The organism is Sporomusa sp. GT1, from assembly GCF_014634905.1.
In the GTDB taxonomy this organism is placed as follows: domain Bacteria; phylum Bacillota; class Negativicutes; order Sporomusales; family Sporomusaceae; genus Sporomusa; species Sporomusa sphaeroides.
Map to the genome: position 1 here is coordinate 1 of NZ_BMBX01000016.1, position 94,231 is coordinate 94,231.

General features: G+C 47.0%; 100 protein-coding genes, 6 tRNA genes and 1 other annotated feature. Of the genes, 2 read left to right on the forward strand and 104 right to left on the reverse strand.

Features of this window, described 5'->3' with window-relative positions:
• Positions 1–405: 405 nt before the first annotated feature.
• Positions 406–648, reverse strand: a complete 243-nt coding sequence (locus tag GT1_RS15825; RefSeq protein WP_188399545.1) for a hypothetical protein — start codon at positions 646–648, stop codon at positions 406–408.
• Positions 649–886: 238 nt separating this feature from the next.
• On the opposite strand from GT1_RS15825, the gene GT1_RS15830 reads away from it, so the two are divergent.
• The gene (locus GT1_RS15830; protein WP_188399546.1) at positions 887–2,257 is read left to right on the forward strand and encodes a hypothetical protein; all 1,371 of its coding nucleotides are present in this window, start codon (positions 887–889) and stop codon (positions 2,255–2,257) included.
• Between the two features lie 20 nt (positions 2,258–2,277).
• On the opposite strand, the gene GT1_RS15835 is transcribed toward GT1_RS15830, so the two are convergent.
• From GT1_RS15835 to GT1_RS15950, 24 genes are all read right to left on the reverse strand, one after another.
• Positions 2,278–4,242 carry a hypothetical protein gene (locus GT1_RS15835; RefSeq protein WP_188399547.1) on the reverse strand — a complete coding sequence of 655 codons (1,965 nt, stop codon included), beginning with the start codon at positions 4,240–4,242 and terminating at the stop codon, positions 2,278–2,280.
• A gap of 15 nt (positions 4,243–4,257) precedes the next feature.
• Positions 4,258–6,720, reverse strand: coding sequence for an ATP-binding protein (locus tag GT1_RS15840; RefSeq protein ID WP_188399548.1), 2,463 nt, complete (start codon positions 6,718–6,720; stop codon positions 4,258–4,260).
• A gap of 117 nt (positions 6,721–6,837) precedes the next feature.
• The gene (locus GT1_RS15845; protein WP_188399549.1) at positions 6,838–8,469 is read right to left on the reverse strand and encodes a hypothetical protein; all 1,632 of its coding nucleotides are present in this window, start codon (positions 8,467–8,469) and stop codon (positions 6,838–6,840) included.
• Positions 8,459–10,030 carry a TnsD family Tn7-like transposition protein gene (locus GT1_RS15850; protein WP_188399550.1) on the reverse strand — a complete coding sequence of 524 codons (1,572 nt, stop codon included), beginning with the start codon at positions 10,028–10,030 and terminating at the stop codon, positions 8,459–8,461. Before GT1_RS15850 ends, GT1_RS15845 begins: the two co-directional genes overlap by 11 nt.
• Positions 10,031–10,045: 15 nt before the next feature.
• Entirely contained in the window at positions 10,046–11,665 is a 1,620-nt protein-coding gene (locus GT1_RS15855; RefSeq protein ID WP_188399551.1) for an ATP-binding protein, read from the reverse strand.
• A complete protein-coding gene (locus GT1_RS15860) occupies positions 11,662–13,788 on the reverse strand; it encodes a Mu transposase C-terminal domain-containing protein (protein ID WP_223226306.1) in 2,127 nt (708 codons plus the stop codon). The genes GT1_RS15855 and GT1_RS15860 overlap by 4 nt, the downstream gene beginning before the upstream one ends.
• Positions 13,757–14,626: a TnsA endonuclease N-terminal domain-containing protein gene (locus GT1_RS15865; protein WP_188399553.1), complete on the reverse strand. Its 870-nt coding sequence runs from the start codon at positions 14,624–14,626 to the stop codon at positions 13,757–13,759. Before GT1_RS15865 ends, GT1_RS15860 begins: the two co-directional genes overlap by 32 nt.
• A 285-nt stretch (positions 14,627–14,911) precedes the next feature.
• Complete coding sequence (gene glmS, locus GT1_RS15870) at positions 14,912–16,741, reverse strand: glutamine--fructose-6-phosphate transaminase (isomerizing) (RefSeq protein ID WP_188399554.1); 1,830 nt, start codon at positions 16,739–16,741, stop codon at positions 14,912–14,914.
• 429 nt (positions 16,742–17,170) lie between these two features.
• Positions 17,171–18,511, reverse strand: a complete 1,341-nt coding sequence (gene glmM, locus GT1_RS15875) for a phosphoglucosamine mutase (protein WP_188399555.1) — start codon at positions 18,509–18,511, stop codon at positions 17,171–17,173.
• Between the two features lie 47 nt (positions 18,512–18,558).
• Positions 18,559–20,154 (reverse strand): NAD(P)/FAD-dependent oxidoreductase, encoded by a 1,596-nt coding sequence (locus tag GT1_RS15880; RefSeq protein WP_188399556.1) that lies wholly within the window; start codon positions 20,152–20,154, stop codon positions 18,559–18,561.
• Positions 20,155–20,297: 143 nt separating this feature from the next.
• Positions 20,298–21,239 carry a YbbR-like domain-containing protein gene (locus tag GT1_RS15885; RefSeq protein ID WP_188399557.1) on the reverse strand — a complete coding sequence of 314 codons (942 nt, stop codon included), beginning with the start codon at positions 21,237–21,239 and terminating at the stop codon, positions 20,298–20,300.
• Complete coding sequence (cdaA, locus tag GT1_RS15890; protein WP_075752925.1) at positions 21,239–22,054, reverse strand: diadenylate cyclase CdaA; 816 nt, start codon at positions 22,052–22,054, stop codon at positions 21,239–21,241. The genes GT1_RS15885 and cdaA overlap by 1 nt, the downstream gene beginning before the upstream one ends.
• A 158-nt stretch (positions 22,055–22,212) precedes the next feature.
• A complete protein-coding gene (locus tag GT1_RS15895) occupies positions 22,213–23,286 on the reverse strand; it encodes a branched-chain amino acid aminotransferase (RefSeq protein WP_188399558.1) in 1,074 nt (357 codons plus the stop codon).
• A gap of 36 nt (positions 23,287–23,322) precedes the next feature.
• Positions 23,323–24,738 (reverse strand): argininosuccinate lyase, encoded by a 1,416-nt coding sequence (argH, locus tag GT1_RS15900; RefSeq protein ID WP_188399559.1) that lies wholly within the window; start codon positions 24,736–24,738, stop codon positions 23,323–23,325.
• Entirely contained in the window at positions 24,731–25,954 is a 1,224-nt protein-coding gene (locus GT1_RS15905) for an argininosuccinate synthase (protein ID WP_188399560.1), read from the reverse strand. Before GT1_RS15905 ends, argH begins: the two co-directional genes overlap by 8 nt.
• A gap of 101 nt (positions 25,955–26,055) precedes the next feature.
• Positions 26,056–26,991, reverse strand: a complete 936-nt coding sequence (gene argF, locus GT1_RS15910) for an ornithine carbamoyltransferase (protein WP_188399561.1) — start codon at positions 26,989–26,991, stop codon at positions 26,056–26,058.
• A 26-nt stretch (positions 26,992–27,017) separates the two neighbouring features.
• Positions 27,018–28,184 (reverse strand): acetylornithine transaminase, encoded by a 1,167-nt coding sequence (locus tag GT1_RS15915; protein WP_188399601.1) that lies wholly within the window; start codon positions 28,182–28,184, stop codon positions 27,018–27,020.
• A 16-nt stretch (positions 28,185–28,200) separates the two neighbouring features.
• A complete protein-coding gene (gene argB / locus GT1_RS15920) occupies positions 28,201–29,106 on the reverse strand; it encodes an acetylglutamate kinase (protein ID WP_188399562.1) in 906 nt (301 codons plus the stop codon).
• Between the two features lie 62 nt (positions 29,107–29,168).
• Positions 29,169–30,380, reverse strand: coding sequence for a bifunctional glutamate N-acetyltransferase/amino-acid acetyltransferase ArgJ (gene argJ / locus GT1_RS15925; RefSeq protein ID WP_188399563.1), 1,212 nt, complete (start codon positions 30,378–30,380; stop codon positions 29,169–29,171).
• Between the two features lie 65 nt (positions 30,381–30,445).
• Positions 30,446–31,486 carry an N-acetyl-gamma-glutamyl-phosphate reductase gene (gene argC / locus GT1_RS15930; RefSeq protein WP_188399564.1) on the reverse strand — a complete coding sequence of 347 codons (1,041 nt, stop codon included), beginning with the start codon at positions 31,484–31,486 and terminating at the stop codon, positions 30,446–30,448.
• A 136-nt stretch (positions 31,487–31,622) separates the two neighbouring features.
• Positions 31,623–32,639, reverse strand: coding sequence for an AmmeMemoRadiSam system radical SAM enzyme (amrS, locus tag GT1_RS15935; protein ID WP_308507634.1), 1,017 nt, complete (start codon positions 32,637–32,639; stop codon positions 31,623–31,625).
• Between the two features lie 10 nt (positions 32,640–32,649).
• On the reverse strand, positions 32,650–33,168 hold the full coding sequence (gene amrA, locus GT1_RS15940; RefSeq protein ID WP_188399565.1) for an AmmeMemoRadiSam system protein A: 519 nt from the start codon (positions 33,166–33,168) through the stop codon (positions 32,650–32,652).
• Between the two features lie 12 nt (positions 33,169–33,180).
• Positions 33,181–34,014: an AmmeMemoRadiSam system protein B gene (gene amrB / locus GT1_RS15945; protein WP_188399566.1), complete on the reverse strand. Its 834-nt coding sequence runs from the start codon at positions 34,012–34,014 to the stop codon at positions 33,181–33,183.
• A 34-nt stretch (positions 34,015–34,048) separates the two neighbouring features.
• Entirely contained in the window at positions 34,049–34,765 is a 717-nt protein-coding gene (locus GT1_RS15950; protein ID WP_188399567.1) for an N-acetylmuramoyl-L-alanine amidase, read from the reverse strand.
• A 107-nt stretch (positions 34,766–34,872) separates the two neighbouring features.
• Here GT1_RS15950 and GT1_RS15955 point away from each other — a divergent pair, with 107 nt between their 5' ends.
• On the forward strand, positions 34,873–35,664 hold the full coding sequence (locus tag GT1_RS15955) for a transglycosylase domain-containing protein (RefSeq protein ID WP_223226303.1): 792 nt from the start codon (positions 34,873–34,875) through the stop codon (positions 35,662–35,664).
• A 99-nt stretch (positions 35,665–35,763) separates the two neighbouring features.
• Here GT1_RS15955 and GT1_RS15960 read toward each other — a convergent pair whose 3' ends face one another.
• The 79 genes from GT1_RS15960 to GT1_RS16350 form a co-directional block, all read right to left on the reverse strand.
• A complete protein-coding gene (locus GT1_RS15960) occupies positions 35,764–35,997 on the reverse strand; it encodes a hypothetical protein (RefSeq protein ID WP_188399568.1) in 234 nt (77 codons plus the stop codon).
• A 274-nt stretch (positions 35,998–36,271) separates the two neighbouring features.
• On the reverse strand, positions 36,272–36,664 hold the full coding sequence (gene rpsI / locus GT1_RS15965) for a 30S ribosomal protein S9 (protein ID WP_188399569.1): 393 nt from the start codon (positions 36,662–36,664) through the stop codon (positions 36,272–36,274).
• Between the two features lie 23 nt (positions 36,665–36,687).
• Positions 36,688–37,125 carry a 50S ribosomal protein L13 gene (gene rplM / locus GT1_RS15970; RefSeq protein WP_188399570.1) on the reverse strand — a complete coding sequence of 146 codons (438 nt, stop codon included), beginning with the start codon at positions 37,123–37,125 and terminating at the stop codon, positions 36,688–36,690.
• Between the two features lie 247 nt (positions 37,126–37,372).
• A complete protein-coding gene (gene truA / locus GT1_RS15975) occupies positions 37,373–38,110 on the reverse strand; it encodes a tRNA pseudouridine(38-40) synthase TruA (protein ID WP_188399571.1) in 738 nt (245 codons plus the stop codon).
• A gap of 4 nt (positions 38,111–38,114) precedes the next feature.
• Complete coding sequence (locus GT1_RS15980; protein WP_188399572.1) at positions 38,115–38,915, reverse strand: energy-coupling factor transporter transmembrane protein EcfT; 801 nt, start codon at positions 38,913–38,915, stop codon at positions 38,115–38,117.
• Positions 38,905–39,774, reverse strand: a complete 870-nt coding sequence (locus GT1_RS15985) for an energy-coupling factor transporter ATPase (RefSeq protein ID WP_188399573.1) — start codon at positions 39,772–39,774, stop codon at positions 38,905–38,907. Before GT1_RS15985 ends, GT1_RS15980 begins: the two co-directional genes overlap by 11 nt.
• Positions 39,765–40,595, reverse strand: coding sequence for an energy-coupling factor transporter ATPase (locus GT1_RS15990; RefSeq protein WP_188399574.1), 831 nt, complete (start codon positions 40,593–40,595; stop codon positions 39,765–39,767). Before GT1_RS15990 ends, GT1_RS15985 begins: the two co-directional genes overlap by 10 nt.
• Before the next feature lie 146 nt (positions 40,596–40,741).
• On the reverse strand, positions 40,742–41,080 hold the full coding sequence (gene rplQ / locus GT1_RS15995; RefSeq protein ID WP_075752877.1) for a 50S ribosomal protein L17: 339 nt from the start codon (positions 41,078–41,080) through the stop codon (positions 40,742–40,744).
• 15 nt (positions 41,081–41,095) lie between these two features.
• Complete coding sequence (locus GT1_RS16000) at positions 41,096–42,055, reverse strand: DNA-directed RNA polymerase subunit alpha (RefSeq protein WP_188399575.1); 960 nt, start codon at positions 42,053–42,055, stop codon at positions 41,096–41,098.
• Positions 42,056–42,119: 64 nt separating this feature from the next.
• A complete protein-coding gene (gene rpsD, locus GT1_RS16005) occupies positions 42,120–42,752 on the reverse strand; it encodes a 30S ribosomal protein S4 (protein ID WP_188399576.1) in 633 nt (210 codons plus the stop codon).
• 24 nt (positions 42,753–42,776) lie between these two features.
• Positions 42,777–43,169 (reverse strand): 30S ribosomal protein S11, encoded by a 393-nt coding sequence (gene rpsK, locus GT1_RS16010; RefSeq protein WP_075752871.1) that lies wholly within the window; start codon positions 43,167–43,169, stop codon positions 42,777–42,779.
• A 13-nt stretch (positions 43,170–43,182) separates the two neighbouring features.
• A complete protein-coding gene (rpsM, locus tag GT1_RS16015) occupies positions 43,183–43,554 on the reverse strand; it encodes a 30S ribosomal protein S13 (protein ID WP_075752869.1) in 372 nt (123 codons plus the stop codon).
• A gap of 25 nt (positions 43,555–43,579) precedes the next feature.
• Positions 43,580–43,693 (reverse strand): 50S ribosomal protein L36, encoded by a 114-nt coding sequence (gene rpmJ / locus GT1_RS16020; protein WP_028971919.1) that lies wholly within the window; start codon positions 43,691–43,693, stop codon positions 43,580–43,582.
• 86 nt (positions 43,694–43,779) lie between these two features.
• On the reverse strand, positions 43,780–43,998 hold the full coding sequence (infA, locus tag GT1_RS16025; protein ID WP_021168717.1) for a translation initiation factor IF-1: 219 nt from the start codon (positions 43,996–43,998) through the stop codon (positions 43,780–43,782).
• Positions 43,999–44,001: 3 nt separating this feature from the next.
• The gene (locus GT1_RS16030) at positions 44,002–44,232 is read right to left on the reverse strand and encodes a hypothetical protein (protein WP_188399577.1); all 231 of its coding nucleotides are present in this window, start codon (positions 44,230–44,232) and stop codon (positions 44,002–44,004) included.
• Between the two features lie 85 nt (positions 44,233–44,317).
• Complete coding sequence (gene map / locus GT1_RS16035; protein WP_075752864.1) at positions 44,318–45,064, reverse strand: type I methionyl aminopeptidase; 747 nt, start codon at positions 45,062–45,064, stop codon at positions 44,318–44,320.
• Complete coding sequence (locus GT1_RS16040; RefSeq protein ID WP_188399578.1) at positions 45,061–45,714, reverse strand: adenylate kinase; 654 nt, start codon at positions 45,712–45,714, stop codon at positions 45,061–45,063. The genes map and GT1_RS16040 overlap by 4 nt, the downstream gene beginning before the upstream one ends.
• Positions 45,715–45,726: 12 nt before the next feature.
• Positions 45,727–46,983: a preprotein translocase subunit SecY gene (gene secY / locus GT1_RS16045; RefSeq protein ID WP_188399579.1), complete on the reverse strand. Its 1,257-nt coding sequence runs from the start codon at positions 46,981–46,983 to the stop codon at positions 45,727–45,729.
• On the reverse strand, positions 46,984–47,424 hold the full coding sequence (gene rplO, locus GT1_RS16050; RefSeq protein WP_075752858.1) for a 50S ribosomal protein L15: 441 nt from the start codon (positions 47,422–47,424) through the stop codon (positions 46,984–46,986).
• 48 nt (positions 47,425–47,472) lie between these two features.
• On the reverse strand, positions 47,473–47,658 hold the full coding sequence (gene rpmD, locus GT1_RS16055) for a 50S ribosomal protein L30 (protein ID WP_075752856.1): 186 nt from the start codon (positions 47,656–47,658) through the stop codon (positions 47,473–47,475).
• Positions 47,659–47,670: 12 nt separating this feature from the next.
• Positions 47,671–48,171, reverse strand: coding sequence for a 30S ribosomal protein S5 (gene rpsE, locus GT1_RS16060; RefSeq protein WP_075752854.1), 501 nt, complete (start codon positions 48,169–48,171; stop codon positions 47,671–47,673).
• Between the two features lie 17 nt (positions 48,172–48,188).
• Positions 48,189–48,557: a 50S ribosomal protein L18 gene (rplR, locus tag GT1_RS16065; RefSeq protein ID WP_075752852.1), complete on the reverse strand. Its 369-nt coding sequence runs from the start codon at positions 48,555–48,557 to the stop codon at positions 48,189–48,191.
• A 38-nt stretch (positions 48,558–48,595) separates the two neighbouring features.
• Complete coding sequence (gene rplF / locus GT1_RS16070; RefSeq protein WP_075752850.1) at positions 48,596–49,147, reverse strand: 50S ribosomal protein L6; 552 nt, start codon at positions 49,145–49,147, stop codon at positions 48,596–48,598.
• 23 nt (positions 49,148–49,170) lie between these two features.
• Positions 49,171–49,569 (reverse strand): 30S ribosomal protein S8, encoded by a 399-nt coding sequence (gene rpsH / locus GT1_RS16075; RefSeq protein ID WP_075752848.1) that lies wholly within the window; start codon positions 49,567–49,569, stop codon positions 49,171–49,173.
• A 33-nt stretch (positions 49,570–49,602) separates the two neighbouring features.
• Positions 49,603–49,788, reverse strand: coding sequence for a type Z 30S ribosomal protein S14 (locus GT1_RS16080; protein ID WP_075752846.1), 186 nt, complete (start codon positions 49,786–49,788; stop codon positions 49,603–49,605).
• Between the two features lie 62 nt (positions 49,789–49,850).
• A complete protein-coding gene (gene rplE / locus GT1_RS16085) occupies positions 49,851–50,396 on the reverse strand; it encodes a 50S ribosomal protein L5 (RefSeq protein WP_075752844.1) in 546 nt (181 codons plus the stop codon).
• A gap of 30 nt (positions 50,397–50,426) precedes the next feature.
• Entirely contained in the window at positions 50,427–50,765 is a 339-nt protein-coding gene (gene rplX / locus GT1_RS16090) for a 50S ribosomal protein L24 (protein WP_075752842.1), read from the reverse strand.
• Positions 50,766–50,784: 19 nt separating this feature from the next.
• Positions 50,785–51,153 carry a 50S ribosomal protein L14 gene (gene rplN / locus GT1_RS16095; RefSeq protein ID WP_075752840.1) on the reverse strand — a complete coding sequence of 123 codons (369 nt, stop codon included), beginning with the start codon at positions 51,151–51,153 and terminating at the stop codon, positions 50,785–50,787.
• A gap of 83 nt (positions 51,154–51,236) precedes the next feature.
• Positions 51,237–51,497, reverse strand: a complete 261-nt coding sequence (rpsQ, locus tag GT1_RS16100) for a 30S ribosomal protein S17 (protein ID WP_188399580.1) — start codon at positions 51,495–51,497, stop codon at positions 51,237–51,239.
• Between the two features lie 43 nt (positions 51,498–51,540).
• Positions 51,541–51,738, reverse strand: a complete 198-nt coding sequence (gene rpmC, locus GT1_RS16105; protein WP_075752836.1) for a 50S ribosomal protein L29 — start codon at positions 51,736–51,738, stop codon at positions 51,541–51,543.
• Positions 51,728–52,204 carry a 50S ribosomal protein L16 gene (gene rplP / locus GT1_RS16110; protein WP_075752834.1) on the reverse strand — a complete coding sequence of 159 codons (477 nt, stop codon included), beginning with the start codon at positions 52,202–52,204 and terminating at the stop codon, positions 51,728–51,730. The genes rpmC and rplP overlap by 11 nt, the downstream gene beginning before the upstream one ends.
• Positions 52,204–52,878, reverse strand: a complete 675-nt coding sequence (rpsC, locus tag GT1_RS16115) for a 30S ribosomal protein S3 (RefSeq protein WP_188399581.1) — start codon at positions 52,876–52,878, stop codon at positions 52,204–52,206. The genes rplP and rpsC overlap by 1 nt, the downstream gene beginning before the upstream one ends.
• 24 nt (positions 52,879–52,902) lie before the next feature.
• Positions 52,903–53,235, reverse strand: a complete 333-nt coding sequence (gene rplV, locus GT1_RS16120) for a 50S ribosomal protein L22 (RefSeq protein ID WP_188399582.1) — start codon at positions 53,233–53,235, stop codon at positions 52,903–52,905.
• 51 nt (positions 53,236–53,286) lie between these two features.
• Positions 53,287–53,568 (reverse strand): 30S ribosomal protein S19, encoded by a 282-nt coding sequence (rpsS, locus tag GT1_RS16125; protein ID WP_188399583.1) that lies wholly within the window; start codon positions 53,566–53,568, stop codon positions 53,287–53,289.
• A gap of 117 nt (positions 53,569–53,685) precedes the next feature.
• A complete protein-coding gene (gene rplB, locus GT1_RS16130; RefSeq protein ID WP_188399584.1) occupies positions 53,686–54,525 on the reverse strand; it encodes a 50S ribosomal protein L2 in 840 nt (279 codons plus the stop codon).
• 29 nt (positions 54,526–54,554) lie between these two features.
• On the reverse strand, positions 54,555–54,842 hold the full coding sequence (rplW, locus tag GT1_RS16135) for a 50S ribosomal protein L23 (protein ID WP_075752824.1): 288 nt from the start codon (positions 54,840–54,842) through the stop codon (positions 54,555–54,557).
• Positions 54,842–55,468, reverse strand: a complete 627-nt coding sequence (gene rplD / locus GT1_RS16140) for a 50S ribosomal protein L4 (protein ID WP_075752822.1) — start codon at positions 55,466–55,468, stop codon at positions 54,842–54,844. Before rplD ends, rplW begins: the two co-directional genes overlap by 1 nt.
• Positions 55,469–55,536: 68 nt before the next feature.
• On the reverse strand, positions 55,537–56,178 hold the full coding sequence (gene rplC, locus GT1_RS16145; RefSeq protein ID WP_188399585.1) for a 50S ribosomal protein L3: 642 nt from the start codon (positions 56,176–56,178) through the stop codon (positions 55,537–55,539).
• A gap of 15 nt (positions 56,179–56,193) precedes the next feature.
• Positions 56,194–56,505: a 30S ribosomal protein S10 gene (rpsJ, locus tag GT1_RS16150; RefSeq protein ID WP_021168692.1), complete on the reverse strand. Its 312-nt coding sequence runs from the start codon at positions 56,503–56,505 to the stop codon at positions 56,194–56,196.
• A gap of 156 nt (positions 56,506–56,661) precedes the next feature.
• Positions 56,662–57,864, reverse strand: coding sequence for an elongation factor Tu (tuf, locus tag GT1_RS16155; protein WP_188399586.1), 1,203 nt, complete (start codon positions 57,862–57,864; stop codon positions 56,662–56,664).
• Between the two features lie 57 nt (positions 57,865–57,921).
• Positions 57,922–59,997 (reverse strand): elongation factor G, encoded by a 2,076-nt coding sequence (gene fusA / locus GT1_RS16160; RefSeq protein WP_188399587.1) that lies wholly within the window; start codon positions 59,995–59,997, stop codon positions 57,922–57,924.
• A 109-nt stretch (positions 59,998–60,106) separates the two neighbouring features.
• A complete protein-coding gene (rpsG, locus tag GT1_RS16165; RefSeq protein WP_075752816.1) occupies positions 60,107–60,577 on the reverse strand; it encodes a 30S ribosomal protein S7 in 471 nt (156 codons plus the stop codon).
• 43 nt (positions 60,578–60,620) lie between these two features.
• The gene (rpsL, locus tag GT1_RS16170) at positions 60,621–61,004 is read right to left on the reverse strand and encodes a 30S ribosomal protein S12 (RefSeq protein ID WP_075752814.1); all 384 of its coding nucleotides are present in this window, start codon (positions 61,002–61,004) and stop codon (positions 60,621–60,623) included.
• A gap of 104 nt (positions 61,005–61,108) precedes the next feature.
• The gene (locus GT1_RS16175; RefSeq protein ID WP_075752812.1) at positions 61,109–61,363 is read right to left on the reverse strand and encodes a ribosomal L7Ae/L30e/S12e/Gadd45 family protein; all 255 of its coding nucleotides are present in this window, start codon (positions 61,361–61,363) and stop codon (positions 61,109–61,111) included.
• Between the two features lie 251 nt (positions 61,364–61,614).
• On the reverse strand, positions 61,615–65,571 hold the full coding sequence (rpoC, locus tag GT1_RS16180; RefSeq protein ID WP_284707642.1) for a DNA-directed RNA polymerase subunit beta': 3,957 nt from the start codon (positions 65,569–65,571) through the stop codon (positions 61,615–61,617).
• 21 nt (positions 65,572–65,592) lie between these two features.
• A complete protein-coding gene (gene rpoB, locus GT1_RS16185; protein ID WP_188399588.1) occupies positions 65,593–69,405 on the reverse strand; it encodes a DNA-directed RNA polymerase subunit beta in 3,813 nt (1,270 codons plus the stop codon).
• 467 nt (positions 69,406–69,872) lie between these two features.
• Positions 69,873–70,247, reverse strand: coding sequence for a 50S ribosomal protein L7/L12 (gene rplL, locus GT1_RS16190; RefSeq protein WP_188399589.1), 375 nt, complete (start codon positions 70,245–70,247; stop codon positions 69,873–69,875).
• 60 nt (positions 70,248–70,307) lie between these two features.
• Entirely contained in the window at positions 70,308–70,838 is a 531-nt protein-coding gene (gene rplJ, locus GT1_RS16195) for a 50S ribosomal protein L10 (RefSeq protein WP_075752804.1), read from the reverse strand.
• A 25-nt stretch (positions 70,839–70,863) separates the two neighbouring features.
• Positions 70,864–71,020 (reverse strand) — a sequence feature (ribosomal protein L10 leader region).
• 41 nt (positions 71,021–71,061) lie between these two features.
• Entirely contained in the window at positions 71,062–71,766 is a 705-nt protein-coding gene (gene rplA, locus GT1_RS16200; protein ID WP_075752802.1) for a 50S ribosomal protein L1, read from the reverse strand.
• A gap of 184 nt (positions 71,767–71,950) precedes the next feature.
• Positions 71,951–72,376, reverse strand: a complete 426-nt coding sequence (gene rplK, locus GT1_RS16205; protein ID WP_075752800.1) for a 50S ribosomal protein L11 — start codon at positions 72,374–72,376, stop codon at positions 71,951–71,953.
• Between the two features lie 15 nt (positions 72,377–72,391).
• Positions 72,392–72,934 carry a transcription termination/antitermination protein NusG gene (gene nusG / locus GT1_RS16210; RefSeq protein ID WP_075752798.1) on the reverse strand — a complete coding sequence of 181 codons (543 nt, stop codon included), beginning with the start codon at positions 72,932–72,934 and terminating at the stop codon, positions 72,392–72,394.
• 37 nt (positions 72,935–72,971) lie between these two features.
• Positions 72,972–73,187 (reverse strand): preprotein translocase subunit SecE, encoded by a 216-nt coding sequence (gene secE / locus GT1_RS16215; protein WP_075752796.1) that lies wholly within the window; start codon positions 73,185–73,187, stop codon positions 72,972–72,974.
• Positions 73,188–73,212: 25 nt separating this feature from the next.
• A tRNA-Trp gene (locus GT1_RS16220) sits at positions 73,213–73,288 on the reverse strand.
• 31 nt (positions 73,289–73,319) lie between these two features.
• The gene (rpmG, locus tag GT1_RS16225; RefSeq protein WP_075752794.1) at positions 73,320–73,469 is read right to left on the reverse strand and encodes a 50S ribosomal protein L33; all 150 of its coding nucleotides are present in this window, start codon (positions 73,467–73,469) and stop codon (positions 73,320–73,322) included.
• Positions 73,470–73,690: 221 nt separating this feature from the next.
• The gene (tuf, locus tag GT1_RS16230; RefSeq protein WP_188399590.1) at positions 73,691–74,893 is read right to left on the reverse strand and encodes an elongation factor Tu; all 1,203 of its coding nucleotides are present in this window, start codon (positions 74,891–74,893) and stop codon (positions 73,691–73,693) included.
• A gap of 352 nt (positions 74,894–75,245) precedes the next feature.
• Positions 75,246–75,322 (reverse strand) — tRNA-Met (locus GT1_RS16235).
• Between the two features lie 14 nt (positions 75,323–75,336).
• A tRNA-Thr gene (locus tag GT1_RS16240) sits at positions 75,337–75,412 on the reverse strand.
• Between the two features lie 238 nt (positions 75,413–75,650).
• Positions 75,651–75,726: transfer RNA gene (locus GT1_RS16245), tRNA-Met, on the reverse strand.
• A 6-nt stretch (positions 75,727–75,732) separates the two neighbouring features.
• Positions 75,733–75,817, reverse strand: a tRNA-Tyr gene (locus tag GT1_RS16250).
• A 106-nt stretch (positions 75,818–75,923) separates the two neighbouring features.
• Positions 75,924–75,999: transfer RNA gene (locus tag GT1_RS16255), tRNA-Thr, on the reverse strand.
• 102 nt (positions 76,000–76,101) lie between these two features.
• Complete coding sequence (locus tag GT1_RS16260) at positions 76,102–76,902, reverse strand: undecaprenyl-diphosphate phosphatase (protein WP_075752790.1); 801 nt, start codon at positions 76,900–76,902, stop codon at positions 76,102–76,104.
• Between the two features lie 13 nt (positions 76,903–76,915).
• On the reverse strand, positions 76,916–77,428 hold the full coding sequence (locus tag GT1_RS16265) for an NUDIX hydrolase (protein WP_188399591.1): 513 nt from the start codon (positions 77,426–77,428) through the stop codon (positions 76,916–76,918).
• Positions 77,429–77,515: 87 nt separating this feature from the next.
• Positions 77,516–78,220: a DUF421 domain-containing protein gene (locus GT1_RS16270; protein WP_075752786.1), complete on the reverse strand. Its 705-nt coding sequence runs from the start codon at positions 78,218–78,220 to the stop codon at positions 77,516–77,518.
• Positions 78,221–78,292: 72 nt separating this feature from the next.
• Positions 78,293–79,390: a 6-phosphofructokinase gene (locus tag GT1_RS16275; RefSeq protein ID WP_188399592.1), complete on the reverse strand. Its 1,098-nt coding sequence runs from the start codon at positions 79,388–79,390 to the stop codon at positions 78,293–78,295.
• A 66-nt stretch (positions 79,391–79,456) separates the two neighbouring features.
• Complete coding sequence (gene sigH, locus GT1_RS16280) at positions 79,457–80,197, reverse strand: RNA polymerase sporulation sigma factor SigH (RefSeq protein WP_075752782.1); 741 nt, start codon at positions 80,195–80,197, stop codon at positions 79,457–79,459.
• Between the two features lie 173 nt (positions 80,198–80,370).
• A complete protein-coding gene (locus tag GT1_RS16285) occupies positions 80,371–80,889 on the reverse strand; it encodes an NYN domain-containing protein (RefSeq protein ID WP_075752780.1) in 519 nt (172 codons plus the stop codon).
• Positions 80,890–80,908: 19 nt separating this feature from the next.
• Positions 80,909–82,327, reverse strand: coding sequence for a VanW family protein (locus GT1_RS16290; protein WP_188399593.1), 1,419 nt, complete (start codon positions 82,325–82,327; stop codon positions 80,909–80,911).
• Positions 82,324–83,076: a 23S rRNA (guanosine(2251)-2'-O)-methyltransferase RlmB gene (gene rlmB, locus GT1_RS16295; RefSeq protein ID WP_188399605.1), complete on the reverse strand. Its 753-nt coding sequence runs from the start codon at positions 83,074–83,076 to the stop codon at positions 82,324–82,326. The genes GT1_RS16290 and rlmB overlap by 4 nt, the downstream gene beginning before the upstream one ends.
• A gap of 396 nt (positions 83,077–83,472) precedes the next feature.
• Positions 83,473–84,528 carry an HD-GYP domain-containing protein gene (locus tag GT1_RS16300; protein ID WP_188399594.1) on the reverse strand — a complete coding sequence of 352 codons (1,056 nt, stop codon included), beginning with the start codon at positions 84,526–84,528 and terminating at the stop codon, positions 83,473–83,475.
• A gap of 246 nt (positions 84,529–84,774) precedes the next feature.
• The gene (locus GT1_RS22330) at positions 84,775–85,893 is read right to left on the reverse strand and encodes a phosphatase PAP2 family protein (RefSeq protein WP_223226304.1); all 1,119 of its coding nucleotides are present in this window, start codon (positions 85,891–85,893) and stop codon (positions 84,775–84,777) included.
• A 56-nt stretch (positions 85,894–85,949) separates the two neighbouring features.
• On the reverse strand, positions 85,950–87,575 hold the full coding sequence (locus GT1_RS16310) for a polysaccharide biosynthesis protein (RefSeq protein ID WP_188399595.1): 1,626 nt from the start codon (positions 87,573–87,575) through the stop codon (positions 85,950–85,952).
• 265 nt (positions 87,576–87,840) lie between these two features.
• Positions 87,841–88,518 (reverse strand): FAD-dependent thymidylate synthase, encoded by a 678-nt coding sequence (gene thyX, locus GT1_RS16315; RefSeq protein ID WP_188399596.1) that lies wholly within the window; start codon positions 88,516–88,518, stop codon positions 87,841–87,843.
• A 21-nt stretch (positions 88,519–88,539) separates the two neighbouring features.
• On the reverse strand, positions 88,540–89,025 hold the full coding sequence (locus GT1_RS16320) for a Mini-ribonuclease 3 (protein WP_075752768.1): 486 nt from the start codon (positions 89,023–89,025) through the stop codon (positions 88,540–88,542).
• Positions 89,022–90,461 (reverse strand): cysteine--tRNA ligase, encoded by a 1,440-nt coding sequence (gene cysS / locus GT1_RS16325; protein ID WP_188399597.1) that lies wholly within the window; start codon positions 90,459–90,461, stop codon positions 89,022–89,024. Before cysS ends, GT1_RS16320 begins: the two co-directional genes overlap by 4 nt.
• Positions 90,451–91,122 carry a serine O-acetyltransferase gene (cysE, locus tag GT1_RS16330; protein WP_075752764.1) on the reverse strand — a complete coding sequence of 224 codons (672 nt, stop codon included), beginning with the start codon at positions 91,120–91,122 and terminating at the stop codon, positions 90,451–90,453. Before cysE ends, cysS begins: the two co-directional genes overlap by 11 nt.
• An 18-nt stretch (positions 91,123–91,140) precedes the next feature.
• Positions 91,141–91,467, reverse strand: a complete 327-nt coding sequence (locus GT1_RS16335) for a hypothetical protein (RefSeq protein WP_188399598.1) — start codon at positions 91,465–91,467, stop codon at positions 91,141–91,143.
• 145 nt (positions 91,468–91,612) lie between these two features.
• Entirely contained in the window at positions 91,613–93,073 is a 1,461-nt protein-coding gene (gltX, locus tag GT1_RS16340) for a glutamate--tRNA ligase (RefSeq protein WP_188399599.1), read from the reverse strand.
• A gap of 179 nt (positions 93,074–93,252) precedes the next feature.
• On the reverse strand, positions 93,253–93,528 hold the full coding sequence (locus GT1_RS16345; protein ID WP_223226305.1) for a hypothetical protein: 276 nt from the start codon (positions 93,526–93,528) through the stop codon (positions 93,253–93,255).
• Positions 93,529–93,657: 129 nt separating this feature from the next.
• Positions 93,658–94,146: a flavodoxin family protein gene (locus GT1_RS16350; protein WP_188399600.1), complete on the reverse strand. Its 489-nt coding sequence runs from the start codon at positions 94,144–94,146 to the stop codon at positions 93,658–93,660.
• Positions 94,147–94,231 lie beyond the last annotated feature (85 nt).

Here is a 94,231-nt window from a genome sequence, read left to right on the forward strand (position 1 = left end):
GGAGCCATTGGAACCATCGTCCGGAATGGTTGGAACCAACCATCCGGACAGGATGGTTTTTCGCCCCGGAATATTCACCTAAAGGTGGATGTCGCAGCTTTTTTCAACCCCATTGATGTGGAAATCCGGGGCAGATATTTAAAGAACAGATAGATACAAAAATGTCATTCCGTGACATACAAAAATCAGCAACTATTCCCTCACATTACGTGAGAGGCAAGTTGCTGATTTTTAGTATATGTAGAACGGAAATAAAGTTCGTTACCCACAAGCTTATAAGGTTATATTTATCAGCCCCTTTTTCATGGTGAATTATAAAACAAAGTTTGTTACTAATTGATCCAAATAAAACTTACAATTGACTTTCTAAGAAATAAAGTCTGTTACTTGCCACCGCAGTTAATCTCACAATAATTCCCATATTCCTTGCGGACTTATTTCTACCGGTTTCATAATACCTTGTTTTCTTAGAGTTCCGGCTGCCCATCTAATTTCGTATTGCCAAGTATAAAATAAATCTCCTGATTCTCTTAACTGCTCCGCATAATTTTCCCAAACATATTTGCAGATTTCCACTATTGAAGCACTTCCCCCATAAAACTTTAATGCTTCTACTATCCAGTTGGACAAGCCTACCCTAGTAATCATTCCGCATCGCTCCTATTAAGAATTTGTAACTATTCAAAGATGTCAGATCATATGCAGCATCTTACTAAATTTACATACTATTTCTCAAGCGCATCGCCTCTTTTCCAGGTGAACATTAATTGAACATTTAAAGAAAGTGATATGAAAACGCTGTCCTTTTTTTTCACAAAGCCTGGTAATCTAACCCAAAATAGAGTATTATTGTACTAGAAAATTAAAGAAAAGAAGGGGTATAATCTTGCCGATTCTAGCGAATGTTGTTCCTCATACCCTTCCTAACGTTGATCATGAATTAGTGGAAATAATTCAATCAAAAAGTGAAAATAAAGTAGATTATTGGACTTTTAAAGGTGCAACTAGAAAACACGCTCATGTATATTATCATTATCCAGCAATGATGGTACCAGATATGCAAGGAGAACTCATTGATATTCTTCTTAGCCTTCAACCAGGAATCAAAAATGTTCTGGATCCCTTTGTCGGTTCTGCTACTACTATGACTGAATGTATGTTTCGCGGTTTAAATTTTGTCGGTCAAGATATCAATCCACTGGCAATCTTAATAGGGCGGGCGAAGATTGGTCCCTTTAATAGCAATATGTTAGCTCATAGTTACAAAAAAATTTTCAAAACGGCTGTAAATGATCACAGCGAGATAATTGAAGTTGCATTCAATGGTCTGACTAAATGGTTCCGTAGTGATGTAGCAATTGAATTGTCAAAAATATTTCGTGCAATAAAGCAAGAAAATCTTCTTTGGGTTAGACGTTTCTTTTGGGTAGCATTTAGTGAGGTTATACGTTTCTCAAGCAATTCAAGAACCTCAACATATAAATTACATATGCGTCCTAAACATGAAATATATAGTCGAACTATTCAACCGTTACAACTCTTCGAGGCAATCTCCCAAAGAAACATGGACCAGCTTAACGATCAAGCTCTAGGACTTAAAGAATTAAATCTTTTACAAAAAGAAAGGTACAAATATAAAGCTAATATTTACTTGGCCAATTCTTCTCAACAAATTAGGTTACAAGATAACAAACACCTTTACGACCTAGTCGTTACGTCTCCTCCCTATGGTGATAATAAAACAACTGTTCCATATGGACAAAGCGCTTTCTTACCATTACAGTGGATCAATCTAGAAGATATAGATAAGGAGGTTGATTCAACATATTTAAAAAGCACACTAGAAATTGATAGCCGCAGTTTAGGTGGTATTCTTAAAAATAAGTCGAAAAGCGCAGATAAATTATTTTCATTATCGCCCACTCTAAAAGAAACGATGAGTTTACTTAAAAATAGTAGTACAAATAACCAATCAAAGGTTATTGGATTCTTCGATGATTTAAATAAAACCATTGAACATATCTGTAATTCGCTTAATAACAATGCATATATAATTTGGACTGTAGCAAATAGACGAGTTGACCGCAAAGAAATTCCGACGGACCTAATAACAGTTGATTTTATGAAAAACCATGGGGCAATGTTCGTCTTAGGTGTTACACGCGGTATCTATTCGAAAAAAATGCCTAGCCGAAATAGTATTACACAAACGATGAAGTATGAGAAAGTTCTTATATTCAGAAAAGAGGAGCGATGATTTCAACGCTCCTCTTACTTTTAAGAACATGGTAAATTTTGTGCTCCAACTCGACTAAACTGACTAGTATGAGATTGTATTAAGCTGAGTGTCCTTCTCATGTCGAGTCGACCTATTCTCTGTATTTCAAATCTATTCTGCTGTAGATTTAAAGAGACAAAGTATCTCAAACCAGCGAAAATATTAAGTATTTTTGAATCATTCTCACTTTCAATTTTTTGAGTAGCTGCTATTTCATCCTCATACCCATCATGCGGAAAATAACTTTTAATATCATTTACCCCTTTAATCCAATTTTTAAGAACATTATCGTAATATTGCTCAAAATGATATGTTAAATACGGCTGCACTTGAACAATATCCGATGCAAGCTTCGCCCATCCCTCTTTATCTAATGAACATAAATCAAGAATCCTACTATCTATTAGTTGTATTTTATTAGAATTCCCTGAGATCAGTACATTATAGGTCTCTTTCTGTTGTTCATTAGTATATTTAATAGGCCAGATAAGCTCCTCCGAGTTTTTACGCTTACCTTCCTTAACCCATTTAAATTCTTTAGAACTACTGTTAGAAATATCTACTTCATGTCCTTCTAAAAGTATTAATGATGCAAAATCTGCTTTACGACCTAATGATTGCGGTTTGAATTCGGAGTTAATCATTCGTACTACTAAATCACAGTCTGGCGTAACAAGTATACCAAAATATTGTTTGCCGTTTTCGTCAAAAGGAGTAAGGCAAAAAATATCTCCAGTCATAATATTTCTATTTAAATGATTTACCGTATAATCTAGTAGACTATACTCCTCTTTATAAAGTCCTTTTGTAACTTTCTCTCCTCTTACCTTTTCACGAAAAGTAGTAATGTTATTCCCACAAGACGTTTTTATATCTTTTATTACTTTATTGTTTTTATACCGTACGGCCCGCAAAACGTTTACCATTGATTGGATATAATCTTTATGTTGGACTTTATTATATGATATCTTATTTAAAGCGTTTCTATGACTCCTATCTAATACATCTATAAATTGCTCTCCTTCCACAAAAGATTCTCTGTATAAAAGTTCAAATTCGTCATCACTTGTAGCTGTTAAATCAACCATTGCTTCTTTAATATTAGTTAATCTTGTAACAAGAAAATCATGTAACGATTGCCCTAATGCAGCTTTACTTAGTCGTTCAACTAAATTGTTAGATAATACTTTTGAATCACTAACTTTTTTAATTGCCCACAGTTGATGTGGAATTAAGTAGACTAGCATATTTTGTCCCAGGATATCCCATTTTGAAAATTGTTCTAATAAAGCAACTTTTTTTTGATCGTCGCCTTCTGTACGTAATCTTTTAGTATACTCTTCAACATATGCAATTTTATCGTCATGTTTTTCATAAGACGCAATCCCTTGTTCATTTGAATATACAATTATAATATCTGATTGATTTTCCCTTCCTGATTGTATTTCAAATAATCTTCGTATTATAACGTCTTTTTCTTCTCCTACATTTTGCATATTCATATCTAATAGTATAAGATTTCTCCCAGTTTTATTCTCTAAAACCGATCCATCATAGTTACTGAAGGTCCAAAAGCTAATTTTTTCTGGATTAGCCTCACTAATTTGATTAAATAGTTCCTTTAAACTTTTTAAAGGGCTATCAATTTCTCTTTTGGAAATTCTTTCAATGAAACTTTGTAGTTCATTATTTAAGTTATTCAGACCCTTTTCATTACTGGCTAAAATCTCATCAACCGTATTTAATCCTAAATTAGATATTATCGACGATTCAACTTCAGTAATTTCTATATCAAACGTTTTGGTTATAGTATCAATATCCATCTTAAGAAACTCTATCTGTTGTTTTCTTTCCGGATTCCAATCATCATCGAAGGAAATAACTTTATTTATTCCCAGTCCTTCTAATACTGTGTAAAGTTCAATAACGTGATTATTATTTGCTGTAGACTTAATTTCGTCCACCGTTAAATCCCCCTATCAAAGATTACTAGTAGGAAATCGTAGTACGAATTTAAAGTATCGATTAAATTCGTTTTTTTCCTGCCTGTTTAATTCAATACTACCATTAAATGCTTTCATCAATTCTTGTACAATATACATCCCTAGGCCTCTTCCATCTGGTTTCATTGTTTCAAACGGCTCAAATATTCTATTAAGAATATCCTCATGTATACCTGGCCCAGTATCCCAAATAGTAATTGTACTATTCTCTGAGTCAAGTTGAAATGTAATTTTTTTATTTTTATAGTCACTAACCCAATAGAGAGAGTTTAAAAACAGATTATCAAAAATTATTATTAATATCCCTTTATTTCCTTTGACGTTAAAATCTTCTCCTTCAACTTGGACCCTTACATCAAATGCCTTTGCTTTTTTGGTCATAGGACCTTCTTTAAGATATAACTCTTCTAACAACGTCTTAATACTAATTTCTTCAATTGTTGTTATACTTTTTCGATAAGTCGGTTCTAAATGCTCTAACTGCCTTTCAAGAAATAACATTTCTTGAATGATCAATTCTTGCTTCTTCAGAGGATCTAGACATTCGGACAAACCCTTCTTAATTAACCCATTTAATATTCTCTTAGATTCTTTAGCATGATCAGTAATATTTTGTTCAATCCTGTGTAATTCATGAGTTAAAGATTCTACGATTATGGCTTGTCCAGCAAGACCTACAATAGACTGCAATTTTTCAAGTTTAAACTGATACTGAGAAAGTACCTGCTTACGTTGCTGAGTTAACTCATTGTCAACCTTTTCTAGTACCGTTATTGTTGTAGCTAACTCTGAAGCAGCTTTGTTGACTTCTGGAATTTGAATTAGTACACTTGCAGCTTTTTTTGCCTCAACTAATATTGCTGTTTTTTCTTGTTCTGTTACATTCGTTTTAAAAAATACAATATTTTCATTACGAGTAATTAATTGATCTTTACTGCTGTTCTCCATAATTTCGAATCCAGAACGACATTTTATATCTTCTTTTGCTATTATTTCGGCAACAATGTCTCTAAGTATCATAAGGAAATTCGAACCAAAAACATCCTCAATCAAACCTTGCCTATTAGTTTGTTCACGTAAATTTTCACTATCTTTGCTATCCAATTTCACATAGCCAGATACAGTATGAGTTTTATATGCGTTAGCTTTTAATCTTTGCGATCTTTGAGTAAAACCTAACCAATCAACTTTAGGCCCATAAGGCAAAATCCGAAAGTGATTTCTAAAAATATAAACCCCCGTAGCGGAACTCCAAATAGCTTTTAATTCTTTGATAGTTCTGGTCGGCAAATTCCCACTTACTATCTTATTTCTCGCTTCTTCTAAAGAATCATTTGATTGTTCACAAACATAGAGAACACCAGAAAACCTACCTGGATGAGCTGGTTTACGCTTTTCCTGAGAAAGCTCGTTAAGTTCTTGAAATTTAACGTCTCTAAGATATGGGAAATTTTTTGCGAGGTTTGCATAATCTAAAAGATTTATTTTATAAGGAATAAACTTATCATCGTATTCTTTTTTAACTTCATATTTTTTATACCCATCATTTTTCATCAAATTAATTCTAGCATCACGATAACGCTGATAAAGTTTCTTACGATTTAATATATTAATTATAAGAGTCCAGTCGTGATCAAAAGAAAAGTCAACTTTTATATCACTCATCAAGGAAATAATGTTTTCGTCAATCTCTGAGCTAGATAATTTCTTCCCATTTACTTCTAATTTAATTTCAAATTGTTCGATAGTTTCTTGAATATAGGGATTGACCATTCCAAAAATTTCACTTCGTATTCTGACTAATTGTTTTTTGGTTAAATTCCAAAAATCAATATTTTTAATGCCCTGAATCAAAATAGTCGTTCCAAAACGAGGGATTTCATAATTTAGACAAGAAACTTGACCTGTTACTTTTGAGATATCTTCGTCTGAGCTTTCAAATTCAGACCAATCAATCTCTAATTTATAAGTATTAGATTGCAGATAAACTGCACTATCTTCTTCTGTTAGTCGTTCACGTAGCCTATCCATTCTTGGTGAAGTTGTTAGTGTCGTATGTCTGCCCAGCCTTTGAATTGATAAGCGACCAAGTCCTTTTTCTCCTAGATTTCTTCTATGAAAATGCGGAGAATATTTTTGCTCCTTTTTAAATAACGTAGCAATTCTCATAAACGACTGAACCAAAATCGATTTTGTCATGCCGTTTCCGTTATCAATTATCTCTATTATTCCTTTTCCATATGGAGTATCTACGGTAGTATCTATTTTGATTGAAGCATACTGTGAATCTGCATCATAGGAATTTTTTATTACCTCTGCTAGAGCAACAAATTCGTCAGAAATTAACTGCTCACCCAATTGATAAATGACTCTTGCTGACGTAGAAAAGGGAATTGATTCCGGCAAGAGGGGGGACTCGAGAATTGAATCGTCATTCACATATTTACCTCCTCATTAAGGTATAATTTCTCTCTGAATCATGATGTCTGTTTAATTATATGCATTCAAGATAATGTCTTTAATTCCTCCCAGTAACTTACTACTTTGGTTACGTTTTCAAAACAACTCAATTTTTTCTATAATACGCTTCATCCATTTTTTAAAGCCTGATCCAGTATGTACTACTCTTCTGATTAATAATTGCTCATACATTTTAAGCATTTCATAATGCCAGTGACCTTCATTATTGATTGAAGATATAAAATCGCACTTGTCAATCTTTTCTGCACATTGATTTTCCCCTGTCTTCTTTTTAATAGAGAATAGTGATGTTGATATTGGCCAACAATCTGGTCGTGAGACCTCAACAATCCACACTGGATGAGTGTTGAGGTTTTTATCAATCCTTACAACTGCACACATCCTTGGTTCACCTGATGGAACTTTTGAAATGCGCGTCCCCTTAGGTACTGGCATAAATTCTATCTGTATCACCCAATTGGGTCGATAGTCTTGGATTAAATTCAAAGTATGCATAAACTCTTTCAATCCCTGACGGTTTTCCAGACTCAAATTATTAAACTCCACATATGAAATCGTCCCCACCTCAATCGGACGCAAGTATCCAGCATGACGATTTTCCTGCGTAGTTACCTCGTGAGAAAGACGCCAAATATTTTTTTCTCCATCTACTTTATCCCTTTCTATGGTACTTTTTTTATTCGATATTCGTTTTATTTTGAGTTTTCTCTTAGCCGAAAACTCAACAGTAGAGACGATTATCTTTGGCTGATAAGATGTTGGTTTTGCCGCCCCGCCCTGATTATCCAACTCAAATTCTTGCCCTGAATCAGCCACTTTTGTTTTGGATCTAGGTTTATTGTTTTCTCCATCTTCAAAACGCGTTGTTGGTAGCAATGGGTGAGAAAAATACACCTCGTCAAAAGGTATATCAAATCCTTTAATTGAGGTAATTTCTTGTATCAACCAATTACTCCCGCTGTAAAATCCTTGGTATCCAATATTATATTTGATATCACTGGGAGGTTCACACTCTAGAGGAATTCCCGACTGCAGCACAGTTTCAATCGTTGGCAAGTGTCCGTCCACCGATCTTTGTCGTTGGGTTGCCAGCACGCTAGTCCACATTTGTCTGGCTGCTTGATTATGGCGTAGCCACGCAATATGAAAGGCAGTAGAGTTATTCGCGATAGCCGGGGGAATCCGCGGATTCAAAACCATATCCAGGACATTACCCCTTATGTCTTCCTCCAACACCATATCTTCAATAGCAGTGGGGAAGAGGAGATGATTCGTCATGTATACCGACGAGGCCAAAAATGCGCGAATAAGCTCCAAACAGGGAATATAATACGTCTTATTCCCGTCGTCCATTACCCAGACCATCTCTTGGGACAATTCTTCATCTCCATAAAAGGAACGTAGTTCGCGCGGCATTGAAAAAGCAGGTATAACCTGTCCTCTATGCTTTTGAGACAAGGAAAGATTTCCATCAACGCCGCTCTTTGATGTTTCATCCAATTGGCCTTTATAACGATATTTTCGCCCGATTCGCAAATAAGGTAATGTACCCCAAGGCACTTCGACACGAAGTATCCTTGGAAAATGCCCTGGTTGTCGCTTAAACACAGCATCCATTACCCACCCGGAGGCGTTTTTTCGGGGTGATGTCAACCAATAAAGGGTTGGGATTTCATTAGTTTCAAAGGGCCAAATCTTAAACTGCATGAATATAGACTCCTCCCACAATCATAGCATCCAGTATTTCTTCCAACGCTCTCTCTACTTCGGGATGAAGATCGGAACGCAAACCTGCCATGCGACATACGCGCCATCTTTCAATCCGAATTCCCTCATCCTTCATATTTTGAGCTACCCAATTTATCCGTCGGATCTGAAATCTTTCAACCGATTCAGCTATACTTTTTAGAAATGACATCGTCAATGGCAACTTATCCGGATGCTTTTCTATCCACGCACGTACACCTAAGTCTTTTGCTATTCGGGTAACTGTTATCCGTTTGGGCTTACCTTGTAGGCTGCGTTCCTGGTTCAGCCACGCATAAGCCTGTTTATAAATTTCGATATCCCGATCAGACCAATCAATCCGCTGTACAGTTGTTTTCGTTCTGCCTTTTTCAATCGGTCTTTGTTTAAGCCATTCAGGATCATGCCGATATAGCCATACATAAAGCGCCGGGGAATGCTTTCGAAGCTCAGTGCGTCCAAATTGAGGAAATGACTTTTCAAGAACTACCCATTGTCGCTGTTTTTCTTCCAATATTGATGGTTCGGTTAGCCCGTGCTTATTTGATTTTGCTTCGCTCGTTTCTTTAATTGAATTCATCCGCTTCTTAGTGGAAAAAAATTCATCCATAGAACGCCATAATAAGCGCATCATCAAGAGATGGAAGAGAGGATGTACTGCTTTTCGGTATTTTCGAACCATTCCTCTCAGCCAATTGTGATCATCGTCATAATCCAATGGAATGCCAAAATACTGTAGCAATTGCCAAGGATACGTCTGAAGAAAAACATCTTGTAAAAGTCTCTGATCGACTTGTTTGCCACCTCGGCTAACCAATCCACGATGATCCAACGCATCAAGATAGCGGGTCCTAAAGTATTGGAGCCGCTGAGGTTTTTGCGGATTGTTTAATAGCCAGACGCCGTCCGAAACTAATTTCACCAGCCAAACAACAATATCCGGGGCTATATCGTTAAGGGGTAATAGATCCAGATTTTCAAGTTCTTCCAAATGAACAAGGCTGTCCATTTTTGATCCAACTGCAGAAACGCCACTATCCGATAAGGGAGTCTCATGTAGCCAACATACCGGCAAAAAAGGCAGTTGATGACTTCGGTGCCAATAGGCTTCGCCAAAATTGACGCGATCTTCACTTACACATTCAGGACAATACCTTAGGACAAGTAATGATGCTATTCTACTGGCCATTAGTCCCGCTGTATAGTGCACGACTCCGCCACGATCCGAATACATGCAATGCAGTACTTTTGTTGCACGCTCAATAGGAAGAAAAGGAGAATAAAACGGATAAAGAGTGTGATTGTACGCTAACTCTCTAGCTGAATACCTCATAAACTGCGAAAGCCGCTTTGCCAATAACGAAATATGACCGGGCAAGTCTGCGCTCACCATGACATTCCGTGAACCGAACAACTCATTGAGCGTGATCCGAAAACTCCGATTTCCTATTCTGGCGTGATAACGTGACAATATACTGTAAAATAGCTCATCTGGATAAGGGTTTGGGAAGTGACTAATCATTATTGCTTCAGCTCACTACAGATTAAAGTCTTTTAATGGATCTTTAATATATCCGGCTGCCTTAAGATCCTCATATCCCTGCGGAACACTTTTTGCTTTTTGTGCATCATTGTTTTTCCTTTTTGTTTTATCAGCTTTTTTCATTTCGTCAGGGTATAACGCCAATACTGTAGACCGGCGCAATGCTTCAGCCAAATTGGTATGAGCATCCATTTCTTTAAAAGTATTTTCAACCGCTTGTTGTGCAATATTAGAATCAATTCCCATTGATAACAAATGCTCCAACACTTTTTTTAAAATGTCTTCTTCCTGCGCAGATATACTGGCTTCCAACTGACTCAGCTGTTCCAAGCTGATGCTGCCGTTTCGATCCAAATATTTAACTACTAATTGACGAATATCTAGAGGCCGAATATCGTCGTATTTCATAATTTTTCTTAGATCTCCGGATCTAAGAGCTTCCAGCATGGGTTGCACCAAACGAAGATCTTCTTTGGATACACGCCGAATTACCTCTGGTGTTATTTCTTCAGACTCATCATATATAATCCGCAATTGCGCCAGCAAAAACAACTTAACAGCTATATCAATAATTCCTTGGCTTTCTTCGTACATAACTTTACTCAGCTCATTAGAAAATGGAACAATTTTTTTCGACCACTGATATTCCCACATCTTTCCCAGTAGCAAATCCCAAAGCTCGTCATGCGGCAAAGGCTCCCAAACAACATCACCTTGCCCCGAACCGCGCCTTGCCTGCCGAAATTGTTGCTGTAAAACACCGAGGGCTTTCATAGTTCCGATTAGCACTACCGGAACACCGATTGTATTAACCAAGGTTACAAAAAAGTTCAGCATCTTTTCCGAGCCACCACCTTTGGCCATATCCAAATGCTGAATTTCATCGATTACTAAAACCCCAATGCAATGTAGCGCTGCAATTTGAGCCATGTGAGCCAACATCATATCTATGGATGTGCGCGTAGACACGAATTTCTCATAATAATTGGTCCCCAATACACGGTCCATTGCCTGAAAAAAATAGATACAGAGTCCACGCAAAGAGCCATCATAAGGACAGTCAATTTTCAACCATGCAACTTGCAGAAGATTAATGGGCTTGGAGTGTATTATCACCTGCGGATACATGTTCAAAATCCGGTTGACAGCCCGCGTTTTTCCAATTCCCGAAAACCCAATTATCGTTATTGCATGTGCATCGTTAAAGATATCCTCTGACAATTCATATTGCCCGATGCTTCGCACAGTTCTTCTTACTGTCCCTAGATACTGAGGAAATTCCGGTGTCGATGGATTTCTCGAAAGATATCCTTGCCGTATCATCCTCGATATCTTGCTCTCCAGCTCAATATGCTGTTCCAGCGGCTGGTAATAATGATATAAGCGTAAGGGAAAATAGAGACGAATATGACTTTCCATTTCTCGCTCCCATGGAGCAAACGAAAGATATCTAGCCATCTTTTCTGCAGCTTCTAAATACGAAAAAATTGGCGGCAGTGCCTCAATTAAAGGATTCCCTCTATATTCCTCTATAGGAGAGGGGAGGTAAGATGCGTTAACGGTACTGCCCTGAAAAAGTTTCGGCAGCGGATGTACAAATTTTTTACTAATCATTTTTCTCCTTTTTGTACCTGTTTAAGAATGGCAAGCATTCTAGGATGTTTAGTAGGCGCACCTTGTACAGATGATGGCCGATTTAGACTATCACTTACAATATCTTGGATCTGTGCGTCCGCCAATATAAACGCTTCTTTTTCGCGATTACGTTCTTTCTCAACTTGACGATTATCCCGAATTCCTTGGACCCGCTTTGAGTCAGATTCTGATGATTCAGCTTTTTTTTCTAAAGCATTTTCAATAATTTTTTGCGACTGTTTCAGACGTTTAAGCCTGTTTTGTAATCCTTGATCGCTTTTTCCTTTTAGCCGAGTAAGTTCAAGCTCATCAAGAAACAGAATGTCTTCGTAGGACCGACCTAAATATTTATCTAACCGTTCAAGCATACGGCAGATCGTATAACCTCTGCCATGCTCATCTTTGATATATATGTAGGTCATATTACGATAATCGAAGCAAATATCTATCGACCAGTTACCTTTAATTCTTGCTCGATCAAACCATTCTTCCATCAGCGCTTTTTCACAGGAATAATACATTTTTTTAAACTTGATCCCTTTGGGAGTAACCAATGCCTTGTCCATGGGAAGAAGATAGAGCTTTACTATATCTTCCGGAATAATGTGCAAGCTACCCGACCTGTTTTTCACTCCCCAATTCCATAGTTCAAGCGGAGTTGGAATTAAACCATCGGCAACCATTTCGGCATCACACTCATAGGAAGATATCACTTCTTCGTTATGCATCAAAATAATACCGATGACCAACTGCGTAAAATCTTTTAGCGTCATCGTAGCATCCAACCGATAATCAGGTTGTCCCCGCTTGCGGTAATCCGGCAGTATGAAGCCAGGCACCTCCGGTCGAACCCGATCATGTATAGTACGAAAAAAACGTTCTACTGCTCCTTTCCAGTCTGGTCGATAGGGAGCTGTATTTTCGACGACAACGTGTAACCCATAAATTAAGGATTCCACATTATATCCTTCTAATTCTCCCCGATCCGCCAAGATGGTTTCCGGTAAGTGACGAGAGGGCCATTGTTCATGTTTGATCGCTATATCACAGTCCGCACAAAAGGCTACTTTATCCGTTGCAGTGTTGGCTAAAGCCATCATAGCACCGATCCACGACGGACCCTCCAGACCGACATACATGCCAGTAACCATCCGACTAAATACGTCCTGAACGATATACAGGACAGGTCGCCCGATAATACTTTTACGGTCTGCTTCGGCCAACAAGTAAATGTCGGCGACAGTTGCATCTATCTGGAACCGATGCCCTGGGCCATAAGTATTCTGCTGAGATGTTCCCGTAATCGCCCTGAAATTTTGCGCATAGTTGGTTTCCCCTTCACGAGCCCTAGTTACTTGCGAGATTTTAAACTCGTTTCTAAAATACTTCGTGAATTGATCAAGAGTCGGCGCCTTGATGATTTCGTCATAATCAAGTTGAGCATTTTCTCCTGTAAAATAATTAAGCATCATCATGTCGTAGGCATCTTTAATCTTAACTTTCTTCCCTTTCTTGAGAAGGAATCGCACAATGCAGACATCCATTATTTTTCTGGTTTTTTCATCAATTTCTCCACCAATAATAGACGGATATTTACGTGGTCTCCCCAGTTTTTTGTCTCCCTTGGTTTTTCTTTTGCCGCGCCCACCGGAATTATCATAATCGGGTAGGAACGCGTTCATCGTCATACCTCGATGCCAATAACGCTTAAGCAACCGGTAAATACTCATCTTTGCAACGCCACAACGATTCATCGTGTCTCTTACTAATTTTCCCCGCATTATAGGATCATAAAGATACGGCTCATTATCGGATGTAAACATTGGGCCAATAATTTCCCAAGCCCGTGCACGAATCTGTTTTTCTTTATCTGATAAAGAAGTTTCATCGACAATCCGTATCCACGGATCATCAGATATCTTCCTCATTTCGCCGTTTCGCAAGCTTTGCAATACCTCTGACAAGGTTTTCGATACCGGGAGAGATTGCAAGCTTATGTTTATTGCAACCACAGTATCGTTAGCTTCATCTATAAAAAGAATACGTTCAGTAATGCTCTGCCCTTGATGATCATATTGAATCAGTTCGTTTTTGGCTATCATCAATTCTAGCCCCCTCTACACTGAGTACAACCGTTTCAAATCGGGAAATCGTGTCTGATATGATAATTTTGCGCATCATATCTGTTCGAATAATCTTTCGAGCTAATAGGTGCCTAAAAATTTTTAGTGAAGTTCCTTCATCCAAGGCTATTTTTTGGTCCATACACTGCAAAAAATGAGCAAGGCTTTCATTGCGTGATACCCCAACAGTAGCTTTTTTAAAAGCTGTAAAAACTTGCCCTATATACTCATCTTTGATATCCTCAAGGCTTTCCCGCCAATAGACATTATGAAGCCATTCAATATTTTTCACTAAATTTTGAGGAAGACACTCATCTGTAATAACTCCCCAATCAATGCCTTGTTCTTCCCAATAGATTCGTTCAATAAACAACTTTTGTTGAATGCGTTTCTCTTGTAGCTTTTTCTTCGGCTTTATAGTACGAGCAATTATCATTTGGCAATTGTCTCGCAGTACTGTAATAAGAAAGTCCGTAGTCATGACAATGACTTCTTTCGTTTTAGGGTCACGCGGATGCCTAATCCCCTTTTTTTCAGCAATCTGTATAGTTTTTTCGATATTTAACGGAAATTGCTCCCGTATATCAATAACATCATCAGCCCAATCCAGGCAATAGAGATAACTTTTCTCAATCTTCGATAGACAGTGGTGAATTCGTTGTGTCTTCCATCCAAATATTCGGGAAGCACACCCTACAGACGGGATATCCTGTATAGTAAGCCATGGCTTGTATTCCCGTCCAAATCCCTGTCCACGACCTTCTTGTATTAGGCGTTCCCGTTTCTGTTCGGTCATTCCTCTGTTACGTTTAGCCAAAGAATCCCCTCACTTCCAAAACATCCTATAAGGTACTTAGTCCATGGTTTGAACCTCTGCACATATATTATCCTAATGTTCAATAGCTATATCATCCAAAAAAAGGAAAAGGAAAGGGACGCGCCCTCTGTGGCACATCTCTTTCCTTATATAAGCAACTAATTCTATCTGTTGAGTATTTATATATTTGTTCAGTATCAAACTTTATTATCAAATAACCTTCTTTATTTTACGGTAACAAACTTTATTTCCTTATTACAGTATAATTGTGGATTTAGTATTCTTTTACTCTACCGTCACACTCTTCGCCAGATTCCTCGGCTTATCAACATCACAACCACGGGTCACAGCCGCATAGTAAGCTAAGAGCTGCAGCGGAATGACTGACAGAATCGGCGTCAGGAATTTATCGGTGGCAGGAATATAGATGGTATGGTCAACATACTTTTCAATTTGCTCGTCACCTTTAAGACCTATGCCGATAACGACGGCATCGCGGGCTTTTACTTCTTTGATGTTACTGAGCATTTTTTCGTAGACATCTTTTTGGGTAGCTAAGGCGATAACCGGTACTCCCTCAATGATGAGGGCCAGGGTGCCGTGTTTGAGTTCACCGGCAGCATAGGCTTCAGCATGGATATAGGATATTTCTTTAAGTTTTAACGAGCCCTCCAGGGCTACTGCATAGTCTAAAGAACGGCCGATAAAGAATACGTCTTCTTTAAAGCCATACTGTTGGGCAAAGGTTTTTATTGGTTCCACGTCTTCCAGCAATTCATGAATCTGGTTAGGCAGATTCCGCAGCTCCCGGCAGAGTTCCCGGGCCTTTTCCTGCTCCAGCGTGCCTTTGAGTGACCCCATATAAATGGCTAAGAGTGCCATAACAATGAGCTGGGTGGTATAGGCTTTGGTGGAGGCCACGGCGATTTCCGGGCCAGCCCAGGTATAAATTACCTGGTCGGATTCACGGGCAATGGAAGAGCCGACAACATTGGTTATAGCCAGTGTACGGGAACCCAGTTTTTTGGCTTCTTTGAGAGCCGCCAGGGTATCCAGCGTTTCACCGGACTGGCTGATAATAATGGTCAGGGTTTGATCATCGATGATGGGGGAACGGTAGCGGAATTCTGAGGCGACATCGACTTCTACCGGAATGCGGGCCAGATTTTCCATAAGATATTTGCCGACAATACCGGCATGGTAGGCTGTGCCGCAGGCGACAACAGCAATTTTTTTGATGCCGGCAATATCCTCTTTGGTCCATTTGAGTTCGTCAAAGGTTACGCCGCTGTCATCTTTGGCTAAACGGCCTGTCATGGTTTCCCGGACAGCCTTGGGCTGTTCGTAAATTTCTTTAATCATGAAATGCTCATAACCGCCTCTTTCAGCGGCTTCGGCATCCCAGTTAACTTCAAACACTTTTTTGGTTACAGGCACACCCTGGCGGTTCATAACCCAAACAGAATCTTTGGTTACAATGGCCATTTCGCCATCATTGAGAATATAGGTTTTACGGGTGCGGCTGATGATGGCGGGAATATCAGAGGCAATAAAGTTTTCACCTTCTCCCAAACCGATAACCAACGGGTTATCCTGTTTGGTGCAGATGAGCTTGTCTGGTTCATCCTGGCACATAAATACCAGTGCGTAGGAACCTTCGATTTGTTCGAGCACCTTTTTTACAGCAGCTTCAAAATCGCCCTGGTAGCATTCTTCAATGAGATGGGCCACAACCTCGGTGTCGGTTTCGGAGGTAAATTTATGGCCTTTGGCAATAAGCTTTTCTTTCAGGTGCAGATAATTTTCGATAATGCCGTTATGCACGACAACAAATTTGCCAGTACAATCGGTATGGGGATGAGAATTGGCGTCAGACGGACGGCCATGGGTAGCCCACCGGGTATGGCCGATGCCAAGCTGGCCTTTGAGCGGATGGCTATCTACCTTTTTCGCCAGTACATTCAAGCGTCCTACGCTTTTATCCACGTGTATTTCAGTGCCGTCAAACACGGCAATTCCCGCTGAGTCATAACCGCGGTATTCCAGTTTGCTCATGCCTTCCAAGAGAAACGGTGCGGCCTGATCGGGTCCGATATAGCCTACGATACCACACATATATATAAACCTCCTAAATGTTAAATGCTGCAGAAAACTAGGAGTGCCCCGCACAGCAATAATACTGCCAGGCAATCCTGCTTTCCTTTTTACTTGTAATCCGATAATTGTCCTGCATGCCACCGTTTTGTTCCGCAGATCACCCTGCGGGTTTGTCGGCCGGCTAACGACTGGCAGGGGCCGAGAGGCATCCGCTGACTGCTCGATAAACCTCTTCCTCGTCTGCTTGGAAAACCTCCAAGCACCAGCGCTTTTTTAAAATTAGTTTCTTCCATAACGGTTGTTATTATCCGGCTTATGCGGTTCATTCCCACCCCCCATTATTAGTAGTCCATACTACCCATACATATGCAAGGGAGCACTATTTAGTGCTCCCTTGCTTGTATTCTATCTCATTGTAATATAGTTTACCATATTGGTCAATAACGTTTATTCCTGTTCTTGTTTAATTACCCCGGCAATGGCAGCGACAATGCGCTCCAGGTCAGGCAGCGAGGGGCCTTCAGCCATTACGCGGATCAGCGGTTCGGTGCCGGAAGGGCGTACCAGTATCCGGCCATTATCCCCCAGTTCTGTTTCCCCGGCTTTAATGGCGGCAGCAATATTGGCGTTGGTTTCCCAGCCTTCTTTGCTCTTAACCCTGATATTAACTAAGAGCTGCGGGAATCTGGTCATAACCTGAGCCAGTTCTGACATCTTTTTGCCGCTTTGTTTTAAGGCGGCAGCCAGTTTCAGGGCAGTAATCAGGCCGTCACCGGTGGTGCTGTATTGGCTGAAAATAATATGACCTGACTGCTCACCGCCAAGTACCAGGTTATGTTTCAGCATGGCTTCCAGTACATAGCGGTCACCCACCGGTGTAACAAGTACTTTGCCACCGGCATTTTTTATGGCCTGGTGCAGACCCAGATTGCTCATGACGGTAGCTACCAGGGTTTTTTCCGGCAGCGTATCCTGCCTGAGCATTTCCAATGCGCAAATCAGCATGATCTGATCACCGTCAACAGCCATACCGGTTTCATCAACAGCCAGACAACGGTCGGCATCCCCGTCATGGGCCAGACCTAAGTGGGCCTGATGCTGTGCTACGGCTGCCTGCAGCTGTTCCAGATGGGTTGAACCGCAGCCTGCGTTGATATTAATGCCGTCCGGGCTGTCATTAAGGATAACGACCTCTGCCCCCAGCTTTTTAAAGGCAGCGGGCGCAGCCTCACTGGCAGCACCATTGGCGCAGTCAACGACAATTTTAAGGCCGCTCAGCGTGGTTTCCACCGTACCGGCAGCATAGTCGATGTATTCGGCCAGCAGGTCATGGTTCCGGGTAATAAAACCCACTCCGTCAGCCGTAGGCCGGGGCATGGCATCGGCTCCGGCTTCAATCAGGCTTTCCAGTTCATTTTCAACGGCATCCGGCAGTTTATAGCCTGTTCCGGCGAAAAATTTGATGCCATTATCCGGATAGGGATTATGTGATGCCGAAATAACAACTCCGGCCTGTGCTCCATATTTTCGGGTCAGATAAGCTACTGCCGGGGTAGGGACAACACCCAGCAGCACGGCTTCGCCGCCTGCCGAACAAATTCCCGCCGCCAGGGCTGCTTCCAGCATGTGGCCTGAGATACGGGTATCACGGCCAATATAAAACACCGGCCGTTGATGCTCTTTGCCAAAATAATAGGTAGCCGCCCGGCCCATTTTAAAGGCCAGTTCGGGTGTAAGTTCAGCGTTAGCTAAGCCGCGTACGCCATCGGTTCCAAACAGTCTTGCCATAGAGGTTGCTTGCTCCTTTCAATTCCTGCGCAATTAAGGGGTTAAGGCTATGCCTTATATTCTTTTATGAAACTAATGGCCGCGTTCATGCCGTCAAGAGCGGCGCTCATAATGCCTCCCGCATACCCGGCACCTTCGCCAACCGGATAGAGTCCGGCGGTATTTACTGAGGCAAAATCCGGCCCGCGAACGATTCTTACAGGTGCTGAGGTTCTGGTCTCAACGCCGGTAAGCACTGCGCCCGGATGATCAAAGCCGCGAATTTTACGGCCAAAATCAGGCAAGGCTTTAGCCAGTGTGGCTGTGACAAACTCAGGCAGGCATTGCCGGAGATCAGCCGGGGCTGCCCCCGGACGATAGCTCGGGGTAACCAGATAGTTCTTGCCGCCGCTCCGGCCTGCCAGGAAATCACCGACAGTCTGGACAGGGGCGATATAGTTTTGGCCGCCTAAGGCAAATGCCAGTTGTTCATAGCGGCGCTGAAAGGCAATACCGTCAAGCACATGAGGGCCATAATCGGCCGGATTGACGGTAACCGCCAGGGCGCTGTTAGCGATACCGGAATCCCGGCTAAAAAGACTCATCCCATTTGTCACCACCCCGCCGGCTTCCGACGCCGCCGCGACCACCAGGCCGCCGGGGCACATGCAAAAGGAGTAGGCCGCCCGGCCTGTCGCCTTGTCTTGATATACCAGCGCATAATCGGCAGCCCCCAGCTTGGGATGACCGGCACTTACACCGTATTGCGCCTGATCAATGAGTTCCTGCGGGTGCTCAATGCGGACACCGATGGCAAATGGTTTGGCTTCCATGGCAATGCCGGCCTGGTATAACAGTTCATACGTATCACGGGCGCTATGGCCGATAGCCAAAAACAGGGCTTCACACGGCAGATAGCGGTTATCATTAATTGTCAGACCGCACAGGCGGCCATTCTCAATGGCAACCGCTGTCAGCCTGGCCTCAAATTCCACCTGCCCGCCCAGTTCAATAATGCGGTTACGGATGGTTTTGACAACCTGCCTAAGCTTATCTGTGCCAATATGGGGTTTATGCAGATATTTGATTTCAGGCGGTGCACCGGCCTCCACCATCAGAGCAAGTATCTCGGCCATGCGCGGGTCATTAACCCGTGTGGTCAGCTTGCCGTCGGAAAAAGTACCTGCGCCGCCTTCGCCAAACTGTACATTGCTGATGGGGTCGAATTTGCCGGTACGCCAAAAGCCGGCAACATCCCCGGCACGCTGTTCCACATTCCGCCCCCGTTCAATCAGGAGCGGTTTATAGCCATGCTTGGCCAGCATATAAGCAGCAAATAAGCCGGCCGGTCCTGCGCCAACCACTACCGGCCGGTTATCTAACGGCTTGCTGCCCGGAATGATTTCCTCCGGCACAGCCGGAGTTACCATCGCAATATCTTTATCCCCTGGCAGCCGGGACAACACCTGCGCAGACGAAACGGCGGTCCCAACTTCTAACGTATAGACAAAATTAATATTATGCTTCCGCCGGGCATCGACTGCCCGGCGGCTAATCACCACTTGACGGATTGCCGCGGCCGGCAGTTTGAGACGCTTGGCCACCAATTGTTCCAATGGCGCATCTTCGGTTAACGGCACGCGAAAATTGCTGATTTTGAGCAATAACCTTATCTCCTTTAACTATATATAACATGCCAACTATTGTTGCCGGCAGATGGTGTGTTCAACAGCGAAAATCAAACGCCAATGGTGGAACGTTGTCAATGCACCACCCGCCTGCGCCTGTCAGATTCTTTAACGCAAACCTACCGGGGTCCGATTTTTATAGTGACGGTAACCGTCGGCGGTGTGCCTGTCACACCTTCGGGCAGTTGGAGTCTGACCTCTTTGTTCGTGTCTTTATTAATACCGGCTAACATGACCGGCTCGGTATAAACGGCATCAAGCTTCTCAATCGTTTTGCCTGGCGTGTTCTCGCTTACCTCCACTTTCTCAGGCTGGGTAATAATACTCTGAATGACAAAACCTGCTGGCAATTCCCCCTGGGTCACCGGCTTCACATCCACTGTTTTTTTGACTACTGCCGCCATTAACACTACGGTTACCCGCGTTTTTTCCGGATAAATAGTCAGGCCTTGTACTTCTTTGCCTTTGGTATTGACAGGAATTAGCTGCGCATCGATGGCAATATCGGCGTTTTTGCCTGCCAGATCCACAGGCGCCATTACCTTTTCTACGGTTTCGATAAGATGCTTCGGTCCTTCAATGGTAACCTTTTCATTCGCAATAGTAACTTTGCCTGTCAGCGTACCCTTGGCCGGTGCGCCGGTCAGACGCGCCTCCACCGGCACCTCACGGCTGACGACAGTTTCAATCTGTATCTGCACCCGCTCCGGGCTGACTTCAACAACTTCCAAATTGGAAGGCAAAGCAGGCGTGACCTTAAGGTTATGACGGCCTTCTCCCAGGCCCTTTACATCAACATAGGCCGTAAGCTCCCGGTTGATCAATCCGGCCACAATGCTCCGCGGACCGCGGACCTTCACCCGGACAGAGTCCGGCACCTCATTAATGACATAACTGGTAGCTGCATTGCGCGCTTCCAACGGCATGGTGACCCAGGACTCTATGGGTGGATTTTGTTCATTCATAACATACAACCAAAGTATTACGGCTAAGATAACGGCAAAAATTTTAGGTGCCTGATTTTTATCTTCGCCGGGTTTTTTTAAGTATTTTTCAAACATTACGAAGGCCTCCAGCTAAAGAGATCGCTAAGCGAAGAGGTTTTGGCCACAAATAATGGGGCAAGGTGCTCTTTTAGTTTGTCGGCATCCAGATACCGGTGCAGTCTGCCGCCTCTGGCCAGGGAAATAATCCCGGTCTCTTCGCTGACAACAATGACAACCGCATCCGCCTGCTCGCTGATACCAATGGCGGCCCGGTGTCTGGTGCCAAGTTCTTTGGTCAGCGTCCTGTCGTCAGATAACGGCAGCAGACAGCCTGCCGCCTGTATTCTATTGCCGCGAATAATAACAGCACCATCATGCAGCGGCGTATTGGGAATAAAAATATTAATCAGGAATTCGCTGGTCACCAAACCGTCGACTTTAATGCCTGTTTCAATATAATCATTTAAGCCGGTATCGCGCTCCAGCACCATCAAGGCCCCAATTTTATTTTTGGACAGAGCCGTGACGGTTCGCGTCAATTCGGTAAACAGGGTTTCTTTTTCTTCCGCGTTGAGCTGGGAGCTGTTTTTGAAAAAGCGTCCCCGCCCTAATTGTTCCAGCGCCCGTCTAAGCTCAGGCTGAAAAACAACCGGCAAGGCCACCAGCACCACTGTCATGGTTTTTTGCAGCAGCCAGTTGATAACATTAAGTTCCAGCCATTTACTGACAAGGGTAGCCAGCAATAGCACGGCCAGGCCCTTTAACAGGGCGACCGCCCGGGTATCCCGGATCATAATATATAATTTGTATAATACATAGGCAACAATCGCCATATCGATGATATCGAGAAAGCTGATTGTAGAAATTATGCCCCGTATTTGTAATAACATGCTGTACACCTCAAACACACAATAAATTGCAGTACGACTATAACTTTATTCTCCCCAAAAATAGGAAAACCTTTTAGGTAATTAAAAAATATTAATATAAATAATATCAAAATTAGGCTTGTGCCTTTAGCACAAGCCTAATTGTTTTAATCGATAGATTACAGTTTTGCCATTTCACCGGTCCAGCCAAATTTGTCAGCAACACGTCCCTGCTGAATGTCGGTAATATAATCAAACAGTTTTTGCGAGGTTTCACCAATCTCATTATTGTTGATAGTAATTTTCCTGCCCTTCCAGGAAAGCTCGCCAACCGGAGAAATAACGGCAGCCGTACCGGAACCGAAAACTTCCTGGAGACGCCCTTGCTCATGCGCTTCGTATACTTCCTCAATGGAAATACGGCGTTCCGATACTTTCATACCCCAGTCTTTCGCAACGGCAAGTACCGAACGGCGGGTAATGCCGTTGAGGATACTGCCATTCAATGCCGGAGTAATAATTTCATTATCAATTTTGAAGAAGATGTTCATGGTACCTACTTCTTCAATATATTTTTGTTCCAGCGCGTCAAGCCACAATACCTGGGTATACCCTTCCTTTTTGGCGACTTCCGCCGCTTTCAGGCTGGCTGCATAGTTCGCCGGCGTCTTGGCTTCACCCAGGCCGCCTTTGACAGCACGGACAAAATGCTCCTCAACCTTAATGGCGACAGGCTTGAAGCCGGAAGCGTAGTACGCCCCAACAGGTGACAGAATAATAAATACAGTGTACTGATCAGCCACTTTTACACCGACAAAAGGATCGGTGGAAATGACAAATGGCCGGATATACAAGGAAGTCCCCAGCGATTTGGGCACCCACTCTTTATCAATTTCGATAAGCTGCTTCAGACCGTCATGCAGCACATTAACATCCATCTGCGGAATGCTCAGGATATCTGCCGAATGGTTAAACCGGTTCAGGTGGTCAAGCGGACGGTACACAACAATACGATTGTCCGCAGTCCGGAAGGCCTTCATCCCTTCAAAAATAGCCTGACCATAATGCAGCACCATAGCTGCCGGGGAGATTTCAATTTGTCCGTATGGAACAATACGGGCATTGTACCAGCCTTTACCGGTAGCATAATCCATCACAAACATATGGTCGGTAAAAATTTTGCCAAAACCGAGTTTGTCTTCCGGTGGAAGCGTACCGCGTTTATCAGCCAGTGTAACAGCAATATCTGTCATGTTAACAGGCCTCCTTGGGTTGTATATTTATGGTTATTATAGAGTGATTTTTGTATACATGTCAAGGTGTTTTTGTTGTTTTTCCAGGATAGACTTAGCAATAGTTACTGCGTGTCCTACCTGAGTGGGCGATGTACCACCCATGGAATTACGGGCGGCCACACAGGTTTCCACCGAGATCGCATCGATAATGTCGGCGGCAAATAACGGGGAAAATTGCTCGAACTCCTTCAGAGTTAAGTCGGTGAGCGTTTTTTGCTCACTTAAACAATAGGCCACGCATTTGCCGACAACCTCATGAGCCTGCCTGAAGGGCAAGCCTTTCTTAACCAGATAATCCGCCATATCGGTAGCATTGGAAAAGTCGGTCCTGAGCGCCTGCCGCATGGCGCTCACATTGACCTTCATCCCGCGCAGCATGGCGGCATATACTGTCAGGCTGAATTTCACGGTATCAATAGTATCAAACAGGCCTTCCTTGTCTTCCTGCAAATCCTTGTTGTACGCCAGCGGCAAACCTTTTGCCACTGTCAGCATAGCCATCAGATGGCCAAACACGCGTCCGGTTTTACCCCGTACCAGTTCGGCGACATCCGGGTTTTTTTTCTGCGGCATAATGCTGGAACCGGTGCAGTGGGCGTCATCCAGCTCAATAAACGAAAACTCGGTGGACGACCAGAGGATGATTTCTTCACTAATGCGGCTTAAATGCATCATCAAAATGGAGGCAAAGGAAAGAAACTCCAGAATATAATCGCGGTCGCTGACAGCATCCAGACTATTTTCATAGATGCGGCCAAACTTCAGTTCACGGGCAACGGCTTCCCGGTCAATGGGAAAAGTAGTACCGGCCAGCGCCCCGGCTCCCAGCGGCATAATATCGGCAGATTCCCACACACCCTTGAGACGCCGGAAGTCACGTTCAAACATGAAGAAGTAAGCCATCATATGATGGGAGAACAAAATCGGCTGCGCCCGCTGCAGGTGAGTGTAACCGGGCATGATTACGTCCGGATATTTCTCGGCGGTATCCAGTACAGCCTGCTCAAGCTCAAATAACAATCCGGCAATCTCAGCCACTTGCTCACGCACATACATGTGGGTGTCAAGCGCCACCTGATCATTGCGGCTGCGGGCGGTATGAAGCCGTCCGCCAGCCGGGCCGATGCGTTCGGTCAGGCGCTTTTCGATATTCATGTGGATATCTTCAAGGGAAACCTCGAAGCTGAAGTTGCCGGCCTCAATGTCGGCCAGAATACCTTGCAGGCCGTCAATAATAAGTTTTGCATCTTCATGGCTGATTATACCGCACTTGGCCAGCATCCGGGCATGGGCCATGCTGCCGGCAATGTCCTGGCGGTACATGCGGTTATCAAAAGAAATGGAGGAGGTAAACTCCTCCACCATCACATCCGTACTTTTGGCGAAACGTCCGCCCCACAGTTTACTCATTGTTTTTCTTGGCCTCTGCTTTCATCATGGCTCTTACTTTGAGCGGCAGGCCGAACAGATTGATAAAGCCCTCAGCATCGCCATGGTTATATAATTCTTTACTATCGCCAAAGGTTACGATTTTTTCGTTATACAGTGAATACGGTGATTGCGAGCCGGCACTCATGATATTGCCTTTGTACAGTTTCAAGCGGACAGTACCGGTAACATTTTCCTGGGTGGAATCGACAAAAGCGTCCAGCGCCTCTCTGAGCGGGGCAAACCACATGCCGTCATACACCAGTTCGGCATATTTGATGGCTATCTGCTCTTTGTAGTGCAGGGTAGCACGGTCAAGGGTCAGATATTCCAGTTCGCGGTGAGCATAGTAGAGGATCGATCCGCCGGGATTTTCATATACGCCGCGGGATTTCATCCCGACAAGACGGTTTTCTACGATATCGGCAATACCAATACCGTTGGCGGCGCCGATGTCGTTAAGTTTGGTCAATAAGCTTACGGCATCCATTTTTACGCCGTCAACCGATACGGGAATACCCTTTTCAAAACCAACTTCGATATAGAGCGGGGTATCTGGCGCTTTTTCCGGCGGAGTAGTGATCATATATACATCGTCTTTCGGTTCATTCGCCGGGTTCTCCAGGTCGGCGCCCTCATGGCTCAGGTGCCAGATGTTGCGGTCCATGCTGTAAGGACGCGCCTTGGTAACAGGCACCGGAATACCGTGCTTTTCCGCATAGTCAATGGCATCTTCACGGGAGCGGATGTTCCATACCCGCCAGGGAGCAATAATCTTGAGATGCGGAGCCAGTGCCTTTACGGTCAGCTCAAACCGCACCTGATCGTTGCCTTTACCGGTAGCACCGTGACAGATGGCGTCTGCGCCTTCCTTCAGGGCCACGTCAACCATCGCCTTGGCAATAATCGGGCGGGCAAAGGAAGTACCCAGCAGGTATTTGCCTTCATACACGGCGCCTGCCTTCAGCGTCGGCCAAACATAGCTCTCGACAAATTCTGCCGTTAAATCTTCAATATATACTTTGCTGGCACCGGACTTAATGGCTTTTTCCCGGACAGGAGCCAGTTCGTCGCCCTGACCAACATCAGCGCACATCGCAATGACTTCGCAGCCATAATTTTCTTTCAGCCAGGGGATAATAACCGAGGTGTCCAGGCCGCCGGAGTAGGCCAGTACTACTTTTTTAATATCACTCATTATGTATTGCCTCCTACTGTCTATATGGTTTCTTGAATTCCCTATGATAAAGTTTACACCGAATCAGGTATGAATGTCTATATCTTGCGGTGAATTGCCACCTAATCAGCCATCAACAATGCCATAATAGCTTTCTGCACATGCAAGCGATTTTCGGCTTCATCAAACACCACCGAATTAGGACCTTCAATCACATCGTCGGTAATTTCCTCGCCACGGTGTGCCGGCAGGCAGTGCATAACAAGGGCATCCTTCCTGGCCACTTGCATGATGGAGCTGTTGATTTGGAAACCGGCAAAAGCTTGCTTGCGGATGGCCTGCTCGCCTTCCCGGCCCATGCTGGCCCACACGTCGGTGTAGAGTACATCGGCGTCCTTGGCGGCGGCAAAGGGATCATCCAGGATGGTGATTTTGCTGCCTGACGTTTTGGCAATGGCGGCAGCCTGCTCGACAATGACAGCATCTGGCGCATAGTTCTGTGGTGTGGCAACACTGATATCCATACCGACTTTAGCGCAAATATGGAGCAGTGAATTGACCATATTGTTGCCGTCACCGATATAACACAGTTTGCGTCCCTTTAAGTCCTCGCCTTTGTGTTCAATGGCAGTAAAGATATCAGCCATGGCCTGACAGGGATGCAAGAGGTCTGTCAGCGCATTGATAACCGGGATATTGGCATATTCAGCCAGTTCCTCAACTTCCAGGTGAGAAAATGTGCGGATCATGATGCCATCAAGATAACGGGATAAGACGCGGGCGGTATCCTTGACCGGCTCCCCCCGGCCAATTTGCAAATCGTTGGAGGATAAGAACAAAGCCATCCCGCCAAGCTGCCACATGCCGACTTCAAATGATACCCGGGTGCGGGTAGACGCCTTTTGGAAGATCATGCCCAGGGTCTTGCCCTTTAAGAGCTGATGCGGTTCTCCCGCCTTTTGTTTGGCTTTCAGGACTTTGGTAAAGTCCAGAATCTGATAAATTTCATCAACCGTCAAATCATGTATTGATAGAAAGTCTTTTCCTTTAAGACTCATTCGCTAAACACTCCCCCATAGTAAAGTTAAACAGCTGCCAGTGCTGCATCCAATATGTCCATCACTTCGTCCACATGCGCTTTGGTTATATTGAGCGGCGGCACAAACCGGAGCACATCGCCGGCCGTGCAGTTGATAATAGCGCCTTGTTGCATACACTCATTTACAATTTCACGACCAGGCCGGGTGAGTTTGGCGCCGACAATCAGGCCTTTGCCGCGCACCGCAGTGATGAGGGCCGGATATTTGTCTTTAAGTGCATTAAGTTTAGTGACAAGATATTCACCCATTGCCTGTGCATTGTCCAGCAGTTTTTCGTCCTCAATAACCTTCAGCACGGCATTGGCTGCCGCACAGGCCAGCGGATTGCCGCCAAAGGTGGAACCATGGTCGCCGGGGCCAAAGGCAGCGGCGGCTTTATCTGTGGCAATAAAGGCACCAATCGGCACACCGCCGGCCAGCCCTTTGGCTAAAGTAACAATATCAGGCTTAATGCCAAGATGCTCATAGGCAAACATTTTGCCGGTCCGTCCCATCCCTGTCTGAATTTCGTCCAGGATTAACAGGGCGCCATAGGTATCACACAGGGCTCTTACCTCGGTAAAGTAATCCGGATCAGGAATATTTACGCCGCCTTCCCCTTGTATGGGCTCAAGCATTACGGCACAGGTTTTATCAGACATAGCCTGTTTAAGAGCTGCGATATCATTGAACGGAACATGTTTAAACCCGCCAGGCAGCGGCTCGTAGCCTTTTTGATATTTAGGCTGGCCGGTAGCCGTCAAAGTGGCTAAGGTCCGTCCGTGGAAAGAATGTTCGGCAGTAATAATTTCCACCTTGTCGGCGGCAATGGTCTTGCCGTATTTCCGGGCTAATTTTATCGCGCCTTCGTTGGCTTCCGCCCCGCTATTGCCGACAAATACTTTGTCAAGGCCGCTCAGCGCAGCCAGTGTCTTGGCAAGCCTCGCCTGCTCCTCGGTGTAGTAAAGGTTGGAGCAGTGAATGATTTTACCGGCCTGGTCGGCCACGGCCTTCACCAGCTGGGGATGGGCATGACCTAAGACATTGACGGCAATGCCGCCAAGAAAATCTATATATTTTTTACCTTCATTATCATAAACATAAGGCCCTTCACCAGTCTCAAGCACAACCTGATACCGGGCAAACACCGGCAGGTAATTTTCCTGGTCCATATGAAATACTGTTTGTTTATCCACCAATATACCTCCTATATTTAACCACTTCAGTACCAATACCTTCGGTGGTGAATATTTCTAAGAGCAGGGAATGGGGTTTACGCCCGTCAATAATATGGGTCTTGGCTACACCGGCTGCCAGGGCTTTTACGCAGGCTTCCACTTTGGGTATCATGCCGCCGTCAATGCTGCCTGACTTAATCATTTCCTGGGCTTCGGCCAGCGACAGGGTGGAAACGAAGGAATTCTTGTCATTATAGTCACGGTAGATGCCTTCCACGTCGGTAATGAGGGCCAGTTTCTCCGCACCTAATGCGGCGGCCAGTTCTCCGGCCACATAGTCGGCGTTAATATTGTAGGTAGCACCGTCTTTGCCCACGCCAATCGGGGAAATAACCGGGATGTATCCCTGGTCTAACAGGGTTTCGAGAATACCGGTATTGAGTTTGAGGACATCGCCGACAAAACCGATATCCACTTCTTTGACCTGACCGTTCTCCCTTACTTTGGCCAAATGCTTGGCTGCAATAATGAGGTCGGCATCTTTGCCGCTCAGGCCAATGGCTTTAGCGCCAAGGAAATTTAAATATTTAACGATTTCGCTGTTGATTTTGCCGACAAGCACCATCTCGGCGATATCTACCGTTTCGGCATCGGTTACTCTGAGACCGCTGACAAAATTAGATTCTTTGCCCAATGCTTTCAGCATCGAGGTGATTTCCGGCCCGCCTCCATGGACGACGACAGGGCGGATACCGGCATATTTAAGGAAAATGATATCCTGCATGACGCTCTTTTTCAGTTCTTCATTAATCATGGCATTGCCGCCGTATTTGATGACAACCGTGTTGCCGGAAAACCGTTGCAGATATGGTAAGGCTTCAATAAGTACAGCCGCTTTTTCTACTGAATTAATCATATAATCATCCCTTTCCCATTTTGAAGTAATGTCCGTGACCTTAAGAGCGCCAGCTCACCGGCTCACGTAGTATATTCGCCGTTTATCTTGACATATTCATAAGAAAAATCGCAAGTCCACACCGTGGCCGAGGTTTCGCCAAGCCCTAAGTCAACGGTTATGGCAATATCCTTAGCCGCCATGACTTCTTTGAGCTTAGCCGTGTCAAAACCAACCGCTCCCTGACCGTTGACCACAATCGTCAAATCGCCAATGGTCAATGAAGTTTTATCAGGCTGGGTTGCTGCACCGGAGTAACCGACAGCACAAAGTATCCGGCCCCAATTGGGGTCCTGGCCGAAGAAGGCCGTCTTAACCAGCGGCGATTTGGCGATAGCCATGGCCGCCAGCTTGGCATCGGCAAACGATACCGCGCCGGTGACGTTGATTTCCAGGAATTTGGTGGCTCCTTCACCGTCACGGACAATAAGCTGGGCCAGTTCGGTGCATACCGCTCGGAGCGCGGTGTAAAATTCCTGATAGGTTTGACTGCCGGCTGAGTCAATAAGAGTATTGCCGGCCTGACCGTTGGCCAGTACGGCCACCATATCGTTGGTACTGGTGTCGCCGTCTACGGAAATCATGTTAAAGGATAATTCCGCCGCCTGGTTAAGCGCTTGTTTTAATACCTCCGGCGCAATAGCGGCATCGGTAGTAATAAAACATAGCATTGTCGCCATATTGGGGTGAATCATGCCGGCCCCTTTGGCAATCCCGGCAATTTTGCAAATCTTGCCGCCAAGGTTGAATTCATAGGCACAAACCTTGGGAAACGTATCGGTTGTCATAATCGCGGCCAGGGCCTGCTCATGCCCGTTTTCCGATAAGGCGGCAGCCGCCTGGGTAATGCCTGATTTAATTTTATCCATTGGCAGACTGACACCGATTACACCGGTGGAGGCCACCAGAACTTCACAATCATCCAGGTTTAGCGCTTTGGCTGCAACGCGCACCATGGTCCTGGCATCCTGCAGGCCCTGGTCGCCGGTGCAGGCATTAGCGCAGCCGGAGTTGACGACAATAGCCCGGATTTTGCCGCGGTCGCTGACTTGCCGCGAAACAATTACCGGCGCGGCCGCCATCTTGTTGGTAGTATACATGGCTGCTCCGGCTGCCGGCACCTTGCTATAGATCATCCCGATATCGGTTTTGCCGTTTTTCTTAATGCCGGCGTGAACACCGGCTGCGGTAAACCCTTGTGGCGCGGTAATGCCGCCAGTAATTTTAGTTAGCATGGTATCTTCCTCCTGTTACTACTCGTATCCCCTCGGTGGTAAACTCTTTGTTAGCCTACGTGTTATCACGGGTAGAGCGGGGCATTGTCCAAGCCGGTCCGCTCTTCTATCGCAAACATAACGTTCATATTCTGTATTGCCTGACCGGCCGCGCCCTTTACCAGGTTGTCAATGGCGGCGATAGCAATGACCCTGCCGGTCCGTTTGTCGACATGCCAGCCCAGGTCGCAGAAATTAGTGCCACGGGTATTCTTGGTAACCGGATAACCGCCCCGTCCCAGCAGACGCACAAAATATTCATCGCCGTACAGGCTGCTGTAGGCTGCATCAACGGCTTCAGGACTTACCCCGTCCTGCAATTGGGCATAGCAGGTGCTCAGTATGCCTCTGGCCACCGGAATCAGATGGGGAGTAAAGTTTATCACCAGTTCCTGGCCTGCCAGTTCTCCCAGTACGGCTTCAATCTCCGGCGTATGGCGATGACCGGCAACATTATAGGCTTTGACACTTTCGAACAGCTCGGTAAAGTGCGAACCCAGGCTCAGGCCCCGCCCGGCACCGGATACACCTGATTTGGCATCAATGATGATGGATCGCAAATCGATAAGGCCGGCTTTTACCAGCGGCGCCAAGGCCAGAATGCTGGCTGTTGTATAGCAGCCCGGGTTGCCGACAATGGCGGCCTGCTTAACCTGGCTGCGGTTTAGTTCTGTCAGGCCATACACGGCCTGCGCTTGCCTGTGGGTATGGGGTACTTTGTACCATTGTTCATATATGTCAAAATTTTTAAAGCGATAATCGGCGCCAAGGTCAATAATTTTTACATGGGGATTTATCGCGGTGGCTTTGCGGCCTACCTCCATGGCATGCCCATGCGGCAAACCGATAAAAATCACTTGACTCTCGGTCGCGATTGTTTCTAAATCAGCCAAGCTTGCCAGCCTTTTTTCACAAAAACGGGTAAGGTGGGGATATATCTCATGAATAGGTGTATCTGGCTGGCTTTCTGAGGTAATATATAAAATTTCGGCAACCGGATGGGCTGCCAGCAGACGGAGCAGTTCCGCGCCTGTATAGCCGGTAGCTCCCACAATACTTATTTTCATGAACCTCGCTCCTTTATAAATAATTATACATCACATTTGAATAATAATGCAAGTATTTTCGTATTCATGTATACACTTTGTTAGACTAAAAAAATCCATAAGAAAAAAGAGGCTACAGATAAGTAACACCAGCCTCCTAAAATCGAATATCTCCGGCAATACATATACTGCGCCCGCAGCGGGGGCATGCTTTGTCGGTGCCGTTGTCCCGGCCTGTCAAACAACTGCAGCCACCGGCGCGGTCAATGACTTTATAGCCGCATTCCGGGCAGAAGGTATTCATACCGTCACCGCCAACATTGCCGATATATACATAGTTCAGGTATTTACGGGCTGTTTTATAGGCTAGCTGCAGTGTGCTGAGCGGCGTTGGCGGCGCTTCCAGCCGGTAGCTGGGAAAGTACCGGGAAAGATGCAAGGGTATATCGGCGCTTATGCCTGACAGCCACTCGGCCAGAGCGGCTATCTCGGCTGCCGTGTCATTAAGACCTGGCACCAATAAGGTGGTAATTTCAATATGACATTGTCCGGCTGCCTGCTCCACCGTACGTTTAACCTGCGCTAACTGTCCGGCACATAGTTGTTGATAAAAATCATTGGTAAACGCTTTAACATCAATATTCATAGCAGCAATAAACGGCAGCAGCTCGCTTAACGGCTGCTCCTGGATAAAGCCGTTGGTGACCAGCACATTACGTAGTCCTGCCGCTTGTACCAGCCGGGCAGTATCCATAATGTATTCATACCACACGCCAGGTTCAGAATAGGTATAAGCAATCCCAATATTGCCCTGGTTAGCAAGCCGGAGGGCTAAGTCGAGCGCTGCCTGCGGCTCAAGCATTGTCACCGGCGGCTGCGCCTGGGCAATATGCCAGTTCTGGCAAAATTGGCAGGCAAGGTTGCAGCCCCAGGTGCCAAGTGACAATATCCTGCTGCCAGGGTAGAAATGGTATAAGGGTTTCTTTTCGATAGGATCAAGTGCCTGGGCTGTAACCTGCGCATAATTTAGACTATAGAGTTTACCGCCGGTATTTTGGCGAACCCGGCAAAACCCTGTCCGCCCCTCTGTAATGGTGCAGCTTTTCGGACATAAACGGCAAAGCACCGCTTGTCCCTGCTGCTGGTAATGAAGCGCCTCATACACTGTTTTCACCTGCCGCCAGCTATATATACCGGGTTACGGTAAAACGGTATAACTCAATTTCTTCTTCCGGCCTGATCCCGGCCTTCTGCATCGCAATGCTTACCTGCTCGGCAACTGTATCCACACCTGCAAGGTCAGGCAGCAGCAAGCCGGAGCGCCGTCCCTTGCGCACAATAACCCCATAGGTTTTGGGGTCAAGCACGTCCATGCTCTCAATCGGCTCCGGTGCCTCCAATACATCTACCGAAACTTCGAGGTCAGCCAATTCACCTGGCGAGATGGGGTTAAACCGGGGGTCCTCTGTGCCGGCACTAACGGCATTCTGAATAATTTCCTCGGCAACAGTCGGTTGGGTAGGAGCAAAAGTGCCAATACAGCCGCGCAGTTGGCCGGCTTTTTTAAAGGAAACAAACACTCCCGCCCGTCTGCACAATTCCGCGGAAAGCTCTGCCGGCTTGTCCAGCAGGCGGCCATGTTCCAGATAATAGGCAAGGCTTTCCCGGGCCAATCGCACCGGCGCGCTTGGTGATGAACGCATGGCAACAACCTCCTATCTTTTCCCTTTGATTTTATAAGCCACAACAGCATACCCCACACCAAACGGGCCTTCATAAGAGGATACGACCTTTTCGGCGTCCAGCCCGCCCATAACCCCCATCAGAAAGAAAGCCGGTCTGAGTCCGCATTGTCCGGCTTCTTCAATCAGGTTTTCATCCAGATTGAGCAGCGCTTTAACGTCGGCATTTTCCAAAGCCGCTACCAGCTGGCGGTCAAACTCAGCCCCTTTAGGACTATAGCCGGCCGGAGCATCGGGTGTAAGCCGGTGCGATAAGTCACCTGACGCAATGACGACTACCCGTTTGTCCATATGGCTGATAGCCGCCTGAACCGCTTTGCCAAAGGTATACATTTCCTCATAGGCCAGCATACCTATGGATAAATGCACAATCTGGCCTTTAAACCCGGCTTTGGCCAAATAGTAAAGCGGGACAAAAGCGCCATGATCAAGGTGCAGTGAAATACGATAGTTCTTCGCCACCGCATCGGTCAGCTCATTCAAATTGATGCCCAGCCGCTGCGAGTTGCGGATTATATGTTTAATTAGCAGATTATCTGTCTCAAAGCCAAGTGTCACATCAGGTGCATCAAATTGTGCCATACTGCCCCTGAGGCGGGGATGAATACTGACGGTGACGGCATCTTCAAATACCGGCCCATGCGGCGTAATGATAACAACCGTTTGCGGATTGGCCTCTTTTAGCATTTCAGATACCCGGACAGCCGCTTCCACGGTTTCCTTAATCCGCGCCAATTCCTCTTTTCCCACTTCCGGGATCATCAGTGGCGGGTGCGGCATGAACGCACAGCCAACCAAATTATCCATAGAATCTCTCCCTTTTCGGTATTACGCATGCTTCTTATCTTCCCACATTCTGGCTGAAATGATACGCAAGTCCTTTGGCAATATACTCAGCCAGTTTTTGCTGGTACGCTTCGCTGTTTAACTGCGCCGCTTCTGCCGGATTGCTGATAAAACCCGCTTCAATAAGCACTCCGGGTGTATTAACAGATTTCAATATAAGAATGTCAGAATCCTGCTTAACTTGACGTTTATTGCCAGGGGGAAAATTCTTTAGCGCTTGCTGCATGGTTTCGGCCAATTGTTTGTTGCCGGCAAGCTTAGGATTGTAAAATACCTGGGCACCCGACCAATTCGTGCCTTTAATGGCATTGCAATGCAGGCTGACAAAAACATTGGCACCGGAACTATCGATAATTTCAACCCGTTTTAAGATGTCATTGCGTTTGCCGCCTTTACCCCGGGTATAAAAGTCAATATCTCCCTCACGGGTAAACACGGGGGTTGCGCCGTTGGCAGCTACGACTTGTGCAACTTTAAGGGCAATGGCCAAATTTATATTCTTTTCTTCAATACCATTCCATTTAGCTCCGTCATCAATGCCCCCATGGCCGGCATCAATAGCAATCGTCTTGCCTGCAAGTACCGCTAAATTGGCATTCTCAATGTCATCCACCACAAGGTACCGTAATGTCAGGAGGTTTAATACCACTACGGCAATACTAAATACCACCGCATGCAATAATCGCTGGCGTCTCACTGCCCATAGCCGCATTTTTATCGCCACCTTCTCCGCCACTCTACTTACACTGTATTCTCTACCAGGCAATTACATGCTAAAATAAAGAGTAGGAATAGCTTAAACCTTTAGGGGTGATACGTTTGAAAACTAAGCGGTTACGAGTAGGACGGATTGCAGCCTTATTAGCCATAGTATTTGCCGTAACCTTTTTCTGGGCCGGCGGTGAGCTTTTGCTGCGTTCGTCTATGCCGAAAATCAATATTCTCCCGGCAGGAGCGGCTGAAACGGCAGCAGAGGTTAGCAGCGCCTGGGAACGGGTGCATCGGGTAATCTTTCTGAAGAGCGCCGTTGATGCCAAACTGGATAAAAGTACCTATGTCCGCCTGTCTGATATACCGTTGCCCATGCAGCAGGCCATCATTGCCGTTGAAGACAGCCGGTTTTATCATCATATGGGCTTCGATATTGAAGGCATTTTCCGGGCCACACTGGTTAATGTACAAACCGGGGCATTTACAGAAGGCGGCAGTACCATTACGCAGCAGCTAATCAAGAATTTATTTTTAACCCATGAACGGACACTGGTCCGCAAAGCCGAGGAATTTGTCCTCGCCATTGCGCTGGAAATGCGCTATTCCAAAGAAGAAATTCTGGAAATGTATCTCAACACCATCTACTTCGGCTCCGGTGCTTATGGTATTGGTGAGGCTGCTGCCATTTATTTCGGCAAACCTCCCTTTCACCTGAATTTAGCCGAATGTGCCCTGTTGGCCGGACTGCCTAACGCCCCGTCACTGACATCACCGTATGTCGATTTTACCGCCGCTAAGCAGCGACAGGCCGTTGTACTGGCAGCTATGGCCCGCAACAGCTATATTGGCCCGTCACAAGCCCAGGAAGCCAAGTTAACGCCAATTCTATTGGCTAAGTAAAGAGGTCCGGCAAAAAACGCCGGACCTTTACTATTTCCGTTACAACCGTACTTCTGCTGAGGCGCGTTAACTGAAAAAACCGCACCCCAAAGGATACGGTCAGCTGTCTATACTGCGGTCCATTACAACAATAACCTTAATCCGCCACTGTCCATCAATGCATTCAAGGTATTCGGCGTTGGCAAAATGCTGCAATACTTGAAGCAATGCAGCTTTTGCCGCCATTAATTCTGCTGTCCTCGCCGGTGTTATCGCGGGATCATCCAACTGTTTAAGCAGAGTGTTATAATTACCAATGGTAGACAATAGGGCCTTTTTAAGTTTGCGTTCCATATTTGCCCCCCTTTCCCCGGCTATTGCCGGGCTTTTTTCGTCCACATGAAGTGCATGCTTTCACCGGTTGCGTCTATGGTCCTATTTCTTATCTAACATATTACATCATTAGTACAACTTTATAAACATTTTTTACCCATATGCACAAGAAAATATTAATATAGCAGAAAAAAACAGCCGCACGGTCCCCTCAACCGTCAGCATTACGGGCCGCTATTATGCAAATCAGAATAAAAAATCCTGCCAGATTGACTGGCAGGATTTTGCGGCAATATTAACGCTTGGAGAACTGAGAAGCTTTACGCGCTTTTTTGAGGCCGTATTTACGACGCTCTTTTTCGCGCGGGTCACGGGTTAAGAGACCGGCTTTTTTCAGTGGCAGACGGAATTCACCGTCGATCTTTAAGAGTGCGCGGGCAATGCCATGGCGGACTGCGCCAGCCTGACCGGATACACCGCCGCCCTCAACCTTTGCCAAAACATCATATTTACCGACAGTATCGGTAACGTTCAGGGGTTGAGTAACGATAAGCTCAAGAGTTTTTAAACCAAAATATTCGTCCAGCGGACGCTGATTCACGATGATTTTGCCTTCTCCCGGAACCAGACGAACTCTGGCAACCGAGGTTTTTCTGCGGCCTGTGCCGTAGTAAGTAACCAATGCCATATATATGTTCCTCCTTTCCGGTATTACCTAATATTAAGTTCCAGCACTTCCGGCTGTTGCGCGGAATGCGGATGGTTAGGTCCAGCGTAAACATTCAGTTTACGGTACATTTGACGTCCCAGGCTGTTCTTCGGCAGCATGCCTTTAACAGCTATTTCAATAACACGTTCCGGTTTGGTTGCCAGCATTTTACCGGCAGTGGTGAAAGTGGTTCCACCAGGATAACCGGAATGACGGAAATAAGTTTTCTGTTCCAGTTTTTTACCGGTAAAGACCACTTTGTCCGCGTTAACCACGATCACATGGTCACCTGTATCAACATGGGGAGTAAAGGTCGGTTTATTTTTGCCGCGAAGAACTTTCGCGACTTCAACGGCCAGTCTACCAAGGGTTTGGCCCTCGGCATCCACGACATACCATTTACGCTGGATGTCGGCCGGGTTTGCCATAAAAGTTTTCATTGTCTATCCTCCTCGTAAAAGCTAAAGGACTATGTTTAAAGCTTGACTAAATTATGATTGTTTAAACCTTGAATTCCGGGGCTAATGGAATGCATGGCAAAAATCTCATAACGCTATTGTAATAAATTAGCGGGTTGATGTCAAGGGCTACGCCTTGGCAGAACAAAATTATTTTGGACTGGCCGTCTGTCAAGTCGAAAACCAACGGCTGAAGGACTAATAACACCATGGATTTGGGCTTGCCGGACTAGTATTTAACTTCTATTAAATACAAGCCCTGGGGCGGTGCGGTAATGCCTGCAGCGCGGCGGTCGCCGCCTGCCAGTACCCTGGCAAAATCCTCAGGGGTCCGGCGGTGTCCACCTACCTCTACCAGCGTCCCAACCAGATTACGCACCATATGGTATAAAAAGCCTGTACCCCAAAATTCAAATTCAATGCCACAAGCCCCAACCTCACGGCAGGTTGCCGCCATAATGGTGCGCACAGGGCTTACCGGCGCTCCCCCGGCTGCCCGAAAAGCGGAAAAGTCATGCGTACCGACAACCGCTTGCGCCGCCTCGTGCATCAGGGGCGCATCAAGCCTGGTGGAAATATGCCAGGCATAATTCCGCTCAAACGGATTTGCCAACCGCGTATTTAACAGCCGGTAGCGATAAACTTTTCCTGTGGCTGAGCGGCGGGCATGAAACCCGGGAGCTTCTTCGGCAGCGTCAACAACGACAATATCCGGCGGCAGCAGTCCTTTAGCCGCCAAGACAATGCGTTCGGCGGGAATGGTGCCCTGAGTATAAAAGTTGACAACCTGGCCATATGCGTGCACCTTAGCATCGGTCCGGGCTGAACCGGTAAGTTTTAACGGGTGGCCGAACAGCCTGGCAAGCCGCTCCTCTACTATTTGCTGAACGGTCATGGCGTTGGCTTGCCGTTGAAAGCCGTGATAGGCGGTGCCGTCATAAGCCAGTATGAGCTTAATGTTTCTCATAGGGCTATTTTATATGCTTAACAGCGAGCAGTATTACCGGCAATATTGCCAGCACAACAGCCGCCAGCATGTCTCGCGTACCAAGTTTAAGCTCTTTCATCCTGGTGCGGTTTTCGCCGCCGCGGTAGCATCTGGCCTCCATGGCAACAGCCAGTTCATCTGCCCGGCGAAAGGCACTGATAAACAGCGGCACCAATAGCGGCACCATATTTTTGGCCCGTTTTAAAATATTTCCTGAAGCAAAATCTGCACCGCGAGCCATCTGTGCCTTCATAATCCGGTCAGTCTCTTCCAGCAGGGTAGGAATAAAGCGCAGGGCAATTGTCATCATCATCGCCAGCTCATGGGCCGGTACGCCCAGGCGGCGGAACGGATTTAACAGCCGCTCGATACCGTCAGTCAACGCAATGGGCGAAGTGGTAAACGTCAGCAGGGAGGATACGGCAATGAGCAGCACCAGCCGCAGCGACATGAGTACGCCCATGCGTGTCCCTTCCTGGGTGACAGTCAGCGGGCCCAGGTTACCAATCACTGTGCCGGGAGTTGTGAAAACATGAATGGCCAGTGTCAGTAAGACAATAATCCATAATGGCTTAATTGACTTGAGGACTAACCGGAAAGGAATAGCCGAAATGAGCACTGCCATAACAGCAAAGGCTATCAGGATGGCGTACGCCAGATAGCCCTCCGCCAGAAAGATGGTGAAAATATAAAGAACAATGCCCAGGATTTTGGTGCGGGGATCCAGCAAGTGAATGGGCGAATTTCCGGGGAAGTATTGTCCCAGTGTAATATCATTGAGCATGTGTCCGCCCCCTAATGGCTTTAGAGATTTCCCGGGCCGCAGCTTCGGCGGTTAGAGCGGTATTGCTGATCGGCAAGCCCTTAGCCTGCAGCTTGTCAATAAGTGCGGTAAGCGGCGGTACATCAAGCCCTGCCGCGGTAAGTTCCTCCCGTCCGTGGGTAAAAATATCCTCCGGCGGCCCGTCAAGAGTAATTTGTCCGCCGTTCATAACCAGTACCCGGGTGGCAAACCGGGCGACATCCTCCATATTATGTGATACCAATATGACGGTTGTATCTGTTTGCTGGTGCAGCTTGACAATTTGGCCAAAGATCTCGTCACGCCCGCGCGGATCAAGCCCGGCCGCCGGTTCATCCAGCACCAGATAGGCGGGTTCGAGGGCAATAACGCCGGCAATGGCTACCCTGCGCATTTGACCGCCGCTCAGGTTAAACGGGGAACGGTCTTTAAAGGTGGCAAAATCCAGGCCGACAAACTCCATCGCCCGGCGTACCCGGCTCTCGATTTGATCTTCCGGTATACTCAAGTTTTTAGGTCCGAATGCAATATCCTGGTAGATGGTTTCTTCAAAAAGCTGGTGCTCCGGATATTGAAAGACCATGCCTACCCGCCGTCTGGCATCACGCGCCGCCTGATTCTTGTCCTTTAAGTCAATGCCTTCCACGCGCACATGGCCGGAGGTAGGGGTAATCAGTCCGTTCATATGCTGCACAAGCGTGGATTTGCCTGAGCCGGTGTGCCCGATAATGCCGACAAACTCGCCATTTTGGATGGTGAGGTTAATATTCTGGATAGCAGTCCGCTGATAAGGGGTTTTCGGCATATAGGTATAGGTAACGTTTTCGAAGCTTATGGACATAGAGCCACCACCAGTTGTTCATCACTTATTATCGTTTGGTCCAGTGTTATGCCTTGCTCCCGCAGGCAGGCAGCCACTTCTGCCGCTGCCGGAACATCTAAGCCCATAGCCTTTAACTTTTCTACCTGACAGAAGACCTCTGCCGGTGTCCCTTCCAGGACAACCTTGCCTTGCTCCATAACCACTACCCGATGGGCGGCAACAGCTTCTTCCATGAAGTGGGTAATATAAACAACAGTAATACCTTCTTTATTTAACCGGTACACGGTATCAAGCACTTCCTTGCGCCCACGGGGGTCCAGCATGGCCGTGGGTTCATCAAGCACCAGGCATTTGGGCCGCATGGCCAAAACACCGGCAATAGCTACCCGCTGTTTTTGTCCGCCGGACAGGAGATGGGGGCCATGATGACGGTATTCCTCCATATTAACCAGCGCCAGCGATTCGGTCACCCGCCGGGAAATTTCCACAGGCGGTACACCTAAATTCTCCGGACCAAAGGCTACGTCTTCTTCCACAATCGCAGCCACAATTTGGTTGTCAGGATTCTGAAACACCATGCCCACTTGCTGGCGAATGTTCCACACGTTAGCCGGGTCGGAAGTATCCATGCCGGCTACCAGGCACTTACCGCCGGTGGGCAGGATGAGGGCGTTGAGATGTTTTGCCAGGGTTGATTTTCCCGAACCATTGGTGCCAATGACGGCAAGAAATTCACCCTGTTCGATGGTGAGATTAATATCGGTAAGCGCATGTACCTCCTGGCCATCATAGCCAGGATATGTATGACGCATGTTTTCAATTTTAATAAGTTCTCCCATATGAGGTGCTCCACCCCTTTGCACAAAGTACAATGACTAGTAGTCTGCCAAGTCTATTGTATAACTTCTTGTCAGATATTTGAATAGGAAACCGATAGTTTGTAAGAATAAAGGCGACCCGCCGGGCCGCCCTCGTCTTTTACGTGTTACACTAATTCGATAATCGCCATCGGAGCTGCATCGCCGCGACGCGGTCCCAGCTTAAGCACCCGGGTATAACCACCTTGACGCTCAGCATATTTAGGGGCAATTACATCAAACAGTTTTGTTACAACTTCTTCGTCGTAGAGGCTTGATAACACTTGGCGACGTGCATGCAGGTCGCCTCGCTTGGCTAAAGTGATCATTTTTTCGGCCATGCCGCTGATTTCTTTTGCCTTAGCTTCTGTTGTCTCAATACGCTCATATGCAAAGAAGGAAGTTAACATGCTGCGAAACAACGCTTTACGCGCACTGGTGTCCCGTCCTAACTTTCTGTAGGCCACAACTCTTCCCTCCCTTTACTCTTCGTGTTCTGCAAGTGCCAGACCCATTTCAACAATCTTTTTCTTAACTTCTTCCAGTGACTTCCTGCCCAAGTTGCGAACTTTCATCATATCTTCTTCGCTCTTTTGTACAAGTTCAGCCACGGTGTTGATTCCGGCCCGTTTCAAGCAGTTGTAAGAACGCACCGAGAGGTCCAGGTCTTCAATGGTCATTTCCATTGTCCTGTTTTTACCCTCAGCCGGTTCTTCAGAAACCAAACCCTGACCCTCATCCTCTTCAGGAGGTTCTCCGGCAATATTTTGAAACAATTTCAGGTGCGACACCATTATGCCAGCAGCTTTGCTGACAGCTTCTTCGGGACGCATACTGCCATCTGTCCATACTTCCAATGTCAGCTTGTCATAATTGGTTACGTTGCCGACACGGGTGTCGGATACGTTATAATTGACGCGGACAATGGGCGAGAAGATGGAGTCAATAGGTATAACCCCGATGACATGGTCGGGCTTTTTATTTTTGTCAGCCGGTACATAGCCTTTGCCTTTTTCAACCATGATTTCCATGCGGAGCTTGCCGCCGGCACCTACTGTCGCCAAGTGGAGTTCAGGGTTTAGAATTTCAATGTCAGCGTCGGCCTTAATATCGCCTGCGGTGATTTCACCGTCTTCAGACGCTTCAACCAGTAAAACTTTTGGCTCGTCACTATGCATTTTAATACACAATTCTTTTAGGTTGAGAATTATGTCGGTGACGTCCTCCCGAACACCGGGGATAGTGGCAAATTCATGAAGCACACCATCGATTTTCACCGAGGTTACAGCCGCGCCAGGCAAAGAGGAAAGAAGTACCCGTCTTAAGCTGTTGCCCAGCGTAATGCCAAAGCCCCTGTCAAGCGGTTCCCACACAAATTTGCCATATCGGTTGTCTTCACTTATTTCCACTATATCGATCTTCGGTTTTTCGATTTCAATCATCCGGAAAAACCCTCCTCATTTGGCCAAACTCTTACGTTACGCCATCGCCACGGTTGAGGGCAGATTATCTTGAATACAACTCGACAATGAGATGCTCCTGGATAGGAATATCAATTTCCTCCCGGGTGGGGTAGCGCATAACCTTACCGCTCATATCTTCAGCGTTCACTTCAAGCCAAATCGGAGCTTGCTTAGACCCTAACGATTCGGCAATTTTTTTGATAATGGGTGATTGTTTACTTTCTTCGCGTACACCAACGGCGTCGCCTGCTTTTACCAGGAAAGACGGAATGTTGACGCGGCGGCCATTAACTCTGATAAGGCCATGACGTACCAGTTGTCTTGCCTGGTTGCGGCTTTCGGCCAGCCCCATGCGGAAAACAACATTGTCAAGTCTTCTTTCCAGCATTACCAAAAGGTTTTCACCGGTAATGCCTTTTTGGCGGTCAGCTTTTACAAAGTAGTTGTGGAATTGGCGTTCAAGCACACCGTAAATACGGCGGGTTTTTTGCTTCTCCCGCAGCTGAATGCCATATTCGGAAACTTTTTTACGGGTTTGACCGGCGCCATGCTGGCCGGGAGCAAAGCCGCGCTCTGTGAACGAGCATTTATCACTATAGCATCTGTCGCCTTTAAGATACAGTTTTGCACCTTCGCGGCGGCATAATCTGCAAACAGGTCCTGTATATTTTGCCATTCTTACCAAACACCTCCCAATTCCTTAAACTCTTCTTCTTTTCGGCGGACGGCATCCATTATGCGGAATGGGTGTTACGTCTTTAATCATATTTACTTCAAGGCCAGCAGCCTGAAGGGAGCGGATAGCCGCTTCACGGCCTGATCCGGGACCTTTTACAAATACTTCGATTTGCTTGAGGCCATGTTCCATGGCAGCTTTAGCTGCAGTTTCGGCAGCCATTTGAGCAGCAAACGGTGTGCTTTTGCGCGATCCTCTAAAGCCCAGTCCGCCAGCGCTTGCCCAGGAAATGGCATTGCCTCTGGTATCAGTAATGGTGACGATGGTGTTGTTAAAAGTCGAACGGATATGAGCAACACCATGTTCTATATTTTTACGTTCTCTGCGTTTTGGTCTTGCGACTTTCTTTTGAGCCAAAGGTTACCCCTCCTTACTTCTTCTTTTTAGCGCCGACAGTCCGTTTCGGGCCTTTGCGGGTACGGGCATTGGTCTTGGTACGCTGACCGCGTACAGGAAGACCCATGCGATGCCGCTTGCCACGATAAGAGCCGATCTCAATGAGCCGCTTAATATTTAGAGCTTCTTCCCGACGAAGGTCGCCTTCTACGTGATAGTTTTTGTCAATGGATTCACGCAGTTTAGCAACTTCTTCCTCAGTCAAGTCCCGAGTCCTGGTGTCCGGGTTGATTCCGGTCTTGGCAAGGATCTCTTTTGATAAGGTAAGTCCAATACCATAGATATATGTTAAAGCAATTTCAATGCGTTTGTCACGCGGTAAGTCTACACCGGCAATACGTGCCATGGTTTAATCCACCCCCTCACTTTTTTTAGCCTTGTTTTTGTTTATGTTTGGGATTTTCACAAATCACCATTACCCGGCCATGCCGTTTGATGATTTTGCATTTCTCACATATAGGCTTAACTGATGGCCTTACTTTCATAATTAAACCTCCCTTTAGCGGTCATCCGCCGTCAGTGGCCAGTTGTCAGGACAGAACCTGACGACCGACGACCGATAACTAACAACCTATTTAAACCTATAGGTAATACGGCCGCGTTTCAAATCGTACGGTGTTAGTTCAATAGTAACTTTATCGCCAGGTAAAATCCGAATAAAGTTCATGCGAATTTTTCCTGATACATGCGCCAGTACAATATGACCGTTCTCCAATTTTACCTGGAACATAGCGTTAGGCAGAGCCTCAACGACTGTACCTTCCACTTCAATTACATCTTGTTTGGACATGAGCTATTCCTCCTCGTCCGCTTTTACCAGCTTATCCGGCCGCCTAAATTGGGCGAGCGCCTGACGGATGTTTTCATCGGTAATTGTTAAAGCACCGGTGACTGTTTCCGTCATAGGATTAGCAATAGAAAGCCTTCTTACGTGTTTAACGTTCTTTTTCTTAGGACTGGTGACTTTACGTCCGCGTCCGTCAGCTACCAGAAGAGTTTGCGGCTTATACCACCCTATTACCATATAAGCGTGGCCAGCATCACGTCCTGCTGATGATATTACAATGTGCCCTGGGATTATAGTTCCATCTGGCACAAGCCGTCTCCTCCTATAGTTTTGTTAATATTTCCGGACCATCGGCCGTAATGGCAATGGTGTGTTCAAAATGAGCCGAACGCTTGCCGTCAGCAGTCACTACTGTCCAGTTGTCACTCAAGGTCTTGACCTCATGAGTCCCTGCGTTAATCATAGGCTCTATTGCTAATGTCATACCAGCTTTTAATCGCGGGCCGCGTCCGGGAAGCCCATAGTTAGGTACTTGCGGGTCTTCGTGCATGTTCCTGCCGATGCCGTGCCCGACAAAATCGCGCACCACACCGTAACCATGCCCCTCAGCGTAGGCTTGAATGCTATGGGAGATATCGCCCAAGCGATTTCCTGCGATAGCTTGCTCAATCCCTTTATATAACGACTGCTCGGTTACCTCGATAAGTTTCTCAACTTCAGCGTCTACTTCACCGATAGCAACAGTTATCGCAGCGTCACCACAATAACCATTAATGAAAGCGCCAATGTCAATACTTACATTATCTCCAGTTTTTAACCTTTTTAATCCAGGAATGCCATGTACTACCTCATCGTTGATCGAGGCGCAGATATTGCCGGGGAAGCCGTGATAGCCTTTAAAGGCCGGCGTTGCACCCTTGCTTTTAATATACTGCTCAGCAATCCTGTCAAGTTCAAGCGTAGTGACATCAGGTTGCGCCGCTTTTTTTATTTCTGCAAGCGTTTCGGCCACTATTCGCCCGGCATCACGCAGGTAATTAAGTTCCCTTTGTGACTTTAAGATAATCATACTTGCCCGCCTCGCAAGCTGCCGACAATATCGTTTAGAACATCGTCAATCGGTTGAAGCCCGTTAATTTCGGTATATAGTCCCTTATCCTGATAATACTCAATCAGGGGCTGGGTTTGCGCCTGATATACCGATAAGCGGTTGACTACCGTTTCTTCCGTATCATCAGCCCGCTGGTACAGTTCGCCATTACATTTGTCACAAACGCCGCTTGTTTGCGGAGCATTAAAGGCTACATGATACGTGGCACCGCAGCTTTTGCAAATCCGGCGGCCGGTCATACGGCCAACCAATTCTGAACTCGGAGCCGTAATATTAATAACCCGGTCAAGCTTAATGGCGAGCTCTGTCAATGTGCGGTCAAGCGCTTCGGCTTGGACAGTGGTACGGGGAAAACCGTCAAGGATAAAACCTGTTTGGCAATCCTCTTTCGCCAGGCGCTCTTTGACAATGCCGATAGTGACACTGTCAGGCACCAGTTGACCCGCATCCATACAGGCTTTAGCCTGTTTTCCAAGCTCGGTGCCTTCTTTAACGGCTGCCCGGAACATATCTCCTGTGGAGATATGGGGAATTTTGAATTTCTCTACCAGTTTGGCCGCCTGGGTGCCTTTACCGGCACCAGGCGGGCCCATTAACAGAATAAACATGACCACTACCTCCTACTTCATGAAGCCTTGATAATGACGCATGAGTACCAGCGCCTCAATTTGCTTCATGGTGTCTAAGGCCACGCCTACTACAATGAGCAGAGCTGTACCGCCAAAATACACTCCCTGGATATTGGTTATGGCTCCGATGAAGTTTGGCAATATGGCGATGATGGCCAAGAATATGGATCCGGCCAGGGTAATTCTGGTCATAATCCGGTCTAAATAATCGGCGGTGGGTTTACCCGGCCTGATGCCCGGAATAAATCCGCCGTGTTTTTTCATGTTCTCTGCCATATCTGATATATTCACAGTAACCGCAGTGTAGAAATACGTAAAGAACACGATTAAGAGCGCATACAAAACTGTCTGCATCGGCGTGCCCCACGCAAACCACTCTGCCACGGTTTTTACCCAGGGAACATTAATAAACTGAGCAATGGTTACTGGGAACATCAGCACAGATGACGCAAAGATTATCGGAATAACGCCCGCTTGATTTACTTTCAGCGGAATGTGAGTAGAATGGCCACCATACATTTTCCGGCCAACTACCCGTTTGGCATACTGAACAGGAATTCTGCGCTGGCCTTGCTGTATTGCGATAACAAATACAATCATGGCCAAACCAATTATTAAGAACAATAGCAGACTAAATATACTAATTGTTCCGGCACTCAAATACTCAAACATCGTATAGATGCCACCCGGCAGGCTTGATACGATACCGGCAAAGATAATCAGCGAGATACCGTTCCCAATCCCTTTATCGGTGATTTGCTCACCCACCCACATTAAGAACGTCGTTCCTGCGGTCAGGGTAATCGCCACAAGCAGGATAGAGCCAACCCCGGGGTTGATGATAGCTACTTTTAGGCCAAAGGCCATACCAATGGCTTGGATAAAACCAAGCACAACAGTACCATAGCGGGTAATTTGGGTAATTTTTTTACGACCTTCATCGCCTTCTTTGGACCATTGCTCAAATTTCGGTACAACTACGGTGAGTAGCTGCATGATAATCGAAGCATTGATATAGGGCGTTATGCTCATCGCAAAAATTGAAAACTTGCTGAGAGCACCACCTGAAAACATATCCAGAAGCCCAAACAGATTACCTTGAGTAAACAGCTGCTCGATGACAGAGGCATTCACTCCCGGTACCGGGATATGTGTGCCTAAGCGAAACACCAGGAACATAATTAAGGTAAATACTACCTTTTGCCTCAGTTCGGTAATCTTTAAAACGTTCGAGAGCCCTGCCAGCAATTAAATCACCTCGACAGAACCGCCGGCTGCCTGAATTTTTTCAGCGGCCGACTTAGTAAAGCCATTGGCTTTTACTGTAAGAGCCTTGTTAAGCTCGCCATTGCCTAAGATTCTAAGACCGTCAAGCACTTTTTTGATTACACCAGCTTCTACCAATGCCTCAAGATCAACCACCGTTCCGTTGTCAAAGCGGTTGAGTACAGCTACGTTAACTTCGCTGTATTCTTTGGCAAATATATTGGTGAAGCCACGTTTGGGCAATCTTAAGTACAAGGGCTTTTGGCCGCCTTCAAAACCAGGACGCACACCGCCGCCGGCACGGGCTTTTTGACCTTTGTGGCCTTTACCGGAAGTTTTACCAAGACCGGAACCAAGTCCACGGCCTACACGGGTGCGAACTTTTTTTGAACCAGGCGCTGGAGCTAATTCATGTAATTTCATTAACAGCACCTCCTTGAACTAGTATATTGGCTAACGCCATTTTGTAATTTATTCAGCTACTTCTGCTACAGTAACAAGGTGTTCTACTTTGCGAACCATTCCTCTGATTACCGCATTATCTTCCTGTACGACCGAGCTGTTGGTTTTCTTGAGACCTAAAGCTTTTACGGTTGCGCGTTGGTCTTCGGGTCTGCCAATCAAGCTACGGGTCAAAGTAATTTTGATTTTCGCCATGATGTTACCTCCTTAACCCAACAGTTCCTGAACGGTCTTGCCGCGCAGGCTGGCAACTTCTTCAGCGCGTTTAAGTTGGCTAAGGCCGACTATGGTGGCACGTACTACGTTGTTGGCATTAGATGAACCAAGTGATTTGGTTAAGATATCTTTAATACCAGCAAGTTCAAGCACCGCACGGGCCGGACCGCCGGCAATTACGCCAGTACCTTCGGAGGCAGGCTTTAACAATACCTTGCCTGCGCCAAATTCACCTGTAATTTGATGGGGAATGGTGGTGCCGACAAGAGGAACCTTGATAAGACTTTTTTTAGCGTCTTCTACGCCTTTACGAATAGCTTCCGGTACTTCGGCAGCTTTGCCCAAGCCGAAACCGACATGGCCGTCGCCGTCGCCGACAACTACCAGCGCACTGAAGGAAAAGCGTCTGCCGCCTTTTACTACCTTAGCAACCCGGTTAATGAACACTACTCTTTCTTTAAGGTCAAGACCGGTATAATCAATTCTAGCCACTAATTTCCCTCCTTTTCTTAGAATTCAAGTCCGGCTTCGCGTGCAGCAGCTGCCAGAGCAGCCACGCGGCCGTGATAGATATAGCCGGCGCGGTCAAATACCACTTTAGTGATTCCTTTTTCGAGGGCCCGTTTAGCGATTGCCTCGCCTACAGCTTTGGCTGCATCTGTATTTCCACCGTATTCAACTTTAGCACTGATGTCCTTATCCAGTGTGCTGGCCGCTACTAAGGTAGTACCGGTTTTATCGTTGATAATCTGAGCATAAATATGCTTCAAACTGCGGAATACGTTTAGACGCGGGCGTTCAACGGTGCCAATCAGAGTTTTCCGTGCTCTTAATTGCCGCTTTTGGCGCGCGATGTTTTTGCTTGGTTTACGCAGCAAGGTGTTCACTCCTTTCGCCTAAATTACCTTTTTTGAGTTTATTTCTTGCCTTTACCGCCGGCTTTACCGACTTTGCGGCGGATAATTTCGCCTTCGTATTTGATGCCTTTACCTTTATACGGTTCCGGTTCGCGATAACCGCGAATTTTAGCAGCAAGTGCACCGACCGCTTCTTTATCAATACCGGAAACTACAATCCGGTTAGGTGCGGGAACATCAATGGTGATACCTGTAGGCGGTTCAACTTCCAACGGATGGGAAAAGCCTAAGGTAAGCGCCAGTTTTTGACCAGCTTTAGCAGCACGATAGCCTACACCGGCAATTTCTAAGGTTTTCGCGAAACCTTGTGTTACTCCGGTTACCATGTTGCTGACCAACGTCCGGGTCAAACCGTGGAGCGAACGGTGTTGTTTATTATCTGTAGGCCGTTTGACGTTGATGACGCTGCCTTCCAGCTCGATAATCATATCAGGGTGGAGTTGGCGGGTCAGTTCGCCTTTAGGGCCTTTAACTGTTACGAAATTGCTGTCGCCGATGGTTACGGTAACGCCAGCAGGAACAGCTATGGGAGTCCTACCAATTCTAGACATATTGCACCTCCTGTATCACTAGACTACCAAACGTATGCGATTACTTCGCCGCCCAGACCTTCTTTACGAGCGGTTTTATCGCTCATGATGCCTTTTGAGGTTGAGATAATCGCAATCCCGAGACCACCCAGTACGCGCGGCAGCTGTTCTTTCTTAGCATAAACGCGAAGACCGGGCTTAGAAATGCGCTTGATTCCTGTAATTACTTTTTCGCGATTTGGGCCGTATTTTAGGCTAACCCGCAGCATTCCCTGCTTGCCATCTTGGATCATGTCGTAATCTTTAACAAAACCTTCGTCTTTCAGGATTTGGACTACGGCTTGTTTAATTTTCGATGCCGGAATCTCGACTTTATCGTGATAAACCGAGTTGGCGTTGCGAATGCGCGTAAGCATATCTGCAATCGGATCGGTCATTACCATGTGTTAGAACCCCCTTCCTATATGTTGCTGCTACTACCAGCTTGCCTTGGTTACTCCAGGAATGGCGCCTTTGTAGCTCAGTTCCCGGAAACAAATCCGGCACATTTCAAATTTACGCATATATCCGTGCGGACGTCCGCAAATTTTGCAGCGGTTATACTTACGCACCTTAAATTTAGGCTCGTTTTTCCATTTCTCAATCAAAGCCTTTTTGGCCACCGAATTCCCTCCTTCTGTTTAAACTGTCCCATCTAGAGACGGGCGTTAATGGACAGATTCAATTATGCGCTAAATGGCATACCCATTAGTTTCAGTAACTCTCTTGCTTCTTCGTCAGTCTTGGCGGTGGTAACAATGATGATATCCATACCGCGGATTTTGTCCACTTTATCGTAGTCAATTTCCGGGAAGATCAATTGCTCTTTAACACCAAGCGTATAGTTGCCGCGTCCGTCGAATGCTTTCGGGTTAATACCGCGGAAGTCACGTACCCGGGGCAATGCGATGTTGAACAGTTTATCAAGGAATTGATACATCCGTTCACCGCGCATGGTAACTTTGGCACCAATCGGCATACCTTCACGAATTTTGAAAGCAGCGATGGATTTTTTTGCTCTGGTTATAACCGGTTTTTGACCGGCGATTAAAGTCATATCATTTACAGCCGCATCGAGAACTTTGGGGTTGCCTACTGCTTCGCCAACACCCATGTTGATAACCACTTTCTCGACTTTGGGAATTTCCATGACGTTTTTGTATCCAAATTTCTGCATCATAGCTTGTGCTACTTCATTTGCATATTTTTCTTTAAGTCTTGTTGTAGCCATGAGTTAACCTCCTTTCAGGAAAGAATGGTTTTACTTATCTTTATCAATAACTTCGCCGCATTTTTTGCAGGCACGGACAAACGAGCCACTGGCCTGCTGCGATTTTTTAATGCGGGTAGGTTTGTCGCATGCCGGGCAAACAAGCATAACTTTGGCCGAAGCAATAGGAGCTTCTTTCACAATAATGCCGCCCTGGGGAGCTTTTTGGCTCGGCTTAGTGTGGCGTTTTACTTTGTTTACGCCTTCAATCACAACTTTGCCCTTTTTCGGCAGAGCTTCAACTATTTTGCCTTCTTTGCCTTTGTCTTTACCAGACAGCACGACGACTTTGTCGCCTTTTTTAACGTGCAGCTTTTGAGCTTCTGACACTTAAGGACACCTCCTTAATCTAGATAACTTCCGGTGCCAGTGAGATAATTTTCATGAATTCTTTGTCCCTGAGCTCGCGGGCTACTGGTCCAAATATCCGTGTACCTCTCGGGCTTTTGTCTTCTTTAATAACAACTGCGGCATTTTCGTCAAACCGGATATAGGAGCCGTCCGGACGGCGTAATCCTTTTTTGGAGCGAACGACAACGGCTTTAACTACATCGCCTTTCTTGACAACGCCACCGGGTGTAGCGTCTTTAACGGATGCAACGATAACATCGCCAATGTTGGCATAGCGGCGATATGAGCCACCCAGTACGCGGATGCACATAATTTGTTTGGCGCCGGTATTATCAGCAACATTCATGATGGTCTGCTGTTGAATCATAGTGCTTATCCTCCTTCCTCATGAGGCTCGATGCGCGTGGCAGCCGAGCATTAGAAGCTAGCTTGCTTGGTTTAAACTAAATACTACTTTGCTCTTTCGAGAACTTCCACTACGCGCCAGCGTTTTTCTTTGGAAAGCGGGCGGGTTTCCATAATTTTAACGGTATCGCCGATATGGCTTTCGTTATTCTCATCATGAGCTTTAAACTTCACGGTTTGTTTAATCGATTTATGGTACAGTGGGTGCCGTACTAAACGTTCCACGGCCACTACAACTGTTTTTTCCATTTTGTCGCTTACGACTTTGCCAATCCGGACCTTGCGTTCGTTTCTTTCAACGGTCACTAGTCATTGCCTCCCTTCACTCATTAACATTGCGCCCCCAAAATTACTGGGCCTTAAGTTCACGTTGACGCTGAACGGTTTTGATACGGGCAATTGTTTTCTTGACGGCAGGAATCCGCATTGGGTTATCCAATTGGCCGGTTGCGTGTTGGAACCGCAGGTTGAACAATTCTTCTTTTAACTTGTTCAGGTTTTGGTCAAGTTCGGCTGCACTCATATCGCGGATATCATTAGCCTTCATTTATTTCACCACCCAGTTTAGCATTGACGCCCGGTGCGTCCATATCCAAATGAGCGGTATCCTCCCGCTTAACGAATTTGGTTTTGATCGGCAGTTTGTGAGCTGCCAGACGCATAGCTTCACGGGCTACTTCTTCAGCCACACCGTCCATTTCAAACATAACACGACCTGGCTTAACAACAGCTACCCAATATTCAGGTGAACCTTTACCGCTACCCATGCGAGTCTCGGCCGGCTTAGCAGTAATCGGCTTGTCCGGGAATATCTTGATCCAAACTTTACCACCCCGTTTAATGTAACGGGTCATAGCAATACGGGCTGCTTCGATTTGACGGTTGGTAATCCAAGCCGGCTCGAGAGCAACAAGTCCGAATTCGCCATGGGATACGGTATTGCCTTTAGTGGCTTTACCGGTCATACGTCCGCGGAATTGTTTGCGATGCTTTACTCTTTTTGGGATAAGCATTATTTTTCGCCCCCTTCAACGGCAGCGGCGACAACAGTTTTTTTGGCTTCAGGCAGAATTTCGCCTTTGTAAATCCAAACTTTTACGCCAATACGGCCATAGGTGGTGTGTGCTTCTGCTGTGCCATAATCAATATCGGCACGCAGGGTGTGCAAAGGAATACTGCCTTCACGGTAGCTTTCGGTACGGGCAATTTCAGCGCCGCCCAAACGACCGCCAACCATTACTTTGATTCCTTTTGCGCCCATACGCATGGTACGGGTTACTGATTGCTTCATCGCCCGGCGGAAAGCAATACGCTTTTCGAGCTGAGCAGCAATGTTTTCAGCAACCAAGGTAGCATCCAGTTCGGCTTGCTTGATTTCGGCAATGTTTACGTCAATGTTTTTGCCGGTAAGCTCTTTGAGCCATCTCTTGATGTTCTCAATCCCACTGCCGCCACGTCCGATTACCATACCAGGCTTAGCAGTATGAATAGTAACTTTCACCCGGTTAGCCGCACGCTCAATAATGATTTGCGACACGTTGGAAGTGTAAAGTTTTTCTTTCAGCATATCACGGATTTTGATATCTTCATGCAGATTTTTAGCATAGTCTTTATCGGCATACCATCTTGCATCCCAAGTTTTGATAATGCCAAGGCGAAGACCATGCGGATTAACTTTTTGACCCACTAAATTTCCCTCCTTCGTCCTAGCTTATCTTTCTTTAACGGCCAATGTTACGTGGCTGGTACGCTTTAAAATCTTGAACGCCTGGCCGCGTGAACGCGGATGAATGCGTTTTAAGGTCGGGCCCTGATCAACAAACGCCTGTGAGATGTAAAGTGCATCAACGTTCAGGTCATAGTTGTGCTCAGCATTAGCGATAGCTGATTTCAGTACCTTTTCCAAAACTTCAGCTCCGACTTTCGGAGTATGCTTTAAAATTGCAAAAGCCTCGCCCACGTTCTTGCCGCGAATTAAGTCCATTACGATGCGGATTTTACGGGGAGCAATGCGAATGTGTCTGGCAATTGCTTTAGCTTCCATTAATTAACCCCCTTCCGGCTATTATCAGTTCCGGATTTTTGCTAAGAGTACTTATCTTACGCCGGTGGACCGTTCCGAGCCGCTGTGGCCTTTGTAAGTCCGGGTGGGCGCGAATTCGCCAAGCTTGTGACCAACCATGTCTTCAGTAACATATACCGGTACATGTTTGCGGCCGTCATGGACAGCGACGGTGTGACCAACAAAGGCTGGCAGAATGGTCGAGCTGCGTGACCAGGTTTTGATAACCTTTTTATCGTTATTGGCATTAAGTGCATCAATTTTCTTGAGCAGGCTTTCATGCACATAAGGTCCCTTTTTAATGGATCTTGACACCTAAATAGCCTCCTTTCGTGTGTTGGCATGTTCGCGAGTTCGTATATTCGCAAGTTCGCGGGTTTGCCCTGCGGTTTTCCCTGTAAACTTCGGCGTATCGAACCTCGAACTTCGAATTTATCGACTGCCGCGGCTAGCGCGTCTCTTAACGATTAACTTATCCGATGCGTTCTTCCTGCGGGTTTTAGCTCCCATAGCGCATTTGCCCCAAGGAGTAACCGGATGTTTGCGGCCAACCGGGGAACGGCCTTCACCACCACCATGCGGATGGTCAATCGGGTTCATGGAGACACCGCGGTTGGCAGGACGGATACCCAGCCAGCGCGAACGGCCGGCTTTACCGATAGTGATGTTTTCATGGTCAAGGTTGCCTACCTGGCCAATAGTAGCCCGGCAGTTAATATGAACTTTTCTCAGCTCGCCTGACGGCAGTCTGAGAAGTGCATGGCTGCCCTCTTTAGCCATAAGCTGAGCCGAAGCACCGGCTGAACGAACCATTTGGCCGCCTTTGCCAATCTTCATCTCAATATTATGGATTTGCGTACCTACCGGAATATTCTTAAGCGGCAATGCATTGCCCACTTTGATATCAGATTCCGGGCCGCTCATAATGGTATCGCCTACTTTAAGGCCGTTAGGAGCAAGAATATAACGCTTTTCGCCGTCAGCATAATACAGTAGTGCAATCCGTGCCGAACGGTTGGGATCATATTCAATAGTAGCAACTTTTGCCGGAATACCGTCTTTGTTGCGCTTAAAGTCAATGATACGATACAGACGCTTGTGGCCGCCGCCTTGATGCCGGACAGTCAAACGACCTTGCTGGTTGCGACCGGCGTGTTTTTGCAGGCGCTCGGTCAGGGAACGCTCGGGACGATCTGCGGTAATGTCCGAAAAATCGGCTACCGTCATAAATCTTCTGCCAGGAGCGTATGGTTTAAAACTTTTAACTGGCATGTGTGCCCCTCCTTTTTAGGAAATTCTGGTTATACACCTTCAAAGAATTCAATACGCTCGCCGGGAGCCAGTTTTACAATGGCTTTTTTGAAGTCCGAACGTTTGCCAAGATTCTTGCCCATCCGCTTGGTTTTACCCATTACGCGGATTGTGTTAACATCAAGAACTTTTACTTTGAAGATTTGTTCAACAGCTTGGCGAATTTCAATTTTGTTGGCGGTAAGCGGCACAACAAAAGTGTATTTGTTTTCAGCCATCAATGCTGTGGTTTTTTCAGTAATGTATGGTCTAAGAAGTACGTCGCGTGGATTTGCCATTATGCCAGCACCTCCTCAATCTTGGCGACTGCCTCTTTGGTTACCAGCACTTTATCATGATGCAGCAAATCGTATACATTAAGTCCAATAGTTCCAATGGCTTTTACACCAGGAAGGTTACGGGACGATTTTGCAACAATCTCGTCATTGTCTGCGGTGATGATGAGGGCTTTGGCTTCTTGTGCTTCAAAATTACCAAGGAATTTTATTACGTCTTTGGTTTTTGGAGCTTCAAAATTAATGGTTTCAACAACCACCAGGCCACCAGCATTCACTTTCGCAGTCAGTGCTGATTTAATCGCCAAACGGCGGACTTTTCTCGGCATGCTGAATTTGTAGCTGCGCGGATGCGGTCCAAATACAGTGCCGCCACCCACCCACAATGGGGAACGGATGGTGCCAGCCCGTGCCCGGCCGGTACCTTTTTGTTTCCAGGGTTTTCTGCCGCCACCGCGTACCATTGCTCTGGTCTTAGTCGCGTGAGTGCCTTGACGCTGGCTTGCCAGTTGCATAACAACAGCCTGATGAACCACGGCTTCGTTTATTTCTACGCCAAATACGTTATCATTGAGTTCCATTTCACCGGTTTGTGCACCGGTCATATCATATATTGCCACTTTCGGCATATAGCACATCCTCCTTTCGATGCTATGAGCCCACGCTTTGCGGTTTGCCGCAAAGTCGCAAGCTGCGATTACTTAACGGGTTTTACTGTATTTCTAACAACGACGAAACTGCCTTTAGGTCCGGGAACCGCGCCTTTAACCAGCAGAAGGTTACGGGGCACATCCACACGAACAACTTGCAGACGCTGAACGGTTACTTTTTGTCCGCCCATGTGTCCGGGAAGTTTCTTGCCTTTGAATACTTTACCGCCGCCACCGCTCATTCTGGAACCGATGGTACCAGGCTCACGATGGGATTTGGAACCGTGACCCATAGGTCCACGAGCAAAGTTATGCCGCTTAATGCCGCCGGCAAAGCCTTTTCCTTTAGCAGTACCGGTCACATCAATGAGTTCTCCTTCGCTGAATACATCAGCGCTCAGAACTTGACCTACTGTATATTCAGAAGCTCCAGGCAGGCGCAGCTCACGAATGAATTTTACCGGTTTGACGTTGGCCTTTGCAAAGTGACCCTTCATCGGCTTGTTGACATGTTTGTCTTTGACAGCGCCAAACCCAAGCTGCACTGCATTGTAGCCATCATTTTCAACTGTCTTGTTTTGTACTACGACGTTAGGACCGGCTTCAATAACAGTAACCGGAATAACTCTACCCTCAGCCGTAAAGATTTGGGTCATACCCAGTTTTTTTCCTAAAATTCCTTTAGCCATTTATCGCACCTCCTCCTACAGCTTGATTTCGATGTCCACACCAGCCGGCAAGTCGAGACGCATTAAGGCATCTACCGTCTTGGGGGTCGGCTCAAGGATGTCAATAAGACGCTTGTGTGTCCGCATTTCAAATTGTTCGCGGGAGTCTTTGTTGACATGGGGTGAACGCAAAATAGTGAAAATGTTTTTCTCCGTAGGAAGCGGAATAGGGCCGGAAACCATAGCGCCAGTACGTTTTGCGGTTTCAACAATCTTGGCCGCACTTTGATCAAGCGCCTTGTGGTCATACGCCTTGAGGCGGATTCTGATTTTTTGCTGTTTAGCCATTTATTTATTCCTCCTTATCGCCCAGTTTCTCTGAACGGACATTCTCGGTGGAAATTTCCCCGCGCGTGCGGGCCACCTTCCACGTCATCGCCGGTCCAATATCCTGGCAAAAGGCGGCCACGCCGCCCTTGCCGGATACTATGTTAAACTTTTTTATTACTCGGTAACAGCGGTTACAACGCCGGCGCCAACAGTACGGCCGCCTTCGCGAATAGCGAAACGCAGACCTTCTTCGATAGCGATCGGGGTGATGAGCTCGATGCTCATTTGAATGTTGTCGCCAGGCATTACCATTTCTACGCCTTCCGGCAGATTTACAACACCGGTTACGTCAGTTGTTCTGAAGTAGAACTGCGGACGATAGTTGGTGAAGAACGGGGTATGGCGGCCGCCTTCTTCTTTGGACAATACATATACTTCGCCTTTGAATTTGGTGTGAGGTTTAATGGAACCAGGCTTGGCAAGTACTTGGCCGCGCTCGATTTCTTTACGCTCTACACCACGCAAGAGCGCGCCGATGTTGTCACCGGCTACTGCCGAATCCAGAAGTTTCCGGAACATTTCTACGCCGGTTACTACTGTGGATTTCGGTTTTTCGGTCATACCAACGATTTCGATGGTATCACTTACTTTTACCACACCGCGTTCTACACGGCCGGTGGCTACTGTACCACGACCGGTGATTGTGAACACGTCTTCTACAGGCATCAGGAAAGGCTTGTCGGTAGCACGTTCCGGGGTCGGAATGTATTCATCCACTTTTGCCATAAGCTCGTGGATTTTGCCGCACCATTCGCATTCGGCTTTAGCGCAGCCGCAGTTAAGAACTTTAACGGCAGAACCGCTTACTACAGGAATGTCGTCACCAGGGAATTCGTAGCTGGAGAGAAGTTCGCGAACTTCCATTTCTACCAGCTCCATCAGTTCTGCGTCATCAACCAGGTCGGCTTTGTTTAAGAATACAACCATGGCAGGTACGCCTACCTGGCGGGACAGCAGGATGTGTTCACGGGTTTGCGGCATTGGGCCGTCGGCGGCCGATACAACCAGGATAGCACCGTCCATTTGCGCTGCGCCGGTGATCATGTTTTTTACATAGTCGGCGTGGCCCGGGCAGTCAACGTGAGCGTAGTGGCGGTTTACGGTTTCATATTCAACGTGTGAGGTGTTGATGGTAATACCGCGTTCTCTTTCTTCCGGGGCTTTGTCGATTTGGTCATAGGCCATGAATTCTGCGCCGCCTTGTTTTGCCAGGGTCATGGTAATTGCGGCAGTCAGCGAGGTTTTGCCATGGTCAACGTGACCGATGGTGCCAATGTTAACGTGGGGTTTGTTTCTTTCAAACTTTTTCTTAGCCATTGAGTGTTACCTCCTAAGTTTATTACTAATTAAATGTTAGGTGAGCCTGCAAACAGGTTAACCTTTATTTTTCGCTGAAATAACTTCAGCAATATTTTTGGGTACTTCTTCGTAATGGTCAAATTCCATGGAGTAGTTGCCGCGTCCCTGCGTCTTGGAGCGCAGGTCGGTTGCATAACCAAACATCTCGGAAAGCGGTACAAAAGCTTTAATGGATTGAGCGCCTGAGCGGGCTTCCATGCCTTCGATCCGGCCACGACGGGAGTTTAAGTCGCCGATAACATCACCCATGTAATCTTCCGGCACAATAACTTCCACTTTCATGTATGGCTCCAGGATAACCGGACCCGCTTTGGTTGCACCGGCTTTAAAGCCCATCGAACCTGCAATTTTGAAAGCCATTTCCGAGGAGTCAACATCATGGTAGGAACCGTCAACAACGGTTACCTTAATATCGACCATCGGATATCCGGCCGATACGCCGGTTTCCATAGCTTCCTTAATACCGGCTTCAATTGGGTTGATGTATTCTTTAGGAATAGCACCACCGACAACTTTGTTTTCAAAGATAAATCCTTGGCCGGGCTCAAGCGGTTGAATTTCCAGCCAGCAATGGCCATATTGACCACGGCCGCCGGACTGACGGACAAACTTGCCTTCTGCTTTAACGGCTTTACGGATGGTCTCACGGTAAGCAACCTGAGGTTTGCCGACGTTGCAACCCACTTTAAATTCCCTGAGCATCCGGTCAACAATAATGTCAAGATGAAGTTCACCCATACCGGAAATAATGGTCTGTCCAGTCTCCTGGTCAGTATGCATTTTGAAGGTAGGATCTTCTTCAGCCAGACGATTAAGGGCCACACCCATTTTTTCCTGGTCAGCTTTGGTTTTCGGTTCAACAGCTATCGAGATAACCGGGTCAGGGAAAACCATAGATTCCAGAATAATAATGTTTTTATCGTCACAGAGCGTATCACCGGTGGTGGTGTCTTTAAGCCCTACGGCAGCAGCAATGTCGCCGGTATAAACGATTTCAATCTCTTCCCGGTGATTAGCGTGCATCTGGAGAATACGGCCAATGCGCTCACGTTTGCCCTTTGTGGAGTTATACACATAAGAACCGGAGGCCAACTGACCGGAATACACTCTGAAGAATGCCAGCTTACCAACATAGGGGTCAGCCATAATTTTAAATGCCAGAGCCGAGAACGGCAGGCTATCGTCAGCTGCACGTTCATCAGTTTCACCGGTTTCAGGATTAACGCCCTGAATGGCCGGGATATCAGTCGGTGCCGGCATATAGGCGACAACAGCATCCAAGAGCGGCTGTACACCTTTGTTTTTGTAAGATGAACCACAAATTACAGGTGTCATTTTACAAGCAATGGTGGCACGACGAATCGCTGCCTTGATTTCCTCGAGGGTCAGTTCTTCTCCTTCGAGGTATTTCATCATCAGCTCATCATCGCTCTCAGCAACCGCGTCCAAGAGATTTTGCCGATAAAGTTCGACATTTTCAACCATATCTTCAGGGATTACGGCAGCTTCGCTTACCTTGCCCAGATCATCGGTGTAAATAACAGCTCTCATTTCAACAAGGTCCACAAAGCCTTTGAAGGTATCTTCAAAGCCTATTGGCAGTTGAATCGGCACCGCATTAGCACCAAGACGGCTTTTCATCATATCAACAACCCGGTAGAAATCCGCGCCGGTGATATCCATTTTATTTACATACGCCATACGGGGAACCCCGTATTTGTCAGCCTGGCGCCAGACAGTTTCTGATTGCGGCTCTACGCCGCCTTTGGCACAGAAAACTGCAACCGAACCGTCAAGCACTCTCAACGAACGTTCTACTTCAACTGTAAAGTCCACGTGTCCTGGTGTGTCAATGATGTTAATACGATGCCCATCCCATTGGGCTGTAGTGGCCGCCGAGGTAATGGTGATACCTCGCTCTTGCTCCTGCACCATCCAGTCCATAGTCGCAGCGCCATCATGCACTTCGCCAATCTTGTGTACTTTGCCGGTATAAAACAGTATGCGTTCGGTGGTAGTGGTCTTGCCAGCGTCGATGTGCGCCATGATACCGATGTTCCGCGTCTTTTCAAGAGGAAACTTTCGGGCCACTATCTTCACTCCTTAGTATTGTGCGTCCGGGCGGTTACCCATTCGATTTAAGAACGGGTTGCTTACGCAACCCTTTAATCGGATGGAATTTATACCCGAACCTCGATTATTACCAGCGGTAATGTGCAAAAGCCTTATTGGCTTCAGCCATTTTATGGGTATCTTCACGTTTCTTAACAGATGCGCCAGCATTGTTTGCGGCATCCATCAATTCCGAAGCCAGACGCTCATGCATGGTTTTTTCACCACGTTTGCGCGAATAGCCAACCAGCCAGCGAATACCCAGTGACAGTTTGCGATCAGGCCGCACTTCAACAGGCACCTGATAGTTAGCGCCACCAACACGACGGGCACGAACTTCAAGAACCGGCATTACGTTTTTAAGCGCAACTTCAAATACTTCCATCGGGTCTTTGCCGGTTTTAGCGCGAATGGTTTCAAACGCGTCATATACAATGTTCTCGGCAACGCCTTTCTTGCCGTCCAACATAATTTTATTGATAAATCTGGTGACAAGCTTGGAGTTATATACCGGATCCGGCAATACATCCCGCTTGGGAACAGCACCTTTTCTTGGCATCAGTATCCCTCCTTCTTCCAAAACTCTGCAGGTCTCTTAACAACTATTTCTTGGCAGCGGTTGCTCTTTTGGCTCCGTATTTAGAACGGCCCTGGTTGCGTTTGGCAACACCAGCGGTGTCAAGAGCACCACGGACAATGTGATAACGTACGCCTGGCAAATCTTTTACCCTGCCGCCACGGATCAACACAACCGAGTGTTCCTGCAGATTGTGACCGATACCCTGGATGTAGGCAGTTACTTCGATGCCGTTAGTTAAGCGTACACGGGCAACTTTGCGGAGTGCAGAGTTAGGTTTTTTCGGAGTAGTTGTATATACTCTCGTGCATACGCCACGTTTTTGCGGACATTCTTTCAATGCAGGAGCGGTGGATTTTTGCACCAGTTGCTCCCGGCTTTTGCGCACTAACTGACTAATTGTTGGCATGTTATTTAGCGCACCTCCTTCCCCAATCTCGTTATTTATTATTAAAAATTTCGCCAGCCGGCATGCAGTTGGCAAAATTATTAACGACCTGTCCCACTGACCGGCTATTTTAAAAGGGCTACAGCCGCAGCGCCCACTTCAATGCCGCAAGCTTTACCAAGCTCAGTCATGGTCATTTTTTCGTTAACCTCAATTCCTTTTTGGTCGCATAATTGCGCAAGCGGCGCAACCACCCGCCGGTCGGCATCATCAGCAAGGTATACCTTAGCGGCCAGACCCTTTTCCACAGCCCGCACTGCTTGTTTAGCACCAATGGCTTTCCTGGCAGTCTTTAACCCTTCAAGTTCCTCACTGCTCACAATTCCAACTCCTTTGGAAAAATAAGTGATGTTTTTCAAGGCACTCTAATATATTACCATTTCATATATCAAATGTCAATAAACTATTAGATTTTCTGCAGTGATTTAAATCCACTAAACCGGGTGTATCGCCGGCACTATTTACCACTGGTTATTAATGCCCATAAACACTGGGTTTATGCACCTTTTTTCAACAAAACCGGGGACGGTTTTGTTCCGTCCCCGGTTGTTAGTGTTACATGATATTTTATCTATTCAGTAACCAGCTCTACCGGCGTCTTTCTGAGATGAACATTGCGGTAACGGCTCATACCGGTGCCGGCAGGAACAAGCTTACCGATAATGACGTTCTCTTTCAAGCCTAAGAGCGGATCAACCTTGCCTTTGATGGCAGCTTCAGTAAGTACACGGGTGGTCTCCTGGAAGGATGCGGCCGACAGGAAGGAATCTGTCGCCAGTGATGCCTTAGTGATACCCAGCAGAATAGGTCTGGCAATGGCCGGGTCCCCACCTGCCTCAATGGCATTCGCATTCTCTTCCTCGAAGGTGTTAAGGTCAATGTACTCACCTGGCAGAAGTTCGGTATCACCGGCTTCTTCCACTTTAACCTTGTGCAGCATCTGGCGAACCATGACCTCAATGTGTTTGTCGTTAATTTCAACACCCTGAGATTTGTATACTTTCTGTACTTCATATACCAAATAGCGTTGCGTGGCTTTAAGGCCGCTAACCCGGAGAATATCATGCGGATTAACTGCACCTTCTGTCAGACGGTCGCCGGCTTCAACCTCCTGGCCGTCGCTGACAATAAGTCTTGCACCATAAGGTATCTGATATACGCGTTCTTCGCCAAGCGAAGCGTCTGCCGGATAAACGGTAACCTTGCGCATACCTTTGATTTCTTTCACTTCCACCCGGCCGGCCACTTCGGTAATGATGGCCTGGCGTTTCGGCTTGCGGGCTTCAAACAACTCTTCTACCCTCGGCAAACCTTGGGTAATATCATCACCGGCAACACCGCCGGTATGGAAGGTTCTCATGGTAAGCTGGGTACCAGGCTCACCAATGGACTGGGCGGCAATAATACCGACAGCCTCACCGACATCCACCATATGACTTGTGCCCAGGTTGCGGCCATAGCAGTTAATGCATACGCCATAACGTGAACGGCAGGTAAGCACGGAACGAATAGCGACTTTTTCCCGCACTTTAACGACCTTGTCGGCCAGGCTTTCGGTAATCAGGTCATTGATTCTGACAATAACCTCACCGGTGGCCGGATCAAGAATGTCTTCTGCCGACATTCTGCCGACAATGCGGTCTTTCAGTGATTCAATAATGCCTGAGCCTTCTTTGATGGCTTCCACTTCGATGCCTCTGACATTATTGTTCCGCACCTTAACTTCTTTGACCGAGCTGGCCAGAACGGCTTCTATGTGCTCTTCCGTGAAGGGGGTGTCTGCCGGAACCAGTTCCACACCTTCACTGGTTTTAATAGCTTCGGTTGTGTTTTTACCCAGCATCTCCCGGATCATGGCCTCTTTAAGAGCTTCCCGGACTTTTTCTTCCGGTGCACCAAGCATAATGGTCTCAGCACCGGCTGCCCAGGCGACATCGGCTTCTGTTTCCTCAGTCTCGCCCTGAATCATGATTTCCGGAACGCCATGTTCACCAATTAAGCGCAGATTATTCTCATCAAGTACGGTTCCCTGCGGCAATAACACATCGGCCGTTTTGGGATCCAATACTTCCTGAGCCAATACCCGGCCACACAGACTGTCTTTAAGCATATCGATAGCACCGGCACTGGATTTGGCGAGACTCGCCCGTTCCCGTACCAGGTTTATGCCGACAACATCGCAGTCCTCTTCCCTGACAATGACATCCTGAGCCACGTCGACAAGCCGGCGGGTAAGGTAACCTGAGTCAGCCGTCCGGAGAGCAGTATCGGCCAAGCCTTTACGCGCACCATGGGTAGAGATAAAGTACTCCAATACGGTCAGACCTTCACGGAAGTTTGCCTTGATCGGCAAGTCAATGATCCGGCCGGAAGGATCGGCCATAAGGCCCCGCATACCGGCTAACTGACGAATCTGCTGGATATTACCGCGCGCACCGGAGTTGGCCATCATGTAAACCGGGTTAAACCGGTCAAGGGTATTCATCAGCGCGGCAGTAACATCATCGGTAGCTTTGGTCCATAGATCGATAGTCTTCTTATACCGTTCATCATCGGTAATCAGGCCGCGGCGGTACTGTTTATCAATGGTATTGACTTTCTCTTCAGCAGCCGCTAATATCTCTTTCTTTTCAGGCGGTATTTTAATATCTGAGATAGCAATTGTTATGCCGGCACGACAGGCAAAGGAGAAACCAAGACGCTTAACAGCATCCAGTACCACGGCTGTTTTGGCGTTGCCAAAAATGTTATAGGAATCTGCAACAAGTTTGCCAAGCTGCTTTTTATCCATGAGCTTGCCCAGATGCCAACCGTCTTCTTTTTCCTCATAATGTCTAAGCTCATGCGGCAATACTTCGTTGAAGATTACCCGGCCTAACGTAGTGTGCACCAAACCATAGCCCTCTAAGCGCATTTTGAGTTTTTCATGTAAACCCAATGCCTTATGCTGGTAGGCAAGCAGTGCTTCATTCATATGGGAGAAGGATTTCAGCTTTCCATCTTCAGGCTCTCTTTCAATGGTCAGATAGTAGGCACCTAATACCATATCCTGGGTAGGTGTGGCTACCGGTCTGCCGTCTTTGGTAGACAAAATATTATGAGCCGAAAGCATCAGCATACGGGCTTCCGCCTGTGCTTCTGCCGAAAGCGGTACGTGTACCGCCATCTGGTCACCGTCAAAGTCGGCGTTGTAAGCTGTACATACTAACGGGTGAATCTTGATTGCCCGCCCTTCTGACAGTACAGGTTCAAAAGCCTGAATACCAAGCCTGTGCAGGGTCGGGGCGCGGTTTAAGAGCACCGGATGCTCTTTGATAACTTCCTCCAGTACGTCCCAAACCTCCGGGCGTACTCTTTCCACCATGCGTTTCGCGCTTTTAATATTATGCGCGTGACCGGCATTAACCAGCTTTTTCATTACAAACGGCTTGAATAATTCCAATGCCATTTCTTTGGGCAGACCACATTGGTGCAGTTTAAGTTCAGGACCGACAACGATAACCGAACGGCCTGAATAGTCAACCCGCTTACCTAACAGGTTCTGACGGAAACGGCCCTGTTTGCCTTTAAGCATATCACTTAAGGATTTTAACGGGCGATTGCCGGGGCCGGTAACCGGCCGGCCGCGTCTGCCATTGTCAATAAGTGCGTCAACCGCTTCCTGGAGCATCCGCTTTTCATTGCGGACAATGATATCCGGAGCCCCTAAGTCTAACAGACGCTTCAGCCGGTTGTTACGGTTAATTACCCGGCGGTACAGGTCATTTAGGTCTGAGGTGGCAAACCGGCCGCCATCCAGCTGAACCATCGGTCTTAATTCAGGCGGAATAACCGGCACAACATCCATAATCATCCAGGTCGGATTATTCCCCGACTTGCGGAAAGCCTCAACCACTTCTAAGCGTCTAATGGCCCGGATTTTGCGTTGTCCGCTGACCTCTTTCAGTTCTTGCCGGAGTTCACGACTCATTTTTTCCAAGTCGAGTTCTTCCAGCAATTTCTTGATGGCTTCAGCACCCATCCCGACTTTAAAAGCATTGCCGTATTTGTCCCGGTGTTCGCGGTATTCATTTTCGTTGAGCAATTGTTTCTTCATGAGCGGCGTATCGCCAGGCTCAATCACGATATAGGAAGCAAAGTATAAAACCTTTTCTAACGAACGCGGGGAGATATCAAGGATCAGTCCCATGCGACTGGGTATACCTTTGAAGTACCAGATATGTGAAACAGGGGCGGCTAATTCGATATGCCCCATCCGGTCACGCCGAACCTTGGAACGGGTTACTTCAACACCGCAGCGATCGCAGATAATGCCTTTATAGCGAATCCGCTTATATTTACCGCAATGACATTCCCAGTCCCGGGTAGGTCCAAAGATTTTTTCGCAAAACAAACCTTCCCGTTCAGGCTTCAAGGTACGATAATTAATGGTTTCCGGTTTTTTTACTTCGCCATGTGACCATTTGCGGATTTGTTCCGGTGATGCCAGACCAATACGCATCGAATCAAAGTTATTTACGTCCAACAAGGGGTTATCGCTCCCTTCTACCTAGTCCAAATCCTCGTCTATGATGTCGTCAATATAGTCATGCGGATCAGACTTCTTAGCATTTTCCCTGAACTTTTTCGAGTCATTCTTTTTAGAATTGAAATCAAATTCTTCGTCATCTGCCTGCCGGCCAATGTCTGTATCCATTTCAGCAACTTCAGCAATAATGTCAAGTTCTTCTTCCAATGGATCAATATCGTCACCGGCCTCAAGCTCATCAACCACATCGGCCTCTAAATCCGCGTTCTTACGTTCAGCGGACGGCTGTGGCGCAGTATCTCCGCCGATATTCAATTCCAACTCTTTTGCCGTTTCGTTGATGTCTTCATCTGATTCGCGAATCATAATTTCCTGAGCATCTTCGGTGAGTACCTTGACGTCAAGACCAATGCTCTGAAGTTCCTTGATAAGTACCTTGAACGATTCAGGCACGCCCGGTTCCGGTACATTTTCGCCTTTGACAATTGCTTCATAGGTTTTAACACGGCCAACAACGTCGTCAGACTTGACGGTAAGCAGTTCCTGCAAGGTATAGGCGGCGCCATAAGCTTCCAGTGCCCAAACCTCCATCTCGCCAAAACGCTGCCCACCGAACTGGGCCTTGCCGCCAAGCGGCTGCTGGGTAACCAGCGAGTACGGGCCAGTAGAACGGGCGTGAATCTTATCGTCAACCAAGTGAGCTAATTTGAGCATATATACATAACCGACAGTAACGTGATTATCAAAAGGTTCGCCTGTTCTGCCGTCAAAAAGTTCCGTTTTGCCATCTTCAGAGAGTCCGGCAGCCTGCAGGGTTTTGATTACCTCAGTTTCTGTCGCACCGTCAAATACCGGAGTGGCCAAATGAATCCCGGCAATATCCGGTTTAGGCATGCCATGTTTCTCATGGTCGTAACCGACTTCTTTCAGACGGTCAATCAGGGTCGAATCACCCATTTTAACCTGCATGCCCATTGCGGCAGCCGCACGGCCTAAGTGTGTTTCCAGCACCTGACCAATATTCATCCGCGATGGTACACCCAGTGGATTTAACACAATCTGCACCGGTGTCCCGTCAGGCAGGAAGGGCATATCTTCTTTAGGCATAATCCGGGAAACTACCCCTTTGTTACCATGGCGTCCCGCCATTTTATCGCCTTCGGAAATTTTCCGTTTTTGGGCAATATAGCAGCGCACTAACTGGTTAACACCTGGCGGCAGTTCGTCGCCATTTTCCCGGGTAAAGACCTTTACGTCAACAATTTTACCGGCTTCGCCGTGGGGTACTCTAAGCGAGGTATCACGGACTTCACGCGCCTTTTCACCAAATATGGCTCTGAGGAGACGTTCTTCTGCCGTCAGCTCGGTTTCACCTTTGGGTGTTACTTTACCAACCAGAATATCGCCTGGGCGGACTTCCGCCCCCACCCGGATAATACCACGATCATCCAGGTCTCTGAGTACATCTTCAGCCACATTCGGGATATCGCGGGTAATTTCTTCCGGCCCCAGCTTGGTATCACGGGCGTCACATTCATACTCTTCGATGTGAATCGAAGTAAAGACATCTTCCTTCACCAGGTCCTGGCTTAACAGGATGGCATCCTCGTAGTTGTAGCCTTCCCATGGCATAAATGCCACCAGTACGTTATACCCCAGTGCCAGTTCGCCTTTATCTGTGGACGGACCGTCTGCCAGTACCTGGCCTTTAACAATTTGTTCGCCTTTGTAGACAATCGGTTTTTGATTAATGCAGGTTCCTTGGTTGGAACGCAGATATTTGAGCAATTTGTAGCTATCCAAACCGCCCTTTTCAGTACGGATATGGATATCGGTTGCCGTTACCTTTTCAACAACACCGGCGTTTTTGGCTAGGGCTACAACTCCCGAGTCACGGGCGGCTTTGTATTCCATGCCTGTGCCGACAATCGGCGCTTGCGTCCTTAAGAGCGGCACCGCCTGACGCTGCATGTTGGCACCCATCAGGGCCCGGTTGGCATCGTCATTTTCCAGGAAGGGAATCATCGCCGTAGCAATAGACACTACCTGTTTCGGTGAAACGTCCATGTAGTCGACTTTTTCTGCCGGAACTACTAAGGTTTCATGCCGGTAGCGGCAGGTAACACGCGGCTCTTTGAATCTGCCGTCTTTATCCAGCGGCTCATTCGCCTGAGCAACAATCATTTCATCTTCTTCATCTGCGGTTAAATAGAGTACTTCGTCTGTTACCTGGCGTTCAGCCTTATTCACTTTCCGGTATGGTGTTTCAATAAAGCCGAATTGATTAATCCGGGCAAAGGTAGACAGAGAACCGATCAGACCAATGTTTGGTCCTTCCGGGGTCTCAATCGGGCACATCCGGCCATAGTGCGAATGGTGAACGTCACGAACTTCAAAGCCGGCGCGTTCACGGCTGAGACCACCAGGTCCCAGGGCACTGAGACGGCGTTTATGAGTAAGTTCAGCCAGCGGATTGGTCTGATCCATAAATTGTGATAACTGGCTGGAACCAAAAAATTCTTTTATGGCTGCCACAACAGGTCTGATGTTAATTAGTGCCTGGGGCGTAATAACATCAATGTCCTGAATGGTCATACGCTCTTTAACCACCCGTTCCATCCGGGCCAAGCCGATACGGAACTGGTTCTGCAGCAGTTCACCAACTGAGCGCAGACGGCGATTGCCTAAATGGTCAATATCATCGGTTGTGCCATGACCTTCCATTAGATTAAGAAGATAGCTGATGGAAGCAATGATATCTTCTTTGGTAATGGTGCGATGGGAAAACGGCAATACTGAGTTGAGCAGCAGTTTTACGGGAGTTCCGTCTTTTTGCTTAATCCAGGCAACATGCAGACCCGGGCCGTCAAATATTTTTGCAGCCCCAATACGGTCAAGTACGTCCTCTTCCAGGACGGTGCCTTCTTCTACTACAATTTCGCCTGTTTCTTTGTCTACGAGCGGCTGACCCAGGACTTTGCCTAGCAGACGACGGCGCCATCCCAGCTTTTTGCCGAGTTTGTAGCGTCCGACAGTAGCCAGATCATAGCGTTTGGAATCAAAAAATAAGGTTTCCAACAGTTGAGCAGCATTTTCCACTGTTGGCGGTTCGCCTGGGCGCAGGCGCTTATAAATTTCAACAAGGGCTTCTTCCCGTGAGTCGCTGTTGTCCCGTTCCAGCGTAGCCCGGATGCGTACATCATCATGAAAAAGCTCCGATATTACGCCATTAGAAACAAAGCCCAGCGCACGAATAAGAACAGTTACCGGCAGCTTCCGGGTCCGGTCAACCCTAACGGACACAACATCATTGGCATCGGTTTCCAGTTCGAGCCACGCGCCGCGATTCGGGATAACGGTAGCATTGTACAGCTTTTTGCCGGTAGTATCGATGGTTTCGTTATAATACACACCCGGGGAACGAACCAACTGACTAACAATAACCCGCTCAGCACCGTTAATAATAAACGTACCGTTGTCGGTCATGAGCGGAAAGTCGCCCATAAATACTTCCTGCTCTTTTATTTCCTGAGTTTCCTTGTTGTACAGGCGGACGCTAACGCGAAGCGGAGCGGCATACGTAACATCCCGCTCTTTGCATTCTTCAACCTCATATTTAGGTTCGCCCAATGTAAAGTTTTCAAAAGACAGGACCAAGTTGCCGGTAAAGTCCTGGATAGGAGAAATATCATGAAATATTTCCTGCAAGCCTTCCTTAAGAAACCAGTTGTAGGAATTCTTCTGAATTTCGATAAGGTTGGGCATGTCCAGCACTTCATCAATTTTGGCATAACTATACCTGAACCTTTTGCCCACCGGAACAGGATTAAACATTAACCCCTTCACCCCTTAGCCATTTACACTGACATATCGCGTAAGCCTACTACATATCTTAGCAGCATTCCGCAAATACTAAGCCAGCAAATGAATGATTAAATATACACAAAACAAAGCAAGGCTCCATATCTTAATTAAAGACCTTGCTTCTTTTTTGATGAAAACGATTCATCCTCCATTATATTACTATATCCTGCCATTTCATAATTTATACAGTCCTCAGCTAAAATGTAAAGCAATGGAAACAAGAAAAATATAAACATGTACGGCGATATATAATGGTATCATATATTATTTGCTATGTCAAGAAATTTTACCCAGCTATGTATATTTCTGAGATAAAATAATTTTCTATAGCAAATAAAGCAAAAGCCGTTCTTGCCTTATCCTGTTTTTCGTTATAGTTTTGCTGTCAGGAAAATAAAAGGAGCACCGAAAAAGGTGCTCCTTTTGGTCAAGCGATCTTACTTAACTTCAACAGTTGCGCCAGCTTCAACAAGTTTAGCTTTGAGAGCTTCTGCATCGGCTTTGGAGATTTTTTCTTTGACAGCTTTAGGAGCACCGTCAACGAGCTCTTTAGCTTCTTTGAGGCCAAGACCGGTAACTTCGCGTACCACTTTGATAACGTTGATTTTTCCGGCACCAGCGTTGGTGAGGATTACATCAAATTCAGTTTGTTCTTCAGCAACAGCAGCAGCACCGCCAGCAGCAGGAGCAGCAGCTACAGCTACAGGAGCAGCAGCAGATACGCCGAATTTTTCTTCAAGGGCTTTTACCAGTTCGGACAGTTCGAGCACAGTCATTTGCTCAATGGCTTCCATAATTTGTTCTTTAGTCATTTTAAAATACCTCCATAAACTTTCATTTAAAATTTTTTCTAAGTTAATCGGGAAAACGGGTTATGCGGATTCCTTTTGCTGGCGTACAGCTTCAAGCGCATACACCAGATTGCGCATAGTACCGGAAAGTACGTTGACGAAACCGGCGATAGGAGCTTGGAAACCAGCCAGAACCTGCGCAATGAGAACTTCGCGCGGCGGCAGGCTCGACAGAGCCTTAACCCCGTTAGCGTCAATTACTTGACCTTCTACAATACCGGCTTTTACTTCCAGAGCCTGCAATTTGTTTTCTTTGACAAAGTCTGAAATAATTTTGGCCGGAGCTACAGGATCGGTATAGGAAATTGCGATAGCGGTCGGACCTTCAAGATACGGGTCAAGACCTTCAATGCCAGCTTCTTTAGCAGCAATGCGAGTCATGGTATTTTTAAATACGCGATACTCTACCCCTGCTTCACGCAGTTTGCGGCGAAGCTTGGTATCCTGAGCAACGGTTAAACCACGATAGTTCGTCAAAACGGCACCTTTGGTAGTGCTGAGTTTTTCTTTAATCTCAGCAACTGTCTGAATCTTTTCTTGAGTTACAGCCATTTATATTACACCTCCTTAATCAAGTATCCTAAATTAAAAACGGCCTCCGGATGTAAACACCGGAGGCCGCGTTATAACGTAATTTACGGTTACACGCTGCAAATCCCCGGCCTCGGCAGGCAAGCTTTACGCTTGTTCGGCAATCATGCACCTGCTGTCTACAGCCTTACAACTACTCGCCAATGCCATTTACAGCCTTGTTGAGTAATAGTCTATAGTAATGTTATTCTTTTTTGCCGGGAGCTTTGAGCGGGTTAACCCTTACACCAGGACCCATTGTTGTGCTTAAGGAAATGTTCCGCATGTATTGGCCTTTGGCCGCAGCAGGCTTAACCTTAATCAATGTATCAATCAGGGTGTGGAAATTGGCAAGCAGTTTTTCGTTATCGAAAGATACTTTACCGATAGGAGCGTGGATATTACCGGCTTTATCGGTACGGTATTCAATCTTACCTGCTTTAATTTCGTTAAGAGCACGGACTACATCAAGAGTAACGGTGCCAACTTTGGGGTTAGGCATTAAGCCTTTAGGGCCAAGGATTTTACCAAGGCGGCCTACCAAACCCATCATGTCAGGCGTAGCTACTGCAACATCAAAATCAGTCCAGCCACCCTGGATTTTTTCCACCATATCTTCAGCGCCAACAAAATCTGCGCCGGCAGTTTCAGCTTCTTTAGCTTTTTCACCTTTGGCAAATACCAGCACCCGCTTGGTTTTACCGGTACCAAAAGGAAGCACAACAGCACCACGCACCTGTTGGTCGGCGTGTTTAGGATCAACACCAAGTTTAACAGCAACTTCTACAGTTTGGTCAAACTTAGCACTAGCAGTTTTTTTAACAAGTTCTACCGCTTCTTCCGGCTCGTACAGCTTATTGGCATCAACGAGCTTAGCGGCTTCAACATACTTCTTACCATGTTTCGGCATTTAGTTTTCCTCCTTTGTGGTAATAACGGAAGCACTTAGTCCTCCCACATTTATCCCATCATAAACTGGGCCAGAAGGTTCAGATGCTAGGCGCCCCGAGAACGTGAAGCGCCGCGTACTGATTGGGTACGCAAGCAAGCGCTCGCAGGGGCAACAACGCAGATGGGCCTTATGGTACTGTTTATTAGTCGACGATTTCGATGCCCATGCTGCGGGCAGTACCTTCGATCATCCGCATGGCAGCTTCAACGCTGGCAGCGTTAAGATCTTGCATTTTGGATTGAGCGATTTCCTGAACTTTATCGCGTTTAATTTTGGCAACCTTCTTTTTGTTAGGTTCGCCAGAAGCAGTTTCAATACCGGCAGCTTTTTTAAGAAGAATAGCAGCAGGCGGAGTTTTGGTGATAAAAGTAAAGGATCTATCTTCAAACACCGTAATTTCCACCGGAATAATGAGACCAGCTTGCTGAGCTGTTCTTTCATTAAACTCCTTAACGAATGCCATAATATTGACACCAGCCTGACCGAGCGCCGGACCTACGGGAGGAGCCGGGGTGGCCTTACCGGCAGGAACTTGCAGTTTTACAAGCTTGACAACCTTTTTAGCCATATATATTACACCTCCTTAATCTACTTTGACAACTTGCATAAAATCAAGCTCTACTGGTGTTTCACGTCCGAACATGTTGACAAGCACTTTGAGTTTGCCGCGTTCCGGATTGATCTCAACCACAGTGGCTGTCCAATTTTCAAAAGCCCCTGAAGTGATGCGCACCAATTGATTAAGCTCAATATCAATTTTCGGTTTAGTTTCTTCCATTCCCATGGACTTGAGAATATGTTTGACTTCACTTTCGCTCAGCGGAATAGGCTTGGTTCCTGACCCGACAAAACCTGTAACACCCGGCGTGTTGCGCACAACATACCAAGAGCGGTCAGTGACAATCATCTCTACCAGCACATACCCGGGGAAAACTTTTTTCTTGGCAATTTTCTTCTTGCCATCTTTTATTTCCACTTCATCTTCCATCGGCACAAGTACCCGGAAGACTTCGTTTTCCATTCCCATGGAGTGAACTTTCTTTTCCAGGTTGGTCTTTACCTTGTTTTCATAACCGGAATATGTATGGATAACATACCAATGTTTTTCGAGTTTTTCGGATTCCATAGCCTTAAGGGACGTATTAGGCCCCCCACCCCCTAGTCTACTTGATGATAGCCTTTAGAACCTGAGTGAAACCAGCGTCAACCACCCAAATTAGGACCGCAACAAAAGCAACCGTTACAAATACAATCCCTGTAAAGGAAATAAGTTCTGTTCTGCCCGGCCATGTTACCTTTTTAAGTTCAGCTTTTACTTCCCGAAAAAACTTCTTCCAGCGCGATGCATTCGTCTGGACAGCTGTTTCCTGAGCGGCCATTCTCTCACATCCTGTGCTTACATTTTGGCAGGGGCGGCAGGAATCGAACCCGCAACCAACGGTTTTGGAGACCGCTACTCTACCAATTGAGCTACACCCCTACGCATTGTGACAAACCTAATTATACTAGGCCTACTTGGTTTCTTTATGTGGAGTTTGCTTCTTGCAAAATTTGCAGTATTTGTTAAACTCCAATCTATCCGGGTCGTTTTTCTTGTTTTTATTGGTCTGATAATTGCGTTGTTTGCATTCTGTGCAGGCCAATGTTACCGCGTTGCGCATCCTGTACACCTCTCTTACCAGTAAATATAGCGCTATGAGTCTATTTTGACAAAACTTCTATTAATGTCACTAATACAATTTATCACAATTATATCAGTGTGTCAATAGTCCACACGTTCGGGTATGTCAATAAATAAGCAGGGGTTGTTCCCCCGCTTATTTATTATATCATAGAATCTTCCTTTTATGCAAATACATCAGCTAAAAGACCGTTTGCGCGCCTACTCGGTAACAGCGGTTACAACGCCGGCGCCAACAGTACGGCCGCCTTCGCGAATAGCGAAGCGCAGACCTTCTTCGATAGCGATCGGGGTGATGAGCTCGATGCTCATTTGAATGTTGTCGCCAGGCATTACCATTTCTACACCTTCCGGCAGATTTACAACACCGGTTACGTCAGTTGTTCTGAAGTAGAACTGCGGACGATAGTTGGTGAAGAACGGGGTATGGCGGCCGCCTTCTTCTTTGGACAATACGTATACTTCGCCTTTGAATTTGGTGTGAGGTTTAATGGAACCAGGCTTGGCAAGTACTTGGCCGCGCTCGATTTCTTTACGCTCTACACCACGCAAGAGCGCGCCGATGTTGTCACCGGCTACTGCCGAATCCAGAAGTTTCCGGAACATTTCTACGCCGGTTACTACTGTGGATTTCGGTTTATCGGTCATACCAACGATTTCGATGGTATCACTTACTTTTACCACACCGCGTTCTACACGGCCGGTGGCTACTGTACCACGACCGGTGATTGTGAACACGTCTTCTACAGGCATCAGGAAAGGCTTGTCGGTAGCGCGTTCCGGGGTCGGAATGTATTCGTCCACTTTTGCCATAAGCTCGTGGATTTTGCCGCACCATTCGCATTCGGCTTTAGCGCAGCCGCAGTTAAGAACTTTAACGGCAGAACCGCTTACTACAGGAATGTCGTCACCTGGGAATTCGTAGCTGGAGAGAAGTTCGCGAACTTCCATTTCTACCAGTTCCATCAGTTCTGCGTCATCAACCAGATCGGCTTTGTTTAAGAATACAACCATGGCAGGTACGCCTACCTGGCGGGACAGCAGGATGTGTTCACGGGTTTGCGGCATCGGGCCGTCGGCGGCCGATACAACCAGGATAGCACCGTCCATTTGCGCTGCGCCGGTGATCATGTTTTTTACATAGTCGGCGTGGCCCGGGCAGTCAACGTGAGCATAGTGGCGGTTTGCGGTTTCGTATTCCACGTGAGCGGTGTTGATAGTAATGCCGCGTTCTCTTTCTTCCGGAGCTTTGTCGATCTGGTCATACGCCATGAATTCTCCGCCGCCGTGTTTTGCCAGGGTCATGGTAATAGCGGCAGTCAGCGAGGTTTTGCCATGGTCAACGTGACCGATGGTGCCAATGTTAACGTGGGGTTTGTTTCTTTCAAACTTTTTCTTAGCCATTAAGTGTTACCTCCCTTAGTTATCGTTTTTTGCATTAATCATTTTTCTGGATATACCTGGAATAGACTATCTCTTCTTATATATTGGCATAAATCTTGTTGAGTATACGTGTTGCGCTGTCAGCAGTCTCTGCCTGACAAGCCATATGAAATCCAATAAAGATTTTATCTCAGCCTGCTGTCAACAATGCTCTGCCGCCGGCATTGGACTTGCGTTCTATAACAACACAGCCGAATAATCCTTATTGGATGCTATATAGGGTATTCTATCCGACCTATAAAAATCCTCCCGCATTTTGTACTAAAATAAAAAAACCTCGCAGCGGTTTGCTGCGGGTTTATTATTACCGGTATGGTGGCGGCGCAGGGATTTGAACCCCGGACACTTCGGGTATGAACCGAATGCTCTAGCCAGCTGAGCTACGCCGCCATATATAGAATTAATGGAGCTAGTGACCGGGATTGAACCGGTGACCTTATCCTTACCAAGGATACGCTCTACCGACTGAGCTACACCAGCATCATACACAAAACGACTTATTAGCGCCTATCTGCGTTGTTGCTCCTGTGCGCGCTCCCTCCGACGTACTTCCCAGTACGACTCCGGTCGCGTGCTCGTCGCGCCTACTACTAAGCCGTTTTGCGGCTGAGTGGCAGATAGTTGGCTTGTCGCAGATTTGGGGAACATGTTGTATTCTTTATAAAGCTTCGCTTTATAAAATCAAATTTGATTTTAATATAAGCGAAGCGATAATTCATGGTTGCGGGGACAGGACTTGAACCTGTGACCTTCGGGTTATGAGCCCGACGAGCTACCAACTGCTCCACCCCGCGATGTTATGGTGGAGGGAGGTGGATTCGAACCACCGAAGTCAAAGACGGCAGATTTACAGTCTGCTCCCTTTAGCCACTCGGGAATCCCTCCATATTGACTCACTGCTAAGGATGTTCCGCGCGTTCGCTTGAAACTAAGCGACTCACACGTGTTCTTCTTTCGCCTATCGGCTCGCAAGAACCCGGTTCAAGGCTTGTGGAGCTGGCGATAGGAATTGAACCCACAACCTGCTGATTACAAGTCAGCTGCTCTACCTATTGAGCTACGCCAGCAGCATTTTTTTGCCCCTAACTCAGTGACAGAACCTATTATATAATAACTGGCGACCTATGTCAACAGCTTTCACGCAGGTATTTTCAACCTATAACCGTAAATCAGCGCATGAAAAAATAATAATATGATACCCCGGCAATAACAAACCGGTAATAAGCGAAAGAAGCCAGTGTCGAGTTATTCAGGAAACGCAAAAACCAAACAATTGATATGTAAGCGGTAATGAACGCAACAAAAAAACCAATGGCAAACATGACAATATCATCCATGCTCAGCTTGTTCCATATCTTCAATAAGTCATACAGGCACGCCACCAGCATCAAGGGTACCGCAATAATAAAGGAAAATTCAGCAGCAGCTTTGCGGCTCATTCCCAAAAACAAACCACCGGCAATGGTTGAACCGGAACGGGAAAACCCCGGCCATAAAGATAAAAGCTGAAACAATCCGACCCAAAAGGCCTGTTTTATCGTCATTCTGTCAACATCGCAAGTCACCGGACGTTTTGCCGTCTTTTCAGCCACCAGCATCAGGACAGCCCCGGCGACCAAGCCAATAATTACTGTATAAGGAGAGAATAAATAACTCTTTATCGGGCTGTGCAGGAAAAAAGCCACTCCCATTACCGGTACAATGCCAGCCAGGACATGCAAAGCTGTCAGCCCGTTACCGTAAATGTTAATCCTCCTGGGCCTAAGCATGGCCAAAAACTTGTCCCGGTACAAAATGAATACCGATAAAATAGCACCTAATTGAATAAACACCTGAAAAACGCTGGCTTTTTCTCCCTCAAACCCCAGCAGCGACCCAACCAGAATCATATGCCCGGTAGAAGAGATGGGCAAAAACTCGGTTAAGCCTTCGACAATACCAATAATTATTGCAATCATATTTTCACTCATGTAATTACACCTCTTACTTATTTTTCATGTCCGCCCGCAGCATCCTGATGACGTCATGATCGGTAGGAAAAGCCAAATCCGGCACTGAATCGAGCGGAAAATAGTCTACCCGGTCTAAATCATCACCCGGACATAGCGCACCGCCGACGACTTTTGCCTCAAACCATACACCTACAGTGTGAACCGCCGGATTGTGAAAGTTGGATAAAACAGCATATACTTTTCCGGGATCAATAACCAAGCCGGTCTCCTCCAGGAACTCCCGTTTGGCAGCATCACGGATATCTTCATCATATTCAACATAGCCGCAGGGTATGCACCACAATCCGGGATAGCTGGCGGCAGCCGCCCGGCGCCCCAGCAAAATAGCATCATTTTGCCGCACAATAGCGGCTACGCCGACAATTGGATTTTCATACATCGTGGCAGCGCAATCGGTACATACCAGGCGCTGCCGCTCACCAACCGGACGGTAATGCAATTTGCCGCCGCATTTAGGACAAAAGGTATATCGTTGCTTTCTCATTATTGCCTCCTAAAAAAACACTGTTACTATTTTACCATATTTAATCCAAAACCTATACCCACTATGGAATAATAAAAAGCCGGGGCTTCAGTGTAGAAAAACACTTTGCTCCCGGACATCATCATGAATCACATGTAATTGTTTATTCTGATCCATAAAAGCAATAAAAACATTATGAATAGTATCCTGGTGCAGACGGCGGAACTCCTCAATCTGCTGCGCGGAAAGCCCCATTTTAGTCAGGGCGGCTTCCTGCAGTTTCCCCTCCAAAATTACCGGTACCAGGATGCTGTTAGAGCTGACGTTAAAATTGACCTGACTGGGTGTCAGCGGCATATGCTCCGCTTTTTTAAGTACACTTACCCTGCCATGCGGCTCCAAGACGGCAAGCTCGACAGTAGTTATATCAAATACGTCTCTTTCCCGCAAAAGCTGCAGTAATATCTCAACAGGCATATGTACTCTGCGTAAGTTTTTTTTAATAATCTGCCCGTTTTCCACCAACAGCAGAGGTTTAAAATTCAGTTTGTAGTTTACCGGACGTATTTTAATACTAAGCCAGCCAAAAAACAGTTGCAAACCACCAAGCGCCACAAGGGCGATAAGCGAACTGACAAGTTCTGTTTGATGGTCCACAATCAGCGAGCCGGCCACCGCACCAATGGTAAGCGATGTTATAAAGTCAAATGAGCTGAATTCGCCCAACTGCCGGCGTCCGGTTGCCAGCATCATAATAAACAAAACTCCCATACCTGCAAGTACCCGAAACAGGGTAATGCCCAAGGTTTCCATTGCAGCCCTCCATTGCACAGGTACAGCAAACTATGCAAAATTTAGGCTTAGTGTAACCAAAGGCAGCCGTTTTTAATCGCCGAAGCAAATACCAATAGACCGGCCTGCCCGTAAGAGTTCATTATCGGCAGTAATATTGTTGGCTTTGCCGGCAATATCATCAATCGGCCTGCGAATAATCCGGTCTTTTTGCAGTGCCACCGTATTGCCAAACGCGCCTTCCAGTACACATTCAGCAGCAGCCACACCATAACGGGTGGACAGTATCCGGTCAAAGGCAGTAGGCGTCCCGCCACGCTGCACATGCCCCAATACCGTGCAGCGAGATTCTACGCCTGTGAGCTGCTCAATCGCTCTGGCTAATTTTTCCCCAGCGCCGCCTAAACGGATTTTCTCATGGCTGCCTTCCACAATGCGGGATACCGAGACTTCACCGCCTTGCGGATACGCACCCTCAGCAATAACAATTAAGCTGAACTGGCGTCCATGTTGCTGACGTTCCTTAATTTTAGCAATAACCGAATCAATGCTAAAAGGTATCTCCGGCAGCAAAATACAATCCGCACCACCGGCCATACCGGCATGCAAAGCAATCCAGCCGGCATAACGCCCCATAACTTCCAGCACCATGACCCGGTGGTGGGATTCGGCCGTGGTATGCAAACGGTCCAGCGCTTCTGCGGCTACACCGACAGCAGTGTCAAAACCGAAGGTTCGTTCTGTTCCCGGTATATCATTATCAATGGTTTTCGGGACAGCAACTACCGGCAAACCCAGTTGGTAAAATTCCGAAGCAATTTTAAGACTGCCATCACCACCGATAACAACTAAGGCTTCGATACCTGCCTGCCGCAAATTAGCCAGCGCTTGGCCTGACAGATCTTCATAAATGACTTGCCCGTCCCGGACTACAGGATAATGAAACGGATTGTCACGGTTAGTTGTTCCCAGTATCGTGCCACCCCGCGGCAAAATCCCGGCAACACTGTCATTTGTCAGTTCAACCAACTGGTTTTCCACCATACCGCCGAAACCATTCTTAATACCCCAGACCTTAAGTCCCTGACCAAGAGCAGTTCTCACGACAGCTCTGATAACAGCATTCAATCCGGGTGCGTCCCCGCCGCCTGTAAGTACGGCAATTGTTTTCACCTTGTCAGCATTACCCATGCGCTCACCTCATTTATAGTGTGCAAATAAAAATGACACCGGCTGTGGTGTCATTTTTTTGCTGCGTTACTCTTCATAATTATCGCTGTAGCCGGCCAGCTCTGTTGGAGTTTCTTTATTAAGACCGGTAAGGCCTTTATACATTCCACGAATATCGCTATCCTCACCGCGATTTTCCAGATAGCGTTCCAACTTGCGTTTTACCCGTTGCAGTGCGTTATCAATGGATTTGACATGGCGATCAAGCTCAACAGCAATTTCCTGATAGGATTTGCCGTCAAGATAGGACATAAGTACTTTCCATTCAAGATCACTCAAAATCTCGCCCATTTTTTCTTCAATATCAACAAATTCCTCGCGACTGATGACCAGTTCCTCCGGGTCAGTCACTTTAGAACCAGACAGTACATCCAGAAGCGTACGGTCAGAATCTTCGTCATAAATAGGTTTATTCAAAGAAACATATGAGTTCAAAGGAATATGCTTTTGCCTGGTAGCCGTTTTAATAGCAGTTATAATTTGTCGCGTCACACATAATTCCGCAAAGGCTCTAAAGGATGAGAGCTTATCATTGCGAAAGTCCCGGATGGCTTTATATAGGCCAATCATGCCTTCCTGGATGATATCTTCCCGCTCAGCGCCGATTAAAAAATATGATCTGGCTTTAGCCCGCACAAAATTGCGATATTTATTAATCAAATACTCCAGAGCGACCGTGTTGTCATTATCCTTGGCGTCGAATACTATTTCTTCATCAGTTAAGTTGTCAAAACAACTGTACAGATCGCGTTGAGTATTAACCCGCATCGCATCGCCCCCACCAGTGTTATTTTGCTGCCTATAAACGGCCATCGTTGTTTTTTTTTAATAACGACCATTTGTACACATAGAAAAAATAAAAGTGCACTAAACAAAATTTTAGTGCCATACCCGTATTGGTACATGTCTTAACATACTAAATTATACTTGCTGGAGCAAAGTTAGTCAAGCCCATCACGCCGCATAGCATCAAGGCGTTTTAAGATATCTTTGTGCAAACGGCTGCCTAGTTCATGGCGATCCCGTGCCAACACCTTCCGGGAAATATTGGCAGTAATTTCACCTTTAACAGCGGCAACCTCATGTTTCAGCTCCCGCGCCGATATTCTGAAAGCCCCTGCACCTAAAATAAACATTTGCTCAGCCCCGTCCGAAGTAACAACATAGATGCGTTCACCTTGGCGGACAAGATAGTATACCATTTTCTCAATACAGCTGTCAGCAGTTTCGCCTTCTTTGGTATAAATTACCTCTAAATCACCGGCCTGACTTTGCACAACACCTCTCCCGGGTGTCATATGGGCATCAAATACAACAATTGTCCTAAAGCCCTTATAGGCCCCATATTCACTAAGTATGTCCACAAGCCGGTCACGGGCATATTCTAAATTTTCCTTAACTTCAATGAGCTCAGGCCAAGCATTAATAACATTGTACCCATCAACAATTAACAAATCCATCAGGAAAAAATTCTCCAATCTATTGTGTACCGGCGGCTTCAGGCAGATTTTCCGAGACCCCGGCGGGAACAAGGGGCTTTGAAGCTTGCGGCACTTCTGACTGTACTGCTTTAGGCTCCGGTCCAAATCGCACTACGGTATTATCGGGTGCATACTTATCCCGGGACAATACTTCCCGTTTCAGTTCTTTACCGGTGCTGTCGCGAATAATGCGGACAACGGTTACTTCATAGCCTGATTTGCCGGGCTTCTCGATTTTACTTTGTCCCGGCGCCAGCGCGGGATCAGCTTTTTTTACAATCGCCGGTGCAATGGCCTGCTGGCGGGTTATCGCAATCTCAATATTTTTATCAAGTGCCCGTTGGCCAAAAATACCCACATTCAGTTTATTACCGATGGCTTCAGCCATAACCATAACCGGAGCCGGACTATTATTAACAAATTTAAAATCAATTGCATTATAAACAACAGTGGCATCCCGCCCCAACGGTACATAGGTGAGCGGTTTGGAATGGTTGGTGCGTTCGACAATGGCAAGGCCTGACATAATTACCGCATTATACAGCGTAGACGAAACCTGGCATACCCCACCGCCGATTCCCGGCACAAATTCACCATTGATGATCTCCATGGCCTCTTTAAAGCCTTGCGATTTTTCTCTTGGACCAACCGTATCGTTGTAGGAAAAGATTTGCCCGGGATAAAGCAGCTTGCCATTAATTTTCTGGGCAGATAATCTCACATTGGCGGTTCGGTTGGAATCTTCGGCATTAAATTCCGTGGTGTACACGGCAATCAGTTCTTTAATGCCGTTTTCAGCCAGCTCAGTGCCGGTAATTTCAGGATAGACCGGCGTAACCGGCAGCACAATCGTTCCGGCATCTGCCCGGTTAAGGGCGGCCAACACCCGTTCTTTAAGCACGCCTATGTCAAGCCGGCGGCCTTCTTCTTCCGGCAGAATGCCGCCTGTCCTAAGACTTAAAGTCGCGTTACGCGGGGAACGGTTGACGGTTTCTTGCAGTTGTTCTATGATGCTGTCTAATTTATTTTCATTATACTTGATTGCCAGTGGAATAGACCAGCCCTCATTTTTGGCCATACGGATTTTTTTAATCCTTTCCCAAACAGAGCCCTCACGTCCAAACTGCCAGACAGCATCTGCGGTTGCCTCAATATTGATAACATAGTCGATATGTTCCGGCTCAATCCTAAAGACAGCCGTCTCATGGGATAAAAGAATGGGCTTGAGCAGCTGGTCTTGCTGCCAGCCGGCCAAGAGCTGCACCACTTCAGCCCGGGTTTTTCCGCCAACTTCCATCTTACCGACCTTAACGCCGGTATATACTGTTTGGGCAAACAGCGGCTGGGCCAGCCAAAAAGCGACTGCCCCTGTTACAATTACTGCCACTGCTAAAGTAATGCCCGCCCAGCGTCTCATTTTTCCTTCATCTCCCTTTGTCTAAGAACTTCGTAAAGCAATAACGAACAGGCTACCGAAGCATTAAGTGAAGAAATTTGCCCCTTCATCGGAATACTGACGACAAAGTCACAGGCTTCTTTAGTCAACCGGCCCATACCCTGTCCTTCACTCCCGACAACAATGACAACAGGGCCTGTAAGGTCGGCTTCATAATAGGTCTTAGTTCCGTCCATATCGGCGCCCACTATCCACATTCCCTGTTTCTTTAAATTCTTTAAGGTTTGGGCCACATTGCCGATCCTGGCAACAGGCACATGCTCGACAGCTCCGGCCGAAGTTTTGGCCACTGTCTGGGTAAGGGGACAACTGCGTCTTTTGGGTATCAAGACACCATGCACACCGGTAGCATCGGCTGTGCGCAAAATAGCACCAACATTATGGGGATCAGCCAGCTCATCCAGGAGAACCAAAAATGGCGGCTCATCTTTGGCATAAGCGGCCGATAAAATATCATCAACTTCAGCATACGCCACCGGGGCGGCCAAAGCCACCACCCCCTGGTGACGCACCCCCTTTGACAGTTGCTCAAGTTTAGGCATTTCCACCTCTTGAATCACCAGTCCTTGCGCTTTGGCCTGGCCAATGATATCACGAATAGACCCCTGACGCTCCCCTTTGGCGATGAGAATTTTATTTAACGAGCGTCCGGCCTTCAGCGCCTCAAGCACACTATTGCGACCAACAATTATTTCTGCCTCATCTGACATTATTATCGCTCCTTCGGCATCAGCCGTTTTTTTCTCTGCACTTACATTATTGATAACCACAGTTTTTATTAAAGAAGTTCCGCGCTCCGCTTGGAACTAAGCGATTCACACAAGTTCTAGCGTCGCTAACGCTCCTAATAACTTGGTTCTCTGCTTATCTGCTTACCTGCTTATATACTATGAAAAAATGGCAGAATATAATCCTGCCATTGTTCTACAATTATCGCGCTGTTACTAGTAGTCTGCCAAGTCTAAAGCCATAGGATGAATTGCGCGAGATTTTTCGTCCAGCAAGGCGGAGGAGCCGCGCATATCGGACATATGTAAGGCGACGACAACGAAGCTGGGCGGGAAATCTCGCGATAAGAACACTATGGATTTGGGCTTGGTGGACTACTATGATACGTCGGCAATATACACAGCCGGGTTCGCTGCCACATCAATGGTCAGCATAGTGTTTACGCGGTTGCCGGCTTCATCCTGTGTAATATGAATAATAGGCTTGGTTCTTAATTCATCGGCATAATCATTGACAATACCTATTGACTGATTGTTTAAACGAACAACAGCTCCTAACGGGTAAATAGCTACATTGCTGACAAATACACGGATAAGCTCCGGATTAAAATAAGCGGCTCCCGCTTTTTCCATAATGGCCAGCGTATCATAAACAGACAAGGCTTTGCGGTAAGGCGTATTGGCCGTCATAGAAGAATACACATCCGCAAGCGCGGTAATTTGGGCAAATTCATGGATACTGCTTTCTTTGGCCCCGCGCGGATAGCCGCTGCCGTTAAACCGCTCATGATGCTGGAGGGCGCAATTGGCTGATGACAGGCTAATGTCCGGATTGCGTTGCAGGATTTCATACCCTTTCTCCGTATGCAGCTTGACAATTGCCATTTCTTCCGGGGTTAACGTCCCCGGCTTGTTGAGTATATCACGCGAAATCGTAATCATGCCCACATCTCTCAGGAGAGCTCCCAGCCCCAGGTCCCGGAGCCGCTGCCCCTCTATGCCGCAGCTCATTCCGGTCATCATCGCGAAAAAATAGCCGCAAACGGCATGATTGAATAAATAGTCATTACAATTTTGCATGGCAATAAACAGGGGCTGTATCTCTTTATGCATACAACACTCGTCCAAAAGGGCCAATACCTTACTTTTAATCCCCTGTGTCTCGACATACTTGCCCACACGCACTTCATCCAGTGCCTGATGCGCGGCCAGCACAATTTCGTTTTTGGCATGTTGAGCGGCTGCGTCATTCGGGTCAAACATCTGAGATTCACCCTGAATATAGATATACCTGGCATCAAGTTCAGCAATCTTGGAAATATGGAACTCTGTCAACTCAATCCCACTATTTAAGATAATCTGGCCATTAAGCCCATATACCGGCTGAGCCAGCGTCATTCCCGCCTGAATACTCTCCCGAAGCACACGTCGCACGATAACTACCTCCACAAAAACACAACTTGTTATTTCTACTTACTTCTATGCATGATTTATGTCTTCTACTTTTTCATGTTAATTCCTGCCAGATACTGCAGGATGTTTCCTTTTTTGTCGAATATTCGTCGAAGATCTTCCGCCTGATTACATTAATGATAACTAAGGAAGTTCCGCGCTCCGCTTGGAACTAAGCGATTCACACAAGTTCTAGCGTCGCGTTGCTCTAACAACTTGGTTCTCTGCTTATCGCTCCTTTTCCCACCACATCAGCAGCGAGATACAGAAGGCCAGCCACATGGAACCGGCAGCATAGCCGGCCGCTATATCGGTAGGATAATGAACACCAAGATAAACCCGGCTTACACCAATAGCGGCGATCAGTAAACCGGCGGCACTAATAACCAGCACCCGTCCCTGCCAGCGCTTAAGCCCGCGCGCGAGCAAGAAAGCCGCCATACCATAAAAACATAGCGATACCATGGCATGGCCGCTGGGAAAACTATAGCCTGTGGCTTCAACCAGCCGGAATAGCTCAGGCCTGGCCCGTTCAAACAGATTCTTAAGCAAAAGATTCAAAACAGCACCGCCGGCAAGGCAAATAGCAAGCCCGGCTGCTTCCCGCCATCGTTTCAGATAGAGGATCAGCAAAAATATCGCAGACACGATGAGAAAATAGGGCTTACCATAACCCAAGTCGGTAATGAAAATCATCACCTGGTCAACACGCGGGCTGGCAAAATATCGCGTCAGCCAAATCATGGCCATATCGAAAACGTCTGTTGTCTGATGAAACATGGTTTCCCAAGCCAGTTCGACAAACGCCGTTAACATCATCGCACTGATCAGCAGGGTCCCCACAATATACAAAACCGGCCACTGATGCTGCACAGTAAAAAAAATTGCCGCCACTTTGTTGTAAAACGGCACTTTTTTTAATAAACGGGCAAACCACCAAAGCGCGGCAGGCAGAATCAGCAAGCCGGCTGCTGCCAGGATAATTAAACTGCCTGCCAGCAGGGAAGCCAGCGGAAAGTTTTGCCGTGGTATAACCAGTGCAGTTTCCTGCAGGTCAGCGGCTGGCGAAAAAGCAGCCGTACCACCGATAACCAGCACCTCACCGCTAATCCTGGCCCCCGGCTTTACCGTTAAATTCCCGTCAACAAGAATTATTCCGTCAGTCACCTTGCCTTCCACTATGACATCCGCGCCTTCAGCCAAGAGTTTGCCTACAGTTTGCCCGGCAGCAACAGTTATACTTTCTCTGACGAAAATATCCGGATGCTCCCTTTCCGTGCCGTTTGCGGCAACCGGCGAAATACCGCCTGCAAGTACAGCACTACTCCAAAGGATAGCTATTAGCATATAGAAAAAACCAGTCCTCAGTGTAACCATTACCACCCTCCCGGATTTTACCTGAGTTACTGCCTGTAACGGCGGAAAACCACCGTAATTTTTGCCAGAAACTCATCGACAAACGGCACTCGCTGCAGGTCCTGCTCAGTAAGTTCCCCTAAAACCAGCAGAATAATCCCATATACACCAGCAGCAAGCAATATATCGGCAAAGATAGCCGCCGTTGCCCCGATAGTGTTGAACAGCACAGCATTGGCTTCATATAACACCACTCCCATCACGGCAGCGGCCGCCACAATCTTGGCCAAAGCGGCAATATCCACGCGAAAACCAGTATAACGGTACACATAAACCAGGTTAAGCATGGCAGCCACGACAAAGTCAGCATTAGTGGCCCAACCGGCACCTAAAATTCCGAGGGACGGCAAAGCGGCTAAAGACCAGTTCAACCCTACCTTTACCACGGCGGCAATCCCCATATTGATCAAAGGCAGCACTGTATGCCCCATACCTTGCAGGATACTTGTCGTCACTTGATGGATACCTAAAAAATATACGCCGCCAGCCAGCACCTGCACCACCGGACCTGCTGCCGGCGCATGATATACAGCAGTGGCAAGCGGTATGGCCAGCACACCCATCCCGACAGCTGCGGGAATGGTCACCAGCGCAGTCAGCCGGAGCGCAGCCGTTGTATGTTGTCTGATCTGCTGCGTATTCCCCATCGATTGTGCCTCAGCTACCGCCGGCACCAGGCTTATTGCCAAAGCAGCCGTGATAATTGTGGCAAGATTTATAAGCGGCACTGCCATGCCTGTCAAATACCCGAATAGCTCAGTGGCCTGCTCAACAGTATATCCTGCCGCTTCTAACCTGACAGGCACGACAAGCAGATCAAGATTGGCTACCAGCGGCAGCATGAGGCTGGATAACGACACCGGCAGCGCCAATTTTACCAGGCGCGTTGCTAAACCGGCATTGGTTTCCGCCCGGTTCTCCAGGTCCCTGATGCTGCCATGGTCATGCCTGCGCTGCAGCCTGACATAATAGTAAAGGAGTACAACTAGCCCTGCGGCGGCTCCCACGCCAGCCCCGATGCTGGCTCCGCCTGCCGCATATTCAAGCCCCCATGGCAGCAGCCAGGCAGCGAAAGTCAGCATAGCCCCAACCCGAAACAACTGTTCAAGAATTTGCGACACAGCTGTTGGCACCATCATCTGCCAGCCTTGCAAATATCCGCGAAAGCTTGCCAGCATAGTAACAAGAAAGACAGCCGGAGCCAGCGCCAGGATAGCCGGATAAGCCCTGGCATCTCTGATAATCTGCTGTTCAATCAGCCAGCCGGCGCCAAAATACACCAAACAGCTTAATACCAGTCCGGAAAAAGCCAGGAAGGCTAATGACAGCTTAAACACCCGGTTAGCCCCCCGGTAATCCCTGAGAGCCACTTTTTCAGCCGTAATAATCGAGATAGCCGTCGGAATACCGGCAGTAGACAAAGTTAGCGCCAACAGATAGATGGGAAAGGCCATTTGATACAAGCCAATCCCTTCCCCGCCCAGAACCCGCGAAAGAATAATCCAGTTTAGCGAACCAATAACTTTAACTACCACACCGGCAACTGTTAAAATCAAAGTTCCTTTCAATAAAGAACCGGATTTACTATTGTCTTGGTTATTAACCCTATTCACCGATTATCTATCCTCTCGGCTAACGAGCCGGCGCAATTCATGATGGAACAGAAACGAGCGCCCTGCTCACCTTCAGGCAGGGCACTCGGCAGTGGTATATCATACTATTCACACATGAAACCCATTGCACCTTTGCGGTCTTTTTTGCCCACTGCTTCGTTGTCGTCAATCGGCGCAGGAACCACTACGCCTCATTCCTCCGCCTTGCAGTGAACAAAAAATCCTCGCAAATCTGCTAACGTTTTTCATGCGCGAATAGTATCAGTTAAAGCGGCTTGTCCCTGTTGACACGCCCACAGGATAAGTCGCCTTCTGTACAGTAGCCTCCGGTTACACAAGTCGGCCCGGCTTTGGCAAACAACCGGGGCGCGACAGCCTGCACTGCCGTCAGCATGGCATTGGCCAGGTTGCGGATTTCCCATTGCGCCCGCAGACAGCAGCGTTTTTCAAAAAAGTGCAACAAGGAACGGGCATTCATGGTTACAACAATTTTCGTTTCTGTAGCATTGCCCAGCACATAGCGGGCATCCTCCTGATGGACATCCAAAGCGACCAGTTCGTCATAGGTTTGCTGGATTTGACGCATAAGCGCTTCATATTTGACTTTAGCCTCAGGCTTATTAGCTACGGAAGGCGGCATAATATACTCAAAGCCGTGTTCGGCAACATATCGCTGCGACTGCTGCGAGTAGGAGGCAATGCGGTGACGGACAAGCTGGTGTGTAAGTACCCGGGAAACACCTTCGATGGCAAAGGTAAAGCTTACATGTTCAAAAGTCGACAGATGTCCCATAGTAAACAGCTTCTCGATTAACTTATCCACTTGCGCCTCAGACATGGTTTTTGCCAACTCTTCCGCCCCGGCGGCCGAATAACAGAGACGGGCCGACATGGCTACAGCCCGTTCAGGTTCTGGCGTGTATTTAATCAAGGTTACCTTCATGGCGGCAATTCTCCCTTTTCGTTATTTTTTAGCACCGGCTGTCATTTCCCGGGAAATAATGACGAAAGCCTTGTCGACAATTTCCGCTAAACGGTCTTGCTGCTGCTGCAAATACAGATAACCCACCAATGCTTCAAATCCGGTAGCATAGCGGTATTCGGCAATGGATGCACTCTTAGGCACCGTTGATTTGGCATTACGTCCTCGCCGCACAATATCGGCTTCTGCCGGTATGAGCCCGGCTTCCAGCGCTTTCATTGCCTTGGACTGCATAACCGCCGAAACCATCTTAGCATCAAAGGTATGCAGCACCCTTACCTTGTTCTGCTCATAGCCTAAAAGCCGGGTACGCACATATAGCGTAAAGTAAGCATCACCGACATATGCCAACACCAGGGCCGGTAAACGTTCCACCGGAATATCGGTATATTTAGCCGGGGATAATTCCCCGGCTTCATTTATAGTAAAAAGATTATCTACCAGTGTTTGAAAATGGTCAAACCTCACTGTTTTTTCCACCTTACGCCCTGGGGTGAGTCTTCCAGGACAATACCTGCTGCTGCCAGCTTATCACGGATTTGGTCGGCTGTAGCCCAATCCTTTTTCTTGCGGGCTTCTTGTCTTATGTCAATAATAATATTCATTAACCCGTCTACCAGACCGGCATTGTTATCCTGAGCGCTGTCACCGGTAATCGAAATACCAAGAATATCGGCCAGCTCGCTGTAGTTTTTGGCTGTCTGAGCCAAAGCGTCGGCATCCAGCCCGGCTTTGCCGCTAATAACCTTGCTGTGATAAATATTAATCTCTTTGGCTAAACCAAACAGCACACTGATGGCCAGCGCCGTATTGAAATCATCGTCCATAGCGGCCTTAAAGGCAACAAGGGCATCGGCTGCGGCTTTAACTAAGAGCTGCGAGTCTTCGTTGGCACCGGCTGGCGGCAAGCTTGCCAAATGCTTCAGGTTAGCCTCAGCCGTTTTTAATCTTTCCAGACTGCGCCCTGCCTCCTGCAGGCGTTCGTCGCTAAAATCAAGCGGACTCCGGTAATGGGTTGACAGGATAAAGAAGCGCAGTACTTCGGGTGAAAAATGCTCCAATATATCAATTACCAGGAAAAAATTTCCCAGCGATTTACTCATCTTCTCTTCAGCAACAGTAATAAAGCCGTTATGCAGCCAATAGCGGACAAAAGGCTCAATGCCGGTATAGGCTTCCGACTGGGCTATTTCATTCTCATGATGCGGGAATATCAGATCACTGCCGCCGCCATGAAAATCAAAGCTGGTACCAAGGTATTTACAGGACATTACCGAGCATTCAATATGCCAGCCCGGCCGGCCCGGCCCCCACGGGCTATCCCAGGACGGCTCACCCGGCTTGGCGCTTTTCCATAAAGCAAAGTCCATAGGGTGATGTTTGCGTTCGTCCACGTCAATCCTGGCCCCTGCCTTCATATCATCAAGGCTCCGGCCGCTCAATCTTCCATAACCGGGGAACTTTTCCACACTATAATACACATCACCGGCCACAGCATAGGCAAAGCCTTTATCGATGAGCTTTGCGACCATAGCCACAATATCGGGGATATGTTCGGAAACCTTGGGATATACATGGGCCCGGCGAATGTTAAGTTTATCCATCACCTCAAAGTAAGAGGCAATATACCTGTTGGCAATGACGTCCCAGGTAACTTTCTCACCGTTGGCGGTATTAATAATTTTGTCATCCACATCAGTAAAGTTCTGAACATGATAGACTTCATAGCCGGAGTATTCCAGGTACCGCCGGATTACATCCCAGGTAATAAACGGACGGGCATTGCCGATATGGGGGTGATTATAGGGAGTTACACCACAGACATACATTTTGACTTTGCCAGGTGTTTGTGGCGTGAATTCTTCTTTTTGCTTGGTTAAGGTGTTATACACCTTAAGACTCATGCTGCTTCAACTCCTTTTCCAACTGTTCAATACGAGCTTCCATTCTTTTCATATTACGCTGCATGCATAGCAGCATTTCCGCCACAGGATCCGGCAGGTCATCATGTTCGAGATCAATGCCTTCCTCGGTGCGGCCTACTTTTTGTCCATCATGCCAGACTACCTTGCCGGGAATGCCAACAACGGTGGAATTTGGCGGGACCTCCCGCAGCACTACCGAACCGGCACCAATTTTTGAGTTATCACCGACAGTGAATGAACCTAATACTTTGGCCCCGCTGGCGACAACTACATTATTGCCAATAGTAGGGTGCCGCTTGCCTTTTTCCTTACCTGTGCCGCCCAAGGTCACGCCCTGGTACAGGGTTACATTATTGCCAATAATACAAGTCTCACCAATAACTACGCCGGTAGCATGGTCAATAAACAAGCCTTCGCCAATGGTTGCACCCGGGTGAACATCTACGCCGGTTAAAAAACGGTTAAAATAACAAATCATGCGCGGCACAAGCACCCAGCCGCGTTTAAACAGGTAGTTAGAAATGCGATACAGCCAGATGGCATGCAGCCCAGGGTAGCAAAATAACACCTCAAGCACACTTTTAGCTGCCGGATCACGCTCAAACACCACTTGTATATCCTTTTTTATCCGGTCAAACATAGTATTCCCTCCCATAGCTTAATTTAGAATAACTAAAGAAACCACGGCTTGCACCAAATTTGGCAAAAATGACCGCCAATATTTTCCTGTTCTGCCAAAAGGCAAAGCTTTGTCAGAAAAAGAAAAGAGCCGCCTTCTCCGGTACAGAGACGATGGCTCGCGGTTCCACTCTGCTTGGGCATAATGCCCCTGCTTTAACTGATAACGGCAGCAGCCGGGATGACCTACTTGATTCAGCCAACCTGCTACCAGGTGCATTTCGGCGGAGCCCGGCCCAGCATCGCTTACAGCCGGCGGCGATGCCTCTCTGAGGGGGGTGACGCGTACTTCTCCTGGTCTTCGCATTTAGCTGCCGGTTGCAAACAATGCTAACCCGGCAACTATTAAGTTATGACAGTGTTTTTGCTAGACACTTTTATTCCCGAGTATCTGAATCGGTTTTACGAGTAAATTATACTAACAGTGCCTTGAACATGTCAAGAAAATCCGGCTAAATCTTGGCAATCAGACTGTCTATTCTTGCCAGTGTACGGTCTTTGCCAATAAGCGGGATGAGGTTAATCAGTTCAGGGCCGTGCATTTTGCCGGTAACAGCAATCCGCACAGGCATATATACCTTTTTGCCACCCAGCTTTAATTCTTTGACAATACCCTTTAAAATGGCCTGAACGGCAGCCGGTTCAACGGTTTCCAGTGCAGCCAGCTTATTCTTGAACGCCGCCATGACCTCCGGAATTGCTGCATCCTTCATAATCTCGTGTGCTTCTTCATTTTCAAAGTCAATAGTATCATTAAAGAAAACATCAATATGTTCCGTGATTTGCGCAGCATAGCTGATATAGCCCTGGAGCTCGGCAACCACTTTTACCAGCCACGCTTTCTCCTCTGCAGACAACTCCTCACCAACATAGCCTGCTTCTTTAAGATGCGGCAGAGCCAGTTCGGTAATCAGTTCAGGGCTGGCTTGTTTGATGTAATGGGCATTGATGTGGTTAAGCTTGTCAATATCAAATACTGCCGGGTTTTTAGCCACCCGGTCCATAGAAAACTGCTCAATCAGTTCTGTTGGGCTGAATATCTCCTCTTCTCCCGGAGGGGCCCAGCCCAGGAGGGCCAGGAAGTTAACAATGCCTTCCGGCAGATATCCCAGGTTTTTGTACTGCTCCACCGAGGTTGCGCCATGACGCTTGCTCATCTTAGTACGGTCTTTGCCTAGAATGAGCGAGATATGGCCAAACTTAGGCAGTTCCAGGCCAAGCGCCTGATAAAGCAATATTTGCCTTGGTGTATTGGACAAATGTTCTTCCGCCCGGATAACATGCGTAATTTTCATAAGTGCGTCATCCAGCACCACCGCATAGTTATATACCGGGATACCATCAGATTTCACAATAACAAAGTCCCCGACACCATTAGAGTCAAAGCTTACCGTATCCCGCACCATATCTTTGAAAATAATTTGCCGGTTTTCCGGTACGCGGAAACGCACGGTCGGCTTACGGCCCTCGGCAATAAACCGTTCACGGTCGGCTTGGCTCAACTGGCGACAGCGTCCGGCATAATGCGGGTTTTCCCCTTTATTCATTTGCTCCTGACGTTCAGCCTCAAGCTCTGTCTCGCTGCAGTAGCAGTGATAGGCTTGCCCGCTTGTCAGCAGTTTATCGGTGTACTCACGGTAAATATCCAAACGCTCGGTTTGACGGTATGGGCCATATTCGCCGCCTGCATCAATGCCTTCATCCCATTCGATTCCTAACCAGCGCAAGGATGCTTTGATATTTTCTTCTGATTCCCGGGTGGAACGCTCTAAATCAGTATCCTCAATCCGTAAAATAAGCTTTCCGCCCTCTTTACGGGCCAACAGCCAGTTAAACAGCGCCGACCGCGCACCGCCGATGTGAAACGGCCCTGTCGGACTGGGGGCAAACCGTACTCTAAGTTGTTGTTCCATGTATATGTACCCCTTCCATGCACTTTGCGAGTAATGCTTTATATATTTCAGTGTCAATCATTGTATATTTTAACAGATTCTGCGTCGTCATGCAAAATATATGTTTCCTTATAAGATAGGCTTGCAGAAAAAAAACATGTGCTGCCGTTTTACCGGCAGCACATGTTTGCATTTACCATTTATTCTACTTTAACTACAAACATCCCATGCACAATACTAGGAACAATAAAGGTGGTATTGGCGTCGGCAAAGCCGCCGGTCACCGGTTTGACGGCATTTGAGAATAACGCCAGCCGCCATACCAGCTTGTCATTGACCCACAACTCACTGCAAGCAGTTCCATCCTGGCGCATAATATTTATCGTAAAGTCTGCCGCCAGCGCCCAGGACGGCAAGCAGCTCATCATCACCCCAAGCAGAAGCGCAACGAACAGTTTCTTATTTTGTTTCTGCATAATCAGCCCTCCAAATCCAACATATACTTATTCATAATATGTGTTTTTGTACAGCTTTTATGCACTTCATTTCCCGCTATTAAACTTTAGCCGCCGTGATGGACGCTGTGGGGTAAGCGATGAACCTTTTTATTGGTAAATTTCCAGCGTTTTAGTAGCCATTCGCTGCCCATAGAGCAGGAAAGTATCTTTGCTTTCTTCCAGATGCCCTTTCAAGGCGACAGGCCCTAAATGAATTACTGGCTTTCCATAAGAGCCGCCACCGGAATAAGTGAGCATTCCATACACCAGCATGTGGTCGAGAATTAGGCGTATACCGAGTTCAGCGCCACCATGGATGTAATCAGCAGTAGCAAAAGCGCCGCCAATTTTCCCGGCTAAGCCATATTTTTTGCAGGGGCCCTCCAGCCAATTCTTGATGGCTCCACATACACTCGCCATGTAAATCGGCGTACCCAAAACAACGCATTTGCTTTCCTTTGCCCATGCTTCATCTATTTCTTCAATGGGAAAGGCTTTGGCTTGTACACCCTCCACCGTTTGCATCCCTTCGGCAATCACTTCGGCCATTTGCTTAGTGTTGCCTGTTTGGGAATGGTATAGCACGGTCATTTTCATTGTACATTCCTCCTTCAATAATCTTAAAGAATCTCTTTAATTCTCAGTTTTACATAGCATTTCACATATTTAAGACTCGTCTTTA

Excerpts from the sequence above, each read along its gene's own strand:
- GT1_RS15825 (WP_188399545.1), bottom strand. The coding sequence starts at position 648 with ATGATTACTAGGGTAGGCTTGTCCAACTGGATAGTAGAAGCATTAAAG.
- GT1_RS15845 (WP_188399549.1), bottom strand. The coding sequence starts at position 8,469 with ATGCAGTTTAAGATTTGGCCCTTTGAAACTAATGAAATCCCAACCCTT.
- GT1_RS15850 (WP_188399550.1), bottom strand. The coding sequence starts at position 10,030 with ATGATTAGTCACTTCCCAAACCCTTATCCAGATGAGCTATTTTACAGT.
- GT1_RS15855 (WP_188399551.1), bottom strand. The coding sequence starts at position 11,665 with ATGATTAGTAAAAAATTTGTACATCCGCTGCCGAAACTTTTTCAGGGC.
- GT1_RS15860 (WP_223226306.1), bottom strand. The coding sequence starts at position 13,788 with ATGATAGCCAAAAACGAACTGATTCAATATGATCATCAAGGGCAGAGC.
- glmS (WP_188399554.1), bottom strand. The coding sequence starts at position 16,741 with ATGTGTGGTATCGTAGGCTATATCGGACCCGATCAGGCCGCACCGTTT.
- glmM (WP_188399555.1), bottom strand. The coding sequence starts at position 18,511 with ATGGCAAGACTGTTTGGAACCGATGGCGTACGCGGCTTAGCTAACGCT.
- GT1_RS15885 (WP_188399557.1), bottom strand. The coding sequence starts at position 21,239 with ATGTTTGAAAAATACTTAAAAAAACCCGGCGAAGATAAAAATCAGGCA.
- cdaA (WP_075752925.1), bottom strand. The coding sequence starts at position 22,054 with ATGTTATTACAAATACGGGGCATAATTTCTACAATCAGCTTTCTCGAT.
- GT1_RS15895 (WP_188399558.1), bottom strand. The coding sequence starts at position 23,286 with ATGACAGATATTGCTGTTACACTGGCTGATAAACGCGGTACGCTTCCA.
- argH (WP_188399559.1), bottom strand. The coding sequence starts at position 24,738 with ATGAGTAAACTGTGGGGCGGACGTTTCGCCAAAAGTACGGATGTGATG.
- GT1_RS15905 (WP_188399560.1), bottom strand. The coding sequence starts at position 25,954 with ATGAGTGATATTAAAAAAGTAGTACTGGCCTACTCCGGCGGCCTGGAC.
- argF (WP_188399561.1), bottom strand. The coding sequence starts at position 26,991 with ATGAGTCTTAAAGGAAAAGACTTTCTATCAATACATGATTTGACGGTT.
- GT1_RS15915 (WP_188399601.1), bottom strand. The coding sequence starts at position 28,184 with ATGGACCAGGAAAATTACCTGCCGGTGTTTGCCCGGTATCAGGTTGTG.
- argB (WP_188399562.1), bottom strand. The coding sequence starts at position 29,106 with ATGATTAATTCAGTAGAAAAAGCGGCTGTACTTATTGAAGCCTTACCA.
- argJ (WP_188399563.1), bottom strand. The coding sequence starts at position 30,380 with ATGCTAACTAAAATTACTGGCGGCATTACCGCGCCACAAGGGTTTACC.
- argC (WP_188399564.1), bottom strand. The coding sequence starts at position 31,486 with ATGAAAATAAGTATTGTGGGAGCTACCGGCTATACAGGCGCGGAACTG.
- amrA (WP_188399565.1), bottom strand. The coding sequence starts at position 33,168 with ATGCGTTCATCACCAAGCGCGCCGGTGCGATTGGCCCGGGAAAGCCTT.
- amrB (WP_188399566.1), bottom strand. The coding sequence starts at position 34,014 with ATGGATAATTTGGTTGGCTGTGCGTTCATGCCGCACCCGCCACTGATG.
- GT1_RS15950 (WP_188399567.1), bottom strand. The coding sequence starts at position 34,765 with ATGCGGCTATGGGCAGTGAGACGCCAGCGATTATTGCATGCGGTGGTA.
- GT1_RS15960 (WP_188399568.1), bottom strand. The coding sequence starts at position 35,997 with ATGGAACGCAAACTTAAAAAGGCCCTATTGTCTACCATTGGTAATTAT.
- rpsI (WP_188399569.1), bottom strand. The coding sequence starts at position 36,664 with ATGGCATTGGTTACTTACTACGGCACAGGCCGCAGAAAAACCTCGGTT.
- rplM (WP_188399570.1), bottom strand. The coding sequence starts at position 37,125 with ATGAAAACTTTTATGGCAAACCCGGCCGACATCCAGCGTAAATGGTAT.
- truA (WP_188399571.1), bottom strand. The coding sequence starts at position 38,110 with ATGAGAAACATTAAGCTCATACTGGCTTATGACGGCACCGCCTATCAC.
- GT1_RS15980 (WP_188399572.1), bottom strand. The coding sequence starts at position 38,915 with ATGCTCAATGATATTACACTGGGACAATACTTCCCCGGAAATTCGCCC.
- GT1_RS15985 (WP_188399573.1), bottom strand. The coding sequence starts at position 39,774 with ATGTCCATAAGCTTCGAAAACGTTACCTATACCTATATGCCGAAAACC.
- GT1_RS15990 (WP_188399574.1), bottom strand. The coding sequence starts at position 40,595 with ATGGGAGAACTTATTAAAATTGAAAACATGCGTCATACATATCCTGGC.
- GT1_RS16000 (WP_188399575.1), bottom strand. The coding sequence starts at position 42,055 with ATGATTGAAATCGAAAAACCGAAGATCGATATAGTGGAAATAAGTGAA.
- rpsD (WP_188399576.1), bottom strand. The coding sequence starts at position 42,752 with ATGGCAAAATATACAGGACCTGTTTGCAGATTATGCCGCCGCGAAGGT.
- rpsM (WP_075752869.1), bottom strand. The coding sequence starts at position 43,554 with ATGGCACGTATTGCCGGTGTAGACTTACCGCGTGACAAACGCATTGAA.
- rpmJ (WP_028971919.1), bottom strand. The coding sequence starts at position 43,693 with ATGAAAGTAAGGCCATCAGTTAAGCCTATATGTGAGAAATGCAAAATC.
- infA (WP_021168717.1), bottom strand. The coding sequence starts at position 43,998 with ATGTCCAAACAAGATGTAATTGAAGTGGAAGGTACAGTCGTTGAGGCT.
- GT1_RS16030 (WP_188399577.1), bottom strand. The coding sequence starts at position 44,232 with ATGGTAATAGGGTGGTATAAGCCGCAAACTCTTCTGGTAGCTGACGGA.
- map (WP_075752864.1), bottom strand. The coding sequence starts at position 45,064 with ATGATTATCTTAAAGTCACAAAGGGAACTTAATTACCTGCGTGATGCC.
- GT1_RS16040 (WP_188399578.1), bottom strand. The coding sequence starts at position 45,714 with ATGTTTATTCTGTTAATGGGCCCGCCTGGTGCCGGTAAAGGCACCCAG.
- rplO (WP_075752858.1), bottom strand. The coding sequence starts at position 47,424 with ATGAAATTACATGAATTAGCTCCAGCGCCTGGTTCAAAAAAAGTTCGC.
- rpmD (WP_075752856.1), bottom strand. The coding sequence starts at position 47,658 with ATGGCGAAAATCAAAATTACTTTGACCCGTAGCTTGATTGGCAGACCC.
- rplF (WP_075752850.1), bottom strand. The coding sequence starts at position 49,147 with ATGTCTAGAATTGGTAGGACTCCCATAGCTGTTCCTGCTGGCGTTACC.
- rpsH (WP_075752848.1), bottom strand. The coding sequence starts at position 49,569 with ATGGTAATGACCGATCCGATTGCAGATATGCTTACGCGCATTCGCAAC.
- rplE (WP_075752844.1), bottom strand. The coding sequence starts at position 50,396 with ATGGCTACAACAAGACTTAAAGAAAAATATGCAAATGAAGTAGCACAA.
- rplN (WP_075752840.1), bottom strand. The coding sequence starts at position 51,153 with ATGATTCAACAGCAGACCATCATGAATGTTGCTGATAATACCGGCGCC.
- rpmC (WP_075752836.1), bottom strand. The coding sequence starts at position 51,738 with ATGAAGGCTAATGATATCCGCGATATGAGTGCAGCCGAACTTGACCAA.
- rplP (WP_075752834.1), bottom strand. The coding sequence starts at position 52,204 with ATGCTTATCCCAAAAAGAGTAAAGCATCGCAAACAATTCCGCGGACGT.
- rplV (WP_188399582.1), bottom strand. The coding sequence starts at position 53,235 with ATGGAAGCTAAAGCAATTGCCAGACACATTCGCATTGCTCCCCGTAAA.
- rplB (WP_188399584.1), bottom strand. The coding sequence starts at position 54,525 with ATGCCAGTTAAAAGTTTTAAACCATACGCTCCTGGCAGAAGATTTATG.
- rplW (WP_075752824.1), bottom strand. The coding sequence starts at position 54,842 with ATGGCAAATCCACGCGACGTACTTCTTAGACCATACATTACTGAAAAA.
- rplD (WP_075752822.1), bottom strand. The coding sequence starts at position 55,468 with ATGCCGAAAGTGGCAATATATGATATGACCGGTGCACAAACCGGTGAA.
- rplC (WP_188399585.1), bottom strand. The coding sequence starts at position 56,178 with ATGGCTAAAGGAATTTTAGGAAAAAAACTGGGTATGACCCAAATCTTT.
- rpsJ (WP_021168692.1), bottom strand. The coding sequence starts at position 56,505 with ATGGCTAAACAGCAAAAAATCAGAATCCGCCTCAAGGCGTATGACCAC.
- tuf (WP_188399586.1), bottom strand. The coding sequence starts at position 57,864 with ATGGCTAAGAAAAAGTTTGAAAGAAACAAACCCCACGTTAACATTGGC.
- rpsG (WP_075752816.1), bottom strand. The coding sequence starts at position 60,577 with ATGCCAAGAAAAGGTGCTGTTCCCAAGCGGGATGTATTGCCGGATCCG.
- rpsL (WP_075752814.1), bottom strand. The coding sequence starts at position 61,004 with ATGCCAACAATTAGTCAGTTAGTGCGCAAAAGCCGGGAGCAACTGGTG.
- rpoB (WP_188399588.1), bottom strand. The coding sequence starts at position 69,405 with ATGTTTAATCCTGTTCCGGTGGGCAAAAGGTTCAGGTATAGTTATGCC.
- rplL (WP_188399589.1), bottom strand. The coding sequence starts at position 70,247 with ATGACTAAAGAACAAATTATGGAAGCCATTGAGCAAATGACTGTGCTC.
- rplJ (WP_075752804.1), bottom strand. The coding sequence starts at position 70,838 with ATGGCTGTAACTCAAGAAAAGATTCAGACAGTTGCTGAGATTAAAGAA.
- rplA (WP_075752802.1), bottom strand. The coding sequence starts at position 71,766 with ATGCCGAAACATGGTAAGAAGTATGTTGAAGCCGCTAAGCTCGTTGAT.
- rplK (WP_075752800.1), bottom strand. The coding sequence starts at position 72,376 with ATGGCTAAAAAGGTTGTCAAGCTTGTAAAACTGCAAGTTCCTGCCGGT.
- nusG (WP_075752798.1), bottom strand. The coding sequence starts at position 72,934 with ATGGAATCCGAAAAACTCGAAAAACATTGGTATGTTATCCATACATAT.
- secE (WP_075752796.1), bottom strand. The coding sequence starts at position 73,187 with ATGGCCGCTCAGGAAACAGCTGTCCAGACGAATGCATCGCGCTGGAAG.
- rpmG (WP_075752794.1), bottom strand. The coding sequence starts at position 73,469 with ATGCGCAACGCGGTAACATTGGCCTGCACAGAATGCAAACAACGCAAT.
- tuf (WP_188399590.1), bottom strand. The coding sequence starts at position 74,893 with ATGGCTAAGAAAAAGTTTGAAAGAAACAAACCCCACGTTAACATTGGC.
- GT1_RS16260 (WP_075752790.1), bottom strand. The coding sequence starts at position 76,902 with ATGAGTGAAAATATGATTGCAATAATTATTGGTATTGTCGAAGGCTTA.
- GT1_RS16265 (WP_188399591.1), bottom strand. The coding sequence starts at position 77,428 with ATGAGAAAGCAACGATATACCTTTTGTCCTAAATGCGGCGGCAAATTG.
- GT1_RS16270 (WP_075752786.1), bottom strand. The coding sequence starts at position 78,220 with ATGGAAACCTTGGGCATTACCCTGTTTCGGGTACTTGCAGGTATGGGA.
- GT1_RS16275 (WP_188399592.1), bottom strand. The coding sequence starts at position 79,390 with ATGGGTAATGCTGACAAGGTGAAAACAATTGCCGTACTTACAGGCGGC.
- sigH (WP_075752782.1), bottom strand. The coding sequence starts at position 80,197 with ATGCGGGTTAATACTCAACGCGATCTGTACAGTTGTTTTGACAACTTA.
- GT1_RS16285 (WP_075752780.1), bottom strand. The coding sequence starts at position 80,889 with ATGGATTTGTTAATTGTTGATGGGTACAATGTTATTAATGCTTGGCCT.
- GT1_RS16290 (WP_188399593.1), bottom strand. The coding sequence starts at position 82,327 with ATGAGACGCTGGGCGGGCATTACTTTAGCAGTGGCAGTAATTGTAACA.
- rlmB (WP_188399605.1), bottom strand. The coding sequence starts at position 83,076 with ATGTCAGATGAGGCAGAAATAATTGTTGGTCGCAATAGTGTGCTTGAG.
- GT1_RS22330 (WP_223226304.1), bottom strand. The coding sequence starts at position 85,893 with ATGCTAATAGCTATCCTTTGGAGTAGTGCTGTACTTGCAGGCGGTATT.
- thyX (WP_188399596.1), bottom strand. The coding sequence starts at position 88,518 with ATGAAGGTAACCTTGATTAAATACACGCCAGAACCTGAACGGGCTGTA.
- cysS (WP_188399597.1), bottom strand. The coding sequence starts at position 90,461 with ATGAGTCTTAAGGTGTATAACACCTTAACCAAGCAAAAAGAAGAATTC.
- cysE (WP_075752764.1), bottom strand. The coding sequence starts at position 91,122 with ATGTTTGACCGGATAAAAAAGGATATACAAGTGGTGTTTGAGCGTGAT.
- GT1_RS16335 (WP_188399598.1), bottom strand. The coding sequence starts at position 91,467 with ATGCGAAGACCAGGAGAAGTACGCGTCACCCCCCTCAGAGAGGCATCG.
- gltX (WP_188399599.1), bottom strand. The coding sequence starts at position 93,073 with ATGGAACAACAACTTAGAGTACGGTTTGCCCCCAGTCCGACAGGGCCG.
- GT1_RS16345 (WP_223226305.1), bottom strand. The coding sequence starts at position 93,528 with ATGCAGAAACAAAATAAGAAACTGTTCGTTGCGCTTCTGCTTGGGGTG.
- GT1_RS16350 (WP_188399600.1), bottom strand. The coding sequence starts at position 94,146 with ATGAAAATGACCGTGCTATACCATTCCCAAACAGGCAACACTAAGCAA.